The sequence below is a fragment of the Microbacterium sp. NPDC090003 genome, from assembly GCF_044748385.1.
In the GTDB taxonomy this organism is placed as follows: Bacteria; Actinomycetota; Actinomycetes; order Actinomycetales; family Microbacteriaceae; genus Microbacterium.
Window position 1 is genome coordinate 2,198,722 of the sequence record NZ_JBIVFW010000001.1, and the last position, 112,076, is coordinate 2,310,797.

114 protein-coding genes (2 of these 114 only partly in view) are annotated in these 112,076 nt (G+C 69.3%); 69 read left to right on the forward strand and 45 right to left on the reverse strand.

The window, feature by feature from the left end; translation table 11 throughout:
* On the forward strand, positions 1–136 hold the 3' portion of the coding sequence (locus ACIPVN_RS10605) for a hypothetical protein (RefSeq protein ID WP_247633496.1). 44 nt of this gene lie to the left of the window's left edge; the window shows 136 of its 180 coding nt (coding positions 45–180); its start codon lies beyond the left edge, outside the window; the stop codon is at positions 134–136.
* Here the strand turns inward: ACIPVN_RS10605 and ACIPVN_RS10610 are convergent.
* The gene (locus ACIPVN_RS10610) at positions 114–1,082 is read right to left on the reverse strand and encodes an SDR family oxidoreductase (RefSeq protein WP_400442672.1); all 969 of its coding nucleotides are present in this window, start codon (positions 1,080–1,082) and stop codon (positions 114–116) included. The genes ACIPVN_RS10605 and ACIPVN_RS10610 overlap by 23 nt on opposite strands.
* Positions 1,083–1,205: 123 nt before the next feature.
* Here ACIPVN_RS10610 and ACIPVN_RS10615 point away from each other — a divergent pair, with 123 nt between their 5' ends.
* The 4 genes from ACIPVN_RS10615 to ACIPVN_RS10630 are packed head-to-tail and all read left to right on the forward strand — an operon-like array spanning position 1,206 to position 4,479.
* Positions 1,206–2,048 carry a helix-turn-helix transcriptional regulator gene (locus tag ACIPVN_RS10615; protein ID WP_400442673.1) on the forward strand — a complete coding sequence of 281 codons (843 nt, stop codon included), beginning with the start codon at positions 1,206–1,208 and terminating at the stop codon, positions 2,046–2,048.
* A gap of 43 nt (positions 2,049–2,091) precedes the next feature.
* Entirely contained in the window at positions 2,092–2,688 is a 597-nt protein-coding gene (locus tag ACIPVN_RS10620; RefSeq protein ID WP_400442674.1) for a sugar O-acetyltransferase, read from the forward strand.
* The gene (locus ACIPVN_RS10625; RefSeq protein ID WP_400442675.1) at positions 2,678–3,262 is read left to right on the forward strand and encodes a TetR/AcrR family transcriptional regulator; all 585 of its coding nucleotides are present in this window, start codon (positions 2,678–2,680) and stop codon (positions 3,260–3,262) included. The genes ACIPVN_RS10620 and ACIPVN_RS10625 overlap by 11 nt, the downstream gene beginning before the upstream one ends.
* Entirely contained in the window at positions 3,259–4,479 is a 1,221-nt protein-coding gene (locus ACIPVN_RS10630) for an MFS transporter (protein WP_400442676.1), read from the forward strand. The genes ACIPVN_RS10625 and ACIPVN_RS10630 overlap by 4 nt, the downstream gene beginning before the upstream one ends.
* A gap of 91 nt (positions 4,480–4,570) precedes the next feature.
* On the opposite strand, the gene pnuC is transcribed toward ACIPVN_RS10630, so the two are convergent.
* From pnuC to ACIPVN_RS10645, 3 genes are all read right to left on the reverse strand, one after another.
* Positions 4,571–5,302 carry a nicotinamide riboside transporter PnuC gene (pnuC, locus tag ACIPVN_RS10635; protein ID WP_400442677.1) on the reverse strand — a complete coding sequence of 244 codons (732 nt, stop codon included), beginning with the start codon at positions 5,300–5,302 and terminating at the stop codon, positions 4,571–4,573.
* Between the two features lie 2 nt (positions 5,303–5,304).
* On the reverse strand, positions 5,305–5,823 hold the full coding sequence (locus tag ACIPVN_RS10640; protein WP_400442678.1) for a GNAT family N-acetyltransferase: 519 nt from the start codon (positions 5,821–5,823) through the stop codon (positions 5,305–5,307).
* Between the two features lie 195 nt (positions 5,824–6,018).
* Complete coding sequence (locus ACIPVN_RS10645; protein WP_400442679.1) at positions 6,019–6,936, reverse strand: DUF808 domain-containing protein; 918 nt, start codon at positions 6,934–6,936, stop codon at positions 6,019–6,021.
* Positions 6,937–7,089: 153 nt separating this feature from the next.
* On the opposite strand from ACIPVN_RS10645, the gene msrB reads away from it, so the two are divergent.
* From msrB to ACIPVN_RS10660, 3 genes are all read left to right on the forward strand, one after another.
* On the forward strand, positions 7,090–7,578 hold the full coding sequence (gene msrB, locus ACIPVN_RS10650) for a peptide-methionine (R)-S-oxide reductase MsrB (RefSeq protein WP_400442680.1): 489 nt from the start codon (positions 7,090–7,092) through the stop codon (positions 7,576–7,578).
* Positions 7,575–8,120 carry a peptide-methionine (S)-S-oxide reductase MsrA gene (gene msrA / locus ACIPVN_RS10655; RefSeq protein WP_400442681.1) on the forward strand — a complete coding sequence of 182 codons (546 nt, stop codon included), beginning with the start codon at positions 7,575–7,577 and terminating at the stop codon, positions 8,118–8,120. The genes msrB and msrA overlap by 4 nt, the downstream gene beginning before the upstream one ends.
* A gap of 226 nt (positions 8,121–8,346) precedes the next feature.
* Entirely contained in the window at positions 8,347–8,640 is a 294-nt protein-coding gene (locus ACIPVN_RS10660; RefSeq protein ID WP_400442682.1) for a PLD nuclease N-terminal domain-containing protein, read from the forward strand.
* Here ACIPVN_RS10660 and ACIPVN_RS10665 read toward each other — a convergent pair.
* The 6 genes from ACIPVN_RS10665 to ACIPVN_RS10690 form a co-directional block, all read right to left on the reverse strand.
* Positions 8,593–8,925, reverse strand: coding sequence for a hypothetical protein (locus tag ACIPVN_RS10665; RefSeq protein WP_400442683.1), 333 nt, complete (start codon positions 8,923–8,925; stop codon positions 8,593–8,595). The two genes, ACIPVN_RS10660 and ACIPVN_RS10665, sit on opposite strands and share 48 nt — an antisense overlap.
* A 123-nt stretch (positions 8,926–9,048) precedes the next feature.
* Positions 9,049–9,858 carry an alpha/beta fold hydrolase gene (locus ACIPVN_RS10670; protein WP_400442684.1) on the reverse strand — a complete coding sequence of 270 codons (810 nt, stop codon included), beginning with the start codon at positions 9,856–9,858 and terminating at the stop codon, positions 9,049–9,051.
* Between the two features lie 128 nt (positions 9,859–9,986).
* Positions 9,987–11,441: a catalase gene (locus ACIPVN_RS10675; protein WP_400442685.1), complete on the reverse strand. Its 1,455-nt coding sequence runs from the start codon at positions 11,439–11,441 to the stop codon at positions 9,987–9,989.
* Between the two features lie 76 nt (positions 11,442–11,517).
* Complete coding sequence (locus tag ACIPVN_RS10680) at positions 11,518–11,940, reverse strand: Fur family transcriptional regulator (RefSeq protein WP_400442686.1); 423 nt, start codon at positions 11,938–11,940, stop codon at positions 11,518–11,520.
* 76 nt (positions 11,941–12,016) lie between these two features.
* Entirely contained in the window at positions 12,017–12,934 is a 918-nt protein-coding gene (locus tag ACIPVN_RS10685; RefSeq protein WP_400442687.1) for a J domain-containing protein, read from the reverse strand.
* 183 nt (positions 12,935–13,117) lie between these two features.
* Positions 13,118–13,762 carry an IMPACT family protein gene (locus tag ACIPVN_RS10690; RefSeq protein WP_400442688.1) on the reverse strand — a complete coding sequence of 215 codons (645 nt, stop codon included), beginning with the start codon at positions 13,760–13,762 and terminating at the stop codon, positions 13,118–13,120.
* A 123-nt stretch (positions 13,763–13,885) separates the two neighbouring features.
* Here ACIPVN_RS10690 and ACIPVN_RS10695 point away from each other — a divergent pair, with 123 nt between their 5' ends.
* Both ACIPVN_RS10695 and ACIPVN_RS10700 read left to right on the forward strand, forming a co-directional pair.
* Positions 13,886–15,382: an MATE family efflux transporter gene (locus ACIPVN_RS10695; protein WP_400442689.1), complete on the forward strand. Its 1,497-nt coding sequence runs from the start codon at positions 13,886–13,888 to the stop codon at positions 15,380–15,382.
* Positions 15,383–15,574: 192 nt separating this feature from the next.
* Positions 15,575–15,997, forward strand: coding sequence for a hypothetical protein (locus ACIPVN_RS10700; RefSeq protein WP_400442690.1), 423 nt, complete (start codon positions 15,575–15,577; stop codon positions 15,995–15,997).
* A 147-nt stretch (positions 15,998–16,144) separates the two neighbouring features.
* On the opposite strand, the gene ACIPVN_RS10705 is transcribed toward ACIPVN_RS10700, so the two are convergent.
* Together ACIPVN_RS10705 and ACIPVN_RS10710 are read right to left on the reverse strand one after the other, a co-directional pair.
* The gene (locus ACIPVN_RS10705; RefSeq protein WP_400442691.1) at positions 16,145–17,857 is read right to left on the reverse strand and encodes an AMP-binding protein; all 1,713 of its coding nucleotides are present in this window, start codon (positions 17,855–17,857) and stop codon (positions 16,145–16,147) included.
* 205 nt (positions 17,858–18,062) lie between these two features.
* Positions 18,063–18,533 carry an Lrp/AsnC family transcriptional regulator gene (locus tag ACIPVN_RS10710; RefSeq protein ID WP_400442692.1) on the reverse strand — a complete coding sequence of 157 codons (471 nt, stop codon included), beginning with the start codon at positions 18,531–18,533 and terminating at the stop codon, positions 18,063–18,065.
* Between the two features lie 112 nt (positions 18,534–18,645).
* Here ACIPVN_RS10710 and ACIPVN_RS10715 point away from each other — a divergent pair, with 112 nt between their 5' ends.
* Positions 18,646–19,893 carry a trans-sulfuration enzyme family protein gene (locus tag ACIPVN_RS10715; RefSeq protein ID WP_400442693.1) on the forward strand — a complete coding sequence of 416 codons (1,248 nt, stop codon included), beginning with the start codon at positions 18,646–18,648 and terminating at the stop codon, positions 19,891–19,893.
* Here ACIPVN_RS10715 and ACIPVN_RS10720 read toward each other — a convergent pair.
* Positions 19,827–20,294 (reverse strand): acyl-CoA thioesterase, encoded by a 468-nt coding sequence (locus tag ACIPVN_RS10720; RefSeq protein ID WP_400442694.1) that lies wholly within the window; start codon positions 20,292–20,294, stop codon positions 19,827–19,829. The genes ACIPVN_RS10715 and ACIPVN_RS10720 overlap by 67 nt on opposite strands.
* A 125-nt stretch (positions 20,295–20,419) precedes the next feature.
* Here ACIPVN_RS10720 and ACIPVN_RS10725 point away from each other — a divergent pair, with 125 nt between their 5' ends.
* Positions 20,420–21,034, forward strand: a complete 615-nt coding sequence (locus ACIPVN_RS10725) for a ClpP family protease (protein WP_400442695.1) — start codon at positions 20,420–20,422, stop codon at positions 21,032–21,034.
* The gene (locus ACIPVN_RS10730) at positions 21,031–21,621 is read left to right on the forward strand and encodes a ClpP family protease (protein ID WP_400442696.1); all 591 of its coding nucleotides are present in this window, start codon (positions 21,031–21,033) and stop codon (positions 21,619–21,621) included. Before ACIPVN_RS10725 ends, ACIPVN_RS10730 begins: the two co-directional genes overlap by 4 nt.
* A 96-nt stretch (positions 21,622–21,717) precedes the next feature.
* On the opposite strand, the gene ACIPVN_RS10735 is transcribed toward ACIPVN_RS10730, so the two are convergent.
* From ACIPVN_RS10735 to ACIPVN_RS10750, 4 genes are all read right to left on the reverse strand, one after another.
* Complete coding sequence (locus tag ACIPVN_RS10735; RefSeq protein ID WP_400442697.1) at positions 21,718–22,044, reverse strand: helix-turn-helix domain-containing protein; 327 nt, start codon at positions 22,042–22,044, stop codon at positions 21,718–21,720.
* 59 nt (positions 22,045–22,103) lie between these two features.
* On the reverse strand, positions 22,104–22,601 hold the full coding sequence (locus ACIPVN_RS10740; protein ID WP_400442698.1) for a MarR family winged helix-turn-helix transcriptional regulator: 498 nt from the start codon (positions 22,599–22,601) through the stop codon (positions 22,104–22,106).
* Positions 22,602–22,603: 2 nt separating this feature from the next.
* A complete protein-coding gene (ribA, locus tag ACIPVN_RS10745) occupies positions 22,604–23,263 on the reverse strand; it encodes a GTP cyclohydrolase II (protein WP_400442699.1) in 660 nt (219 codons plus the stop codon).
* Positions 23,264–23,374: 111 nt separating this feature from the next.
* Positions 23,375–24,301: a DMT family transporter gene (locus ACIPVN_RS10750; RefSeq protein ID WP_400442700.1), complete on the reverse strand. Its 927-nt coding sequence runs from the start codon at positions 24,299–24,301 to the stop codon at positions 23,375–23,377.
* 55 nt (positions 24,302–24,356) lie between these two features.
* On the opposite strand from ACIPVN_RS10750, the gene ACIPVN_RS10755 reads away from it, so the two are divergent.
* On the forward strand, positions 24,357–25,193 hold the full coding sequence (locus ACIPVN_RS10755; protein WP_400442701.1) for a sulfurtransferase: 837 nt from the start codon (positions 24,357–24,359) through the stop codon (positions 25,191–25,193).
* Here the strand turns inward: ACIPVN_RS10755 and ACIPVN_RS10760 are convergent.
* Positions 25,181–26,101 (reverse strand): hypothetical protein, encoded by a 921-nt coding sequence (locus tag ACIPVN_RS10760; protein ID WP_400442702.1) that lies wholly within the window; start codon positions 26,099–26,101, stop codon positions 25,181–25,183. The genes ACIPVN_RS10755 and ACIPVN_RS10760 overlap by 13 nt on opposite strands.
* 293 nt (positions 26,102–26,394) lie before the next feature.
* On the opposite strand from ACIPVN_RS10760, the gene ACIPVN_RS10765 reads away from it, so the two are divergent.
* From ACIPVN_RS10765 to ACIPVN_RS10775, 3 genes are read left to right on the forward strand one after another with little or no spacing between them, the layout of a single operon-like run.
* Entirely contained in the window at positions 26,395–27,030 is a 636-nt protein-coding gene (locus tag ACIPVN_RS10765) for an acyl-CoA synthetase (protein ID WP_400442703.1), read from the forward strand.
* The gene (locus ACIPVN_RS10770; protein ID WP_400442704.1) at positions 27,027–27,383 is read left to right on the forward strand and encodes a hypothetical protein; all 357 of its coding nucleotides are present in this window, start codon (positions 27,027–27,029) and stop codon (positions 27,381–27,383) included. Before ACIPVN_RS10765 ends, ACIPVN_RS10770 begins: the two co-directional genes overlap by 4 nt.
* Positions 27,384–27,411: 28 nt before the next feature.
* Positions 27,412–28,851, forward strand: coding sequence for an MFS transporter (locus ACIPVN_RS10775; RefSeq protein WP_400442705.1), 1,440 nt, complete (start codon positions 27,412–27,414; stop codon positions 28,849–28,851).
* Positions 28,852–29,044: 193 nt separating this feature from the next.
* On the opposite strand, the gene purB is transcribed toward ACIPVN_RS10775, so the two are convergent.
* Both purB and ACIPVN_RS10785 read right to left on the reverse strand, forming a co-directional pair.
* Complete coding sequence (gene purB, locus ACIPVN_RS10780) at positions 29,045–30,427, reverse strand: adenylosuccinate lyase (RefSeq protein ID WP_400443357.1); 1,383 nt, start codon at positions 30,425–30,427, stop codon at positions 29,045–29,047.
* A 23-nt stretch (positions 30,428–30,450) separates the two neighbouring features.
* Positions 30,451–30,939 (reverse strand): low molecular weight protein-tyrosine-phosphatase, encoded by a 489-nt coding sequence (locus tag ACIPVN_RS10785; RefSeq protein WP_400443359.1) that lies wholly within the window; start codon positions 30,937–30,939, stop codon positions 30,451–30,453.
* A 164-nt stretch (positions 30,940–31,103) separates the two neighbouring features.
* Between ACIPVN_RS10785 and ACIPVN_RS10790 the strand changes: the two genes are divergently transcribed.
* Positions 31,104–31,376 (forward strand): hypothetical protein, encoded by a 273-nt coding sequence (locus tag ACIPVN_RS10790; RefSeq protein WP_400442706.1) that lies wholly within the window; start codon positions 31,104–31,106, stop codon positions 31,374–31,376.
* Positions 31,373–32,737: a hypothetical protein gene (locus tag ACIPVN_RS10795; protein ID WP_400442707.1), complete on the forward strand. Its 1,365-nt coding sequence runs from the start codon at positions 31,373–31,375 to the stop codon at positions 32,735–32,737. The genes ACIPVN_RS10790 and ACIPVN_RS10795 overlap by 4 nt, the downstream gene beginning before the upstream one ends.
* Before the next feature lie 2 nt (positions 32,738–32,739).
* On the opposite strand, the gene ACIPVN_RS10800 is transcribed toward ACIPVN_RS10795, so the two are convergent.
* Positions 32,740–33,147 (reverse strand): phage holin family protein, encoded by a 408-nt coding sequence (locus ACIPVN_RS10800; RefSeq protein WP_400442708.1) that lies wholly within the window; start codon positions 33,145–33,147, stop codon positions 32,740–32,742.
* A 96-nt stretch (positions 33,148–33,243) separates the two neighbouring features.
* Between ACIPVN_RS10800 and ACIPVN_RS10805 the strand changes: the two genes are divergently transcribed.
* Genes ACIPVN_RS10805 through ACIPVN_RS10820 form a run of 4 tightly spaced genes read left to right on the forward strand, consistent with a single transcriptional unit; the run spans position 33,244 to position 37,832 of the window.
* Complete coding sequence (locus ACIPVN_RS10805; protein ID WP_400442709.1) at positions 33,244–34,326, forward strand: histidinol-phosphate transaminase; 1,083 nt, start codon at positions 33,244–33,246, stop codon at positions 34,324–34,326.
* A 27-nt stretch (positions 34,327–34,353) separates the two neighbouring features.
* Complete coding sequence (locus ACIPVN_RS10810; protein ID WP_400442710.1) at positions 34,354–35,481, forward strand: thiamine pyrophosphate-dependent dehydrogenase E1 component subunit alpha; 1,128 nt, start codon at positions 34,354–34,356, stop codon at positions 35,479–35,481.
* An 11-nt stretch (positions 35,482–35,492) separates the two neighbouring features.
* A complete protein-coding gene (locus tag ACIPVN_RS10815; RefSeq protein WP_400443361.1) occupies positions 35,493–36,458 on the forward strand; it encodes an alpha-ketoacid dehydrogenase subunit beta in 966 nt (321 codons plus the stop codon).
* 21 nt (positions 36,459–36,479) lie between these two features.
* The gene (locus ACIPVN_RS10820; protein ID WP_400442711.1) at positions 36,480–37,832 is read left to right on the forward strand and encodes a dihydrolipoamide acetyltransferase family protein; all 1,353 of its coding nucleotides are present in this window, start codon (positions 36,480–36,482) and stop codon (positions 37,830–37,832) included.
* A 30-nt stretch (positions 37,833–37,862) separates the two neighbouring features.
* On the opposite strand, the gene ACIPVN_RS10825 is transcribed toward ACIPVN_RS10820, so the two are convergent.
* Both ACIPVN_RS10825 and ACIPVN_RS10830 read right to left on the reverse strand, forming a co-directional pair.
* A complete protein-coding gene (locus ACIPVN_RS10825; RefSeq protein WP_400442712.1) occupies positions 37,863–38,402 on the reverse strand; it encodes a 2'-5' RNA ligase family protein in 540 nt (179 codons plus the stop codon).
* 97 nt (positions 38,403–38,499) lie between these two features.
* On the reverse strand, positions 38,500–39,720 hold the full coding sequence (locus tag ACIPVN_RS10830) for an ROK family protein (protein WP_400442713.1): 1,221 nt from the start codon (positions 39,718–39,720) through the stop codon (positions 38,500–38,502).
* A gap of 100 nt (positions 39,721–39,820) precedes the next feature.
* Here ACIPVN_RS10830 and ACIPVN_RS10835 point away from each other — a divergent pair, with 100 nt between their 5' ends.
* The 16 genes from ACIPVN_RS10835 (at position 39,821) to ACIPVN_RS10910 (ending at position 54,184) form a co-directional block, all read left to right on the forward strand.
* On the forward strand, positions 39,821–41,140 hold the full coding sequence (locus tag ACIPVN_RS10835) for an ABC transporter substrate-binding protein (RefSeq protein ID WP_400442714.1): 1,320 nt from the start codon (positions 39,821–39,823) through the stop codon (positions 41,138–41,140).
* Positions 41,137–42,081, forward strand: coding sequence for a carbohydrate ABC transporter permease (locus ACIPVN_RS10840; protein ID WP_400442715.1), 945 nt, complete (start codon positions 41,137–41,139; stop codon positions 42,079–42,081). The genes ACIPVN_RS10835 and ACIPVN_RS10840 overlap by 4 nt, the downstream gene beginning before the upstream one ends.
* Positions 42,081–42,956 (forward strand): carbohydrate ABC transporter permease, encoded by an 876-nt coding sequence (locus ACIPVN_RS10845; RefSeq protein ID WP_247633552.1) that lies wholly within the window; start codon positions 42,081–42,083, stop codon positions 42,954–42,956. The genes ACIPVN_RS10840 and ACIPVN_RS10845 overlap by 1 nt, the downstream gene beginning before the upstream one ends.
* A gap of 67 nt (positions 42,957–43,023) precedes the next feature.
* A complete protein-coding gene (locus ACIPVN_RS10850; RefSeq protein ID WP_400442716.1) occupies positions 43,024–44,715 on the forward strand; it encodes a glycoside hydrolase family 13 protein in 1,692 nt (563 codons plus the stop codon).
* A gap of 173 nt (positions 44,716–44,888) precedes the next feature.
* Positions 44,889–45,902: a metal ABC transporter substrate-binding protein gene (locus ACIPVN_RS10855; RefSeq protein WP_400442717.1), complete on the forward strand. Its 1,014-nt coding sequence runs from the start codon at positions 44,889–44,891 to the stop codon at positions 45,900–45,902.
* Positions 45,899–46,723, forward strand: a complete 825-nt coding sequence (locus tag ACIPVN_RS10860) for a metal ABC transporter ATP-binding protein (protein WP_400442718.1) — start codon at positions 45,899–45,901, stop codon at positions 46,721–46,723. The genes ACIPVN_RS10855 and ACIPVN_RS10860 overlap by 4 nt, the downstream gene beginning before the upstream one ends.
* Entirely contained in the window at positions 46,720–47,580 is an 861-nt protein-coding gene (locus tag ACIPVN_RS10865) for a metal ABC transporter permease (RefSeq protein WP_400442719.1), read from the forward strand. Before ACIPVN_RS10860 ends, ACIPVN_RS10865 begins: the two co-directional genes overlap by 4 nt.
* A 50-nt stretch (positions 47,581–47,630) precedes the next feature.
* Positions 47,631–48,047 carry a Fur family transcriptional regulator gene (locus ACIPVN_RS10870; RefSeq protein ID WP_247624213.1) on the forward strand — a complete coding sequence of 139 codons (417 nt, stop codon included), beginning with the start codon at positions 47,631–47,633 and terminating at the stop codon, positions 48,045–48,047.
* Positions 48,044–49,078 (forward strand): permease, encoded by a 1,035-nt coding sequence (locus ACIPVN_RS10875; protein ID WP_400442720.1) that lies wholly within the window; start codon positions 48,044–48,046, stop codon positions 49,076–49,078. Before ACIPVN_RS10870 ends, ACIPVN_RS10875 begins: the two co-directional genes overlap by 4 nt.
* Positions 49,071–49,871: a TIGR03943 family putative permease subunit gene (locus ACIPVN_RS10880; protein WP_400442721.1), complete on the forward strand. Its 801-nt coding sequence runs from the start codon at positions 49,071–49,073 to the stop codon at positions 49,869–49,871. Before ACIPVN_RS10875 ends, ACIPVN_RS10880 begins: the two co-directional genes overlap by 8 nt.
* A complete protein-coding gene (locus ACIPVN_RS10885; protein WP_400442722.1) occupies positions 49,861–51,510 on the forward strand; it encodes a hypothetical protein in 1,650 nt (549 codons plus the stop codon). The genes ACIPVN_RS10880 and ACIPVN_RS10885 overlap by 11 nt, the downstream gene beginning before the upstream one ends.
* 1 nt (position 51,511) lies before the next feature.
* Positions 51,512–52,210, forward strand: coding sequence for a DNA-3-methyladenine glycosylase (locus ACIPVN_RS10890; protein WP_400442723.1), 699 nt, complete (start codon positions 51,512–51,514; stop codon positions 52,208–52,210).
* A gap of 193 nt (positions 52,211–52,403) precedes the next feature.
* Positions 52,404–52,640: a 50S ribosomal protein L28 gene (gene rpmB / locus ACIPVN_RS10895; RefSeq protein ID WP_017203559.1), complete on the forward strand. Its 237-nt coding sequence runs from the start codon at positions 52,404–52,406 to the stop codon at positions 52,638–52,640.
* Entirely contained in the window at positions 52,640–52,810 is a 171-nt protein-coding gene (gene rpmG, locus ACIPVN_RS10900; protein ID WP_046014935.1) for a 50S ribosomal protein L33, read from the forward strand. Before rpmB ends, rpmG begins: the two co-directional genes overlap by 1 nt.
* Before the next feature lie 3 nt (positions 52,811–52,813).
* Positions 52,814–53,119 (forward strand): 30S ribosomal protein S14, encoded by a 306-nt coding sequence (gene rpsN / locus ACIPVN_RS10905; RefSeq protein WP_017829734.1) that lies wholly within the window; start codon positions 52,814–52,816, stop codon positions 53,117–53,119.
* 543 nt (positions 53,120–53,662) lie between these two features.
* Positions 53,663–54,184 carry an endonuclease domain-containing protein gene (locus ACIPVN_RS10910; protein ID WP_400442724.1) on the forward strand — a complete coding sequence of 174 codons (522 nt, stop codon included), beginning with the start codon at positions 53,663–53,665 and terminating at the stop codon, positions 54,182–54,184.
* A gap of 97 nt (positions 54,185–54,281) precedes the next feature.
* On the opposite strand, the gene ACIPVN_RS10915 is transcribed toward ACIPVN_RS10910, so the two are convergent.
* Positions 54,282–55,109, reverse strand: a complete 828-nt coding sequence (locus tag ACIPVN_RS10915; protein ID WP_400442725.1) for an alpha/beta hydrolase — start codon at positions 55,107–55,109, stop codon at positions 54,282–54,284.
* A gap of 136 nt (positions 55,110–55,245) precedes the next feature.
* Between ACIPVN_RS10915 and ACIPVN_RS10920 the strand changes: the two genes are divergently transcribed.
* From ACIPVN_RS10920 to ACIPVN_RS10930, 3 genes are all read left to right on the forward strand, one after another.
* The gene (locus ACIPVN_RS10920; RefSeq protein WP_400442726.1) at positions 55,246–55,842 is read left to right on the forward strand and encodes a TetR/AcrR family transcriptional regulator; all 597 of its coding nucleotides are present in this window, start codon (positions 55,246–55,248) and stop codon (positions 55,840–55,842) included.
* A gap of 196 nt (positions 55,843–56,038) precedes the next feature.
* Positions 56,039–56,326 carry an HU family DNA-binding protein gene (locus ACIPVN_RS10925; RefSeq protein WP_247624225.1) on the forward strand — a complete coding sequence of 96 codons (288 nt, stop codon included), beginning with the start codon at positions 56,039–56,041 and terminating at the stop codon, positions 56,324–56,326.
* A 180-nt stretch (positions 56,327–56,506) separates the two neighbouring features.
* Positions 56,507–58,519, forward strand: coding sequence for a cytochrome c oxidase assembly protein (locus ACIPVN_RS10930; RefSeq protein WP_400442727.1), 2,013 nt, complete (start codon positions 56,507–56,509; stop codon positions 58,517–58,519).
* Positions 58,520–58,531: 12 nt separating this feature from the next.
* Here ACIPVN_RS10930 and ACIPVN_RS10935 read toward each other — a convergent pair whose 3' ends face one another.
* A complete protein-coding gene (locus ACIPVN_RS10935; protein ID WP_400442728.1) occupies positions 58,532–59,602 on the reverse strand; it encodes a hypothetical protein in 1,071 nt (356 codons plus the stop codon).
* 115 nt (positions 59,603–59,717) lie between these two features.
* Here ACIPVN_RS10935 and ACIPVN_RS10940 point away from each other — a divergent pair, with 115 nt between their 5' ends.
* Positions 59,718–61,118: an ATP-dependent RecD-like DNA helicase gene (locus ACIPVN_RS10940; RefSeq protein ID WP_400442729.1), complete on the forward strand. Its 1,401-nt coding sequence runs from the start codon at positions 59,718–59,720 to the stop codon at positions 61,116–61,118.
* Positions 61,119–61,194: 76 nt separating this feature from the next.
* Here ACIPVN_RS10940 and ACIPVN_RS10945 read toward each other — a convergent pair whose 3' ends face one another.
* Together ACIPVN_RS10945 and ACIPVN_RS10950 are read right to left on the reverse strand one after the other, a co-directional pair.
* Positions 61,195–61,842, reverse strand: a complete 648-nt coding sequence (locus ACIPVN_RS10945) for a heme oxygenase (biliverdin-producing) (RefSeq protein WP_400442730.1) — start codon at positions 61,840–61,842, stop codon at positions 61,195–61,197.
* Between the two features lie 53 nt (positions 61,843–61,895).
* Positions 61,896–62,210 (reverse strand): DUF2470 domain-containing protein, encoded by a 315-nt coding sequence (locus ACIPVN_RS10950; protein WP_400442731.1) that lies wholly within the window; start codon positions 62,208–62,210, stop codon positions 61,896–61,898.
* 98 nt (positions 62,211–62,308) lie between these two features.
* On the opposite strand from ACIPVN_RS10950, the gene ACIPVN_RS10955 reads away from it, so the two are divergent.
* Positions 62,309–63,592, forward strand: a complete 1,284-nt coding sequence (locus ACIPVN_RS10955) for a serine hydrolase domain-containing protein (RefSeq protein WP_400442732.1) — start codon at positions 62,309–62,311, stop codon at positions 63,590–63,592.
* 20 nt (positions 63,593–63,612) lie between these two features.
* On the opposite strand, the gene ACIPVN_RS10960 is transcribed toward ACIPVN_RS10955, so the two are convergent.
* Positions 63,613–63,825, reverse strand: a complete 213-nt coding sequence (locus tag ACIPVN_RS10960; RefSeq protein WP_400442733.1) for a multidrug transporter — start codon at positions 63,823–63,825, stop codon at positions 63,613–63,615.
* Positions 63,809–65,179: an APC family permease gene (locus ACIPVN_RS10965; protein ID WP_400442734.1), complete on the reverse strand. Its 1,371-nt coding sequence runs from the start codon at positions 65,177–65,179 to the stop codon at positions 63,809–63,811. The genes ACIPVN_RS10960 and ACIPVN_RS10965 overlap by 17 nt, the downstream gene beginning before the upstream one ends.
* A 145-nt stretch (positions 65,180–65,324) precedes the next feature.
* Between ACIPVN_RS10965 and ACIPVN_RS10970 the strand changes: the two genes are divergently transcribed.
* Positions 65,325–65,993, forward strand: a complete 669-nt coding sequence (locus ACIPVN_RS10970) for a GPP34 family phosphoprotein (RefSeq protein ID WP_400442735.1) — start codon at positions 65,325–65,327, stop codon at positions 65,991–65,993.
* 31 nt (positions 65,994–66,024) lie between these two features.
* Here the strand turns inward: ACIPVN_RS10970 and xylB are convergent, their stop codons facing one another.
* Complete coding sequence (xylB, locus tag ACIPVN_RS10975) at positions 66,025–67,311, reverse strand: xylulokinase (RefSeq protein WP_400442736.1); 1,287 nt, start codon at positions 67,309–67,311, stop codon at positions 66,025–66,027.
* Positions 67,312–67,319: 8 nt separating this feature from the next.
* Positions 67,320–68,507 (reverse strand): xylose isomerase, encoded by a 1,188-nt coding sequence (gene xylA, locus ACIPVN_RS10980; protein WP_400442737.1) that lies wholly within the window; start codon positions 68,505–68,507, stop codon positions 67,320–67,322.
* A gap of 119 nt (positions 68,508–68,626) precedes the next feature.
* Here xylA and ACIPVN_RS10985 point away from each other — a divergent pair, with 119 nt between their 5' ends.
* From ACIPVN_RS10985 to ACIPVN_RS11040, 12 genes are all read left to right on the forward strand, one after another.
* Complete coding sequence (locus ACIPVN_RS10985) at positions 68,627–69,799, forward strand: ROK family protein (RefSeq protein ID WP_400442738.1); 1,173 nt, start codon at positions 68,627–68,629, stop codon at positions 69,797–69,799.
* Positions 69,800–70,134: 335 nt separating this feature from the next.
* Positions 70,135–71,133, forward strand: coding sequence for a LacI family DNA-binding transcriptional regulator (locus ACIPVN_RS10990; protein WP_400442739.1), 999 nt, complete (start codon positions 70,135–70,137; stop codon positions 71,131–71,133).
* 233 nt (positions 71,134–71,366) lie between these two features.
* Positions 71,367–72,086, forward strand: coding sequence for an L-ribulose-5-phosphate 4-epimerase (locus ACIPVN_RS10995; RefSeq protein WP_400442740.1), 720 nt, complete (start codon positions 71,367–71,369; stop codon positions 72,084–72,086).
* Complete coding sequence (locus tag ACIPVN_RS11000) at positions 72,083–73,699, forward strand: xylulokinase (protein WP_400442741.1); 1,617 nt, start codon at positions 72,083–72,085, stop codon at positions 73,697–73,699. The genes ACIPVN_RS10995 and ACIPVN_RS11000 overlap by 4 nt, the downstream gene beginning before the upstream one ends.
* Positions 73,696–75,219, forward strand: a complete 1,524-nt coding sequence (araA, locus tag ACIPVN_RS11005; protein ID WP_400442742.1) for an L-arabinose isomerase — start codon at positions 73,696–73,698, stop codon at positions 75,217–75,219. The genes ACIPVN_RS11000 and araA overlap by 4 nt, the downstream gene beginning before the upstream one ends.
* 69 nt (positions 75,220–75,288) lie before the next feature.
* Positions 75,289–76,209 (forward strand): aldose 1-epimerase family protein, encoded by a 921-nt coding sequence (locus tag ACIPVN_RS11010; RefSeq protein WP_400442743.1) that lies wholly within the window; start codon positions 75,289–75,291, stop codon positions 76,207–76,209.
* 219 nt (positions 76,210–76,428) lie between these two features.
* Positions 76,429–77,814, forward strand: a complete 1,386-nt coding sequence (locus ACIPVN_RS11015) for an RNA polymerase sigma factor (protein WP_400442744.1) — start codon at positions 76,429–76,431, stop codon at positions 77,812–77,814.
* 216 nt (positions 77,815–78,030) lie between these two features.
* Positions 78,031–78,210 (forward strand): hypothetical protein, encoded by a 180-nt coding sequence (locus tag ACIPVN_RS11020; protein WP_400442745.1) that lies wholly within the window; start codon positions 78,031–78,033, stop codon positions 78,208–78,210.
* On the forward strand, positions 78,207–78,407 hold the full coding sequence (locus ACIPVN_RS11025) for a hypothetical protein (protein WP_400442746.1): 201 nt from the start codon (positions 78,207–78,209) through the stop codon (positions 78,405–78,407). The genes ACIPVN_RS11020 and ACIPVN_RS11025 overlap by 4 nt, the downstream gene beginning before the upstream one ends.
* A 142-nt stretch (positions 78,408–78,549) precedes the next feature.
* Positions 78,550–80,664, forward strand: a complete 2,115-nt coding sequence (locus tag ACIPVN_RS11030) for a hypothetical protein (RefSeq protein ID WP_400442747.1) — start codon at positions 78,550–78,552, stop codon at positions 80,662–80,664.
* Between the two features lie 30 nt (positions 80,665–80,694).
* Complete coding sequence (locus ACIPVN_RS11035; RefSeq protein ID WP_400442748.1) at positions 80,695–82,692, forward strand: SdrD B-like domain-containing protein; 1,998 nt, start codon at positions 80,695–80,697, stop codon at positions 82,690–82,692.
* A gap of 929 nt (positions 82,693–83,621) precedes the next feature.
* On the forward strand, positions 83,622–85,691 hold the full coding sequence (locus ACIPVN_RS11040; RefSeq protein WP_400442749.1) for a DUF5979 domain-containing protein: 2,070 nt from the start codon (positions 83,622–83,624) through the stop codon (positions 85,689–85,691).
* A 122-nt stretch (positions 85,692–85,813) separates the two neighbouring features.
* Here ACIPVN_RS11040 and ACIPVN_RS11045 read toward each other — a convergent pair whose 3' ends face one another.
* Positions 85,814–86,680, reverse strand: a complete 867-nt coding sequence (locus tag ACIPVN_RS11045; protein WP_400442750.1) for a helix-turn-helix domain-containing protein — start codon at positions 86,678–86,680, stop codon at positions 85,814–85,816.
* A gap of 294 nt (positions 86,681–86,974) precedes the next feature.
* Between ACIPVN_RS11045 and ACIPVN_RS11050 the strand changes: the two genes are divergently transcribed.
* The 3 genes from ACIPVN_RS11050 (at position 86,975) to ACIPVN_RS11060 (ending at position 96,419) form a co-directional block, all read left to right on the forward strand.
* Positions 86,975–88,564, forward strand: a complete 1,590-nt coding sequence (locus ACIPVN_RS11050) for a LuxR C-terminal-related transcriptional regulator (RefSeq protein WP_400442751.1) — start codon at positions 86,975–86,977, stop codon at positions 88,562–88,564.
* A 148-nt stretch (positions 88,565–88,712) separates the two neighbouring features.
* Positions 88,713–95,669 (forward strand): beta strand repeat-containing protein, encoded by a 6,957-nt coding sequence (locus tag ACIPVN_RS11055; protein WP_400442752.1) that lies wholly within the window; start codon positions 88,713–88,715, stop codon positions 95,667–95,669.
* A gap of 66 nt (positions 95,670–95,735) precedes the next feature.
* Entirely contained in the window at positions 95,736–96,419 is a 684-nt protein-coding gene (locus tag ACIPVN_RS11060; RefSeq protein ID WP_400442753.1) for a hypothetical protein, read from the forward strand.
* 197 nt (positions 96,420–96,616) lie between these two features.
* Here the strand turns inward: ACIPVN_RS11060 and ACIPVN_RS11065 are convergent, their stop codons facing one another.
* The 3 genes from ACIPVN_RS11065 to ACIPVN_RS11075 all read right to left on the reverse strand — a co-directional run bounded on the left by ACIPVN_RS11065 (position 96,617) and on the right by ACIPVN_RS11075 (position 98,865).
* On the reverse strand, positions 96,617–97,369 hold the full coding sequence (locus ACIPVN_RS11065) for a GntR family transcriptional regulator (RefSeq protein WP_400442754.1): 753 nt from the start codon (positions 97,367–97,369) through the stop codon (positions 96,617–96,619).
* Between the two features lie 182 nt (positions 97,370–97,551).
* Positions 97,552–98,256: a hypothetical protein gene (locus ACIPVN_RS11070; protein WP_400442755.1), complete on the reverse strand. Its 705-nt coding sequence runs from the start codon at positions 98,254–98,256 to the stop codon at positions 97,552–97,554.
* 240 nt (positions 98,257–98,496) lie between these two features.
* Positions 98,497–98,865, reverse strand: a complete 369-nt coding sequence (locus ACIPVN_RS11075) for a hypothetical protein (protein WP_400442756.1) — start codon at positions 98,863–98,865, stop codon at positions 98,497–98,499.
* Between the two features lie 194 nt (positions 98,866–99,059).
* On the opposite strand from ACIPVN_RS11075, the gene ACIPVN_RS11080 reads away from it, so the two are divergent.
* From ACIPVN_RS11080 to ACIPVN_RS11090, 3 genes are read left to right on the forward strand one after another with little or no spacing between them, the layout of a single operon-like run.
* Complete coding sequence (locus tag ACIPVN_RS11080; protein WP_400442757.1) at positions 99,060–99,272, forward strand: hypothetical protein; 213 nt, start codon at positions 99,060–99,062, stop codon at positions 99,270–99,272.
* The gene (locus ACIPVN_RS11085) at positions 99,269–99,520 is read left to right on the forward strand and encodes a hypothetical protein (RefSeq protein WP_400442758.1); all 252 of its coding nucleotides are present in this window, start codon (positions 99,269–99,271) and stop codon (positions 99,518–99,520) included. Before ACIPVN_RS11080 ends, ACIPVN_RS11085 begins: the two co-directional genes overlap by 4 nt.
* A 10-nt stretch (positions 99,521–99,530) precedes the next feature.
* Positions 99,531–99,746, forward strand: coding sequence for a hypothetical protein (locus tag ACIPVN_RS11090; protein WP_400442759.1), 216 nt, complete (start codon positions 99,531–99,533; stop codon positions 99,744–99,746).
* Positions 99,747–99,757: 11 nt separating this feature from the next.
* On the opposite strand, the gene ACIPVN_RS11095 is transcribed toward ACIPVN_RS11090, so the two are convergent.
* The 7 genes from ACIPVN_RS11095 to ACIPVN_RS11125 all read right to left on the reverse strand — a co-directional run bounded on the left by ACIPVN_RS11095 (position 99,758) and on the right by ACIPVN_RS11125 (position 102,635).
* Positions 99,758–100,270, reverse strand: a complete 513-nt coding sequence (locus ACIPVN_RS11095; RefSeq protein WP_400442760.1) for a DUF805 domain-containing protein — start codon at positions 100,268–100,270, stop codon at positions 99,758–99,760.
* A gap of 149 nt (positions 100,271–100,419) precedes the next feature.
* Positions 100,420–100,602, reverse strand: a complete 183-nt coding sequence (locus ACIPVN_RS11100; protein WP_400442761.1) for a DUF805 domain-containing protein — start codon at positions 100,600–100,602, stop codon at positions 100,420–100,422.
* Between the two features lie 85 nt (positions 100,603–100,687).
* Entirely contained in the window at positions 100,688–100,987 is a 300-nt protein-coding gene (locus tag ACIPVN_RS11105; protein ID WP_400442762.1) for a hypothetical protein, read from the reverse strand.
* Positions 100,984–101,298 (reverse strand): hypothetical protein, encoded by a 315-nt coding sequence (locus tag ACIPVN_RS11110; protein ID WP_400442763.1) that lies wholly within the window; start codon positions 101,296–101,298, stop codon positions 100,984–100,986. Before ACIPVN_RS11110 ends, ACIPVN_RS11105 begins: the two co-directional genes overlap by 4 nt.
* The gene (locus ACIPVN_RS11115) at positions 101,295–101,510 is read right to left on the reverse strand and encodes a hypothetical protein (RefSeq protein ID WP_400442764.1); all 216 of its coding nucleotides are present in this window, start codon (positions 101,508–101,510) and stop codon (positions 101,295–101,297) included. The genes ACIPVN_RS11110 and ACIPVN_RS11115 overlap by 4 nt, the downstream gene beginning before the upstream one ends.
* A gap of 200 nt (positions 101,511–101,710) precedes the next feature.
* On the reverse strand, positions 101,711–102,031 hold the full coding sequence (locus tag ACIPVN_RS11120; protein ID WP_400442765.1) for a hypothetical protein: 321 nt from the start codon (positions 102,029–102,031) through the stop codon (positions 101,711–101,713).
* A 241-nt stretch (positions 102,032–102,272) separates the two neighbouring features.
* A complete protein-coding gene (locus ACIPVN_RS11125) occupies positions 102,273–102,635 on the reverse strand; it encodes a LysR family transcriptional regulator (protein WP_400442766.1) in 363 nt (120 codons plus the stop codon).
* Between the two features lie 150 nt (positions 102,636–102,785).
* Between ACIPVN_RS11125 and ACIPVN_RS11130 the strand changes: the two genes are divergently transcribed.
* Complete coding sequence (locus ACIPVN_RS11130) at positions 102,786–103,484, forward strand: gamma-glutamyl-gamma-aminobutyrate hydrolase family protein (RefSeq protein WP_400442767.1); 699 nt, start codon at positions 102,786–102,788, stop codon at positions 103,482–103,484.
* A 142-nt stretch (positions 103,485–103,626) separates the two neighbouring features.
* On the opposite strand, the gene ACIPVN_RS11135 is transcribed toward ACIPVN_RS11130, so the two are convergent.
* Genes ACIPVN_RS11135 through otnK form a run of 3 tightly spaced genes read right to left on the reverse strand, consistent with a single transcriptional unit; the run spans position 103,627 to position 106,327 of the window.
* Positions 103,627–104,427, reverse strand: a complete 801-nt coding sequence (locus tag ACIPVN_RS11135; RefSeq protein ID WP_400442768.1) for a DeoR/GlpR family DNA-binding transcription regulator — start codon at positions 104,425–104,427, stop codon at positions 103,627–103,629.
* 12 nt (positions 104,428–104,439) lie between these two features.
* Positions 104,440–105,096: a class II aldolase/adducin family protein gene (locus tag ACIPVN_RS11140; RefSeq protein ID WP_400442769.1), complete on the reverse strand. Its 657-nt coding sequence runs from the start codon at positions 105,094–105,096 to the stop codon at positions 104,440–104,442.
* A complete protein-coding gene (gene otnK / locus ACIPVN_RS11145; protein ID WP_400442770.1) occupies positions 105,080–106,327 on the reverse strand; it encodes a 3-oxo-tetronate kinase in 1,248 nt (415 codons plus the stop codon). The genes ACIPVN_RS11140 and otnK overlap by 17 nt, the downstream gene beginning before the upstream one ends.
* Positions 106,328–106,493: 166 nt before the next feature.
* Between otnK and ACIPVN_RS11150 the strand changes: the two genes are divergently transcribed.
* The 5 genes from ACIPVN_RS11150 to solA all read left to right on the forward strand — a co-directional run.
* Positions 106,494–107,792 carry a homoserine dehydrogenase gene (locus ACIPVN_RS11150; RefSeq protein WP_400442771.1) on the forward strand — a complete coding sequence of 433 codons (1,299 nt, stop codon included), beginning with the start codon at positions 106,494–106,496 and terminating at the stop codon, positions 107,790–107,792.
* Positions 107,789–108,760, forward strand: a complete 972-nt coding sequence (locus ACIPVN_RS11155) for an amidohydrolase family protein (protein ID WP_400442772.1) — start codon at positions 107,789–107,791, stop codon at positions 108,758–108,760. Before ACIPVN_RS11150 ends, ACIPVN_RS11155 begins: the two co-directional genes overlap by 4 nt.
* Before the next feature lie 37 nt (positions 108,761–108,797).
* Positions 108,798–110,108 carry an MFS transporter gene (locus tag ACIPVN_RS11160; protein WP_400442773.1) on the forward strand — a complete coding sequence of 437 codons (1,311 nt, stop codon included), beginning with the start codon at positions 108,798–108,800 and terminating at the stop codon, positions 110,106–110,108.
* Between the two features lie 401 nt (positions 110,109–110,509).
* A complete protein-coding gene (locus tag ACIPVN_RS11165; protein WP_400442774.1) occupies positions 110,510–110,827 on the forward strand; it encodes a GIY-YIG nuclease family protein in 318 nt (105 codons plus the stop codon).
* Between the two features lie 363 nt (positions 110,828–111,190).
* Positions 111,191–112,076: the 5' portion of an N-methyl-L-tryptophan oxidase gene (solA, locus tag ACIPVN_RS11170; protein WP_400442775.1), read on the forward strand. It continues 242 nt past the right edge of the window; only the first 886 of its 1,128 coding nucleotides appear in the window; the start codon lies at positions 111,191–111,193; the stop codon falls past the right edge of the window.

The window sequence follows — 112,076 nt, forward strand, 5'->3', positions numbered from 1 at the left end:
CGTGATCGCCTGGTGGATCGTGAGCGCGCTGTTCTCGATCCTCTGGTTCGTCGCCAAGCTCGCCATCGTGCTGGTCGTCGCGGTCGTGGTGTTCCTCGTTCTGCGCGGGCTGTTCAGCTCGCGGTCGACCGACTGATCGAGGCGTCGGGGAACGTGACGCCCGTCAGTTCCTCCGACAGCTGCCAGATCCGCGCGGCGTCCGCCTCGCTGCGCAGTCGCGAGTAGAGCGGCTGCTCGGCGGGGGCGCCGCCGAGGTGGCCGGGGCCCTTCGGTCCGTAGAGGCGGCGAGCTCGGGCATCCGATGATGTCGCCGCGTACAGCGCGGGCAACGCCGCGGTCTCGGGTGTGCCCAGAAGGATGCCCCGCGCCGATGCCCAGCGGATCACGCGCACGCCGACGGTGTCGGTGTCGCGCCCCAGCTCGGGTCGCGCCGCGAGCAGGTTCGTCGGCGCGACTCCGGGATGCGCGAGATTGCTCGTGATGCCCCAGCCGTGGGCGGCGCTCCGGCGATCGAGCTCGAGCCCGAACATCCCGAACGCGATCTTCGACTGACTGTATGCGCGCCCGCCGTTGTACGAGCGCTCCCAGCCGAGGTCATCCCAGTTGATCGCACCCTGGTTCGCGGCGACACTCACCTGCGAGGTGACGCGCGCCCGCCCGTCGCGCAGCAGCGGCAGCAGGTGCCCGACGAGCGCGAAGTGGCCGAGATGGTTGGTGCCGAACTGCAGCTCGAAGCCGTCGGCGGTGGTCTGGCGATCGGGCGGGGTCATGACCCCGGCGTTGTTGATCATCAGGTGGATCGGTCGCCCGTCGGCCCGCATGCTCTCGCCGAGGGCGGCGACGGATGCCAGCGACGAGAGGTCGAGCGAGGCGATCTGCACGCGGGCGTCGGGCGCGGCGGCGCGGATGGCGGATGCCGCGGCCTCGCCCTTCGCCGGATTGCGGACGGGCAGCACGACCTCGGCCCCGGCGGCGGCGAGGCGGGTCGCGATGCGCAGGCCGATCCCGTCGCTGCCTCCCGTGACGACGGCGCGGCGGCCGGTGAGGTCGGGGATGTCGATGTCGATGTTCGTGCGGGTCATGATGCTCCTTCGTGGTCTGCTACCAGCGTGCGGTGCTCTGCCCGACGCATCCAGGACATGTCATGCAGTGGATACGCCTCGGCCGCGGGTGCGAGGATCGGTGCGGGGAGAGGACGGTGCCGGATGGCGATCGACAGAGAGGCGTTGGCGGGGTTCCTGCGACTGCGCCGCGACAGCCTGCAGCCGGAGGACGTCGGGTTGCACCGGGGCCAACGCCGTCGCACCGAGGGGCTGCGCCGGGAGGAGGTCGCCGCGCTCAGCCACATGTCGGCCGACTACTACGCGCGTCTCGAACGCGGGGACGGGCCTCTGCCGTCGGAGCAGATGATCGCGGCGATCGCGCAGGGGCTGCACCTCACGATCGACGAGCGCGACCACCTCTTCCGTCTCGCGGGGCACCAGCCTCCTCCGCGTGGGGGAGTGAGCGAACACATCGGCCCGGGCATGCTGCGGATCTTCGATCGTCTGGGTGACACGCCGGCAGAGATCGTCAGCGAGCTCGGTGAGACGCTGCGGCAGACGCCGCTCGGGATCGCGCTGACCGGCGACACGGCATCGTTGCGGGGGCCCGAGCGCAGCATCGGGTATCGCTGGTTCAGCGACCCGCGTACCCGCGAGCTCTACGCCACGGACGAGCACGACTACCTCTCGCGGCTGTGGGTGTCGGGGTTGCGCGAGGTGATCGCGCGGCGGGGGCCGGAGTCGCGGGCGGCGGCGCTCACCGATGATCTGCACGCGCAGAGCGCCGAGTTCCGGACGATCTGGGCGACGCACGAGGTGGGCCTGCGTCCGCACGAGACGAAGCGGTTCGTGCATCCGGATCTCGGGGCGCTCGAGCTGACGTGCCAGAGCCTCATCGATCCGGAGCAGTCGCACGCCCTGCTCGTCTACACGGCGATCCCCGGCAGCGAGAGCCACGAGAAGCTGCGGATGCTGTCCACCCTCGCCCCTCGCGTCGCCGTGTGAGATAGTGCGTACGATCGTACGCACACGGTGATACCCTCGATCCATGACCGACTACTTCGCGGGTGACCCTCGTACGCATCGGGAGCGGATGCTCGCCGGCGATCTGTACATCGGCGACGACCCCGAGCTCGCTGCCCGCACGGCCCGAGCCGCGCGCCTGGCCGACCTCTACCACCGGCAGACGATCTCGGGCGACCCGGCCGCGCGCGGCTGGCTGCAGGACCTCATCGGCGACCTCGGCGAAGACGTCGCGATCCGCCCGCCCCTGCACGTCGACTACGGCGACCACATCTCGATCGGCGCGCGCACCTTCGTGAACTTCAACCTCACGGCACTCGATGTCGCGTCGATCACGATCGGTGCCGACTGCCAGATCGGCCCCAACGTGCAGCTGCTCACTCCCACGCATCCGATCGACCCGACGATGCGCCGCGACAAGCTCGAAGCCGCCGAACCCATCGTCATCGGCGACAACGTGTGGCTCGGCGGGGGAGCGATCGTGTGCCCCGGCGTGACCATCGGCGAGAACTCCGTGATCGGTGCGGGCGCGGTCGTCACCCGCGACATCCCGGCGAACGTCATCGCGGTCGGCAACCCGGCGCGCGTGATCCGCGAGATCGACACGGCAGATGGCGCCTGAACCGGGCAGTCGGCGCGGGCGCCAGAACGATCCCGCGCGACGCGACCGCATCATCGACGCGTGCCTCGACGTCATCGCCGAGTCCGGCGTCGCCGGCGCCTCGCATCGTCGCATCGCCGAGGCCGCCGGGGTGCCCCTCGGGTCGATGACCTACTACTTCGACGGCATCGACGACCTGCTCCGGGAGGCGTTCACGCGCTTCGGCACCGAGATCAGCGAGCGGTTCGAGAAGCGGATGGCCGCGGCATCCGACCCCGCCGAGGCGCGCGCAGCGGTGGTCGAGTTGATCCTGCGCGACGTGTTCGGCGATGCGCGTGAGCTCGTTCTCTCGCACGAGATCTACACGCTCGCCGCCCGCGATCCCGCCTACCGGGCGATCACGACGGCGTGGATGGCCCGGAGCCGCGCAGCACTCGAGCGGCACTTCGACCCGCAGACCGCCCGCATGCTCGACGCCCTGATCGAGGGTCTTTCGATCCACCGCGCCCTCGACGACGACGAGCGCGACCCGGCCGAGGTCGCCATCGCCGTCGAGCGCATCACCACTCGCCGACTCCGCACGGAAGAGACATGACCACCACCGCCGCACCCACGCGTGCCGATCGTCGCGCCCGTGGCGCCGTCGCCGCGCTCTTCCTCACCAACGGGGCGCTCTTCGCCAACATCCTGCCGCGCTACCCCGAGATCAAAGAGCAGCTCGGCCTCGACAACACCGTCTACGGTCTGGCCGTCGCGTCTTTCCCGGTCGGGGCGATCGTTGCGGGACTCGCCGCCGCGACCCTGATCCGGCGCTTCGGGTCGGCGAAGGTCGCGGTCGTCGGCACCGTGCTCACGAGCGTGGGCGTGCTCGCCGCCGGTCTCGCGCCCAGCGTGCTGCTGTTCGCACTGGGCCTCTTCATCGGCGGCGCGATGGATGCCATCACCGACGTCGCCCAGAACGCGCACGGTCTGCGCGTGCAGCGCGGGTACGGCCGCTCGATCCTCAACTCGTTCCACGCGGTCTGGTCGATCGGCGCGGTGCTCGGCGGATCGATGGCCGCGGGTGCCATCGCCCTCGGCCTGCCGATCGGTGTGCACCTCGCGATCTCGGCGGTGCTGTTCTCCGCCGTATCGCTGACGGCGCTGCGGTTCTGCCTCCCCGGCCTCGACGCGGCCGGCGCGGCCGCCGACGCCGAGGACGAAGAGGCGGTGGCCGACCCGGGGGAGGTGCAGGCGGCGGTGCGCGCCGGCATCCGTCCCCGGGTCGTGCTGATGCTGATCGCCCTGGTCATCATCGCGATGGCCGGAACGATCGTCGAAGACGCGGGCAACTCGTGGGCGACCCTGTACCTCGGCTCGCTCGGCGCCCCTGCGGCGATCGCGGCGGCCGGGTTCATCGCGCTCGTCGGCGCGCAGTTCATCGGGCGTCTGCTCGGCGACGGCCTCGTCGACCGTTTCGGCCAGCGACTCGTCGCGCGTGCCGGTGGAGTGATCGTGGTGGTCGGCATGGGTGTCGCGCTCGCATTGCCGACGATCCCGGGCACGATCATCGGTTTCGCCGCCGCCGGGTTCGGCGTGGCGACCCTGGTTCCCGCCGCGATGAACGAGGCCGATGTGCTGCCGGGTCTGCGTCACGGCACAGGCCTCACGGTCGTCTCGTGGCTCATGCGCCTCGGATTCCTGCTGTCTCCGCCCGTCGTGGGACTGATCGCCGACGCGACGAGCCTGCGCGTGGGACTGCTGTTGATCCCCGTCGTCGGTGTGGCCGTGGTGCTCTTCGCCGGGGTGCTGCGGGGGCGCGAGCGCCGCTGACGGTCGGGAGCCCGTGCGCAACTCCGGAGAAGTAGCCCGGATGCCGCCGATTCCGACGTATCCCGTCCCGGAACGCAGGTCTTCTCCGGAGTTATGAACGCCGCCGACCGCGCCGCTCCTTCTGCGCGCCCTTCTGCACGGCGATCAGCCCGGTCTGCGCGGTGAGGACGGGTTCGACCGCCTTGCGCTGCGTGCGCATCCACACGATGAACCCGACGGCCGTGAACCCGCCGTAGAACACGTACATGAGGCCGGTGGCGTAGTAGCCCGAACTGAACAGCAGCGGCACGCCCACCACGTCCACGGCGATCCAGATCAGCCAGAACTCGGTCCAGCCCTTGGCCATGCCGTAGGTCGCGAGCAGCGAGCCGACAAACGTCCAGGCGTCTGCCCAGACGGGTTCCCACGAACCGAGCGCCCGGAAGAGCGGGGTCAGCGCGACGGTGCCGATGACCAGGGCGAGCACGAGACCGATGCGCGCTCCGGTCGGCGCCCACCGCGGCTGGATCCGACCACCCTCGGCCTGGCGCCAGCGCACCCAGCCGTAGATCGCGACGGCGATGAACATCACCTGGCGTCCGGCCTGCCCGAGCAGGTGCGGCAGCGAGTGGTCGGGGCTCAGCACCGAGCCGAGGAAGACGGTCAGCAGCAGCACGTTGCCGATGATGCCGACGGGCCAGGCCCAGATGCGACGGCGCATACCGCCGATCGCGCTCGCGAGACCGAAGGCGTTGCCGACGACCTCGCGCACGAGGAGAGTCTGCCCGCCGGGGAGCACCCAGTTGGAGTTGAAGGCCTCGACGAGCCAGTTCAGGGGATCCATGTTCAGGATGCCGGGGCGGGGGTCGCCCGCTCGTCGAGCGTGAGCTGCAGGAAGGAGAGGTCGAGCCAGCGCCCGAACTTGGCCCCGACCTGCGGCATGCGCCCGACCTCGACGAAGCCGAGCTTCTCGTGCAGGGCGACCGATGCGGCGTTGCCGCTCTCGACGGCGGCGACCATCACGTGCACGCCCTGCGCGCGCGCTCGCTCGATCAGTGCGGTCATGAGCGTGCGGCCGATGCCGCGCCCCTGCTGGCCCTCGCGCACGTAGACCGAGTGCTCGACCGTGTGGCGGAACCCACTGTGCGGGCGCCACCGGCCGAACGACGCGTAGCCGAGCACACCCGAGTCATCCGTGGCGACGATCACCGGAAATCCGTCGCACGAACGCTCGCCCAGCCACGCGGCCCGGTCGTCGACGTCGACGGGATCCTCGTTCCAGATCGCGGTCGTGTGCAGCACGGCGTGGTTGTGTATCTCGGTGAGCGCCTCGAGATCGGCGACTCCGGCATCCCTGATCTGCACGGGGGTTCTCCTGGGTCTGCGCTACGGGAAGCGCATCGCCGACGGTATCAGGATGCGGCGATGTCGGTGCGGTGAAGGTGTACCCAACTCAGGAAGAACCTCCGCTCGGATGTCGAATCGGGCGCGAGCGATGGGTTCCGGCGCTGTTCTTCCTGAGTTCGGTACGCCGAGGGAACGCAGACCCGTCGAGCAGACTCAGGCGTGCACGTCAGCGGGGGATTCCTCGCCCTCGTGGAAGTTCGGCTTCTTGCCGAAGAGCTTCGCGATCCCGAGCACGATCCCGACGATCACGAGGCCGGCGGCGAGACCCGCGACGGCCGAGAAGAGGGTGTCGCCGATCCACACGATGACGGCGCCCGCGGGCTCGAGCGCGTGCTCGATCGCGTGCAGGACTTCGGCGCCGAAGTGCACGCCGACCTCGCCGAGGTTGACGAGCAGCAGGTGCCCGCCGACCCAGAGCATGGCGACGGTGCCAAGGATGCTGATGAAGCGGAACACCCCGGGCATCGAACGCACGATCCGCATGCCGGTGTGACGCACGCGCTTCTCGCGGCTCTTCGCCATCTTGAGACCGATGTCGTCGATCTTCACGAGCAGCGCGACGGCGCCGTAGACGACGCCGGTCATGATGAGCGCGATCACGGCGAGGATCGCCAGGGTGGTCCAGATGTCGAGGCCGGCCTCGAGGTTCGACAGCGAGATGAGCATGATCTCGGTCGAGAGGATCAGGTCGGTGCGCACGGCGCCCCACACGAGCTTGTTCTCGTTGCGGGCGCCCTCGTCGGCGTGGCCGTGCTGCACACCGAACCACTCGAGCACCTTCTCGGCGCCCTCGAAGCAGAGGTACGCCCCGCCGAGGATCAGCAGATATGGCAGTACGAACGGCGCGAACGCGGTGAGCAGCAGCGCGACCGGGATGATGATGACGAACTTGTTCGCGAGCGATCCGACCGCGATCTTCGCCACGACGGGCAGTTCGCGCGCGGGCGTGATGCCCTGCACGTACTGCGGCGTCACGGCGGCATCGTCGATCACGACGCCCGCGGCCTTGGCCGAAGCCTTCATCGCCGCGCTCAGGATGTCGTCGACGACGGCGAGCAGACCAACCGACATGTGCGTCCCCCAGGGTGTGTGTGCAGACGAGACACTCTATCGAGTCTCGAAACTCACAGCGCGCTCCCAGCCCTGCGGGACCAAAACGGGGCGCTCCCTGGTTGTGATCAGAGACGTCGCAGCCAGCGGCGTCGGACAAAGGAGACACAGACCATGTCGAACGAATTCCGCAAGACGCCCGAGGCCGTCAGCGACCTCACGCACCTGCAGTACGAGGTCACGCAGGAGGACGCCACCGAGCCGCCCTTCCGCAACGCCTATTGGAACAACCACGACGCCGGTATCTACGTCGACGTCGTCTCGGGCCAGCCCCTGTTCAGCTCCACCGACAAGTTCGACAGCGGTACGGGATGGCCGAGTTTCACGAAGCCCATCGATGCGGATGCCGTGACCACGCGTACCGACCGCTCTCTGTTCATGGAGCGCACCGAGGCGCGCTCCACCGGGGCCGACAGCCACCTCGGGCACGTCTTCGACGACGGCCCGCGTGACGCCGGAGGCCTGCGCTACTGCATGAACTCCGCGGCCCTGCGATTCATCCCCGCCGACCGGCTCGACGAAGAGGGGTACGGTCGCTACAGCGGCCTGTTCTCCACCGACGGCACCGGCACCCCCACCCACGACTCCGAGGAGCAGTCATGACCGATGACACCGGAACCATCACCCGCACCCCCGGCACCGAGACGGCGGTCCTCGCCGGCGGTTGTTTCTGGGGCATGGAAGACCTGATCCGCCGCCAGCCCGGCGTGCTCGACACCCGGGTCGGCTACACGGGCGGTCAGAACGACCACGCCACCTACCGCAACCACCCCGGTCACGCCGAGGCGGTCGAGATCGTGTTCGACCCCACCCAGACGACGTATCGCGACATCCTGGCGTTCTTCTTCCAGATCCACGACCCGTCGACGCGCGACCGTCAGGGCAACGACATCGGCTCGAGCTACCGCTCGGCCATCTTCCCGCTCAGCCCCGAGCAGCAGCAGATCGCCCGCGACACCATCGCCGACGTCGACGCCTCGGGCCTCTGGCCGGGCAAGGCCGTCACCACGATCGAGGCCGAGGGCCCGTTCTGGGAGGCCGAGCCCGAGCACCAGGACTACCTGATCAAGTACCCGAACGGCTACACCTGCCACTTCCCGCGTGCGGGATGGGTGCTGCCGAAGCGTGCCGAGACCGCGGTCTGAGTCTCTGCCCGGCCCGTCGCCTCTCGGAGGCGGCGGGCCTTTCGCGTGCGCGGGGCGCGGGGGCGCGGGGCGCGCGGTCGAGCGTGGGGGCGCGCAGTTGGGCGGAGTTCTCCGAGTTGGGCGGACGAACTGTCCCGAGATCTCCGCCCGACGCCGAGATCTCCGCCCGACACGGTGCCCGACGGTGTGAAAGGCTGGTCGTCCGACCGCCCGAGGAGACTCCCGCATGGACGCCAATCCGCTCATCCCCACCGCCTACGACGTCGTTGTTTTTGCTGTGTGGGTGGCGGCGATGGTCTACACGGTGGTCGCTCTCGTCTCGGCCGTGCGTGACCGCCGAGTCGCCGGCATCCGCTTCCTGCTGTGGTTCTTGGTCATCGCACTGGTGCCCATCATCGGCCCGACCGCCTGGTTCGTTCGGCGCTCGCGCGAGGTTGACGCGGAATCGACCCTCCGAGCGTCGCCCGTCGGATCAGCTCGCGCTGACCACCCACGCGGCGACGATCGTCGCGACAGCTGAAAGCACCACGACTCCGAGTACGACCCGGGCGATGATGCTCGCGCGATCCTTGTGCGCGAGCGAGAGTGCGATCCCGGCCGTCGCAGTCACGATCCCCACGACCAGATACGTCAAGGTGAGCGCCGATACGACGCCGGGATCGGCGCCGGCACGACCCCAGTCGTTGACGGTGATGAGCAGCAGGGCGACGACCGAGATGCCGAGGGTGAACACGGTCAGCATCCACGACAGGAAGACACTGAGAAAGGCGTCGCCGCGCGCGTCGCGTTCCGCTTCCGAGGTCACGCGGCCAGGGTACCCGACGCACTCTCCGGAGGAGATCTCTCGCAACGCAGGAGCGGATGCCGGGATCGGTCCTCGGTTACGAGAGATCTCCTCCGTTTCGGTGGCGGCACAAGCCTCGCCGCCTCAACGCTCGCCGAGGAACTCCACCGCCGCCTCTTTGAATGCACGCGAGCCCGGGGCGTTGAAGTGGTTGCGGTCGGGGATCTCGAAGAAGCGTGCGTCGGGGGCGGCGGATGCCAGAGCGCGCGAGCCCTCGATGATCGCGTCCTTCGACCCCGTCGCGAACAGGATCGGTCGGGTGGGGGCATCCGTCGGGTCGGGATCGATCGCGCCGGACGACCGCATCCCCTCGGCCAGCGCCACGAGCGCTCGCAGGTCGTTACCCGGCACACGCTCGGTGAGGGCGATGTAGTTCTGTGTCGTCCGGTCGCCGACCGGGCTGCCGTCGGCGATGTACGCGCGCACCTGGTCGAGGTCGAGGCGGGCGAGCGGAATGCCGTCGGGCACCCCGCCGAGCACGGCACGCGCGATGCGGTGCGGCAGCTCCTTCACGACCTCCCAGCCGACACGGGCGCCCAGCGAGTATCCGACGTACACGGCGTCGTCGACGAGGTAGGCGTCCAGCACCGCCTCGACGTCGGTGACGAGGGTGCGGATGCTGTAGTCGTCCGGCAGGTGCGGCTTCTCGCTGAGTCCGTGCCCGCGCTGGTCGAGGGCGAGCACGCGGTAGCCGGCCTTCGTCAGTTCGCGCACCCACCCGGTCAGGACCCAGTTGTCGCGGGCGCTCGAGGCGAACCCGTGCACGAGGATCACGACGGGGGCGTCGAGATCTCCCCACGTGTACGTTGCGAGGCGGGTGCCGTCGGCGGCGTAGACCTGCTGGGGTTCGGGCCGGTCGGTGATGTCGGAGAGGGGGATCGCCACGGCATCCATTCTCCTCCTGCGGTGGGGCCTGCGTGCGCGTCGAGACCCACCGCAAACGCCGAGACCCACCGCCCCCGACGTGCGGGGCGATGGGTCGCGGCGGGGGTGGTGGGTCTCAGCGACTCACCCCGTGAACGTCAGACGCGGGTGCGCAGGGCCTCTCCGAGCGTGGCGTCGACGTTCGTCCAGTACTGGAAGAACCGCTCGCGGATGCCGTCGACCGTGATCGACTTGCCCTGCCCCGTCAGCGTGTCGAGGAAGCGCGCGCGCTGCTCGTCGTCGAAGACCGTGCGGTACAGCGTGCCCGCCTGACCGAAGTCGTCGTCGTCGAGGTGCAGGGTCGCCGCCGAGCGGATCAGTTCGCCGTCGGACTCCCAGCTCGCCTCGACACCGGCCAGCGGGTCGGCTTCGGGTCCGCCTGCGGCGCCGTAGGAGTTCGGCGTGTAGACGCGGTGCTCCGCCGGGTTGAACCGGTACTGCATGTTGCCCTCGTGCATGTAGTTGCGCACCTCGGCGGCGTGCGGCTGGTTGACCGGCAGCTGGTTGTAGTTCGTGCCGACGCGGTGACGCTGCGCATCGGGGTACGCGAAGACGCGGGCCATGAGCATCTTGTCGGGCGAGATGCCGGTGCCGGGCACCTGGTTGCCGGGCGAGAAGGCCGCCTGCTCGATCTGCGCGAAGAAGTTCTCCGGGTTGCGGTTCAGGGTGAACGTTCCGACCTTGATGCGCGGGTAGTCCTTCTTCGACCAGGTCTTGGTGAGGTCGAACGGGTTGAAGCGGTACGCCTTGGCCTCTTCGTACGGCATGATCTGCACGTAGACGTCCCACGACGGGTGGTCGCCCTTGGCGATCGCCTCGAACAGGTCGCGACGGTAGTGGTCGGCATCCGATCCGGCCAGCTTCTCGGCTTCGTCGGCGTGCATCGCCTCGACGCCCTGGTTCGACAGGAAGTGGTACTGCACCCAGAAGCGCTCACCCGCAGCGTTGACCCACTGGTAGGTGTGCGAGCCGTAGCCGTTCATGTGCCGCCAGCTGCGGGGCAGACCGCGGTCGCCCATGAGGTAGGTGACCTGGTGCGCCGACTCGGGCGAGAGCGTCCAGAAGTCCCACTGCATGTCGGGGTCGCGCAGGGCGGAGTCGCCCAGGCGCTTCTGCGAGTGGATGAAGTCGGGGAACTTCATCGCGTCGCGGATGAAGAACGTGGGGGTGTTGTTGCCGACGATGTCGAGGTTGCCATCCGACGTGTAGAAGCGCAGCGAGAAGCCGCGCACGTCGCGCCAGGTGTCGGGGGAGCCCTGCTCGCCGGCGACCGACGAGAAGCGCAGCAGCGTCTCGCTCGTGGCGCCGGGCTGGAAGACGGCCGCGCGGGTGTAGGCCGAGACGTCTTCGGTGACGACGAACTCGCCGAACGCGCCGCCGCCCTTGGCGTGGGGGTTGCGCTCCGGCACCCGCTCGCGGTTGAACGACGCGAGCTTCTCGACGAGATAGCGGTCGTGCAGAACGGTGGGGCCGTCGGCGCCGACGGTGAGCGAGTGCTCGTCGCTCGCGACCGGGGTGCCGGTCTGGGTCGTGGTGGCGGGTTTCTGCGTCATGGTGTTCTCCTTCTGCGCGCGAGTACGACGAACAGCCCTTCTCCGCGGCTGGCGGGTCGGTAGCGGATGCGTCGGACTACTGCGCGACGTTCTGGCAGCTGGGGCACAAGCCCCAGAAGGTGACTTCGGCTGTCTGGACGGTGAATCCCCCCGCGGACGAAGGGGTGAGGCACGGAGCGTCGCCGACCACGCAGTCCACATCGGCGACGGCACCGCAGGTGGTGCAGACGATGTGGTGATGGTTGTCGTCGATGCGCCGTTCGTAGAGCGCCGCGGAACCTGCCGGTTCGATCCGGCGGACGAGGCCCGCCGTCGTCAGGTCCGCGAGGATGTTGTGCACCGATTGGATCGACGTGGTCGGCAGCACCTCCGAGACGGCTCGGAAGAGCCGGTCGGCATCCGAATGGGCCATGGAGTCCAGTGCCTCGAGCACCGCGAGACGGCCCGCGGTCGCCCGCAGTCCGGCGCCGCGAAGCGTGTCATCGAGGGTGGTTTCCATGTCTCCGACCTTACCCGTTCTTTTTAGTGATTCAAAAGTACGGCGTGTCGGCGCGGGAGTCGCCCGATGGCGTGCGTCAGAGGTGGCGGATGCTGTGCCGCAACCGCGTGCGGATGTCGAACAGCTCATTGCCGCCGATCACGCGCGTGCCCGGCAGGCCCTGGCGCAGGAGGGTCGGCAGGATGCTGCGGCGCACGACGAAGACGGGAAGACCGCGGATGCTCCCGAGCGGCGTCGAGGGCATCGACAGGTCGTCGTCGGGCAGCACGACGATCGCGCCGCTGAAGGTCACGCGGGCCGCCCGAGCGACGGAGCGGATCTGCGCGAGCAGATCGGTCACGGGGGCGCGGTGCCCGAGGCTGGGCCCGGTGATCTCGCCGCGGCGGAATCCCACGACACCGCCGAAGTCGGCCGACATCACCCCGTACAACCCGGAGGGGCCGAGGATGACGTGGTCGAGGCGGTGCTCGGCATCCGTCTCGTCGTCGGCGGTCGCAGGCCCCGTCGCGATCCCGTGCCAGAGGGTGAAGCCCATGCCCAGACCCGACACCGCGTGGGCCGTGGCCTCTTCGGCGAGAGCGTCGGCGAGCAGGCGGCGCAGGGCACGGGGTGCGGCGCGCACAAGGCTCGGGGCGTACGGGTCGGGGATGCTCTCGCCCGCCCACTCCTCGAGCAGTGCCACATAGCGCGCGCGGCGCCAGGCGCCGGCCTCTCCGGAGGTCTTCGGGCGGGGACGGGTGTCGGAGCGGGCGGCCTCGGGCGCGCGCCACTCGTCTCCGCCGCTGCGCGTGCGGTCGTAGCTCGCGCGGCCTGCGGGGGTGCCGATGAGCTCCCACGCCCGCTGCACGCGGATGAACACCGCCGCATCGCCGCCCGTGTCGGGATGCGCCTCGCGCAGGCGGGCCCGGTAGGCGCGGCGCATCGCTTCGTCGTCGACGCCCGGCGTCACCCCGAGCACCTCGTACGCCGAGGCCGAGAGCGGGCTGTCGAACATCCCCTCAGAATATCCGCGGGGCGGGGACGCTTCGACAGGCTCAGCGACCCAGGGTCATGGGTCCCTGAGCCTGTCGAAGGGCCCGCCCCGTACGCAAATGGGTCCCTGAGCCTGTCGAAGGGCCCACCCCGTATGCAAAATGGGTCCCTGAGCCTGTCGAAGGGCCCACCCCGTGCAACGAACTCACGCCGGAACGTCGACCACCCGCTCGACACCGACCACGGGCACGACGCCCCCTCCGGATGCCGCGGCCACGGCATCCGCCAGGTGTGCGAGCTCGCCCGCCGGTGCCCAGACCTCGAGCGTGGCCGCTGCCCCATAGGCCGGCTCGCCGAGCGTGGCTCCGTGGTGCACGGCCCAGTCCCGCAGCAGATTGTCGAACCGCCCGGCGTCGGCGTGCGCGACCTCGATCCGCACCTGCGTGAGCGCCTCCCGCCGCACGAGCCGGGCGAGGTCGAGTGCCTCCGAGGTGGCGGTCGAGTAGGCCCGTACGAGCCCGCCGGCGCCGAGCTTCACGCCGCCGAAGTACCGGGTGACGACGGCCACCACATCGGTCAGTTCGCGGCGCCGCAGCACCTCGAGCATCGGGACGCCCGCGGTGCCCGACGGTTCGCCGTCGTCCGATGAGCGGGCTTGATCCCCGAGCAGGCCGGTCACCATCGCGGTGCAGTTGTGCGCGGCGTCCCACGCCCGCTTGCGGATGCCGGCGCTCACCGTTTCGGCCTCCTCGACCGAGCCGACCGGAGCGATGTGCGCGAGGAACCGCGACTTCTTGATGACGAGCTCGTGGTCGACGGCATCCGCGATCGTCGCCGGATACCTGCTCATCCGCCCACCCTATCCAGGGGATTCGCGTGCACTTCGCCGAATCGATTCGATAGACTCTTTCCCGCGACACGGAGCAGTGCCGCCATCCCCGCATCCGTACTCCAGCCCTGCGAGTCCTCCCTCATGGCAACCTCCCTCACCACGGGCCGTCCGTGGCGCGTCATCCTCGCCTTCTCGATCCCCCTGCTGCTCGGCAACGTCGTGCAGCAGCTCTACCAGTTCGCCGACGCGATCGTCGTCGGGCGGCACCTCGGCGTGACGTCGCTCGCCGCGGTCGGTGCGACCGGACCCCTGCTGTTCCTGCTGCTCGGCTTCGCTTGGGGACTGACGAGCGGGTTCGCGATCCCGATCGCCCAGGCGTTCGGCGCGCGCGACAACGCCGCCGTCCGGCGTTCGGTCGCGACCGGCGTGCTGCTCAGCGGCGCGACGAGTGTGATCCTCACGGCGTGCGCGCCGTTGATCGCCGGCCCCCTGCTCGCCCTCCTGCAGACGCCGGCCGAGCTCATGCCCGAGGCCACGACCTTCACGCAGATCAGCTTCCTCGGCGCCAGCGCCACGATGTTCTTCAACTACCTGTCGGCGATCATCCGCGCGATCGGCGACTCGCGCACCCCGCTCGTCTTCCTCACGATCTCGTGCGCGCTCAACGTCGGTCTCGTGGTGCTCATGGTCGGCCCCCTCGAGTGGGGCGTCGGTGGAGCGGCGCTCGCCACCGTCATCGCCCAGGCCATCTCGGTCGCGCTGTGCCTCGAGTTCGTTCGCCGTCGCCTGCCGATGCTGCACCTGCGTCGCAGCGACTGGCGTGTCACCCGCTCCGACATCGCCGAGCACCTGCGCCTCGGCCTGCCCATGGGCTTCCAGGCCTCGATCATCGCGATCGGCACGCTGACGGTGCAGGTCGCGTTGAACACGCTGGGATCGGATGCCGTCGCCGCTTACACGACCGCCTCGCGGGTCGACGGTCTCGCCGTCGCCCTGCTCTCGTCGCTGGGGCTGGCGACCTCGATGTACGCGGCGCAGAACCACGGCGGACGCCGCCCCGACCGGATCCGCCGCGGGGTCAAGGAGGCGACGTGGATGGCGATCGCTGCGGGGCTCGTGCTCGGCGGACTGCTCGTCGCGTTCGGTGCGCCGATGGTGCGGCTGTTCGTCGGCGAGGGGTCGGACGAGGTCGTCGACCTCGCGCACCTCATGCTCATCATCAATGGTGCGGGCTACTGGGCGCTCGGCATCCTGTTCGTGCTGCGCGGCGCGCTGCAGGGACTCGGGCACACGCTCGTGCCGACGGTCACCGGGGTGATCGAGCTCGTCATGCGCGTGGTGGCGGCGGTCGCGCTCGGAGCGGTCATCGGGTTCGCCGGCGTCGCGCTCAGCAACCCGCTCGCCTGGGTCGGTGCGATCGTGCTGCTGGTGCCCGCGTACGTGAAGGCGCATCGTGCGCTCGCGAAGCTGCCCGTCGCACCCGCCGAGGCGACCGAGACCTCGGCGATGGCGATCGTCGGCCCGACCGACGGATCGATGGTCGTCGACGCGGTCGTCACCCAGCCGATCCCCGTCGTGCGAAAGCGCGGCCTGCGGCGACTGACCCTGCGCCCGTCGCGTCGCAAGGCCCGACGCTGAGGCATCCGGAATCCTCGCGGATCGAAACGTCGAAACCGCGTCAGAAATGAGCACTTCGGTCGTCTAGAAGACGAAGGGTTCCGATCGCTGTCCTCCGAAAGGATGACAAAGATCATGCGTGAGACGGATGGGTATCCGCGTACGCTTTTCTACTGTGGAGAGTGCGGAGATTCCGCAGACCGGGGGGTCATCATGACGACAGCTGCCATTGCCAGGGACCTGGCCGGATTTCTGGTTCCGATCGGATGGATCGGCACGGCACTCGCCGTCGTCTGCGCGATCGTGGCGGGGGCCGCGATCGCTCGCGGTGCCGGTGGGCTCAGCGGTGGAGCGGTCGGGGTGTGGATTCCCGCAGCACTCCTGAGCTCCACGGCATCGTTCGCCCACCAGTGGCTGCCCCTGATCATCTCGGGGGCGGCGCTGGGTGCGATGCTCGTGCTCGGCGGCATTGCGCGCGCGATCGTCAGCGTCGCCGACAACGGCCGCATGACGCGCAGCGCGGCTCGAGCGGCAGCGGTGGTCGAGGCGTCGCAGCCCGCTCCGGCCACGACCACGATCCTGGTGCCGGCGCGCACGCCGAGCACCGCGACCGGCTCGATCGCCGTCGTGCGCTGAGTCCCGGCGCCCGCGAGCTCTTCGCGGGCGTCACTTCGCGGGCGTCACTTCGGGGGCCGAAAGAACGGATGTCGGACGAAACACCGCCGTCTGTTCGGCATCCGTCGTATCGGCCCCCGACGTGGCACTCGGGCGAGACGAATGCCGTCAGCGGTAGTCGCGCTCCCAGTGCTGACCCGCGGCCTCCCCGGCCTCGACGCGCGCGGCCTCACGGGCCCGCAGTTCGACGCGGCGGATCTTGCCCGAGATCGTCTTGGGCAGCTCGTCGACGAACTCGATGACCCGCACCCACAGGTGCGACGACAGGTGCTCGTTCGCATGGGCGAAGATCGAACGGGCGGCCTCGCCGTCGGCCACGGCATCCGCCGTCAGGCAGACGTATGCCTTCGGCACCGACAGACGCGTCGGGTCGGGGCTCGGCACGACCGCCGCCTCGATCACGAGGTCGTGCTCGAGCAGCACCGACTCGAGTTCGAACGGGGAGATCTTGTAATCGGATGCCTTGAACACGTCGTCGGCGCGCCCGATGTAGGTGAGATACCCGTCGTCGTCGCGCACGGCGATGTCGCCGGTGTGGTGGTGGCCGCCGACGCGGGACTCCGCGGTCTTCTCGGCGTCGTCGTAGTACCCGGCCATGAGTCCGAGCGGCGGCTGCGACAGATCGAGCGCGATCTCGCCCTCGCCCGACCCGTCGACGATCTCGCCGGTCACCGGGTCGAGCAGCACCACGGGGTAGCCCGGCAGGGGCCGCCCCATCGAGCCGACCTTCACCGGCTGGCCGGGCGAGTTGCCCACGCAGCACGTCATCTCGGTCTGCCCGAAGCCGTCGCGGATCGTGCCGCCCCACGCGTCGCGCACCCGGTCGATGACCTCGGGATTCAGCGGCTCCCCGGCGCCGACGAGCTCACGCGGAGGGTGGGTGAGGCGCGCGAGGTCGGCCTGGATGAGCATCCGCCATACCGTCGGCGGCGCGCAGAACGTGCTCACGTGGTGCGTGTCCATGACCTGCATGAGCGTGTTCGCATCGAAGCGCGCGTAGTTGTAGACGAACACGGTCGCCTCGGCGAGGAACGGCGAGTAGAAGCTCGACCACGCGTGCTTCGCCCAGCCGGGCGACGAGATGTTGAGGTGCACGTCATCGGGCCGCACTCCCAGCCACCACATGGTCGACAGGTGCCCGATCGGATACGAGACGTGGGTGTGCTGCACGAGCTTCGGACGGTTGGTGGTGCCCGAGGTGAAGTACAGCAGCGACGTGTCGGTGGCGGGCGTCGGGCCGTCGGGCTCGAAAGCGGTCGGGGCATCCGCCGAGTCGGCGAATCGTTCCCAACCCGCCGGGATGCCGTCGCCGATGCCGATGCGCAGGATGCCGTCGTCGATGTCTGCGAGCCGGTCGCCGAGGGTGCCGAGCGTGACGACGGCGCGGGCGCGGCCGTGCTCGATCCGGTAGGCGAGGTCGGGTGCCGACAGCAGCGTCGAGGTCGGGATCGACACCGCGCCGATCTTGGTGATCGCGAGCATCACCTCCCACAGCTCGATCGTGTTGCCGAGCATCACGATCAGGTGGTCGCCACGACGGATGCCGAGGTCGGTCAGCCACGCGGCGACCTGGTCGGACCGGCGGGAGAGTTCGCCGTAGCTCCACGACCGCAGCGAGAGGTCGGCCTCGACGATCTGCACCGCGGGGCGGTCGGGCGTCTCGCCGGCGATCACGTCGAACCACTCGAGGGCGAAGTTGAACCGGTCGACCTCCGGCCAGGCGAACCCCGCACGGGCGGCGTCGTAATCGGTCGCGTTCGCGAACAGGAAGTCGCGCATTTCGCGGATGGTCTGCGTGGCGGCGGTGGCACGGCGGGTCATGGGTTCCATCCTCGCGCAGGTTCGCCCGTTCCGGTCGCGCGAGTGGCGGCATCCGTCCCGGTCGCGCGAGCGGCTGATTCCGTTCCCGTCGCGCGAGCGGCTGATCTCAGACCCGAGACGAGCCGTTCGCGCGACCGGAAGCATCGGATCAAGCCGTTCGCGCGACGGGAGGGGCGACGGCAGGACGGAGGCTTCTCCTGACGCGCTAGAGCAGGCCGGCGCCGTCGCGCAGCTCGAACACGAGCTGGGTCTCGGTGCCGCGCACGACCGGGTGCACGGTGATGTGCTCGAGCACGATGTCGCGCAGGGCCGTCGCGTCCTCGACCGCGACGTGCACGAGGAAGTCGTCGACACCGGCGACGTGGAAGACCTGCAGGACGCGCGGCACACTCGCCAGCGCGTCGAACAGTGCCGTGACCGTGGGGCCGGTGTGGTTGGCGAGGCGCACCTTGATGATGGCCTGCAGCGGGAACCCGACGGATGCCTCGTCGAGGCGGATCCGCGTGTCGCGGATGATCCCGCGCTCTCGCAGCGACCGCACGCGGTGTGCGCAGGTCGACTCGGCGAGGTTCAGGCGATGGGCGAGCGCCTTGTTGGTGATGTCGGCCTCGCGGGTGAGCACCGCGAGCAGAGCGAGGTCGGTCTCGTCGAGCGGCGATCCTGGGGGTTTGGGCAACGCAGGGTCCTCCTCGGCATCCGTTGTTGTTCAGAATAGCGAGATCAGCGTGATACTCAGCGGATTCTGTCGAATCACCGCTCTTCTGCCGTGATTCACGCAACATGGAGAGATGACCGCCCCGTTGCATCCCGATACCGTCGCCGTCCACAGCGGCCGCTCCGATCTTGCAGACCTCGGGGTGCACGCGCTGCCGATCGACCTGTCGACCACGAACCCGCTGCCCGACGTCGAACGCGGAGGCGATTCCTACGAGGCGATGGCGACCGGCGGACGCCCGCCCGCCGACGGCAGCCTCGTGTACGCACGCCTGTGGAACCCGACCGTCGCCCGCTTCGAAGAGGCGCTCGCCGAGATGGAGCACGCCGAGGCATCCGTGGCCTTCGGGTCGGGCATGGCGGCGATGACCGCCGTGATCCTCGCGCACACCAACGCGGTCGGTAAGCGCCACGTCGTCGCGGTGCGCCCGCTCTACGGCGGTACCGACCACCTGCTCGGCTCGGGGCTGCTCGGCGCCGAGGTCACCTACTGCCATCCGCCCGAGGTGGGCGACAGCATCCGTCCCGATACCGGACTCGTGGTGCTCGAGACGCCCGCCAACCCGACGCTCGACGTCGCCGACATCGCCGAGGTCGTGCGTCTCGCAGGCATCGTGCCGGTGGTCGTCGACAACACGTTCGCGACACCGATCCTGCAGAACCCGATCGATCTCGGAGCGGCGATGTCGCTGCACAGCGCGACCAAGTACCTGGGAGGGCACGGCGATGTGATCGCCGGAGTCGTGGCGTGCAGCGAGGAGACCGCCGAAGCGCTACGACGTGTACGCGCCGTGACGGGTGGTCTGCTGCACCCGCTCGGCGCGTACCTGCTGCACCGCGGACTCGCGACGCTGCCCGTGCGCATGCAGCGCCAGCAGCAGAACGCCGGCCGCATCGTGTCGTGGCTGCTCGACCGGCCCGAGATCGCCGAGGTCTTCTATCCCGGGCTCGACGGCGACCCGCACGGCATCCTCGACCGGCAGATGCGCGGCACCGGGGCGATGATCGCGATGCGGATGCAGGGTGGATACGCTGCGGCATCCGCTGTCGCCTCGGCCACCGCGCTCTTCACCCACGCCGTCTCGCTCGGCGGCGTCGACTCGCTCATCCAGCACCCCGCCGCGCTCACGCACCGGCCGGTGCCCGCCGAGGCGCGCCCCGCCGCCGACGTGCTGCGCCTGTCGATCGGCCTCGAGGATGCCGACGACCTGATCGCCGACCTCGCGCAGGCGTTCGATGCGCTCGCGCCCGTCGGTCAGAGCTTGGGCAGTGTGACCGTGCCGGTCGCGAGTCGCTCGGTGGGCATCCGGTCGCGGTTGTAGGTGATGTCGCGGTAGCCGTGCGGGGTCGGGTTGCCGTCCTCGTCGAGACTCACGAACACGATCTTCTCGATCGTGAGGATGCGCTTGCGCGTGATCATGTTGCGCGCGACGGCCCGCATGGTCAGCGAGGTGCGCCCGAAGTGCGTGGCGGTCAGACCGATCTCGATCAGGTCTCCCTGCACGGCCGACGCCTCGAAGTTGATCTCCGAGATCAGCTTCGTCACCGCGCGGTAGTTGCCGAGCTGCACGATCGCGTAGATCGCGGCCTCCTCGTCGATCCATTTCAGCAGGCTGCCGCCGAACAGAGACCCGTTGGCGTTGAGGTCTTCGGGGCGCACCCACTTGCGGGTGCGGAAGTTGATGCCGTCCTCGGACCACGAGTTCTCTTCATGCTTGGCCATGCCTCCAGCCTAAGAACCGCGTGAGTCGGGGGTGTTACGCGCCGTGAAGATGCCCTCTGCCCAGGGCGGATCGGCTGGGGGCGGATTTCGGTGTGCGCGGGCGAACGCGGACGGATGCTGGGGGCATGAGCGAAGAGAACCCCCTCCCGCAGTTCGGGCCCGAAGCCCGACGCGCCCTGTTCCACGAACGCGTCCTGGTGCTCGACGGCGCCCTCGACGACGACAACGGCACGCTGCTCATGACGCAGCTGCTCACCCTCTCGGCCGAGGACGCCGCGACCGACATCGCCCTCTGGATCCACTCGCCCGGCGGCTCGGTGCCGTCGATGCTCGCGATCCGCGACATCATGCGCCTCGTCCCCAACGACGTCTCGACCCTCGCGCTCGGGCTCGCCTGCAGCGCGGGGCAGTTCCTGCTCTCGGCGGGCACGACGGGCAAGCGTCGGGCGCTGCCGCACGCGCGCATCCTCATGCACCAGGGGTCGGCCGGGATCGGCGGCTCCGCGGGCGAGATCGAGACCCAGGCCGATGACCTCCGCCACATGCGCGACACGGTGCTCGGACTCATCTCCGACGACACCGGGCAGACCCGCGAGCGCATCTTCGAGGACTCGCTGCACGATCGTTGGTACACGGCCGAGCAGGCGCGCGACTACGGCTTCATCGACGAGATCGTGTCGTCTCTCTCCGAAGTGATGCCCCGGCGACGTGCGCGGGTCGGACTGGGGGCGGGCGCATGAGCGGCTACACGATCCCGAACGTGATCGCGCAGCATCCGCGGGGCGAGCGCGTCATGGACGTCTATTCGCACCTGCTCGCCGAGCGCGTCATCTACCTCGGCACGGGCATCGACGCGGGGGTCGCGAACGCGCTGATCGCCCAGTTGCTGCACCTCGACGCCGACGGTCCCGAGAGCGCGATCCAGTTCTACATCAACAGCGAGGGCGGCGACCCGGGGGCCGCGCTCGCGATCTACGACACGATGCAGCACATCCGCCCGAGCATCGCGACGACGTGCGTGGGGCAGGCGATCGGACCGGCCGCCCTGCTCGTCGCCGCGGGAGCGCCGGGGGAGCGGGCCGCCCTCGCGCACGCCCGGCTGGTGCTGCACCAGCCGGCAGGTCAGTCGCGCGGGGCGATTCCCGACCTGATCCTCGCGGCCGACGAGGTCGTTCGGGTGCGCGCCGATATGGAGGCGATCCTCGCCCTGCACAGCGGCCGCACGGCCCGGGAGCTGCGCGCCGACACCGACCGCGACCGCGTGTTCACGGCATCCGCCGCCCTGGCGTATGGATTGATCGACACGGTGCTGGGGGCGCGGGCGTAGTGCGGGGTGGGACCCTTCGACAGGCTCAGGGACCCAGCGGAGGGGCCGCAGCCGTGGGTCGCTGAGCCTGTCGAAGCGTCCAGCCCTCGCGAAACCTCAGGCCGCCAGGGCGAAGACCGATGCGCGGGCGGATGCCGGCACCGACGCCGCGCGCAGCTCATCGGCGACCGCGCTGGTGAGCTCGATGAGGCTGGTGTCGAGTGCGCCGGCGATCGCCGCGATCATCTCGCTCGACGGCTCCTTGCGCCCGCGCTCGACCTCCGAGAGGTACTGCGGCGAGACGCCCGCGGTGTCGGCGGTCTCGGAGAGCGTCTCGCCGCGTTCGTGGCGTCGTCGGCGCAACTGCTCGCCGAGGAGGTGGCGCCACAACGGCTCGGGGGCGCTCGGGCGGGGCGTGCGCGGGAAAGGGACGATGTCGGCCATGCCTCACGGTACGACGCGGCGTTCTGCGGCATCCATCGTTTCTGCTCAGAGCAGAACGCCTACAGCGCCGCCGTCACGCCGGGCAGCAGCTTCGTGAGGATGCCGGCGAGCTGACCGCGTTCCTCGTCGGTGAGCGGGTCGAGCACGAGTTCGCGGATCTGCTCGACGTGCACGGGCGCCGCCTCGCGCAGCAGGTCGCGGCCCGCCGGGGTGAGGGCCGCAGACAGCGTGCGCTTGTCGGCGCCGCACGAGGTGCGTTCGACCCAGCCGCGCTCCTCGAGCGAGTCGATCGCGTGGCTCAGGCGAGATCGGCTGAGCCCGGCGATGCGGGCGAGCTCGGTCATGGTCGTCGCCCCTCCCTCGATGTGCCCGGCGAGCATGATGAGGATCGCGTACCGCGCGTGATTGAGCCCGACCTCGTCCTTCAGCGCGCGGTCGAGCACCTGCGGAAGCAGCTGCACGAAGCGGATCACCGGGAGCCACGTCTGCATCTCGGCGTCGTCGAGCCGGCGGGGGTGCCGCGCGGCATCCGTCGATCCGTCGATACGCGCGTCCATGCTCACGCCGCCGAGAGGTCGATGGTGTGCGCGGTGTGGTCGCGCTTGGCCTCGAGGTAGCGGGTGTTCGCCTCCGAGAGGTGCACCCCGGTGGGAACGTGCTCGGTCACGCGGATGCCGAGGACCTCGAGCTGCCGCGCCTTGTCGGGGTTGTTGCTGAGCAGGCGGATGCCGTCGACGCCGACCGCCGCGAGCATCTGAGCGGCGACGGTGTAGTCGCGCTCGTCCTCACCGCGACCGAGGGCGACGTTCGCCTCGTAGGTGTCGAGGCCGGAGTCCTGCAGCGCGTAGGCGTCGAGCTTGGCGTAGAGGCCGATGCCGCGTCCTTCCTGGCGGAGGTACAGGAGGAAACCGCCCTCGTCGGCGATGCGCTCGACGGCTTCGCGCAACTGGGGTCCGCAGTCGCAGCGCTGCGAGCCGAAGACGTCGCCGGTGAGGCACTCGCTGTGCGGGCGCACGAGGGGCGCCGTGCCGCCGTTCGCCGCGCGATCGAGCGCCGCGCGCCAGTCGCCGAGGCCGAGCAGCAGATGCTCGCGCCCGTCGACGAGGCCGTCGAAGGTGACGACGTCGACGGTGGTCGAGTAGCCGTCGGCGAAGGCCATCGGCACGCGCACACGTGTCCGCTCGGAGGCGAGCGGAACGACCGTTGAACTTTCAATCATGTCGGGTAGAACGCGGCGCGGCGGCTTCTATTCCCGGGATGAAGCATCCGATCTCCGGCCGGTCTGCGCGTCGAAACCCATCGCGCGCGTCGAGACCCATCGCCCGCGACGTCAGGACCGGTGGGTCTTGACGGGGCCGGTGGGTTTCGACGAGTGATCCGCTCGCCGCCGTACGAACTTCAGTTCGCTCGCGAGGATGCCGAGCACCACGAGTGCGCCGCCGGCCAGGGCGAGGGCGGGCAGGCGCTCGCCGGCGATCCGCCCGATCACGCCCGCCCACACCGGCTCGCCCGCGTAGATGATGGTCGCGCGCGTGGGGGAGACCGACTTCTGCGCCCAGTTCATCGTGAGCTGGATGAGGCAGCTCGCCGCACCGAGACCGACCGCGCACACGACCCACACCCAGGAGAACTCCGGGATCCCCTCTCCGACCGCCGGCATCGTCAGAAGTCCGAGAACGCCGGCCGTGAGCAGCTGCACGATCGTGATGCGTCCGAGGTCGATGCGCCCGGCGAACACGCTGATGAGGATGATCTCGGCCGCGATCGGCAGAGTGCTGATCATCGTCGCGATCTCGCCCGCGCCGAGGGTGAGGGCGAACGCGTCGGGTCCGGCGATCAGCACGAGTCCGACGAACGCGAGCGCCGCCCCGACGAACGCCATCGCGGGCGGACGTTTGCGGAATACGGCCCACTGTGCGAGCGGCACCAGCGGAACGTACATCGCGGTGATGAAGGCGGAGGTGCTGGAGTCGATGGTCTGCAGTCCGACGGTCTGCAGACCGTAGCCGAGATAGATCATGACGCCGATCGCGACGCCGGCACCGATATCGCGCCAGCGGATGCCGCGCAGCACGCGGTGGAAGATGACGATGCTGATGAGCCCCGCCACGAGGAAGCGCAGGCCCACGAAGAACCACGGACCCGAGTGCTGCATCGCCCAGTGCACGAGCAGGAACGTGCTGCCCCAGACCGCGGTGATCGCGATGAGGGCGGCCTCCTGCGGGCGGAAGCGCATCCAGCGCAGACGAGTGGGCATCGGTGCCCTTTCTCGACGGGTGCCTCATCGAGGATAGCGCCGGTAGCCTCGCTGCATGAGCAACTTCGTGAGCCCCGACGAACTGAGCGACCTGCGCGAGCAGGGTGCCCCCGTGCGCGTGATCGACGTGCGCTGGCGGCTCGACCGCCCCGACGGGCACGCCGAGTATCTCGAGGGTCATATCCCGGGCGCCGTCTATGTGCCGCTCGACTCCGAACTCTCCACCCACGGCGCACCCGACGAGGGGCGGCACCCGCTGCCATCGACCGAAACCCTGCAGCGGGCGGTGCGGCGCTGGGGCGTGCACGACGGCGATCTGGTCGTCGCCTACGACGATGCGAAGGGCCTCGCCGCTGCGCGGGCGTGGTGGCTGCTGCGCCAGGCGGGCATCGACGTGCACGTGCTCGAGGGCGGCATCCGCGGATGGATCGCCGCCGGTCACGACGTCGACACCACCGATGAGTCCCCCGAGGAGGGCACCGCGGTGCTGCGTGAGATCGGCGGCGACGCCCTGTCGATCGACGAGGCGGCGGCGTTCCCGGCATCCGGGGTGCTGCTCGATGTGCGCGCTCCCGAGCGCTACCGCGGTGAGACCGAACCTCTCGACCCGATCGCCGGGCATATCCCCGGCGCCGTCAACCTGCCCACGATGCTGCACCTCGACGCCGAGGGTCGCATCCTCGATGCGGAGACCGTGCGCGCCAACCTCGCGACGGTCGGCATCGCCGAGGGCACCCGCGTCGCGGCGTACTGCGGCTCAGGAGTCACCGCCGCGCATACGGCCCTCGTGCTCGACGAGGTCGGCATCGAGGCGAAGGTCTTCCCGGGCTCGTGGAGCCAGTGGTCGAACACGCCGGGGCGTCCGGTCGCGACCGGCGATCAGCCCGGCTGACCCGATCGGGGTTCGCGCTCGCCGAAGCCCCAGCGCAGCAGCAGCGCACCCGGTCCGAACGCGCGGCGCACCTGGTGGATCGAGGTGCCCGACGTCAACGTCAGCGGCGTCGCCGTCTGGCTCTGGGGGGTGTCGACCTGCTCCTCGAACCAGTCCGGCAGCGCATCGGGGTGGAATCTGGTCCACACCAGCAACTCGCGGCACTGGCGGGCGACGGCATGCCCGGTCTCGAGCTGCGGTGGGTACCCCGGCGGGTACGACACCGACCACTCGACCATCGCGGTGTTCGGCGCCGTGAGCGGAGCATCGAGCTCGAACAGCACGCCGTGCACCTCGCCGTCGGGGTGCGAGTAGCGCTTCGCGATGCGACCCCCGAAGTCGGCGGCGAACTCGGGAGCCGGGGTGCGGATGCCGGGGGTGAGCTCGAGGAACGGGATCGCGGTGATGGTGCCGATCGTCGACTGCACGATGCTGCGCGTGTGGCTGCGCACGACATGCCCTTCGACGCCGACGTCCGTCACCGAATGCGTGGTCAGCTCGCGCGAGGTGTCGGGGTATTCCGCGCCGAGCGCCGCGAAGGCCTCCTTCACCGCTTCCTCGATCGCGTGCTCGTCGAGCGGGAAGAGGTTCGGTCCGAGCGGGCCCGTGCGCGACGACCGCAACAGCCCGGTGAGCGTGCCGCTCTCGAGGTGCAGCAGCTCCTCGATATCGGCGACCGCGGCGAGCGATTGCGCGCCCTCCGGATGCCGCGCTCCCGAGCGCCAGTAGCTCAGCGTCGCCATCGACACCTGGTTGCCGCGGGCGCGCAGGCGCTCCTGCACCCACGACAGGGTCACCCGGCGCGCGTTGATCCCGTCGCGGAAGGCGGTGGCGAAGTCGGACCCCCGAACCGAACCTTCACTCTCCATCACAGACCCCCTCCGGTATGTGAAGAACTGCTGTTTAGAGTGAGCTTACGACCGCGCGAGGCCACCCCTGGGGACCTGGGTGACGAAGTGGGGTCGATGTGATCGTCTCGACGCAGGCAGGGTGCCCGACCTTGCGGAGGACGATCGGGCGCAGCGATGCCCCCGTGCTGCGTTGTCGTGGGGCCCGATGATCGATCTGGGGAGATCCATCGGGCCCCGCGAACGGCCCGGTCCGTCCGCGCTCGCGCCCCCGCGTAGACTGGGAGCACAACCCCGGAGGACTCTGGATCTTCATGTCTGCCCCTTCCCGCACCTTCACCGTGCGCAACGTGCAACTGATGCGCGCGCTGTTCGCCGCCGTCGCCGCCCTCATGATCACGTTCTCGTCCGATCACTCCGCAGCGGTGGGTCTCTCGGTCTTCAGCGGCTTCGCGATCGCGACGGCCCTCGTGATGCTGCTGTCGGTGTGGCTGGTGTTCCCCGCGGGATCGCGGTGGCCCGCGGTCGTCATCGGCCTGCTCAGCGTCGCCGCCGGGATGGCGACGGGTATCCCCGTGTGGCGCACGAACGACGTCTTCTTCATCGTCGTCGGCGTCTGGGCGCTCGCGACGGGCCTCACTGAGCTGCTCGCCGGTATCCGTGCCCGCCGCGTCGGCACCGATCCGACGGCACGCGATGGAATCATCATCGGGTCGTTCGGCATCCTGCTCGCCCTGCTGCTCTGGGTCATCCCGGCCGGCTTCACCCACGACTACACGATCGCGGAAGCGGGCACCTTCGAGCTGACCGGCATCATCCTCGGGGTCGGGATGCTCGGCGGCTACGCCGCGCTCGTCGCCGTGTTCCTCGGCATCGCCGGACTCACGCCCCAGAAGGCGGATGCCGTCGCCGCGGCATCCGTTCCCGCCGAGAGCGGAGACACCCGATGAGCGAAGAGAAGCCCACCCGCCGCGACATCCTGCGGCCGCTGCACCTGCTGGGCATCGCCCTCGCGTGCGGTGTGTTCGCGATGATCGTGACGCTCGTCTCGACCGGCGCCTTCACGGCCCGCGTGAACACCGCGATCGCCAACGGCAGCTACGAGGGGCTCACCCCGGTGATGCTCGGACTGGTCGTCGGCGGCGGCGCGTTCATCGTGACGCTGCTGATGCTCGCGATGCTGATCCTGGCCGTCGACCCGGCCGACGTCACGAAGACGGTCGACCGTCCCGTGCTCTACGACCCCGAGTCCGACGACGACGCCAGCGCCGCGGGCGACCCCCGCACCGACCGCTCGGAATAGTCCCGGTGGCGGGCGGCTTGTCCCTGTGGTGAGCACTCCCGTCGATCGCGCCTCCATCGGACTCCGCTCGGCGAGGGGACCCGTTCTCGGTGCGCTCATGCTCTCGACCGGGCTCATCGCGATCGATGCGACGATTCTCGCGACCGCGGTGCCCAGCATCGTCGACGACCTCGGCAGCTACCAGCAGTTCCCCTGGCTGTTCTCGGTGTACCTGCTCGCGCAGGCCGTGAGCGTGCCGATCTACTCTCGCTTCGCCGACACGATCGGACGCAAGCCCGTCATCCTGCTCGGAATCGGGCTCTTCCTCCTCGGCTCGATCCTCTGCGGCATCGCCTGGAGCATGCCCGCGCTCATCGTGTTCCGCATCGTGCAGGGGTTGGGCGCCGGAGCGGTCGCCCCGATGGCGATGACGATCGTCGGCGACATCTACACCGTCGCCGAGCGCGCCAAGGTGCAGGGCTACATCGCCAGCGTCTGGGCGATCTCGTCGGTGGTCGGTCCGGCGCTCGGCGGACTGTTCGCACAGCTCGACGCCTGGCGATGGATCTTCTTCGTGAACATCCCGCTCTGCCTGATCGCGGGATGGATGCTCCTGCGCAAGTACACCGAGAAGAAGCAGACGCAGCGCCACCGCATCGACTACCCCGGGGCGGTCCTGCTGACGATCGGACTCACCGGTCTCATCCTCGGAATGCTCGAGGGCGGCAACGCCGGGGACTGGATCTCGCTGCCGAGCGCCCTGTGCTTCGGGATCGGGGTGCTCGCGCTGGCGCTGTTCGTCGTGGTCGAGCGGCGCGCGGCCGAGCCGATCGTCGACCTGCGTCTCGCGGCGCGGCCTCTCATCCTGACCACCACGATTGTCTCGCTGGGGGTCGGGGCACTCATGACCGGCGTCACGAGCTTCGCGCCGGCGTACCTCGAAGGCTCGATCGGGATCGCGCCGCTGCTCGCGGGGCTGGCCGTGGCGGCGCTCACCCTGGGCTGGCCCGTCTCGGCCGCCAACGCCGGACGCCTGTACCTGCGCATCGGATTCCGGCGCACCGCGCTCATCGGCATGAGCATCACCTCTGTCGCCGCGATCGCGCTCGCAGCCTCCGCTCCCTGGCCGAACCCCTACACGATCGCGCTGATCGCGTTCGTCTTCGGCTTCGGATTGGGGTGGACCGCCGCGCCCACGCTCATCGCGGCGCAGGCATCCGTCGGCTGGGGCGAGCGCGGAGCCGTCACGGGGATGAACGCCTTCGCCCGTTCGGCGGGGAGCGCGGTGGGCGTCGCGATCTTCGGGGCGATCTCGAACGCGGTGATCGCGCGCGGCGCCGGGCCCGACGACCCCGCCACCATCATCGATGCCTCGACGTGGGTGTTCGTCGCGGCCGCCGTGGCCGCCGTGCTGACCCTCGTCGCTGCGGCCTTCATGCCGCGGGACCGGGTGGAGGCGCGGTCGGGTGAGGCCGGCTCCGGCGAGTAGCTCCGGCATCCGATTGTGCCGTTCATAACTCCTCAGATTCGGGCGGCTCGGCCGATCGCGTCCTCGGAGTTCCGCGGCGCCGGCGCTCGCAGCCGGCCGATTCTCCGGAATTATGCAAGCGAGGTCTCCGAGACCGAACGCAGAAACGCACCCCGCCCGACGGGCAGGGTGCGTTTCGGGTGAGGAAAAGGCGTCAGCGCGCGAGACGCTCGGCGATTCCCGTGTAGGTGGCGGGGGTCAGCGCGAGCAGGCGCTGCTTGGCCGCCTCGCCGATCTCGAGCCCCCGCACGAACTCGGCGAGCTCCGCGCCGCCGACGCGGTGTCCGCGGGTGAGCTCCTTGAGCAGGGCGTACGGGTCGGTGATGCTCGAGCGACCGGCGACGACCTCGGCGCGGATGACCGTCTGGATCGCCTCGGCGAGCACCTCCCAGTTCACGTCGAGGTCGGCGAGCAGCACGTCGCGCGACAGGGAGATCTCGTTGAGCCCGCGGCGCAGGTTGTCGAGCGCGAGCAGCGAGTGCCCGAACGCCACGCCGATGTTGCGCTGCGTGGTGGAGTCGGTGAGGTCGCGCTGCAGGCGGCTCGTGACGAGCGTCTGCGAGAGCGACCCGAGCAGCGCGGCCGAGAGCTCGAGGTTCGCCTCGGCGTTCTCGAAGCGGATCGGGTTGATCTTGTGCGGCATGGTCGACGACCCGGTCGCACCCGCGACGGGGATCTGCGCGAAGTAGCCGAGCGAGATGTAGGTCCAGATGTCGGTGGCGAGGTTGTGCAGGATGCCGCCGGCGTGACGCACGCGGTCGTAGAGCTCGACCTGCCAGTCGTGCGACTCGATCTGGGTGGTGAGCACGTTGAAGCCGAGACCCAGGCCCTCGACGTACTCGCGCGCGATGGTCGGCCAGTCGGCGTCGGGATCGGCCGACAGGTGCGCCGACCACGTGCCGGTCGCGCCCGAGAACTTCGCCAGGTAGTCGGATGCCGCGATCTGATCGCGCACGCGCTCGAGGCGCCATGCGAACACGGCGATCTCCTTGCCCATGGTCGACGGGGTCGCGGGCTGGCCGTGGGTGCGCGAGAGCATCGCGGCGTCGGCATGCTCGACCGCGAGCTCGCGGAGCTTGGCGATCACGGAGTCGAGGGCGGGGAGCCAGACGCTCTCGACCGCGCGCTTGACGGTGAGCGCGTACGAGACCGAGTTGATGTCCTCGCTCGTGCAGGCGAAGTGCGTGAGCTCGGCGATGGCATCGAGGCCCAGCGCCGAGAGGCGGTCGCGCACGAGGTATTCGATGGCCTTGACGTCGTGGCGGGTGACCGCCTCCTTCTCGGCGAGCCAGTCGATCTCGGCCTGACCGAAGTCGCGGTAGAGGGCACGCAGGCGGTCCTTGTCGGCATCCGACAGGGGGGAGGTCTCGAACAGAGAGCGGTCGGTGAGGGCGATGAGCCACTCGACCTCGACCTCGACGCGGGCCCGGTTGAGGCCGGCCTCCGAGAGGAAGTCGGCGAGTCCGGTGACGGCGCCGCGGTAGCGACCGTCGAGGGGGCTCAGGGGCTGCGGCGGAAGCGAAGGCTGGAAAGTCAGGGGAATCCTCCTGATCGGGCCCGTCAGATGCGGGGCGTGCGGGGCTGGCGCAGGGCGGGTTCGAGCTGACGGAACAGCCCGCGAGTCGCCGTCTCGATCATACCGAGCACCGAATCGAACATCTCGGGGCCGGCGTAGTAGGGGTCGGGCACATCGAGGGTCGAGGCGTCGGGGTCGAAGCCGAGGAGGAGGGTCACCTTGCCCTCCTGGTCCTCGTCGCGCGCCCATTCGCGCAGGATGCGTTCGTGCGTGCGGTCGAGGGCCACGATGAGGTCGTTCTCGAGGAAAGATGCCGCGGTGAACTGCTTCGCGCGGTGCTGCGACCCGTCGTACCCGCGGCGGGCGAGCGAGTCGATCGTGCGGTGATCGGCGCGCTCGCCGAGGTGCCAGTCGCCCGTGCCCGCGCTGCGCGAGACGATGCGCGAGCCCAACCCCTGGTGCTCGGCGAGGTCGCGGAAGACGACCTCGGCCATGGGGGATCGGCAGATGTTCCCCGTGCACACGAAGATCACGCGAAAGGGATCCGGGGATGTCACAGACCCATTCTGCCGCTCCCGGGCCGTCGTGCACAGTTCGGGGCCGGACTGATCCTGCACAGCTCGCGATCGCGCGATGCTCTGCACCGCTCGTGCGTTCACGGTGATCGCCGGGTCGTCGCGCGGCGCAGGCTGTGGGCATGTACTCCTCGATCGCCCTTCCGACCACCGATGGGTGGACCCCGTACGACGTGTCGATGTGGCAGCAGGCCGGGGCTCAGCTCCGCGTCGCCCTCGACTTCACGCAGACCGCAGCGGCGACGCTCGATCCACTCGTCGACGAGACCGAGTGGTCGTCCGACGGGCTGCGGTCGCTGCACGAGACGATGGCCGAGCAGCGCGGTCTCGTCGCCCTCGAGGTGATGATCCTGGAGTCGACCGAGTCCGAGCAGCGAGCGGTGGGATTCGGATGAGCGACGAGCTCGACATCCGCTACGGCGGCGCGATCGCGGTCGACACCGAGGTGCTGCGCGACATCGGCACGCGGTTGGCCGCCGTGGCGGGAGCGCTCGCGCAGGGTGCCGCCGCCGCGGGCAACGCGTACGCGCTGCTCATCGGGTCGGCCGCATGCCGTTCGTGGAGCGGCTTCGATGCGCTCGGGCGCAGCCGCGCACGTCTCGACGAGCTGCGACTCACCGCGGAGACGACGGCGTCCTCGACCCTGCTCATGGCGGATGCGTACGAGGTGGTCGAGCTGCGCGCGCAGGCGGAGGCGCTCGCCGCGAGCGATGCCGCCGCGGCGGCTGTTCTGCACGCGCGGGCCCAGGAGATTCTGGATGCCGATCCCCGGGTTCAGGGCCTCGTCGAGGGTCTCATCCTGGACTGGGGTGTGCACCGGTTCGACGGGCTCGATGCGCAGGTCGGGTTCGGCACGCCGTTCGGCGCGCTCTTCGGAGGCATCGGCCTGGCTGCGGCGCTGCTCGGCAAGGGCGTGATCCCGAAAGGCACGTCGCTGCAGGGCAGGGCGGATGCCGTGCGCGTCACTCCGGTGGCGACGACGACTCCGAAAGCACCGCCGACGTCGCTGCCGGAGGCCCTTCAGCGGTTCCCGAACTCCGGGGGAGCGCAGGTGCGGGTAGAGAAGTACTCGATGCCCGATGGGACGAACCGCTTCGTCACATATGTGAAGGGCACGCAATCTGCGCTGTACGGCGGGAGCAACCCGTGGGACATGAAGTCGAACCTCGAACTCTACTCACGGCACAAGTCCGCGTCGTACCAGGCGACCCTCGACGCGCTGAAGGCGTCAGGTGCGAAACCCGGCGATCGGGTCGACGTCGTAGGGCACTCGCAGGGCGGAGCCATCGCCTCGCACCTCGCGATGGACGGTGTCTACGAGGTCGGAGTCGAGATCACCGCGGGCAGCCCCGTCGAGCCGACGCTGGATGACGACCAGACGCTCGTCCAACTGCGGCACACCGACGATGTCGTGTCTTCCCTGGCGGGCGGAGGATCCCCCGGGGGCACGGGTTCGCCCGACAGTTTCACGGCGGAACGCGTCGGTGATCCGGGAGAAGGGCTGCAGGACCTCACGCTCGAACCGCACGTGCTCGACACCTACGTCGAGACCGCCGAGATGGTCGAGGAATCGGGTGATCCGCGGGTCGACGGCCTCGACGACCTGTGGAACGACCTCGGTCAGGCGACCTCGGTCACGTCGACCGACTACCACGCCGAGCGCGTGCTGCCGGAGGAGGTCGTGGCTCCGGGTGGGCGCCCCACGCCCGCGCCCGTCATCGGTGACGAGTGGTGGCGCGGGAAGGACGTGCTGTGACCTCAGTCGCGGCGGCGCTGCTTCTTGGCCTGCGGGCGCAGGATGAAGCCGAAGATGCCGTTGATGATCGAGATCAGCAGCGCGGCGACGACGCCCCACCAGAAGTGCTCGACCCGCAGCCCCCAGTCCAGGCCGCTCGTGATCCACGCGGTCAGCCACAGCAGGAAGCCGTTGATGACGAAACCGATGAGCCCGAGGGTGAGGATGTAGAGCGGGAACGCGACGATCTTCACGACCGTGCCGATGATCGTGTTCACGAGAGCGAAGATCGCGGCGACCGCGAGCAGCGTGAGAACGAGCTGCAGCGTCTCGCCGGGAGGGAACGCGATGACGCTCACCTGCAGTGCGGGGATCAGCGTCACGACCCACAGGGCGAACGCGTTGACGACGACTCGGATGATGAAGCGCATGGTGTGCTCAGTCTCCCACGACGGCGCGGCGGTTGTCAGTCGCGTCTCGCCGAGAGGTTTCCTCCAGCGCGGAACACCGGTCCTAGACTCGACCTCGTGACCGACCCGATCCTTCCCCGCATCCGCCCCGCCATCGCCGCGCTCGCGCCGTACCGGCAGGGCAAGCAGGCGGGGCCCGACGCGTTCAAGCTGTCGAGCAACGAGAACCCCTTCGACCCGCTGCCGTCGGTGGTCGAGGCGATGCGGCACATCACGCCGATCAACCGCTATCCCGACGCCACCGCGCTGCGCCTGCGCGAGCGCCTCGGCGCGCGCTACGGCGTCGAGCCCGACCAGGTGCACGTCGCCGCGGGCAGCGTGTCGATCCTGCACCAGCTGATCCTCGCCACGGCCTCCGTCGACGACGAGGTCGTGTACGCGTGGCGGTCGTTCGAGGCGTACCCCAGCCTGCCGCTCATCTCCGGAGCGACCGGCGTCCCGGTCGCGCTCACCGACGACGCCCGGCACGACCTCGACGCGATGGCGGATGCCGTCACCGACCGCACCCGCGCGATCATCGTCTGCACCCCCAACAACCCGACCGGACCGATCATCACGAGCGCCGAGTTCGCATCGTTCGTCGAGCGGGTCCCCGCCGATGTCCTCATCATTCTCGACGAGGCATATGCCGAGTTCGTCACCGCGCCCGATGCGGTCGACGGTCTCGCCGAGCGCATCTTCGACCGGCATCCGAACGTCGTCGTGCTGCGCACCTTCTCGAAGGCCTACGGGCTCGCCGGCCTCCGCATCGGCTACGCCATCGGTCACGAGAAGGTGCTCGACTCCGCGCGCGTCACCGGTGTGCCTCTGTCCGTGACGGCCGCGGCCGAGAACGCGGCCATCGCGAGCCTCGACGCCGAAGCCGAGTTGCTCGAACGCGTCACCGAGATCGTCGCCCGCCGCACCCGCCTCGTCGCGGGTCTCCGCGCTCAGGGCTGGAAGGTGCCCGACTCCCAGGGCAACTTCGTGTGGCTGCCCGCCGGCGACCGCACCGATGAGGTCGCCGCCGCGTTCGTCGCCGGTGACATCGTCGTGCGTCCGTTCTCGGGCGACGGCATCCGCATATCCGTCGGAGAGCATGAATCCGTGGACAAGGTCCTACAGGTTTCTGAATCCGTTGTGCGGACTCTCCAGCCCTAGGCGCCGTTCCTCGGATAGCGTGGAACGGTGAGCTCGTCAGAGAACGAAATCGTCCGCGTCCTCGAGGCAGACGGCCGATTCGCCCCCACCCCTGCTGCGGAGCGGTACCTGTCACTGATCGAATCGATCAGCGATGCCGAACTCGAGCAGTTCTACCGCGACATGGTCGTCATCCGCGCCATCGACACCCAGGCCACCAACCTGCAGCGACAGGGGCAGTTGGCGCTCTGGCCGCCGAGCCGTGGTCAGGAGGCGGCGCAGGTCGGCTCGGGTCGAGCGGCCCGAGCGCAGGACACGCTCTTCCCGTCCTATCGGGAGCACGCGGTGACCCGCATCCGCGGCGTCGACCCGCTCGACATCATCAAGCTGATGCGCGGCGTCTCGCACGGTGGCTGGGACCCCACCGACCCCAAGAACGGCAACACCCGCCTGTACACGCTCGTGCTCGGGTCGCAGGCGCTGCACGCCACGGGCTACGCGATGGGTCTGTCGTTCGACGGCCGCTCCGGCAGCGGTGATGTCGACCGCGACGAAGCCGTCATCGTCTATTACGGCGACGGCGCCTCCAGCCAGGGCGACGTGCACGAGGCGATGGTCTTCGCCGCCAGCTACCAGTCGCCGACGGTGTTCTTCCTGCAGAACAACCACTGGGCGATCTCGGTCCCGGTCGCGACGCAGTCGCGCGTTCCGCTCGTGCAGCGCAGCGCCGGTTACGGCATCCCCAGCGTCCGCGTCGACGGCAACGATGTGCTCGCCAGCTACGCCGTCTCGCGCATCGCGCTCGACGAGGCGCGCACCGGCCAGGGGCCGCGCGCGATCGAGGCGGTCACCTATCGACTGGGTGCGCACACCACCAGCGACGACCCCACCAAGTACCGCGGGAACGACGAAGAGGAATCGTGGGCGCAGCGCGACCCGATCACCCGGATGCGCGCGTTCCTCGAGAACCGGGGAGCGGGGGCATCCTTCTTCGCCGACGTCGACGCCGAAGGAGCGGATGCCGCGGAGGACCTCCGCGCCCGTACGGTCGAGCTCGGCCCGCCCCCCGTGGGCAAGATGTTCGACCACGTCTACAGCGAGGCGCACCCGCTGATCGCCGAGCAGAAGGCGTGGCTCGCGAAGTACGAAGCGTCGTTCGAAGGAGGAGCGCAGTGACCCTCGAGACGATGCCGTTCAGCAAGGCTCTGAACGCCGGTCTGCGCAAGGCCATGGAAGACGACGCCAAAGTCCTGCTCATGGGCGAGGACATCGGCAAGCTCGGCGGTGTGTTCCGCGTGACCGAGCACCTGCAGCGCGACTTCGGCGACAAGCGGGTGCTCGACACCCCGCTCGCCGAGTCGGGCATCGTCGGCACCGCGATCGGCCTCGCGATGGCGGGGTTCCGCCCCGTGGTCGAGATCCAGTTCGACGGCTTCGTGTTCCCGGCCTTCGACCAGATCACCACGCAACTCGCCAAGCTGACCAATCGCCACGAGGGTGCGCTGAGCCTGCCGATCGTGATCCGTATTCCCTACGGCGGGCACATCGGCGCGGTCGAGCACCACCAGGAGAGTCCGGAGGCGTACTTCGCGCACACCCCGGGCCTGCGGGTCGTATCGCCCTCGACGCCGAACGACGCCTACTGGATGATCCAGGAGGCCATCGCCTCGAACGACCCCGTGATCTTCATGGAGCCCAAGAGTCGTTACTGGCCCAAGGGCGAGGTCGAGCTCGAGGCGTCCGCCGCCCCGCTGCACTCCTCACGGGTCGTGCGCACCGGCTCCGACGTCACCCTGGTCGGCCACGGCGCGATGGTCACGACGCTGCTGCAGGCGGCCGCGCTGGCCGAGTCGGAGGGCACGAGCTGCGAGGTCGTCGACCTGCGCTCGATCTCGCCGGTCGACTACGCGCCCATCCTCGACTCGGTGCGCAAGACCGGTCGCATGGTCTACGCGCAGGAGGCCCAGGGCTTCGGCAGCATCGGCAGCGAGGTCGCGGCGACCGTCATGGAGCGTGCGTTCTATGCCCTCGAGGCCCCCGTGCTGAGGGTGTCGGGCTTCGACACCCCGTTCCCGCCCGCCAAGCTCGAGGGCCAGTACCTTCCGGATGCCGACCGCATCCTCGAGGCCGTCGACCGTTCACTCGCCTACTGAGACGTTCCGAAAGGACCGCAGATGAGCACGCAGAACTTCACCCTTCCCGATGTCGGCGAGGGCCTCACCGAGGCCGAGATCGTCACGTGGAAGGTCGCGCCCGGTGACACGGTCGCGATCAACGACGTCATCTGCGAGATCGAGACGGCCAAGTCGCTCGTCGAGCTGCCCTCGCCCCATGCGGGGACGGTCGGCGAGCTGCTCGTCGCGGAGGGCACCACGGTCGAGGTCGGCGCGCCGATCATCACCTTCGTGACGGACGAGAACGACGACGCCGGCCCCGGCAAGGTCGTGACGGCCGAAGCCCCCGCGCCCGAGGAAGGCGGCGGTTCGGTGCTCGTCGGATACGGCACCGGCGGGGGAGCGACCTCGCGCCGCAAGCGTCCCGCCGAGCGCCCGGTGCGCTCCTCGGTGGGCGTGATCGCGAAGCCCCCGATCCGCAAGCTCGCCCGCGACCTCGGCGTCGACCTCACCACGGTCACGCCGAGCGGCGCCGACGGCGAGGTCACCCGCGACGACGTGATGAAGCTCGCCTCGCAGGCGAGCGTCTTCCGTAACATCGAGACCCCCGAGTGGGGTGCCGTGCGTGAGGAGACCGTGCCCGCGCCGCAGATCGCCCCGGCGGGCCTGGCTCGCGGGGTCGCGCCGGTGCAGGCATCCGCCTCCGACGACGACCGCACCGAGTCGATCCCGGTGAAGGGCGTGCGCAAGGCGACCTCCTCGGCGATGGTGCAGAGTGCGTACTCGGCCCCGCACGTCACCGTGTGGAAGGACGTCGACGCGACCCGCACGATGGAGCTCGTCAAGCGCCTCAAGGCCGCGCCGGAGTACGCCGACATCAAGGTGTCGCCGCTGCTGATCGTGGCGCGCGCCGTGATCTGGGCGCTCCGTCGCACGCCCATGATCAACGCGGCCTGGATCGAGACCGAGGACGGTGCCGAGATCGCCGTGCGTCACTACGTGAACCTCGGCATCGCCGCGGCCACGCCCCGCGGCCTGCTCGTACCGAACATCAAGGACGCACAGGACCTCGGCATGAAGGACCTCGCCCGGGCGCTCAACCGCCTCACCCTCACGGCCCGCGAGGGCAAGACCTCGCCCGCCGACCAGCAGGGCGGCACCATCACGATCACCAACATCGGCGTGTTCGGGATGGATGCCGGAACCCCGATCATCAACCCCGGCGAGGCCGGCATCGTGGCCATGGGCACGATCAGCCAGAAGCCGTGGGTCGTCGACGGCGAGGTGCGCCCCCGGTGGGTGACCACGGTCGCGGGATCCTTCGACCACCGCGTGGTCGACGGCGACGCGATGAGTCGTTTCGTCGCCGACGTGGCGTCGGTGCTCGAGGAGCCCGCGCTGCTCGTGGACTGATCGACGCTCCCCTCGCGGGCGCGCATCTCGCTAGCGGGAGGTCAGCTCGGCGAGCGCCGTGACGCGGGCAGATGCGGGATCCCAGTGCCGCACGCCCGCGACGTGGGCGTGGATCTCTCCGCCGATGCCCTCGAGCGCGACTGCGAGGTCGGCCACGCGCAACCGGCGGGCGAGGGTGACGTGCGGGGTCCACTGGGTCGGCGCGGTGTGCGGGGCATCCTCGCCGGGGCCGGCGAGGGAGTGCACCCGCGAGTGCAGGTCGAGCAGCTCTGCGGTGGGCACGACGCTGCGGGCCAGTACCCGGCGCTCACCAGCGCCGAAGAGCAGCGGGGCGCCGAGCGTGATCGGGAACGACAGGATGCCGTCGAGAACCCCGGCATCGAACGGCGGCAGATCGACGCGTGCCATGACCGTGATGTGCGGGCGGTTGCTCGGCGAGGTATGGCGTCCGAGACTCGACACCCCGAGTGCGGCAAGGGCGTCCCACTCGGCCCGCACGGCGTCTTCGGCGGCGGTGTCGAGGAGCAGCTCGATCGTCGAGGGCGACCTCCGCAGTTGTGTCTCTTGCACGACCCGATTATGCCGTGAGGGGTCGAGACACGCCGTGCCGCGGCATCCGCTTGAGGCGTGTTGTGACCCCTCACGGTCGGATGCGGATGCCGCGGCGCTAGGCCAGAACCGACAGCCGCTCCTCGGCCAACCGCGGCACCGACTGCTCGCGCGCCGCGCGGCGGGCGGTGGCGACGGCGCCGACCGAGACCACCTCGGCACCGAGCTCCGACGCGAGGACGACGGGCGCGGGCAGGTGCAGCTCCGAGGGCAAGAGCCCGCGGGCGACCTCGAGCACCGGTTCGATGCTCTCGGCCACGGCGCCGCACACGATCACGCGAGCCGGGTCGTACATGCTGCCGAGCACTCCGACGATGCGGGCGACGACGGCGCCGACGTGCTCGGTGACGAGCAGGGCATCGGGATCGCCCGACGCGGCGAGCGTGAGCACGAGGCGGGGGTCGATGCGCTCTTCCGCCACGAGCCGCCCCAACGCCGAGGAAGGCGCCACCGCGCCCGAGGCGACGGCATCCCGCGCCGCGCCCTGCACCGAGTACGGCAGGCCCACGGCCGAGCCGACCCCCATGATGTGGTCGAAGACGACGCCCTCGCCGACGCCGCCGTGCGCGCCGTGCAGCACGTGCCCGTCGACGACCACGCCGCCGCCGTAGCGTTCGCTCGCGAGCAGCGCGACGTAGTCGCGGCATCCGATCGCTCCGCCGACCGCGCCCTCGGCGACCGCGGCGAGTTGGGCATCGTTCTTGACGTGCACGACCGGTGCCCAGCCGCTCAGCGCCTCGGCGAGCCCGGGGTTCGTGCGCTCCCAGAAGCCGTCCGGGTGCGGGGGAGAGATGCCGTTGCGATCGACGGGGGCGGCGACGCCGGCGCAGACGGCCAGCACCTGATCCCGTGACACCCCGGCTTCGTCGAGGGCGGCGCCCAGGCGCTCGATGATCAGCGCGCGACGATCGGCGGCGGGCTGCGTCTGCGACACCTCGACGCGATGGTGCACGAGGGTGCGGTCGAGCAGGTCGGCGACGGTGACGGAGAGGTGCGTGTCGCCCGCATCGATCCCGACGACGACGCCGAGATCGGGGGAGAGGGCGAAGCGGCGGGCGGGGCGGCCCGAGCGGTAACTGCCGGCGACCCGGGCGTTCGGCAGCTCGCGCAGCACATCGGCGCCGACCAGCGTGTCGATCGCATCGATGGCCGTCGAGCGCGTGAGCGAGGTCGCGGCCATGACGTCGGTCGCGGTGAATTCGCCCGCGCTCCAGGCGAAGTCGAGCACCGCGCCGACGCTGGCGCGCCCCGTGCCGAGCCCCGCGGTGATGTCTGCCACGCCTCTTGCCTTCCCGTCGTCTGAATGAGAGAGTACCTTCCAGCGGAGTAAATTCGCTCATTAGATTTAGTAGTCGGATCTAAAAACCGGAAGGACGACGGTGTCTGGAGAACGAACACGCGCGTTGCGGCTGATCGCCGGGGGCCTCGGCCTCACGCTGATCGGTGCCGCCCTCACGAGCTGCGCAGCCGGCTCGGGAGCGGAGACCATCCGCTTCACCTTCAGCAAACGCGAGGCGATCGAGTTCATGACCGAGCGCGTCGCCGAGTACAACGCCTCGCAGGACGACGTGAAGGTCGAGATCGACACGTCCGGCGTCGACGTCGTCTCGGCCAGCTTCGTGCGCGGCAATCCGCCCGACATCATGCTCGGCAACTACAACTATGAGATCGCCCGATTCGTGCAGCGCTGCGCGCTCACCGATCTCTCCGACACCGACGCTGCGGCGAGCGTGCGTGACGACCTGCAGCCCCTCATGGACCAGTACGGCTCCTGCGAGGGCCGCACGAGCGCCCTGCCGTACTCGGTGATGGCGGCATCCGTCATCTACAACAAGGAGATCTTCGAGGCCCAGGGCCTCGAGGTGCCGCAGACCTGGGACGAGCTCATCGCGGTCTGCGACAAGCTCAAGGCCGCAGGCATCGATCCGTTCTACGGCACCTTCAAAGACGACTGGACCGTCGGCCAGGGCTGGTACGACTACACCGCCGGCGGATCGGTCGACGTGATCGAGTTCTTCGATGCGCTCGCCGAGGAGGGCGCCGAGGTCGGGCCCGACGCCCCGGTCTCGTTCGAGAAGGACTTCGCCGAGCCCATGGACCGCATGATGCAGCTCGCCGAGAACTACACGAATGCGGATGCCGCGAGCAGGGCGTACGGCGACGGCAATCTCGCCTTCGCGAAGGGCGAGGCGGCCATGTACCTGCAGGGGCCGTGGGCGTTCAGCGAGATCGCGAAGACCGCACCCGACCTGCAGCTCGGCACGTTCCCGCTGCCGATGACCGATGATCCCGACGACCTCGAGGTGCGGGTCAACATGGACCTCGCAGCGATGATCCCGGTGGAGTCCAACCACCAGGAGGCCGCCCGCGACTTCCTGGAGTTCCTCTACCAGCCCGAGAACATCGAGGAGTACAACGCCTCGCAGCTCGGGTTCACGCCGACGACGGATGCGCCGGCGCCGGACGATCCGCGCATCGAGGGCATGATCGAGTACTACGACGAGGGCAGGATCTACCAGGGCCCCTCGGTGCTCGTGCCCAAGACGCTGCCGATCTTCAACTACGCGCAGGCCATGGTGCTGGGCGCCTCGACGCAGAACACGCTGCGCACCATGGACGCGGACTGGGCGCGCATCGCGTTCCGCGCACCGATCCCGTCGACCCAGGACAACGCCTCGGCAGAGGAGCCGGCATCATGACCACCACCGCGGGACCCACCACGACCGGGCCGACCGACACCACGGCGATCATCACGGGCGGCAAGCGCGGCATCCGTCCCCGCACCCGCAGGGTCGAGCCGATCTACTATCTCTTCCTGCTGCCGACGCTCGTGATCTTCACTCTCGCGATCACGGTGCCGGGGGTCATGGGCATCTTCTTCAGCTTCACCGACTCGATCGGCATCGGCGAGTGGAGCTTCAACGGCTTCACGAACTACATCGCCCTGTTCAGCGATCCGGCGATCCTGCAGAGCTACCTCTTCACGTTCGGGTTCTCGATCGCCACGGTCATCGTGGTCAACGTGATCGCGTTCCTGCTCGCGGTCGGGCTCACCTCCCGCATCCGCTTCAAGACCGGGCTGCGCACGATCTTCGTGATCCCGATGGTGATCTCGGGCATCATCATCGCCTACGTCTTCAACTTCCTGTTCTCGAACTCGATCCCCGCCGCGGGGGCGGCCACCGGCATCCCGTGGTTGCAGACGAGTCTGCTCGCCAACCCCGACCTCGCCTGGGTGGCGATCGTGATCGTCACCGCCTGGCAGGCCGTGCCCGGCACGCTGCTGATCTACATCGCCGGCCTGCTCTCGGTTCCCGGTGAGGTCTACGAGGCGGCGAGCATCGACGGGGCGAGCAAGACGCAGCAGCTGACCCGCATCACGCTCCCGCTCGTGATGGGCTACGTCGTGATCAACGTCATCCTCGGGTTCAAGGGCTTCCTGAACGCCTACGACATCATCGTCGGCCTCACCAACGGCGGACCCGGAACCTCCACCCGCAGCGTCGCGATGACGATCATCGCGGGCTTCAACGGCGGCGACTACGCCTATCAGATGGCCAACGCGACCATCTTCTTCATCGTCGCCGTGCTCATCTCCCTCCTCCAGCTGTCGCTGACGCGCGGAAGGAACGCACTCTGATGTCGACGCAGACGATCACCACACAGGTCGCGGGCAAGAAGCCCCGCGTGCGCATGGAACGGGTCAACTGGTCGGGCACGATCATCCTGATCCTGTGTGCGGTCACCGTCCTCCTCCCGCTGTACGTCACCCTCTCGATGGCGTTCAAGACCACCGGGCAGGCGGTCGACGGCAACGCGTTCTCGCTGCCGGCGCCGTTCAGCATCGACGGGTTCGTCGAGGCGTGGAACCTCACGAAGTTCCCGGTCGGCGCGGGCATCTCCCTGCTCGTGACGGCGGGCACCGTGATCGCGACGATCGTGCTGGCGGCCTTCGCGTCGTACGCGATCGTGCGCAACTGGGACCGCCGCCTCTTCCGCTACTCGTTCTTCTACCTGCTCGCGGCGATGTTCATCCCGTTCCCGGTCGTCGCCCTGCCGCAGATCCAGCTCACCGGACGCTTCGGGCTCGACAACCCGTTCGGCGTGATCATCCTCGCGACGATGTTCCAGCTGAGCTTCAGCGTGCTGCTGTTCACGGCGTTCCTGCGGTCGATCCCGATCGAGCTCGAGGAGAGCGCCCGCATCGACGGCGCGACCACGTGGCAGACGTTCTGGAAGCTGATCTTCCCGCTGCTCGCCCCCATGAGCGCGACGGTCGGGATCTTCGCCTTCCTCTACGCCTGGAACGACTTCATGATGCCGTCGCTGATCATCTCCGATCCGGCATTGCAGACGCTGCCGGTGCGGCAGAACCTGTTCCAGACCCAGTTCAGCAACAACTACAACGTGTCGTTCGCCTCGTACCTGATGGCGATGGCCCCGGCGATCCTGGCGTACCTGTTCACGCAGCGCTTCGTCATGGAGGGCGTCACGCAGGGCGCCGTCAAGGGCTGACCCTTCGTCGCGCTGCGCGCTCAGGGATCACCACACCACCGCAAGAAACGAAGGAGCACTCCCCGATATGACCGATTCGCTTCTCACCGAGACCCGCGAAGACGACAGGACGGCAGCGTGGTGGCGCCAGGCCGCCGTCTACCAGATCTACCCCCGCAGCTTCGCCGACGCCGACGGCGACGGACTCGGCGACATCCCCGGCATCCTGTCGCGCGTCGACTACCTTTCGGCGCTCGGCATCGATGCGGTCTGGCTGAGCCCGTTCTATCCGTCCGAGCTCGCCGACGGCGGCTACGACGTCGCCGACTACCGCGACGTCGATCCGCGCCTGGGCACCCTCGCCGACTTCGACGCGATGGTCGAGGCGCTGCACGCCCGCGGCATCCACGTCATCGTCGACATCGTGCCGAACCACTCGTCGGATCAGCACGTGTGGTTCCAGGAGGCGCTCGCCGCAGGTCGCGGTTCGGCCGCGCGCGAGCGGTACATCTTCCGCGAGGGCACGGGGCCCGACGGCGCCGAGCCGCCCACGGACTGGGTCTCGGTGTTCGGCGGGTCGGCGTGGGAGCGGGTCGAGGACGGCCAGTGGTACTTCCACAACTTCGCCACCGAGCAGCCCGACTTCAACTGGGATCACCCGGAGGTGCGCGCGGACTTCCTGAAGACGCTGCGCTTCTGGTCGGACCGCGGGGTCGACGGCTTCCGCATCGACGTCGCTCACATGCTCACCAAGGACCTCAGTGAGCCGCTGCCATCGCGCGCCGAGCTCGACGCGATGGACCGCTCCTCGGGCTCGCACCCCCTGATCGACCGCGACGACGTGCACGAGATCTACGCCGAGTGGCGGCAGGTCTTCAACTCGTACGATCCGCCGCGCACCGCGGTCGCCGAGGCCTGGGTCGATACGCCCGAGCGTCGTGCCCGCTACGCCTCGGCCGAGGGGCTCGGGCAGGCGTTCAACTTCGACCTGCTCGAGGCCGACTTCGATGCCGCGCAGTTCCGCGAGATCGTCGACGAGAACCTCGCGCAGGCTCGACAGAGTGGGTCGTCGACGACCTGGGTGCTCTCGAACCACGACGTCACGCGGCACGCCACCCGATACGGCCTCGCGCCGCTGCAGGGGCGTGCCGTGAAGCAGGGCACGGAGTGGGTCGCCGCCGGGGGTCCGGCCGAGCTGCTCGATCGCGAGCGCGGTCTGCGTCGCGCGAACGCCGCATCGCTGCTGCTCTTCGGCCTGCCCGGCAGCGCCTATCTGTACCAGGGTGAGGAACTCGGTCTGCACGAGGTCGCCGAGATCTCGCCCGAGCAGCGACAGGACCCGGCGTTCTTCCGCGGTGCCGAGTTCGACGGACTGGGTCGGGACGGATGCCGCGTGCCGCTCCCGTGGAGCGCTGAGGGCGTCTCGTTCGGGTTCGGTTCGGCTGCCGCGCACCTGCCCCAGCCGGCATGGTTCGCCGATCACGCGGTGGATGCCGAGGCATCCGATCCCGCGTCGACGCTGTCGCTGTACCGCGAGGCGCTGCGTCTGCGGCATCCGCTGCAGACGGGCGAGACGCTGGAGTGGCTCGAGACCGGTCGCACCGACGTGCTGCGCTTCGTGCGTCCGAACGGCTGGCAGATCGTCACGAACTTCGGCACCGAGCCGTTCGATCTGGGAGCGGATGCCGTCGACGTCGTGCTCACGAGCATCCCGCTCGAGGGCTCGGCGTTGCCCGGCGAGGCGACGGCCTGGATCGCCCCGGCGGCGTTGCTCGCCTGAGGTCGTTCCCGCGTCGAGACCCATCACCGCCGTCGAGACCCATCACCCCGCGCGTCGCGGGTGGTGGGTCTCGACGTGAATGGTGGGTCTCGACGGGGCGAGCGCGGGCCAGAAGACGGATGCCGTCCACCGTGGATTTGATAATGGTTCTCATTAACGTTTACAGTGTGAGCATGAAGAAGCCCGTCCTCGCCCTCACCCTCGCATCCGTCGCCGCCCTGACGCTCGCCGGATGCTCGACCCCCGCCGCGGGGGAGGGCGCCGACGACGGCACCATCACGGTCGTCGCGAGCACCAACGTCTACGGCGACATCGCCTCGACGATCGGAGGCGACCGCGTCGACGTGGAGTCGATCATCACCTCGGCGTCGCAGGACCCGCACTCGTACGAGGCCACCGCCCGCGACCGCCTCACGGTGCAGAAGGCCGACCTCGTGATCGAGAACGGCGGCGGGTACGACGCGTTCATCGACACGCTCCTGCAGGACGCGAACGACCCCCACGTCGTCACGGCCGTCGAGTACTCGCACGACTACCCCGGCAACGAGGGTCACGACGACCATGCCGACGAGGATGCCGCGACCGAAGCTCCCGCCGAAGAGGAGCACGACCACGAGCACGCCGAGGGCGAAGAAGGGCACGAAGGACACGACCACATCGAGGGCTTCAACGAGCACGTGTGGTTCGATCCGCACACGATGATCCACGTCGTCGAGGCGATCTCCGACGAGCTGTCCGAGCTCGACCCCGACGGCGCCGACGAGTTCGCCGCGAACGCGGCCGAGCTCACGGCAGAGCTCGAGGGCTTCGAAGCCGACCTCGCGTCCGTCAAGGCGGATGCCTCGGGTGTCGACGTCTTCATCACCGAGCCGCTGCCCGGCTACCTCGCCGCGGCCGCCGGATTCACCGATGTCACCCCCGAGGGCTTCGCGGAGTCGGTCGAGGAGGGCACCGATGTCGCCCCCGCCGTTCTGCTGCAGGCGCTCGACGTGATCGAGAGCGGTGAGGTCACCGCACTCCTCACCAATGCGCAGACCGGTGGTTCCGAGACGCAGCGCGTCGAGGACGCCGCGAAGGCCGCCGGCATCCCCGTGATCGCCTTCACGGAGCTGCTCGAGGACGGATCGTCGTACTCTGAGTGGATGAGTGACGCGATCCAGAGCCTCGCCGCCGCGACCCAGTCGTGAGTCGGCGCCCCGTCCTCGAGATCGCGGATGCTTCGCTCCAGCGTGGAGACCGCGAACTCTGGTCGGGACTCGATCTGACGGTCCAGCCCGGCGAGTTCATCGCCGTGCTGGGCCCGTCGGGTTCGGGCAAGACCACCCTTCTGCGCAGCATCCTGGGTCTGCAGCCGCTGTCGTGGGGAACCATCCGCGTCGCGGGCGAGCCCGTGCACCGTGGTAACTCCCGCATCGGCTACATCCCGCAGCAGCGCTCGCTCGCCCCCGACACGAGCATGCGGGCCCGCGACCTCGTCGCTCTGGGCGTGCACGGCAGCCGCTTCGGGTTCCCGGTGCCGCACCGCGGAGACCGCGCCAAGGTCGACCGCCTGCTCGAGTCGGTCGGGGCCGCGCACTTCGCGGATCGTCGCGTCGGACTCCTCTCGGGCGGCGAGCAGCAGCGGCTGCGGGTCGGCCAGGCGCTCGCCGACGAGCCGGCCCTGCTGCTGTGCGACGAACCGCTCTCGAACCTCGACCTCGCCAACCAGGTCGCCGTGACCGACATCATCGACCGGCAGCGCCGCGAGCGCGAGGCGGCCGTGATGTTCGTCACCCACGACATCAATCCGATCCTCGGCAAGGTCGACCGCATCCTCTACATCGCCGGCGGGCGCTTCCTGCTCGGCACCCCCGACGAGGTGCTGCAGACGCGTGTGTTGACCGATCTCTACGGAACCCCGGTGTTCGTGCTCCGCGCCGGCGACCGGCTGGTGGTCGTGGGGGTTCCGGATGCCGAGCCCCACCACGACCACGGCGACCACGAGCACGCGCACGGGGGAGCAGCGTGAGGCCGCTGGTCGACTGGAGCGACGTCTTCTCGTTCCAGGATTACGGCGAGCTCGTCGCCCTGCTCTCGAACTCGATCATCGCGGGCGCCGTGCTCGGCATCGTCGGCGGACTCATCGGCGTCTTCGTGATGCAGCGCGACCTCGCCTTCGCCGTGCACGGGGTGAGCGAACTGTCGTTCGCGGGCGCGGCGGCCGCGCTGCTGTTCGGCGGCAGCGTGGTGTTCGGCTCGCTCGGCGGAGCCCTCGTCGCGGCGATACTCATCGGCGTGCTCGGAGCGAAGGCCCGCGACCGCAACTCGATCGTGGGCGTTCTCATGCCGTTCGGCCTCGGCCTCGGCATCCTGTTCCTGTCGCTCTACGACGGCCGCAGTGCCAACCGGTTCAGCCTGCTCACCGGCCAGATCGTGTCGGTGTCGAGCCCCGACCTCGGTTGGCTGATGGGCATCAGCCTGGTCGTGCTGCTCGGGCTGCTCATCATGTGGAACCCCCTGCGCTTCGACTCGCTCGACCCCGAGTCGGCCGCCGCCCGCGGTGTGCCCACCCGTGCCGTGAGCCTGCTGTTCATGGTGCTGCTCGGACTCATCGTCGCCGTCAGCGTGCACATCATCGGCGCGCTCCTCGTGATGGCACTGCTGGTGACCCCCGCCGCCGCCGCGATGCGCGTGACCGCGGGGCCGGTGGCGGTGCCGCTGCTCGCCGCCCTGTTCGGGTTCGTCTCGGCGGTCGGCGGCATCCTGCTCGCCCTGGCCGGCACCCTGCCGGTCAGCCCGTACATCACGACGCTGTCGTTCACGATCTACGTCGTGTGCTGGGTGGTGCAGAAGGCACGAGCACGCGTGAAGCGGGTGCGGGCCTGACGTGAGCGACTCCCAGCCCTCGCCGATCCCCGACGCCTAGAATCGTCGGTATGGCTCAGCGGAACACCTGGCAGCGCGAACGCGTGCGCGAAGCACTCGCCGATGCGCGCGGTTTCGTGAGCGCGCAGAACCTGCACGCCTCGCTGCGCGACGACAACACGGGCATCGGTCTGGCCACCGTGTACCGCGCGCTCGCGGGTCTCGCCGCCTCCGGCGACGCCGACTCGCTGCAGAGCCCCGAGGGCGAGGCGCTCTACCGCGCCTGCACCACGCAGGGTCATCATCACCACCTGATCTGCCGCAACTGCGGACTCACGGTCGAGATCGAGGCCAAGGACGTCGAGCAGTGGGCGCACCGCACGGCCGCGCTGCACGGGTTCACGGATGCCGCGCACGTCGTCGACATCTTCGGGCTGTGCGCCCCCTGCACCAACAAGCGCGACGCCGAGAGGGCCGCGACCGCGTGACTCTGCTCACCCCTCAGCGCCACGCCCGCACCCACGGCCCGACGCGGTCGCCGCGCTCGGCGTGGATCGGTCTGGCGCTCGGTGCCGTCATCATCGCGGCGCTGTTCCTCGTCGACGCGTTCCTCCCCTCGTTGTTCCCGGCCTCACTGCCCACGCGCGCGCAGGACGGACTGACCCTCGCCCTCAGCGTGCTGATCGAGGCCCTGCCGTTCGTGATCCTCGGCGTGCTGCTGTCGATCGTCGTGCAAGTGTGGCTGCCGGCCGACGTCATCCACCGCTGGCTGCCGAAGCGCGCGTGGGCTCGCCGAGCGGTGCTGTCGCTGTTGGGCATGCTGATCCCGGTCTGCGAGTGCGGCAACGTGCCCTTCGCCCGCGGGCTCATGATGCGCGGCCTCGCGCCGGCCGAGGCGATGACCTTCCTCATCGCGGCGCCGATCGTCAACCCGATCGTGATCCTCACCACGCACGCCGCGTTCGGCTGGGACGGCGGCATCCTCGTCGCACGTCTCGTCGGCGGTTACCTGATCGCGAACCTCATCGGCTGGATCTACAGCCGCCACCCCTCGCCCGACGCGATGCTCACGCAGCGCTTCGTCGACACGTGCGATCGCGTCACCCACGAGCACGGCACCCCGGTCAAGCGCAGCCTCACGCAGTTCCTCATCGAGCTGCGCGCGGTGATGCCCGCGCTCGTGATCGGCTCGGCGCTCGCCGGAGCCGTGCAGGTGCTCATCCCGCGCGACATGCTGCTCGCGATCGGCGCGAACCCGGTGCTGTCGATCGTCGCCATGATGGCGCTCGCGATGACGGTCGCGATCTGCTCGAACGTCGACGCGTTCTTCGCGCTGTCGTTCGCCTCGACGTTCTCGTCGGGAGCGCTCGTCGCGTTCCTGCTCGTCGGACCGCTCGTCGACGTGAAGATGCTCGCGCTCATGCGCACGACCTTCACGGCGCGCACGCTGCTCGGCATCGTCGGCGTCGTGGTCGCCTCGGCCTTCGCGATCGGAATCGGGGTGAACGTCCTTGTCTGAGCACGAGACCGCCGAGAACGCCCCGTCGCGCCTGCGCGCCCTCGGCACACGCTGGTTGGGCATCGGGCTCGCGACCTTCGTGTCGATCGTCACGCTCGGCCTCGGCGTCACGGGTCGCCTCACCCTCTACATCAGCCCCGAGTCGGTGTGGTTCGCGTGCGCCGCCGCGGTCGTGACCCTGCTCGGCGCGATCTGGTCGTGCACCCTGCCGCTGGGCGAGGAAGCCGATCACGGTCACGATCACGGGTCGGCGCACGACGACGCGGATGCCGCACCGGCCCCGCGCCGCGCCCTCGCCGCGGCCGGAGCGGTGACCGGGGGCATCCTCGCCACGGGCGTCGTCGCGGCGGCCCTCGTGCTGCCGCCGGCGTCGCTCTCGGTCGAGCTCGCGATGTCGCGCGTCGGCGAGCAGACGGCACTCTTCGCCGGCTCCGACGACGTCACGCTCGGCGTCGCCGACACCTCGACCTTCGGCGTGGGGGACTGGGCCAGCGTCTTCGCGACGGCGACGAACACGGCAGCGTACGACGGGGCATCCGTCTCGCTGGTCGGATTCGTCACCCCCGACGCGGTGAAGGACGGCGAGGTCAATCTCACCCGCATGGTCATCACGCACTGCGTGATCGACGCGCAACCGGCGACGCTGCCGGTGAGCGTTGACGCGAGCGCGTACGACACCGGCCAGTGGGTCGAGGTCACGGGAACGGTGAAGGCGGATGCCGACGGCAAGCTGAGCATCGTCCCCACCGAGGTCGTCGCGATCGACGAGCCGGGAGACCCGTATGAGTACTGACGACGAGCGGCCAGAGGGCCCCGCCGTCCCGCGCACGCGCGCCGAGATGCGCGCTGCCCGCGAGGCTGCCGCCGCAGCGGAAGCGGCTCCGGAGGAGGATTCTCGGGGCGGGGCCCTTCGACAAGCTCAGGGATCCGGTGCGCGCCGTTCGTCCGACGAGGAGCCCGTCACTTCGGGGGCCGAGAAGACGGATGTCGGACCTCTTGAGCCGGATCGTCCGACATCTGTCGCTCCGGCCCCCGAAGTTCCACGCGCCCAGCCCGTCGCGAAGCGCTCGCACCGGTTCGGGATCGCGCTCGCCGCGGTGCTCGGCATCCTGGTGCTGGTGAGCGCCGGCCTCGGCGTCGTGAGTCTCACGCAGGGCCCGCGCATCACCGAGGTGCAGGTCGATCCGGCGCACGCGATCGACGCCTCGGGCAGCCGGCTCATCCTCACCGCGAACCAGTCGCTCGCGACGATCGACCCCGCGCAGGTGACCGTCGAGCCGTCGGTACCGTTCACGGTGGATGCCGCGGGCCGGGGCATCGGCATCCGCTTCACCGTGCCGCTCGACGACGAAACGAAGTACACCGTCACGGTCGCCGACGCGACCGGTGCATCGGGCGGGCCGAAGAACGACCTGACGACTACGTTCACCACGCCGCCCTCGAGCATCTTCCTGCTCAACCGCAGCGACAAGGAAGACAAGATCTTCCAGACCGACCTCACCGGCGAGAACGGCGTGCCGGTGTTCGCCGCCGACAAGATCAACGACTTCCGCGCGACCTCGTCGCAGTTGGTCGTGACGGTCGAGGAGGACGACGGGTCGCACATCCTCGTGATGGACCACGACGGCGGCGACCAGCGCGAGCTGCCGCTGCCCGGGGAGGGCTACGTCGGGTCGATCCAGGTGTCGGAGCGCGGCGGACTGGTCGGCTACAGCTACTCCGACCGCGAGCTCAGCGACACCGAGGGCCGCGCGAGCGTGCTCGTGACCCAGTCGCTGAACGACAAGGACTCCGAGCCGCAGGTCATCGAGGTCGACGACGCCGAGGCCAGCATCTTCGCCTGGCAGTTCGTGCCCGACAGCGCTGCAGTGCTGTTCATCGACTTCGACGGCGCGCTGTCGCTCGTCGACCGTTCGAGCGACGCCGGCGTGCAGTCGCTGGGGCTGGCCGCCAACATCCAAGGCATCAGCCGCGGCACCTACACGGCGGTCATCGAGCGCCTCGACGGCTCGGTCGTCGAGCTCAACCTGGCCGACGGATCGGAGCAGCCGCTCGCCGCCTCGAACCCCGACTACGGCATCGCCTCGACCATCACACCGTTCCCCGGCGGCACGCTACGGCACGTCGTGCAGCGCAACGAGATGGGCATCCCGACCGGCCAGGCGGTCGTGAAGGTCGACGACGACGGCGCGGCGAGCCCCCTGATCGAGGTTCCCTCGACGGACTCGATCCTGCAGGCCTGCGCCTCGCCGAGCGGCCAGTACGCCGCAGTGGTGATCGCCCCCGACATGACCGACAACCCCTACGACGAGATGCTGCTCCCGCTGCCGAAGACGATGGAGACGCACCTCATCGACCTGCGCACGGGCGACGAGATGGTGGCTCTCACCGGCTTCGACGCCTCGTGGTGCCAGACGGCTCCGCGTTTCTGAGATGGTCGACGCTCTGCACCGGGCGACCCGCGACGAGCTGAGCGGGCTGCCGGTCGACGTCGCCCCGAGGCTCCTGGGCGCCGAGTTGCGCACGGTCGTCGCGGTGCCCGGTGAGCCCGTCGTCGAGGTGCGGATGCGCCTCACCGAGGTCGAGGCGTACCACGGGCAGGGCACGGGGGAGTTCGCCGACCCGGGGTCGCACGCCCGCATGGGGCGCACGGCGCGCAACGCCACGATGTGGGGCGAGCCGGGGCATCTCTACGTGTACCTGAGCCACGGCATCCACTCGTGCGTCAACGTCGTGTGCGGACCGGAGGGCGTGGCCGGCGGTGTGCTGTTGCGCGCCGGCGAGGTCGTCGGCGGAGCGGATGCCGCGGCGCGTCGCCGCGGCATCGACGCGGCGCTGACACCCCGGGCGCGGCGGGATCTCGCGCGCGGACCCGGGCGGTTCGGGCAGGCGGTGGGGCTGAAGCATCCGCTCCACGACGGCATCGACGCGGTCACGGGCGCGGAGTGGCACGGCGCGCGCGCCGAGCTGTGGCTGAGCGATGCGCCGGTCGAGGTCGCGACGGGCCCGCGGGTGGGCGTGGCCGGGATCGCCGGCACGGATGCCTTTCCGTGGCGCTTCTGGATCGTCGATGACCCGACGGTCTCGCCGTTCCGCTGGGGCCGCGGGGCCGAGGAGGCGTCTCGCGCGTGACGGCGGGCCGTCGGCGTTCCGAGCGACCGCGCCGCCTGTGATAGCATTGGCGATTGTCTGTGCACACTCCTGTGCGCAGTTCGCATGCTGTTCCGATTCCGGATCCTGAGCTCGTCGAAGGGTCGGGCGGACGGCGTGCAGACAAGGGATCTTGGGTGGGGCCGTCCGGCCTCACGGTATAGAAGGAGTCATCATGGCAGCAGTGTGCCAGGTGACCGGAGCTGTTCCCGGTTTCGGTCACAACGTCTCGCACTCGCACCGCCGGACGAAGCGCCGCTTCGACCCGAACGTGCAGAAGAAGACCTATTTCGTTCCGTCGCTCGGTCGTAAGATCACGCTCAACGTGTCCGCCAAGGGCATCAAGGTGATCGACGTCCGCGGCATCGAGAACGTGGTCAAGGACCTCCAGGCGAAGGGTGTGAAGCTCTAATGGCCAAGAAGGCTCAGGACGTACGTCCGATCATCAAGCTGCGTTCGACGGCGGGTACGGGCTACACGTACGTGACCAAGAAGAACCGCCGCAACACCCCCGACCGCCTCGTGCTCAAGAAGTACGACCCGGTCGTCCGCAAGCACGTCGAATTCCGAGAGGAGCGTTGATCAATGGCTAAGAAGAGCAAGATCGCTCGCAACGAGCAGCGCAAGGTCATCGTCGAGCGTTACGCCGAGCGTCGCGCCGAGCTGAAGAAGACCCTGGTCGACCCGAACGCCACCGACGAGGCCCGCGAGGCCGCACGCGTCGGCCTGCAGAAGCTGCCGCGCAACGCGTCGCCGGCTCGCGTGCGTTCGCGCGACGTCATCGACGGCCGCCCCCGTGGTGTCCTCACGAAGTTCGGCATCTCGCGTGTCCGCTTCCGTGACATGGCGCATCGTGGCGAGCTGCCCGGCGTGACCAAGTCCAGCTGGTAAGTCCTACCGGTTCGGAAGGGGCGAGGATCTTCGGATCCTCGCCCCTTCTGCGTGTGCGGGAGGCGTGCGACGTGATGGGCGGACTTGTCGGTGTGGGGCGGATGCTTGGAATCGAAACCTCCGCCCAACGGTGAGTTTTCCTCCCGATGTGTTGCTCTGCACATCTCGTGCGAGCGGCGGCGTGTCCACAGACCCCGGCCGTGGCGCCGACCGCGACTGTGCGCGACGGGCATCCTCGACGGATGCATGCGGTGAGAGAAGTCTTGGCAAGAGGGGGGATCGCCCGTATTTCGACCCTGCGTGAGGTCGGTGTCACGGAATATGCGTTGCGGCAGGCGACCCGGAGCGGGGCTGTGATCTCGGTCTGCCGCGGCTGGGTGGCACGCCCGGACTGCGACCCGATGCTGGTCGCGGCGGCGAAGCGAGGAGTCGTGCTGAGTTGCGTCACGCTCGCGGTGCGTCGGGCTCTGGGGCTCGAGCGCCGACTGCGTGCACGTCGCCGCGCCTCCAGGGTCGGGCCACGCGGGCGCAGTCCAGGGCGTCGTGCATTGGAGCAAGCCTCAGTTCCTCCGGGCTCCGGACGCACTCGAAGACTCGATCGAGAACGCCCTCATCCTCATCGCACGCTGTCAGCCGTATGAAGATGCTCTGGCGACGTGGGAGTCCGCGCTGCGGATGCGGATGGTGGACCCGGAAGTGTTCGCGCGAGTACGTCTGCCGCCTGCAGCACGTCGGTTGCTCGCGGATGCGACGCCGTTCGCGGATGCCGGCACCGAGACGATCTTCCGTACTCGGCTCGCGTGGCTGCGGCTGCCCATCACCCCGCAGGTGTGGTTGTCAGGTCACCGCGTGGACTTCGTGATCGGCGAGCGTCTCGTGATTCAGATCGACGGTGGTCACCACGTCGGGGCTCAACGATCTCGGGACATCGCCCACGACACCGAACTGATGCTCCGCGGCTATCAGGTCATCCGGATCGGTTACGACCAGCTCATGAACCAGTGGGCATCGGTGCAGGCCCAGATCCTCGACGCTGTGGCTCAGCGGCTTCACCTGGCGTCATGAGTCGGGCGGAGAACTCCGCGTGGGGCGGGAGGATTAAGGGCTAATTCTCCGCCCAACGGTGAGTTCTCCGCCCGACGAGCTGAGGGGCTCGCACCCGTCACGCCACGGATGCCGCCGCGTGCTGCACCGCCCAGGAGAGGGCGTGGTCGGCGATCTCCTCCCAGCCGTCCTGGCTCACGAGGCGGTGGGTGCGTCCGGCGTACTCGATGTAGTCGACGATGGCCGGGCTGCCGGTCGCGCGGTACTTCTTCTCGATCGCGCGCACGATGGCCGGGGGCACGACGTGGTCGATCTCGCCGGCGATGAGCAGCAGCGGGGCTCGGTCGGCGCGGGCGTAGTCGACGTGGGTGACGCCGCCCTTCTCATTGAGCACCGATGTCACGCCCTCGAAGAACACGCGATTGTACGAGTTGACGGCGTACTCCTCCCACAGCGCGTCGGATGCCGCGCGCGACAGGTCGTTGCCGAAGGTGAAGTGGAAGTGGCGCTTCGACAGGGGCTTGGCACCGTTGCGTCCGAACGGGTTCGAGAGGATCGGCGTTCCGGTCCAGAGGGTCGAGAGGGGGAGAGCGGTGACGCCTGCGGTCTGGCCGGGGGCGACACCCACGTAGGCGGCGCCGAGGCCGCGGTCGGCGAGCATCTGGGTGAGCACGCCGCCGAAGGAGTGGCCCATGATGATCGGCTTGACGGGGAGTGCCCGGATGATGCGCTCGTAGTGGTCGGCGATCTGCTTCAGGCCGATGCCTTTCAGGGCCGAGGGGTCGCGGCGGATGTCGTCGACGGTGCGGTCGTCGATGCCGGGCCATCCGGGAACGATGACCTCGTGGCCCTGGGCGCGGAAGCGCTCGGCCCACGTGTTCCAGCTCTGCGGGGTCATCCAGAGTCCGTGGATGAGGACGATGGGGGTCTTGTCGGTGCTGTTCATGATCTTTCTCCTGCGTTCGGTCCTGCGGGTCGGAAGTGCGTTACGCTGATAGTAGACCGAACGTTCTATCTACTGCAAGATATTCCCGAAAATCGAGAAATCGGCGAACGGATGCCACGATGAGGGAGGACCCACCATGAGCACCGAGAACATGAGCACCGACACCACGAAACGCCCGAGCCCCGCTCGCGCACGCCTGATCGACGCGGCCACGCGCCTCTTCTACGAGGAGGGCATCCACGCGGTCGGCGTCGACCGCGTGATCGCCGAGGCCGAGGTCACGCGCGCCACGCTGTACAAACAGTTCGGCGGCAAGGAGAACCTCGTGCTCGCCTACCTCGAGAACGAGGATCGGATGCTGCGCGACATGTTCGCCGAGGCGGGGGCGTCCGTCACCGATCCCGCGCGGCTCATCGACGCCGTCATCGACGGCATCGTCGCCGACATCCGCCTGCGCCACACCCGTGGCTGCCCGTTCATCAACGCCGCCGCCGAGTACCCCGACGGCGAAGGCCCCGTTCGCACGATGATCGATGAGCACCGCGAGTGGTTCCGGAGCACTCTCGAACAGGTCGCCGTGGCGGCCGGTCTCGAACGACCGGCCGAGGTCGCGGCCTCGCTCGTGCTGCTCCGCGACGCCGCTCTCGTGGGTGGATACCTCGATGGGGACGACCGCGTATCGCCCGCTTTCGAGCGCACGGCGCGGGCCGTGATCGCGGCGCACCGAGCCTGAAACGGGTCGGGACACGCCCGAAAACCTGTGACTGGAGTGACAAAAGTCGTGCAACACGCCCAATAAATGACCAAAACCCGCGAAATGACGCGGAAATGGGGGTGGTCATTGATACATTCAAGGCGGTCACTCGACCAGGGGCATCCGCCCCGATCCACACAACGATGCGACGAGATCCTCGTCGCTGGAGGATGACATGGCTGACAAGTCCATCACCAAGACCGAGCTCGTCGCGAGCATCGCCAGCGCCACCGGCCAGAGCCAGGCCACCGTCTCGGGCGTCCTCGACGCGCTGTTCTCCACGGTCTCCGACGCCGTTGCCAAGGGCAGCAAGGTCTCGATCCCGGGCTGGATCTCGTTCGAGCAGGTCGACACCGCCGCTCGCACCGGCCGCAACCCGCAGACCGGCGCCGAGATCAAGATCCCGGCCGGCAAGCGCGTCAAGGTGACCGCTGGTTCCAAGCTGAAGGCAGCCGTCAAGTAAGACGCTTCCTGTCGAAGGCCGCCGCCCCTCGGGGTGGCGGCCTTCTGCGTTCCCGGCATCCGATCTCGCTCCGGTCGCACTTTCGGTCGGAATGAGCCGCCCAGATCGACAGAAAGTGCGACGGGAACGGATGCCACGGCTCCGTCAGCCAGGGCCGATGCCGCGGCTTAGGCTGGAGGGGTGAACACCCGCGCCGCGACGACCCGATCGAGCGCGTCGGCCTACCGCCTCGCCGGCGTCGGAATCCTCGCCGTCGCCGCGATCGTCGGAGTCGTCGCCGCCCTGCTCGTCGGCGGGGGAGCGGCACCTCTGCTGCTGCAGGATCCCGGCCCCTTCGTCATGTGGGCCACCCCGATCGTCAAGCTCACGATGAACGTCGCTGCCGCGGCCATGCTCGGCTCGCTCGTGCTCGCCCTGTTCGGGCTCCGGAGCGGAGAGAAGCCGTTCGACACGGCCCTCAACATCGCCTCGATCGGGGCGGCGGTCTTCACGATCTCGGCGGGCTTCACCGCCTTCCTCACGTTCATGGCCGCGTTCAATCCGCAGCTGAGCATCGAACGCGAGTTCGGCGCGCAGCTCGGCCGCTACCTGCTCGAGACGGCCCTCGGCCAGTCGTGGTTGATCACGACCATCTTCGGCTCCGTGATCACGGTGCTCGCCTTCGCCTGGCGCACCTGGACGCCGACGCTCCTGACGGCGCTCCTGGCCGCGGCATCCTTCCTCCCGCTCGCCACACAGGGGCACTCGGGCGATCTCGCCGGCCACACGGTCGCCGTCAACTCGATCCTGCTGCACACGATCGGCGCCGCGGTGTGGCTCGGCGGTCTGCTGCTGATCGTGCTGATGCGCGGACGCGACGGCGTCGACGCCGCGCAGCTCGTGCGCCGCTACTCGTCGCTTGCGATCGCCGCGTTCTTCGTGGTCGCCATCTCGGGCATCGCCCGCTCGGTCGTCGCCCTCGGCGACTGGAGCCAGCTGGCCACCCCCTACGGCGCGATCCTGCTCGCCAAGGTCGTGCTCCTGGGCGGCATGGGTCTGCTCGGCGCCTGGTACCGCGCGCGGCTGATTCCGAAGCTCGACGGACCCCGGGCATCCGCCTGGTTCTGGATGCTCGTGCTCTGCGAGGTCGCCCTCATGGGTCTCGCCTCGGGAGCCGCGGCGGCCCTCGCCCGCACGCCCCCGCCGACCGGCGAGGAGGCCGCGTTCGCGCAGACCCCCGCCGAGGTGCTCACCCGCTCGAACGTGCCGCCGGAGTTCACCCTCGACCGCTGGTTCACATCGTGGGACCTCGACATCCTGTGGCTGGTCGCCGCCGGGTTCGGGCTCTTCCTCTACATCGCCGGCGTCATCCGCCTGCACCGGCGCGGCGACCGCTGGCCGATCCACCGCACCGTCTTCTGGGTGCTCGGGATGCTGCTGCTGGTCTGGGTCACCTGCGGCCCGATCAACGCGTATCAGGAGTACCTGTTCAGCGTGCACATGCTCGGGCACATGATGCTGTCGATGGCGATCCCGCTCCTGCTCGTGTCGGGCGCCCCGGTGACGCTCGCGCTGCGCGCGATCCACAAGCGCGACGACGGCACGCGCGGCGGACGCGAGTGGATCCTCTGGGCGGTGCACTCGCCGTTCTCGAAGGTCGTGACGCATCCGTTCGTCGCGGCGGGCATCTTCATCCTGTCGCTCTGGGCGTTCTACTTCACCGACCTCGTGCGCTGGTCGATGTTCGAGCACCTCGGGCACGAGTGGATGGTCATCCACTTCCTCATCTCCGGGTACCTCTTCGTCTTGACCCTCATCGGCGAGGACCCCATCCCGTACCGCCTGCCGTACCCGGGGCGCCTCATCACCCTCATCGCCATCATGGCCATGCACGCGTTCTTCGGTGTCGCGATCATGATGCAGGAGGGCCTCATGGTCGCGGACTGGTTCGGCTCGATGGGCCGCACCTGGGGGCCGACTCCGATGGAGGATCAGTACATCGGCGGTGGTGTGGCCTGGTCGATCGGCGAGATCCCCACGCTCATCCTCGCGATCACCGTCGCGATCCAGTGGAGCCGCAGCGACACCAAGCTGCAGAAGCGCCGCGACCGCCACGCCGACCGCACCGGAGACGCCGAGCTCGAGGAGTACAACGCCCGGCTCGCCCGCATCGCCGAGCGCGATCGCCAGAACGCCGAGGCCGGCCGCAGCTGAGTCGCCGGCCGACTAGTCGGCGGGCGCGTCGTCGGGCGACCCGACGCGGATCGACGCCGTGCCGTCGGCGAGGATCACGATCGTCCCGTTGACCTGGAACGGCACATCCTCCGACACCGTCTGGATCGACCCGTCGAACAGGGAACGGATCTCCACCTCGACGTGCGCCACGGCATCCGTCGGCGGGATCCGCCACTGCGAACCATCGGGCTCGACGGTCACCGTCGGCTGCGTGACGATCGACCACGCGGGCAGGGTGGCGATGCGGTTCTTGACCTCCAGACCGAAGGGGCATGCGGTCGGCTGCAGCACCTGCTGCGAGGTGCAACCCGTCAGGTACTCCTCGACGCGCTCCTGCACGACCGAGAGGAACTCCTTCGTGGGCGTGGTCTGCACGTCGAGCGGTGTGGTCGCGAGCGGGCTGTCGGCGAGCACCCCGATACCCGACGACTCCGAGATGGCCGTGTCGACCGTGACCGCGTACAGGCCCGGGGTGAAGACGAGGAGTGGCAGCGGGTCGAGGGGAGCGGCATCCATCCCGGCTGCCGAGACCTGGCGCCGGTCGACCGCGAAGCCGTTGACCGAGAACTGGTCGGCGCCGCGGAGCGTGAGATCGACGACCGCGAGCGGACTGTCAAGGAAGCTCCACCGCGGGGCCACACCCTCCCAGCCGTCCTGGGTGACGGTGAACGTGGTCGTGCCGAGGTGCCCGGCAGCCGAGTAATCGACCGTAACCGCGAAGCCGCCGTCGACGGGCTTCTCCGACTCGATGCGCACATCGGTGAGCGGCGCGAGGGCCGCGTGGCGCAGGAGGGCTTCGGATGCCGTGGGCGAGAGCCCCGCGTCGTCCAGGGTCTCGCGGTCGACGGCGACTCCCGGCACGCGCAGGGCATCGGCGGCGCGGCCGGAGGAGAGCAGGTCGAGGTAGCGGGTGACGAAGGCGGACGGACTGTAGTAGTCCTTGTAGAGCACGGCTCCGCCGGCGCCGAGGGCCGCGATCAGGAGGATTCCGACGAGGGCGAGGATCGTGAGATCGATCCCCACACGCGCGCGCTTGCGCGCCGAAGACTCCACCCCGTCCATGGAGTCAGTCTAGGGAAGCGTCCTGGGACGAAGCCGAGCGCCGACACCCCGCGTCGCACAGCGAGCCGTAGCATGGTGGGGCGCCCGCATCCGTCCGTCTTCCTCTGCGAGAACCGTGTCCCTTCCTGCCCTGTCCGAAGAACAGCACGAGCTCTTCCGACTCATCGAAGACACGAGCGAGCACGTCTTCATCACCGGGCGTGCGGGCACCGGCAAGTCGACGCTGCTGCAGTACTTCGCCTGGAACACCAAGAAGCAGATCGCGATCTGCGCGCCGACCGGCGTCGCGGCGCTGAACGTCGAGGGGCAGACGATCCACTCGCTGTTCCGGCTGCCGATCGGCCTCATCGCCGACGGTGACATCGAGCAGAACGATGCGACCCGGCGCATCCTCAATGCGATCGAAACGCTCGTGATCGACGAGATCTCGATGGTCAACGCCGACCTCATGGATGCCATCGATCGCTCGCTGCGTCAGGCGCGCGGGCGGCGGGGGGAGCCGTTCGGCGGGGTGCAGGTCGTGATGTTCGGCGACCCGTACCAGTTGGCGCCCGTGCCGCCCCGCGGCGACGAGGCCCGCTATGTGAAGGATCACTACCGATCGTTCTGGTTCTTCGACGCGCACGTGTGGGCCGGCACCGGCGGCGGCACGGGCGAGGGGCAGTCCGATCAGGACGGTCTGTTCGCCGTCGACACCCGTGCCGAGCTGCACGTGCGAGAACTGGTGCAGATCCACCGGCAGTCCGATGACGGCTTCAAGGCCATGCTGAACGCCGTGCGATACGGGCGGGTCACCGCCGAGATCGCGGGCGTGCTCAACGCGCAGGGCGCGCGCACGCCTCCCGACCCCGAACCGGGCGAGGTGCCGATGATCACCCTCGCCACCCGCAACGACATCGTGAACGGCATCAACAGCCGCCACCTCGCGGCGCTCCCCGGCAAGGAGCAGACCGCGCGGGCGGAGGTCAGCGGTGACTTCGGCCGCGGCGAGGCGTCGCTGCCGGCGGAGTCGGAGCTCAAGCTCAAGGTCGGCGCGCAGGTCATGTTCCTGCGCAACGACACCGCCATGTCGGGAGAGCCGCCGCGGTGGGTCAACGGCACGATCGGCACGGTGCTGCGTATTCTCGGTGGTGCCGTGCGCGTCGACATCGACGGTGAGGAGGTCGACGTCGAGCCGGCGGTCTGGGAGCGCTTCCGGTACGCCTACGACCAGCACACCAAGAAGCTCAGCCGTGATGTGGTGGCCGAGTTCACGCAGTTCCCGTTGCGGCTGGCCTGGGCGGTCACGATCCACAAGTCGCAGGGCAAGACCTACGACCGCGCCGTGATCGACCTCGGCTCCGGGGCGTTCGCGCCGGGGCAGACGTACGTCGCGCTGAGTCGCCTCACCTCGCTCGACGGCCTGTACCTGTCGCGTGCGCTGCGCCCGAGCGACATCCGCGTCGACGAGGACGTGCGGCGGTTCATGCGCGACGCCTGGATCGCCCGCTCGACCCCGGACATCCCGAAGGCCTGACGCCGCGAGGGCCGGGGCCCTTCGGCAGGCTCAAGGACCCGGTCGTGGGGCGAAAACTGCGGCCCGCTCCGAGAAACTACGCCGCGGCGCGGGCCCGATCGAGGTCTTCGAACAGCTCGGTGTTGAAGCGGTACGCGAGCAGCACCTCGTCGATGACGCGCTCGCGCTCGGCCTCGTCCCACGGGGCGGCGTCGAGCTGCTCGCGATAGACGTCCTTGAAGGCCGCCGGGTCGGCGATGTCGTCGAAGAGGTAGAAGCCGATCCCGTTGGTCTCGAAACCGAAGCGGCGGGCCATCACGCGGCCGATGAAGATGCCACCCGAGAGGTCGCCGAGGTAGCGCGTGTAGTGGTGGGCGACGAATCCCCCGGCCCAGGTCGCACCGACCTGGTTGATGCGCTCGACGTAGCGCTGCGTGGTCGGCAGGGGCACGATCTGCGAGCGCCAGTCGGTGCCGAGCAGGAACTCGAGGTCGGCCTCGAGCGCGGGCAGGCGCGTGAGCTTGTCGCTGATGAAGACGGTGGCCACGGGGTCGCGGCGCATGCGGTCGCCGGCACCTTCGAGCGCCTCGTAGATGAAGTAGTGCTGGGCGACGAGCGAGATGTAGTCCTCGCGGGAGCCCTCGCCCTTCAGGAGGTCGGACATGAATCCGGCGGTCTCGCTGCGGGAGTGCGATCCGGACGAGCGCTCGCGCAGGGCGGCGGAGAAGGAGAGGATCTCGGACATGCCTTCAGTGTAAGGGCAGCCTTACCTTTGGCGAAACCCCGTGACGCGCCCGATCAGGCGTGCGGACGCGGCTCGATGCCCAGCCTCTCGCAGGCCGCGTCGTAGAGCGCCACGATCTCCCGACGAACCTCGGGACGTTCGGTGATCGATCCGCCCGGCCATGCCACGACGAGCTCCGTCGTCTCGCCCGCACGGGTGACCCGCCAGGTGCCGCCGTCGCCGTCGAAACCGGTCATGACGGCATCCGTCACCACGGCATCCGACCCCGTCGAGAACGCACGGGCGATGAGCAGGTTGTCGTCGGTGTGGTCGTCGTTCATGTGGTGCAGCACGGCGGCGGTCACGGCGTCATCGAAGATGTGGGGCACCAGATCACCATAGGACCTCGGCGGATGCCGCGGGCTCGATGCCGTCTTTCAGGCTCGGCGCCCTAGAATCGGGAGACACATCTTCGGGGGTTTCCTACATGCAGCTTCTCTCGTCGCGCCGCTGGCGCGCCGCCGCGGCCAGTGCGGTCGTGCTCGGACTCGTCCTCACCGGATGCACCTCCGAAGACAGCTTCACCTACGAGCCTCCGGCGCAGGTCGATGGCGCTCTGCCCGACGACATGACCGCGCAGATGCAGGAGGCCGTCGACAACGCGATCCGCGCCTCGGGTTCGTCGGCCGCGATCGTCGGTGTCTGGGCCCCCTGGAGCGGCCAGTGGGTGACGGGCGTCGGTTCGCAGGAGCCCGGCGGTGAGACCCCGGTCGATGTCGACATGTCGTTCCGCATCGCCGATGTGACGCGCCTCATGACGTGCGACGTGCTCTACGCGCTCGCCGACGAGGGCACCGTCGACCTCGACGGCGCCGTTCCCGACTACGTGTCGGGCGTGCCCGACCTCGAGGGCGTCACCCTCGTCGACCTCTGCAACGGCACCTCGGGCCTCGGCTCGTCGGAGCAGAAGATCACGGCGGAGTGGCTGAACACCCCCGGCCGCGTGTGGGCTCCGCTCGAGCTGGCCGGCTTCGGTCTCGCACAGCCCCGCACGCCCGTCGCCACCACCTATCGCGACTCCGACGCCGGGTACCTGCTGCTCGGCCTCGCGCTCGAGCGCGCCTCCGGCATGTCGGCGGCGCAGCTGATCGCCGAGTACGTGACCGAGCCGCTCGGCCTCGCGAACACCTCGCTCCCGTCCTCGACCCCCGCGCCGCCGTCGACCGGCGACGTGCTCCAGGGCCACTACCTGAACCCGGTCGAGGGCGGCTTCGCGTGCAGTGCCCCCGTCGACATCACCACGCTGTCATCGAGCTCGGGGTACACCGACTCGGGCGCCGTGTCGACCATCTCCGACCTGGGTCGTTATGCGCAGGCCGAGGCCCGTCAGGTGCTGCGCACCGAGGAGGAGCCCGATCGCTTCGCCGCACCGCTGCCCGCCTTCGACGGGGCGGAGTCCTGGTACCAGGCCACGGGCGGCGCTTTCCTGGTCGGCTCGATGGTCGGTCAGCACGGGTGGACGCCCGGTTACGCCACCGCCGCGTACTCCGACCCGACGAGCGGGTTCACCGTTGCCGTGGTGTTGAACAACTCGACCGCGGGTGCGGGAATCGCGCAGTCCCTGGCGTGGGAGCTCGCGGCGATCGGCTCGAAGGCGCCGGCCGCCGACGGGCAGACCGCCCCCGAGTTCGGTCTGCCGTTCACCGCCGAGCAGTACCGCGAGGCGGTCAACGCCGCGGCCCTGCCGTGCGTCGAGCCTCCCGTCGAGTGATCTGAGCCCGAGGGCCCGAGCTACTCGCCGTCGGCTTCGGGCATCCCCGGGCCGGCGCCGGGGCGAACCTCGGCGTCGTCACGGATGTCGATGCGGGTCGTCCCGTCGTGCTCGCTCACGTCGATGCGGGGAGCGGCATCCGCTTCGGTCGACTCGGGCGCCGAGGTCAGCTGGTCGTGACGGTTCGCATCGAAGTCCTCGCCGTCGTTCGCGGTGTCATTCTGCGTGCTCATGGGTGTCCTCTTCGGTGGGGTGGTGGGTGGTCGAGTCGGCGCGTCGTCGCGCGAGCCGGGTGAGCAGGAACAGCACGGCGCCGACGGCCAGCAGGATGGCGCCGAACAGCCAGACCTCCGGGCTCTGCTGCGTGAAGAGCAGGATGCACGAGAGGATGCCGAGCACGGGCACGAACGTCCACACTCGGAAGTGCGGGTGGTCGACCTTGTCGCGGCGCAGAACGAGCACCGAGACGTTCGCGCTGAGGAAGACGATCAGCAGCAGGAGCACGACGGTCGAGGCGAGCGTCTCGAGGTCGCCGACGAGGGTGAGCCCCATCGCGACCAGGGTGGTGACGAGGATTGCGACCCACGGCGTCTTCCGCTTCGGCAGCACGCGCGCGAGGACGTCGGGCAGGAGTTTCTGCTCGGCCATGCCGTATGTCAGGCGGCTGACCATGATCATCGTGAGCAGGGCGCCGTTCGCGACGGCGATCAGCGCGATGAGGCTGAACAGCCAGGACGGGATGCTGGCACCGGCGGCTTCGACGACCGCGAGGAGCGGGCCGGAGGACTCCTGCAACTCGGATGCCGGCAGGGCGACCGAGCTCGCGAGACCGACCAGCACGTAGACCACGCCGGCGGTGAGGAGCGAGGCGAACAGTGCGCGCGGGTAGGTGCGGCTGGGGTCCTTGACCTCTTCGATCATGTTCGCCGAGGTCTCGAAACCGACGAAGGAGTAATAAGCGATCACGGCGCCCGCGAGCACGGCGAGGGCGACCGGGGTTCCCTCGGGAGTCTCGAGCACGCGCGAGGCGTCGCCGCCACCGCCGAAGAAGAACACGGAGACGACGGCGATCACGATGACGAGCCCGCTGAGCTCGATGGCGGTCATGACCAGGTTCGCGCCGAGTGATTCGCGGATGCCGCGGGCGTTGAGCAGGGCGACGACGGCGAGGAAGGCGATCGCGACCGGTGTCGTCGGCAGGTCGAGGAACGTGCCCAGATAGTCGCCCGCGAATGCGATCGAGAGGCCTGCGGCGCTCACGACACCGGCCGCGAGCATGCTGAAGCCGACGAGGAACGAGATGACCGGACTGCGGAACGCCCGCTCGGCGAACACCGCGGCCCCACCGGCGCGCGGGTACTTCGTGACGAGCTCGGCGTACGACCCGGCGGTGAGCAGCGCGAGCAGGAGCGCCACCAGCAGCGGCGCCCACAGCATCCCGCCGACCTTCTCGGAGAGCACTCCCATGAGCGCGTAGATCCCCGCACCGAGCACGTCGCCCAGGATGAACGCGTAGAGCAGCGGACCGGTGATCGCCCGTCGCAATCGTGTCGGGGCTTCGGCGGCGGAGGCCTTTTCGGTGCTCATCCTCGGAACTCTAGAGGTGCCTCGTCGGTCGTGCGATGGGGTTGACAGCCGGTACACCTCCCAGGCCGTCGAAGGGGCCGGTCCTGTCCCGGCATCCGCCTCTCGGGGGATGCGGCGGGCGGTTGCTGCGGCATACCGTGAGGGCATGCTGATCGTCGAAGAACTCCACCTGTTGCTGCTCCGGCCGGATGGCCGGGTCGAGTCGAGCGTGAGCACCAACCGCCTGTTCGGTGAGATCGCGGCCGTGATCGTCGACCTCGTGCTGCATCGCCGTGTCACCGTGGGGGAGGGCAAGAACCCCGCGATCACGATCGTCTCCGCCGAGCCGACCGGGCATCCGGTGCTCGACGCCGCGCTCTCCCGTCTTGCGCCGGTGAACGGCAAGAGGCTGCAGTCGCTCGTGATGCGGTCGAAGCTCGATCCTCTCGACGAGGTCGTCGAATCCCTGGTGGCGCAGGGGGTTCTCGCGCGCGGCGAGCGGGGCTTCTTCGGCTGGGGCGCCGAGCGCACTCCCGAGTCCGACCCCGGCCCCGAGACGCTGCTGCGTTCGCGTCTCGCCGCCGTGATCGCGGGAACGCTCGCGCCGTCCCAGGCCGATCTCGCGCTGCTCGCGATCCTGCAGGGTATGACCGCGGCGCACCCGCTGCTGCGCGACGAGGTGGGCCCGATCTCGTCGGGTCAGCTCAAGAAGCGCATCGAGCAGCTCACCGAGGGCAGCCCGACCGGCGATGCCGTCTCGCGGGCCGTCACGATGGTCATCTCGGCCGCGATGATGGCCGCGATGACCCCGGTCTTCGTCGCGACGATGAGCTGACCCGGACCGAGCGTCAGCCCAGGAGTCCGGATCAGCCCAGGACGGATGCCGCCTGGCGGGCCATCCCGACGGCGACGTACTCCGCAGCCTCCGGCACCTCGACCGGTAGCCCGAAGACCGACGGCGCGATCTCCCGCACGGCACGGGACTGCGCGCCGCCGCCGACGAGCAGCACGCGATCGAGAGGGATGCCGAGCTCGCGGAGCGCGTCGAGACCGAAGCGCAGTCCGCCCAGCATGCCCTCGACCGCAGCGCGCGCCAGGTTCTCGCGCGTCGTCGAGGCGAGCGTCATGGCGTTCAGACTCGCGGTCGCATCGGGGAGGTTGGGGGAGCGCTCGCCCTCGAAGTACGGCACGAGTTCGAGCCCGCCCGCGCCGGGAGACGCCTCCAGGGCGAGGGTGCTCAACCCGTCGTGGTCGACGCCGAGCAGGCGCGCGATCACGTCGAGCACGCGTGCGGCATTGAGGGTGCAGACGAGGGGCAGGTAGCCGTCGGCGGCATCCGCGAAGCCCGCCACGATCCCGGTCGGATCGGCGACGCCCCGGTCGGTCACCGCGAAGATCGTTCCCGAGGTGCCGATCGACACCACCACGTCGCCCGTCCGGGCGCCGATCCCGAGGGCGACGGCGGCATTGTCGCCGGCACCGGGCGCGACTCGACGGCCCGCGGCATCCGCCACCGATTCCCGGGCGCCGAGCACCCGCGGCAGCACGGCGTCGTGCCCGAGCGCGGCGATGAGCAGCTCGCGGTCGTACTCCCCGGTGCGCGGATTCCAGTAGCCGGTGCCCGAGGCGTCCGAGCGGTCGGTCACCAGCTCGCCGAGGTCGGGCCGCTCAGGCCCGAAGCCGCGCAGGCGCCAGGTGAGCCAGTCGTGCGGAAGCGCGACGGCGGCGACACGGGCGGCGTTGTCGGGTTCGTGGTCGCGCAGCCAGCGCAGCTTCGTGATCGTGAACGACGCGACCGGCACGAGACCGGTGCGATCGGCGAGAACGGATGCCCCGAACTCGCCGATCAGGTCATCGGCCGCCTGCGCGGAGCGCGTGTCGTTCCAGAGCAGGGCATCGCGGATGACACGGCCCTCGGCGTCGAGCGCGACCATGCCGTGCTGCTGGCCGCCGATCGCCCAGGCGTCGATGTCATCGAGGCCTCCGGCATCCGCGATCGCATCGTGGAGCGCGACCCACCACGCCTCGGGATCGACCGACGTGCCGTCGGGATGGGCGGCGCGGCCCGAGCGCACGACGGCACCCGTCGCGGAGTCGACGACGACGACCTTGCAGGACTGGGTCGAGGAGTCGACCCCGAGGACGAGTGCCATCGCCGGACTCAGCGGGCGCCGAGCAGGTGCTCGGTGGCGAGCTGCTGCAGGCGCACGAAGCCGAAACCCTTGCCGCCGAGGTAGGCGTCGGCGTCGAAGTCCTCGTAGGCCGTGCGATCGGCGAGCAGGTCGTCGTAGCTCTCGCCGTCGTTCAGGGTGGGCGTCGAGAGCTCGGCGACCTTCGCGGCGGCGAGTGCCTCCTGCACCTCGGGGTCGGCGCGGAAGGCCGCGGCGCGCTCCTTGAGCAGCAGGTAGGTGCGCATGTTGGCGGCGGCGCTGTCCCAGACACCGGTCTCGTCCTCGGTGCGCGAGGGCTTGTAGTCGAAGTGGCGGGGGCCGTCGTAGGCCGGGACCCCGCCGGCGCCGCCGTTCTCGAGCAGGTCGACGAGCGAGAACGCGTTGTGCAGGTCGCCGTGACCGAACACGAGGTCCTGGTCGTACTTGATGCCCCGCTGACCGTTGAGATCGATGTGGAAGAGCTTGCCGTGGTACAGCGCCTGGGCGATGCCGGCGGTGAAATTGAGGCCGGCCATCTGCTCGTGCCCGACCTCGGGGTTGACGCCCACGAGCTCGGGGCGCTCGAGGGAGTCGATGAACGCGATCGCATGGCCGAGCGTCGGCAGCAGGATGTCGCCGCGGGGCTCGTTGGGCTTGGGCTCGATCGCGAAGCGGATGTCGTAGCCCTTGTCGGTGACGTAGTCGCCGAGCAGGTTGACGGCCTCACGGTAGCGCTCGAGAGCCGCGCGCACGTCCTTCGCCGAGTCGTACTCCGCGCCCTCGCGGCCACCCCACATCACGAAGGTCTTGGCGCCGAGCTCGGCGGCGAGGTCGAGGTTGCGCAGCACCTTGCGCAGCGCGAACCGGCGCACCTGTCGGTCGTTCGACGTGAAGCCGCCGTCCTTGAAGACGGGGGCGCTGAAGAGGTTGGTGGTCACCATCGGCACCACGAGGCCGGTGTCGGCGAGCGCACCCTTCAGGCGGTCGATCTGGGTCTGGCGCTCGGCGTCCGTCGATCCGAAGGCGAACAGGTCGTCGTCGTGGAACGTGAGGCCGTAGGCGCCGAGCTCCGACAGCTTCTCGACGGCGTGCACGACATCGAGCGCCGGGCGGGTGGGGCCGCCGAACGGGTCGGTGCCGTTGTAGCCGATCGTCCAGAGTCCGAAGGAGAACTTGTCGTCGCGGGTGGGGGTGGGCATGATCGCTCCTCTGCGAGTGCTGCGGTGGTCTGCGGGGCCGGGCGGATGCCGCGGCGCAATAAGTTGTGATTCACAACATAACCGATGACAGCCCGCATCCGCACCCCTAAAGTGGGAACGTGCCCCGTGACCTGACCACCCCGCGCTCCCGCGAAGCGAACCTCGCGCGGATCCTGTCGATCGTCCATCACGACGGCGCCCAGTCGCGATCGGCCCTCACCGAGGCCACCGGCCTCAACCGCTCCACGATCGCCGCCCTCGTCTTCGAACTCGCCGCCGCGGGGCTCGTCGACGAACGCCCGCCCGAGGCCCCGTCGCGCGCCGGTCGCCCCTCGCCCGTGGTCGCGCCCTCGGCATCCGTCGTCGCGATCAGCGTGCACCCCGAGGTCGACGCGGTCGAGATCGCGGCCGTCGCCCTCGACCGTCGCATCGTGGTGCGCGAGCGGATCGTCAACACGGCCACCCCGACCGCCGCCGAGGTCGCAGCGCTCGTCGCCGCCCGGTTGGCGCAGTGGCAGACGGACGCCCTGCTCGACAGCACCGTGATCGGCATCGGCGTCGCCGTGCCCGGGCTCGTGCGCACCGCCGACGGCGTCGTGCGCAACGCGCCGCATCTCGGCTGGACCGACGAACCCCTCGCCGCGCGGATCGAGGAGCTCACCGGCATCCGCACCGCCGTCGACAACGACGCGACCCTCGGCGCGCTCGCCGAGCACCTCTTCGGCGCCGGCCGCGACATCGACGAGCTCGTCTACCTCAACGGCGGCGCCTCGGGTATCGGCGGCGGGCTCGTGATCCACGGGCGGGCCGCGACCGGGGCGAACGGATACGCGGGGGAGTTCGGCCACAACCGCCCCCGCATCGACGACGACGCCGACCGGCGCACGCCCGACGGCGTGCTCGAAGAAGAGGTGAACCGGCGGCATCTGCTCGCGCTCCTCGGCCTCGACGATGCCGACGACGCCGCACTCGCCGAAGCGCTCGAAGCCGCGGCGCTCCCCGCCGCCGAGGCCGAGGTCGCCCGACAGGCCCGGGTGCTCGGCAGCGCCCTCGCCAACGCGGTGAACGTGCTCAACCCTGCGGTGGTCGTTCTGGGCGGGTTCCTCGCGATGATCGACGACGCCGAGCACGACACCCTCGTCGCCGAGGTCTCGCGCCTCGCGATGAGGGAGAGCGCCGAGGTCGTCGAACTGCGCACCGCGGCCCTCGGCTCCGACCGGTTGCTCGTCGGCGCGGCCGAACTCGCGTTCCGCCCGCTGTGGACCGACCCCCTCGCCGTCGTCTCGGGGTAGGGAGGCCCTCCGGCATTGGGTCCCTGCCCCGGCACTGGGTCCCTGCCCGCAACTGGGCCCCTGCCCGCAACTGGGCCCCTGCCCACAACTGGGTCCCTGAGCCTGTCGAAGGGTCCCGCCCTGCGGTGCATAACTCCGCAATACCGGCGCATTTCGGCCGGATCCGCCCCGGTCCGAGCCGATTCCCCCCGATTCTCCGGAGTTATGCCCGGCACTTCGCGTACCTAACTCAGGACAAACCGCCGCTTCGGGCTCGAAAGCAGCGGTTTCCGGCCGCTCGAGGCGCGATCGTCCTGAGTTAGGGACGGGATGCCGCGCCGCCTAGACTCCTCGACGTGGTGGACAACAGCGGGCGAGCGGCCGGAGTGCGCGATGTCGCCGCGCTCGCCGGAGTGTCTCGGCAGACCGTCTCGCGGGTGCTGAACGAGCATCCGGACGTTGCCGACGCCACGCGCGAGCGCGTCGAGAGGGCGATGGGCGAGCTCGGCTATCGCATGAACAACGCCGCTCGCGCCCTGGGCACGCGCCGGTCGCGCACGCTCGGGATCCTCGCCTCCGACGCCCTGCAATTCGGTCCCTCGCGCAGCATCGCGGCGATCGAGGCATCCGCCCGCGCCGCCGGGTACTGGGTGAGCGCGGCCTTCGCGGATGCCGATGTCGCGGCGTCGGTTTCGGCCGCGGTCGACCACCTCGTCGCCCAGGGGGTCGAGGGGATCCTCGTCGTCGCCCCCCACGCCCGCACATTGCGGATGCTCGACACCGTCACGGTCGGAGTACCGATCGTGACCCTGCACTCGGCCGGCCACGATGCGCGTGGCGTCGGAGTGGACCAGGTCGCCGGGGCGCGGTCGGCGGTGGGGGCGCTGGCGGATGCCGGCCACACCCGTATCGCGCACCTCGCCGGACCTGCGGACTGGCTCGAGGCGGAGTCGCGCGCCGAGGGCTTCGCGGCCGAGCTCGCGGCCCGCGGGTTGGAGCCCGTGATCACCGTGATCGGCGACTGGACCGCGCGCGCCGGGTTCGAGGCGGCGTCGGCGCTGCGCGAGGCCGGGGCCACAGCGGTGTTCGCCGCGAACGACCAGATGGCGCTCGGGCTGATCGGCGCGCTGCACGCGGCAGGCGTCGCGGTGCCGGGGGAGATCAGCGTGGTCGGTTTCGACGACCTGCCCGAGGCGGCGTACGCGTGGCCGCGGTTGACGACGGTGAGGCAGGATTTCGACGAACTCGCGCGACGGGCGGTCGCGGCGGTGATCGCGGGGGATGCCGCGGCATCCGCCGAGTCGATCGTGCCCGAACTCGTGGTGCGCGACTCGATCGCGGCACCGCGGGGCTGAGGTTTCTGGCGGGGCGGGCCCTTCGACGGGCTCAGGGACCCAGTCTGGCGGGGAGGGCCCCTCGACAGGCTGAGGGACCCAGTCTGGCGGGCGAGGCCACCGAACCCCTGGGTCGCTGAGCCTGTCGAAGCGTCCCCGCCCGAAGCCCCCGCTTGACCCCGCCGAGCACCCGGCCGTAGGCTTCCCGTGACACGAACTGTGACCGGTCACAGTAGAAACCACGACGAGGTGCCATGAGCGACGACGCCCCCCGATACGCCCCCGACATCCAGGCGGCGATCGACCGCACCCGCGCCGATGTCGCCCGCCTGCACGGCGAACTCGTGCGCAACGGCCTGGTCGTCTGGACCGGAGGCAATGTCTCGGGCCGTGTGCCCGGCGCCGACCTGTTCGTGATCAAGCCCTCGGGCGTGAGCTACGACGATCTCGCACCCGAGAACATGATCCTCTGCGATCTCGACGGCGCGGCGATCTCCGGCGCTCCCGGCAGCGAGCGGAGTCCGTCGAGCGACACCGCGGCGCATGCCTACGTCTACCGCCACATGCCCGACGTCGGAGGGGTCGTGCACACCCACTCCACGTTCGCGGTCGCCTGGGCGGCGCGCGGTGAGGAGATCCCCTGCGTGATCACGGCGATGGCCGACGAGTTCGGCGGCCCGATCCCGGTCGGCCCGTTCGCGATCATCGGCGACGACTCGATCGGTCGCGGCATCGTCGAGACGCTGAGCGGTCATCGCAGCCGCGCGGTGCTCATGCAGAACCACGGGCCGTTCACGATCGGCGTCGACGCGAAGGACGCGGTGAAGGCCGCGGTCATGGTCGAAGACGTCGCCCGCACCGTGCACTACGCCCGCGAGGCGGGCCCGGTGATCCCCCTCCCGCAGGAGGCGATCGACCGCCTGTTCGACCGGTACCAGAACGTGTACGGCCAGAGCGCGGATGCACGCCGATGACCGCGTCGAACGCCGCAACCGCCATCGAGCACGACCGCACGGCCCTCGGCATCGAGCTGGGATCGACCCGGATCAAGGCCTGCCTGATCGACGCCGACACCGCCGAGGTGCTGGCGACCGGGTCGCATACCTGGGAGAACAGCTTCGTCGACGGCCGCTGGACCTACCCGCTCGACGAGGTGTGGTCGGGGCTGCAGGCGGCGTACGCCGCACTGGTCGACGATGCGCAGGAGCGCCACGGCATCCGCCCGTCGTCGTTCGGGGCGATCGGTGTATCGGCGATGATGCACGGCTATCTCGCCTTCGACGCCGAGGGTGCACTGCTCGTGCCGTTCCGCACCTGGCGCAACACGAGCACGAGCGAGGCCTCGGCCGAGCTCACCGAGGTTCTGGGCGTCAACATCCCGCAGCGCTGGTCGGTCGCGCATCTGCACCAGGCCGCGCTCGACGGTGAGTCGCACGTGGCCGAGGTCGCATCGATCACCACCCTCGCGGGCTACGTGCACGAGCGGCTCACCGGCCGCACCGTGCTCGGAGTGGGGGATGCGTCGGGCATGTTCCCGATCGATTCCGCCACGGTCGACTACGACGAGCACCTTCTCCGGGCCTACCGCGACCACACCGGTCGCGACCTGCGGTTGCTTCTCCCGGCAGTGCTCCCGGCGGGGGCGGATGCCGGTCGGCTCACTGCCGAGGGGGCCGCGCTCCTCGACCCGACGGGCGCGCTCCAGCCCGGTATTCCGCTCTGCCCGCCGGAGGGCGACGCGGGAACCGGCATGGTGGCGACCAACTCGGTCGCCCCGCTCACGGGCAATGTCAGCGCGGGCACGAGCATCTTCGCGATGGTGGTGCTCGACAGGCCGCTGCCCACGGTGCACGAAGAGCTCGACCTCGTCACGACGCCCGCCGGCGCAACGGTGGCGATGGTGCACTGCAACAACGGCGCGAGCGAGCTGGGCGCCTGGGTTGCGCTGTTCCACCGGTTCACGGTCGCGAACGGGCAGTTCGTCGACGAGGACCAGGTCTTCGCCACCCTCTTCGCCGAAGCGCTGCAGGGCGATGCGGATGCCGGTGGCCTCCTCGCCTACAACCACCTCGCCGGCGAGCCCGTGGTCGGACTCGACGAGGGGCGACCGCTCTTCGTGCGCGCACCTGATGCCGCTTTCACCCTCGCGAACGTGATGCGCGCGCAGATCTACGGCGTCTTCGGCACTCTCGCCCTCGGGATGCGGATCCTCGCCGATGATGGCGTGCGGATCGATCGGATGTTCGCGCACGGAGGCCTGTTCCGCACGGCGGGCGTCGCCCAGCGCTTCCTCGCCGCGGCCCTCGACACCCCGGTCGACGTCGGCGATCTCGCCGCCGAGGGCGGGGCGTGGGGTATCGCGGTGCTCGCCGCCTACCTCGGTCATGCCGACCGGCCGCTCGCGGCCTACCTCGACGAGACCGTCTTCGCCGGGGCATCCGTCGTCACCGCCGAACCCGACCCGGCCGACGTCGCCGGTTTCGCCGCCTACCTCGACCGCTACCGCGCGGGCCTCGCCATCGAGGCCGCCGCGATCACCGCCCTGCCCACGCAGGAGAACAGCCAGAACCCGAAGGACGCCTCATGACCCGCACCCCGCTGACCACCTCGCTCGACGGCTACGAGGTCTGGTTCCTCACCGGCAGCCAGCACCTGTACGGCCCCGAGACCCTCGCCCAGGTCGCCGCGCAGTCGCAGGAGATCGCCGGGATGCTCGATGCCGCCGACGACGTGCCGGTGCGCATCGTCTGGAAGCCGGTGCTCACCGACACCGACGCGATCCGCCGTATCGCCCTCGAGGCGAACGCCGACGACCGGGTGATCGGCGTCGTCGCCTGGATGCACACGTTCAGCCCCGCGAAGATGTGGATCACCGGCCTCGACAGCCTGCGCAAGCCGCTCGCGCACCTGCACACCCAGCACAACGTGGCGCTGCCGTGGGGCGAGATCGACTTCGACTTCATGAACCTCAACCAGGCCGCGCACGGCGACCGGGAGTTCGGGTACATCCAGACGCGCCTCGGCATCCCGCGCAAGACGATCGTCGGCCACGCGAGCGACGCGCGCGTGCGCGCCGAGCTCGCGACCTGGCAGCGCGCGGCGGCCGGCCTCGCGGCAGCGCGGTCGCTGAAGCTGGCGCGCTTCGGAGACAACATGCGTTTCGTCGCGGTCACCGAGGGCGACAAGACCGAGGCGGAGCTGCGGTTCGGCGTGCAGGTGAACACCTGGGGTGTGAACGACCTGGCGGATGCCGTCGCCGCCGCCTCGGATGCCGAGATCGATGCGCTCGTCGCCGAGTACGAGGAGCTCTACGCGGTCGCGCCCGAGCTGCGCCGCGGGGGCGAGCGTCACTCGTCCTTGCGCGACGGCGCGGCGATCGAGATCGGTCTGCGCTCGTTCCTCGAGGAGGGCGGATTCGGTGCGTTCACGACCTCGTTCGAGGATCTCGGGTCACTGACCCAGCTGCCGGGCCTCGCGGTGCAGCGCCTGATGGCCGAGGGGTACGGCTTCGGCGCCGAGGGCGACTGGAAGACCGCTCTGCTCGTGCGCATCGCGAACGTGATGGGGGCGGGTCTGCCGGGAGGCGCGAGCCTGATGGAGGACTACACCTACGACATGACGCCGGGCGAGGAGGTCATTCTCGGGGCGCACATGCTCGAGGTCTCGCCGTCGCTGTCGTCGCAGCAGCCGACGCTCGAGGTGCACCCGCTGGGGATCGGCGGCAAGGACGACCCGGTGCGCCTCGTGTTCACGGCCGACCCGGGACCCGCGATCGTCGTGGCCCTGTCGGACATGCGCGACCGCTTCCGGCTCACCGCGAACGTCGTCGAGAACGTCGAGCCGACCGAGGCGCTGCCGAACCTGCCCGTCGGCCGCGCGGTATGGAAGCCGCAGCCCGACTTCCCGACCAGCGCCGCCGCCTGGCTCACCGCCGGAGCCGCGCACCACACCGTGATGTCGACGGCCGTCGGGATCGAGGCGTTCCGCGACTTCGCCGAGATGGCGGAGATCGAACTGCTCGTGATCGACGACACGACCCGCCTGCCCGAGTTCCAGCAACAGGTGCGCTGGAACCAGGCCTACCACCGCCTGGCCCAGGGCCTGTGACCGCGCCCGCCATTCCTGGGTCCCTGAGCCTGTCGAAGGGCCCCGCCACGAGTGAGTAACGTCGATCCCATGTCTCAGACCCCCCGTTCCGGCAGCCAGTTCACGATCTTCTCCGACGGGTACGAGGCGACGATCGCGAGCGTCGGCGCCTCCCTGCGCGCGTTGACCTTCCACGGTCGCGATCTGGTCGTACCCTTCGAGGCGGATGCCGTGCGCCCCGCCTACCGCGGAGCGACCCTCGCCCCGTGGCCGAACCGCGTCGTCGACGGCACCTACTCGTTCGGTGGTGTCGATCACCAGCTCGCGCTCACCGAGCCGGCGCGCGGGCACGCCCTTCACGGGCTGCTCGCCTGGACCGACTGGGACGTGGTGGCGACGGCATCCGATCGGGTGACGCTCGAGGCCGCGATCCCGGCGCAGGACGGTTATCCGTTCCGCGTGGTGGTGCAGACCGAGTACGCGGTCGGCATCGACGGGCTCACTCAGACCGTCACGGCGACCAACGTCGACGACGTGCCCGCACCGTGGGGAACGGGTCCGCACCCGTACCTGTGGGCGGGCGACGGCGGAGTGGATGCCTGGACCCTCGGTCTGCCGGCATCCGAGGTGCTGCTGGTCACCGAGGACCGCCTGAGCCCGGTGCGCGTCGAGGCGGTGGAGCTGGCGCCGGAGTTCGATTTCCGCGAGGAGCGGCTGATCGGCGAGACGTTCATCGACCACGCGTTCACGTCTCTCGAGCGGCATCCGTCGGGTGTCGCGGCGGTGACCGTGATCGCCGCAGACGGTCATGGGGTCGCGATCACGTTCGATGAGCGGTGCCCCTGGGTGCAGGTGCACACGGCCGATACTCCGCTGCCCGAGACGAACCGGATCGGCCTCGCCGTCGAGCCGATGACATGCCCGCCGGATGCCTTCAACTCGTGCGTCGACCTCGTGGTGCTCGAGTCCGGAGAATCACACGCGGCGGCCTGGCGCATCTCCGCCATCTGACCCCGCCGTCCAGGACCGACAGATTCGCGGGTCGACCTCGTCTTGAGAGTGCGGGCCCACCCGGTTCGGGCCCGCAACAATCGCCCTCACTCATCCACATTTCGCCCCCGGGTCGACGCTGGCCGCAGTCACGCGTCGGCTCGGCGGTGTATCGTTGCCGCTCGGCGACAGCATCCTCCGTTCTGCTGCGCTCCGCCCCGCGACTCGATGAGGAAAGTGATGACGGACGTGCCTCCCCCCGACGCGTCGAACGCCGATCCGGCGTCCGATGACGTTTCCGCCGATGCGCCCTCACTCGATCCGGGCGTGATCGCCGAACTCGTGCGGCGGGCCGCCACCGGGGATCGCGACGCGGCGGGGGAGTACTTCTCCCTGATGCTGCCGTCGCTCTCCCTCACGGCCAGGCGCGTGGCCGGGATCACGCACGACGCCGACGATCTGCTCGGTGACGCGCTGCTGATGGTGCTCGCCAAGTGGTCTCAGGGCAACGGCCCGACCGAGAACGTGCCCGCCTACATCGCGCAGACGATGCGCAACCGCATCCGTGACGACTTCCGTTCGCCGCGGTCGAAGGTCGCGCCGCTCGACAACGTCGAGGAGCCGGCGTCGAACGCCGACCCGCGCATCCGCGAGCTCGAGATCGAATCCGAGTTGGCCGTCGTGCGCAGGGCACTCGCCGAGCTGCCGTCCGACCAGCAGCGGGTGCTTGTTGCCACCGTGCTCGAAGGGCGCAAGCCCCGCGATCTCGAAGAGCACATGGCGCGTCCGGCGTCGGCGATCTATTCGCTGTCGCGCCGCGCGAAGGCCAATCTGCGCCGCACGACGCTGCGTCTGTTGCTCGAGGATGGCGCTCGACCCGAGTGCGTCGCGGCCGCGCAACTGCTGCCCGACACGGTGGGCGACACCCCGGAGGACACCCGGGGCGGCCGGTCGAGCGACCACTACCGCACGTGCCGATACTGCCGTCGGTCGTGGAAGCGGTTCGCCGGGCTCGCGACGCTCGGAGCGCTGCCGCTCGCGGGGGCGGTCGCGCTGGCAGGACCTGCGGGCACGGCCGAGGCGAGCGAGCTTTCGGCCGACGGCGCGGATGCCTCGGCGCCGGCGGATGCTCCCGCTGACGTGCCGACCGACTCCGGGTCCGGGGCGTCGTCGCTCTGGCAGGAGTGGGCGCGCACGACGGCGATGCTCGCGGCTGCCGCGACGGCGCTCGTGCTCATGACCGTGGTCGTGGTGACCTTCGTCACGAAGACGTGGTTCTTCGCGGAGACCCCGCTGGGTTCGCTGGCGCTGACCTCGGAGGTGGTCGACTCCGAGCACAGTGACTTCGACATGGCGATCACCGTGCAGGACGAGTCGTTCACCCTGGGCACGCTCCGGATGGATCTCTCGGTCGATGTCGAGTCGATCACCGCCCCGAGCGGATGGACCTGCCTGGTCGAAGGCGGCGACGTCTCGTGCACCACCGATCGCGAATCGCCGAGCGGCGGGCGCTTCGGGGTGACCCATGCGCCGGCCGCCGTCGTCACGTTCGACATCGGGTTCGACGGCCGCACCGAGGGCGGCTCGATGCTCAACGGCACGTCGCGCGGCACCGTCGGCGACTGACTTCCGGAATCCACCGACAGATTCGGGCACCTCGTCCGTCATCTCAGTGTGGGGAGTTGCTCCCCACTCGACCCTCCCCAGTGTCGAAGCCCGTTCGATCGGGTGGCTGGGTGGAGAAGCCTCCCCAAGTCGGCTCGCCTCCACCCAGCACTTCTGCGGTGAATTCTGCACGGGGATCGCGGGAGGCGGGTCGATGGGATGGGGAACAGGGTTCGAATGGCAGCACACTCTTCGCCGCAGGCAGCGGCGCATGACCGCACACCCGAACGGGGTGTGCTCACGCGCGAACGCGGGCACGACCTGCATCGCGTGCGCGGGTTGACGGCACTCAGGGGGCGGATGCTGTCCGCCCTCGCCGACGACACCGCACCGCTGAACCACGCGGTGACGGAATGATCCGCGGGCGATTCGAGCGGGTGGGGTCGCCGACCCCACCCGCCGGTCTGGACGCGCAACAGGTGCGGGTCTCCGTCGTCATCGAAGACGCCCACGGGTTCGTGCACCACTACGACGACATCGTGACCACATCGCAGGCCGCGACCGACGCATTGAAGACACTCGCGCACGTCCGCGCGAAAACCGTCCTCACTTAACGACAAATTTATTCACACAAAGTTTCCAGTTTCGCGTAATAATGAGCGCTACCCGAAGTCTCACCAGGTGGAGAACGTCCGAAGTTCTCTGCTCACGGGGAGCATCTGTTTGCGCATCACCTTGGCTAGGGGAAGGGCCATCATGACTCGCACGACCGCGCGCACGCGCGCATTGACCAGGACCATGGGGGTGGCGGCGGCGCTGAGCGCGCTGTGCGCCGGCCTCATCGTCGCCGCTCCGGCATCCGCGGCGGCGACGCTCGCGCTGACGATCGACCAGACGACGGGAACCGCGCCGTTCTCGGCCGACGACGCCGCCGGCAACGACTCCGGTCCGGACAACGACATCATCCGCACGAACGACACGATCTCGTACAACCTCGGCATCCGCTTCGAGGGCGACGACCAGACCACGCCGACCGTGCGCTTCACGGTTCCGCGCGGTCAGGAGCTCGTGAGCCTGCCGCCGTTCTGTCTGCCGGGCTCCGGCGCGACGCCGCAGACGCTGCCCGCGCTCACCCCGCCGATCACCGGCACCTCGTGGCAGTCGTACCCGACGCAGGACGTCGTCTGCGTTCTCGACGACCAGACCGGCGGAACCTCGCTCAACTACCCCTTCGTGACCCGCGTGAAGCCCGAGGTCACCAACGGCACCGTCATGGACGACGTGGTCTTCGAGGTGTCGAGCGACCAGATCCCGGATGCCGTCGCCACCGAGCCCGTCTCGCAGACGGTGTCGGCCGCGCCGCGGTTCGACCTGTCGAAGCGCGCCACCTCGACCGACCCGAATCAGGGGCCGCTGTTCCTCGCGACCGAGCCGTGCGTGAATGACACGAGCAAGCCGTGCCGTCAAGTGTCATACCCGGTGTCGATCACTGTTCCCGCCGGCGGCAAGGGTGTCGCACCGCTGGCGTCACCCATCGTGTTCGAGGACAACCTCGACCCGGAGTCTTTCTACGGTGCGACGATGTGGGCCGAGATGGTTGCGGCCGCCGGGTCGGAGGCGGCGGCCACTGCCGCTTATGCGCCGATCTTCCGCAACTGCAGCCTGGTGACCTCGGGGAGCGGCTACCGCACGTCCCTTCCGTATTCGCGCCTGTCCCTGGGCTCATACGCCACCCCGACGAACTCCGCTCGAGACACGGGCGCCGTGAGTTGCGTCGGTGGAGCGCCGGGACAGAACGGAGTCATTACCCTCACCGGCACGGACACCACCGGTCTGACGGTCCCGACGACCACAGGTAACGGAACCGCGCTTCCTGCGGACTTCGGTGTGATTGCCGCCTTCGAGCTCCGCATTCACATTCCGCAGGCGGCCATTCTCGATTTCGGGGCAGACGGCTCCGGATTCGTGTTGCAGACGCACAACGAGTACACGAACATTCAGATGACTGGAATCGACGGCACTCCCGCTGTCGACGACCCTTCGAACAACACGCGCGATGCAGCCCTCCGTCTTCAGGCGCAGGGAAACTTCGACAAGTCCTTCACCGGTGTCTTCGGGCAGCCAGGCAACACGCCAGCCCAGTCTTTCTCGGGCAACGGCACCTTCGAAGGCCCCCCGGGGTCCGGCATCCGCAAGGATGGCAACACCGTCGTGATGGCGGGCCAGTCCATCCAGAGCGTGCTGAACATCAGCGAATCCGCACCGGCGGGAACCGGCACAGGTCTCTCGCGCACGATCAGCGCGTGCGACGTGTGGGATCCTGAACGACTCGCCCTTGCGGCCTACCCGTCGTGGGCGGGTTCTCGGCCCGAGTGGTACCCGAGCAACGGTGATCCCGTCTACCTTGCGCACTACACGCAGGCGAACGCTGCTCTGCCTGGAAGCACGCTCGGCACGGCGGCGTCGGGCGCACGCAATCTCAGGATCGAGTACAGCACGGGGAGCTTCGGTTCCGGGGGTGCCGCTGACTGCTCGAGCGGCACCTGGACGGAGGATCCGAGCGACCTCGTCATGCCGACTGTGGACGATCAGGGTCGCAGCGTCTGGGCGGGGGTGAATCGTGTTCGCATTACGGTGAGCACGGAGTGGCCGATCGGAACAACGTTCGGCGATTTCAACGTCCAGTTCGCGATCGGGCAGGTCGTCCTCGACTCCGACAACACCGCCCCGATCGGTAACTGGGCATCGCGGACGATCTCTCAGGGCATCAAGACGCCTGCCGAGGTGGCCGCTGACCCGGCTCGTCAGACCACGCTGCCGACCTACAACCCGGAGACGCACGGGGGCAACTTCGGCGACCGCATCTTCTAGGGCGATGCGATCGTCCGCGTCGAGAAGTGGGTGCAGAACCCGACGACCGGTGAGTTCATGAACAACGTCGTGCCGCAGTTCACCGCGGGCCAGACCGTCACCTACCGTCTTGACCCGACGCTGACCGCGACCGGTCAGGGACAGGGATCGCCCGCGCTCGTGCTTCTCGAGGATTGCCTCCCGTTGTACCAGGTGTACGAGTCGTCGTCTCAGGGCGGCACCGCGCTGACCCCTGAGGTCGTGCAGATGGGTGCGCCGGATGACGCGGAGATCGCCTGCGCAGCGAACCAGCAGTACATCCGGTTCAACCTCGGCGAGCGAGCTCCCGGAGCCGCCATCACTCCGATCCTCGTCGCAGCCGAGATCATCGAGACCGCCCGCAACGGTGTCTACACGAACCAGGTGCTGGCCTCCTCGCCGATCGACGGCAGCCCGGCCAACCTGCGCGACGACGATGTGCAGGTGCAGCTGGTCGTTCCGACGGGCATCAAGGTCGCGAAGACGGTCAACAAGCCGATCATCGAGGTCAACCCCGACGGCGTCGAGAACCCGCGCACCGTGCTGTGGAGCGTGTTCTTCGCGAACGTCGACTCGCCGCAGAACGTCAGCAACGTCGACGTGATCGACGTGCTGCCGGCCAACGGCGTGAACGAGAGCGACTTCGAGGGCTCGCTGGTGTTCGACTCGGCCACCCCGGTCGCGGGCGACAACATCCGCATCCTCTACACCGCGACTCCGTCGGCCGAGCTGGTCGTCGCTCCGGGAGACGCCTCGAACGGGGCATCCGGGTCGACCGTCTGGTGCGACGCGATCTCGGGCGCCGTGGTGTCGGGCAATGGCACGGCGGCGGACTGCCCGACGGCGAACGACGAGGTGACCGGTCTGCGCTTCCAGCGCCCCGGTGCGTTCACCCCGGCGACGCCGTTCCAGGTCGACATCGCCATGACCCCGGTCGGCAACGCCGGCGGCGACGTCTACAACAACGTCACCGCGGGCCGCGCCGACGGCGTCACGCAGGGCGTCGGCCCCGCCATCCGTCGCGTCGAGATCATCTCGTCGTCGGTCGGCGACCGCGTCTGGGAAGACGTGAACGGCGACGGCCTGCAGAGCGAGGGTGAGCCGGGCATCGCCGGGTTCCCCGTGCGCCTGGTCGGCACCGACCTCGACGGCAATCCGGTCTCTCTCGAGACCGTCACCGACGAGAACGGCGCGTACGCGTTCGAGAACCTCGCCTCGGGCGAGTACCAGGTGATCTTCGATCCCAACGGGCTCGACTCGAACACGACGTTCACGACGCAGCACGCGGGTGACGACACGACGATCGATTCGGATGCCGAGCAGACGACGGGTGCGACCCAGACGTTCACGCTGGCACCCGACTCGGCCGACCCGACGCTCGACGCCGGACTCGTCATCGACCGTGACTTCGACATGGTGCTCGACAAGCGGTACATCGGAGCGACCGAGCTCACCGACGACAACACGTCGACGGTGACCTACGAGCTCGACGTGATCAACAACGGCACCGCCGAGGGCACGTACGACCTGGTCGACGCGCTGGACTTCGGTGGAGACGTCGAGATCGGCGATGTCGCGGTCGAGAACATCACCCCCGGTGAGGTCGAGACCAACCCCGCCTACGACGGCATCGGCGACACGACTATCGTGTCGGGAGCCACGCTGCCGGGCGAGACGACGCACACCTACCGGGTGACGATCGATGTGACCGTCGCCACCACCATCACGGTGGAGGAGGCCGAGTGCACCACGACGACGACCGAGACGGGCGGCGGCTTCCTCAACGAGGCCGAGCTCACGGTCGACGGAGTCACGGTGACCGACAAGGCCTGTGGTGACATCGAGGTGCCCCCGACCGATGGCGGCACGCCCCCGGGCGGCGCGACGCCTCCCACGGGCGGCCTCGCGATCACCGGCGGCACGATGGTCGGAATCGGAGTCTCGCTCGCCGCCCTGGCCCTCGGCCTCGTGCTGACGCTGCGTCGTCGTCGCCTCGACGAGACCGTCTGACGGTCCCTCTCGCGCGGGTGGGACCCCGAGCCTCTCTCGGGGCCCACCCGCCGTCGTCTCGGGGCCTGCGACGCTTCGACAAGCTCAGCGACCCAGAGGTGCGCGTGCTTGTAACTGGGTCCCTGAGCCTGTCGAAGGGTCCCGCCCCGAAGAGCTTCTCGCTATCACAACTGGGTCCCTGAGCCTGTCGAAGGGTCCCGCCCCGAAGAGCTTCTCGATCCGCCCGACAGATTCCGCCCCCTCACCCGTCTTGCATGTAGCGCCTTCGGACTCCTGCTTCCGGGGCGTCGCTCCGACGTCCTCCCATCCCGTCGGAGCAATCAGGGGGATCCGCATCTTTCTGGATGCGCATCACTCGACGACGGCCGGCCCTCCTGCTGCGGGGCCGGCCGTCGCTTTTGTCTCCCCGGGGCGATCAAAACGGGTTATGGGAATATCGCGCATCGACCGACATATTCGGTATCCCATCTCGTCTTGGTAAGTGACGCTCTGCGAGCTGGGCCCCCACGGCTCGGGCGTCAGGCGGTCGCCTCATCTCCAAGAGGCGACCGCCGCTTCTCTCGCGTGGCGCCAAAACCTTTCCAGAAATGTTTTCGCGCGTCGCGACCGATTCCCGCGACCACTTCGTCTTGCTTAGTGGGCCTGGGTTCTGACTTGGGACGCTTGGCATCGATCCACCACGGGTGGAGAGCACTACGCCACATCCGTGGACGCTCTGTTCGGTGCGTGTCGTCAATGACGGAGACCCCACGGCTTTGGAGAAAAACGAACGAAGCGCGTAATGAACGCGCGAGTGCGGCGTCTTAACGTCGGGGGCCTACGCCGACCGCTGTGCTTCGAAACGGGATGAGGGAACTGGGATGAATGGGAATTCTGCAGTGCTCCGAAAGCGCTCACGCGCGACCGGTGCACTTCTTGTACTGATGGGCATGGTCCTGGCCATGTTCTCGGGGGTGTTCACGGCGCAGTCCGCGAGCGCTGCCGAGGTGAACGGCGTCACCAGCGTCGACATCGTCAACGCGCCGCCGTACGTGAAGGATGCTCAGTACCAGGTCGCCGCGACCTGGGCCGTGCCGGACTCGGCGCAGCCGGGCGACACCTTCACCCTCAACTTCCCCGACGCGCTCGTCGGGTTCGGTGCCTCGATCAACCTGCCGGACGCGGATGGCAACATCGTCGGCACCTGCGAGGTGACGGCGAATCAGTTCGTCTGCACACTCACCGACTTCGTGGCCGATCACAACAACGTGCACGGCACGCTGAACTTCAACACGAAGTTCGTCGAGACCTTCACCGAGGAGCAGATCGAGTTCACGACCGGCAACAACGTGACCATCGTGACCGACGTCGAGGGCGGCGTCGGCACGGCTGGGCCCGACACTGCCCCCGGTTCGCCGACCAAGTTCGGCTACCCGAACGACGACGGAACCTCCATGACGTGGAACATCGACGTCCCCAGTGAAGACCTGGGTGCAGGAGCCAATCCGATCATCACCGACGACTACGACGCTCCGCTCGTGTTCGACCCGTCGCGCTTGACCGTCCGCTCGATCGCCAAGGTCGACTGGGAGCAGCGCTCTGACACGTCCAAGTGGACCTACCTCGGCCAGGGCAGCGGAGCCGGTTCGTACACTCTCACCAACCGTCCGGCTGACACGGCCTTCGACGTTCAGCTCAACGGTGCGAACACCGACGGCACCCGCGTCTACCAGGTGCAGGTCGTGATGGACTGGCCTGAGGGCGCTCAGAATGGCGACGTCTTCAACAACAGCGCGGTCGTGAACGGGACCACCTACACCGCGACGCCTCTCCCGTACGCAGGTGCCGGCGGTGGCGGCGAGGGCGACAACCTCGGCGACATCGCACTCACCAAGACGGTCACCGGTTCGGGTGCCCCGCAGGTCGCGGGCACCTCGTACACCGTGAACTACTCGTACGGCACGACCACGGGCGAGCTCACCGTCACCGACGGTCAGACCACCGAGCTGAACGACGTGCCCGAGGGGGCGGTCCTCACGCTCTCCGAGGTCCAGGCCGTCGGCGAGGGCGTTGTGTACGGCACCCCGGTCTTCTCCGGAACGGGCGTCACCGACAACGGTGACGGCACGGCGACGGTCACGATGATCGACGGTGAGATCGCCATCGGCCTCGAGAACCCGGTCGAGCAGCTGCTCGGAGGCTTCGATGTCACCAAGGTCGTCGCGGGCACCGGTGCGGGTGTCGTCGCCGGCGCGGAGTACACGGTGAACTACTCCTACGTCGTCGCGGGAGAGACGGTCACCGGTTCGCTCGTGATCGCAGACGGCGAGACCGCCGGCCTCGCCGAGCTGCCCGTCGGCACGGTCGTGACGCTGGCGGAGGTCGCACCGACTGCGGCCAATGTCACGTACGGCACCCCGGTCTTCGCAGGCACAGGTGTCACGGACAACGGCGACGGTTCTGCGTCGTTCACGATCGGCGAGGGCACCGTCTCGGTCATCCTCACCAACCCGGTTGACTTCAACCTCTTCTCCTTCGCGGTCACCAAGACCGTGACGGGTGATGGCGCAGCCAAGGTCGTCGACATGGCGTACTCGGTGAGCTACAGCGCGATGGTCCCGGGCGAGACCGAGCCCCGCGAAGACACGTTCGAGGTGCGCAACGGAACGGTCTACGAGATCCAGGAGGTGCCCGAGGGTACCGTCGTCACCCTGACCGAGGTCAAGGCGACGGCTCCGGGCGTCACCTTCGCGACCCCGAAGTTCTCGGGCGCCGGCGTCACCGACAACGGTGACGGCACCGCCACCTTCACGCAGGGTGCGGGTCTCGTCGAGATCGGTCTCGAGAACGCGGTCACGGTCGTGCCGCCCACGACGCCGCCGACCACCCCCAAGGGCGGGTCGACCACGTCGCTCGCGATCACGGGTGCGGACTCCACGCCGCTGATCGTCATCGCCGGACTCCTGCTGGCGTCCGGAGCGATCGCCCTGGTGGCTCGCCGCCGCCGCGGCCAGGCGTAAGCCCCTCCGAGAAGGCGGAGTCGCGTGACAACACGCGGCTCCGCCTTCTCGCTGCCCGGAGGAATGAACGAGGGTGAGCGAGCGAGGGCGCGGCGGGACGCCGTTGCGGGGATATCGGATCGTCAGGGGCGCGGCGTCGATCTTCCGGCGCCGGACGTGCGTACGAGAGCGCGGCGCAGTTGCTTGGCCGAGGAGAAGCCCGCTCGTTCCGCGGTGATCGCCGCGCTCAAAGACTCGGCATCCGAGAGCGCGTTCGCCTCGGCGATGCGACGGCGTTCGATCTCGCGTCGCGGCGTCGTCCCCAGACGGGCGAATGTTCCGTGGAGGGTCCGGGCGCTCACCGACACCTCCCGAGCGAGCTGAGAAACGTCGAAAGCCGGGTCGCGGAAGTGCGCCTCGATCGCAAGCTGAGCCGCCATGAACACCCCGTCACGGTGCCGGGAATCCTGGCCGAGTTCGCTCCCCGCCTCTTCCAGCGCTCCGGCGATCAGATGCTCGAGCGCGATGCCGAGGTGTCGATGCGCCGACGCGGTCGACGGGGCGGGAGAGTTCAGCATCGAGTTCGTCATCGCCGAAAGGGCCCGCGCCGAGGAGTCGCCCAGCGACACCGGCTCGTGGAACCGGAATCGCGAGCTGCTCGCTCGCAAGAAGGTGGGCTCGAGGTACCAGACGAATCGGGCGGTCGTCGTCAGCGTGCGGGCGGTCGTCGGTGCCTCGCCGTCGAGCAGGATGAGTGAATGGGCGTCGGCGACGACTGCCGCGCCGTCGACCTCGAACTCGAAGCCGCCCTCGATCGTGTAGACGAGGTAGATGCGCTCCGGCGCCTCGGTCAGCCGATAGCCGGCCGAACGCGACCACGCCCGGCCCATGCCATAACTCGGATGCTGCATCGTCTCGGCCACCAGGCGGGGATCGATGCGCCCCCGTGGATGCCAGCCGAAGTCATCGCACCGCTCCGCCGCGCGCCGACCCATCGTCACGGTGTTCACCGATATCCCTCCCCAGGGCTCGAACTCAATTTATCGAGCGACCTCGACTCCGGACAACCGCGACGGCGACCGCGCCACCGAGGCGGAGCGGAGCCCACTTCCTGCGGAGCGGGGGTCAGTTTCTGCACGATCGACCGATTCCGTCGCCGACTTCGTCTTATCGATGGACGACGCACAACGCTTGTCATAGACCTCGATTCACCTCTCCGCGCAGCGCTGGCCGAGGCCGACGGACGTCGCAAGGGTTTCGCCGCGCTCTCGTCCACCCCACCGCGACTCCGGCAGAGGAAGCCCATGAAAGCCACCACCCCGAGCTCGACGGCGGGTGCGCCCGGCAGCGTCGGCGACGTCCGGTCGTCGGAGCGTGGGCAGCGCGTGATCGCCGACATCCACGCGGCGCTCGACGAGGAGCGCTGGGACGATGTCGGCGAGATCCTCGACGACCATTTCTTCGCGCTCACGCTCGTCGGGCCGCGCACCTTGATCGAGGTGTGGTCGCGGATTCCGCACGAGTGGGTGGTGAAGCATCCGCGTCGGATGCTGGCTTCGGCATTGACCGACGCCACTCACGGCTCCTCCGATCGCCTCGATGAGCAGATCGAGCGTGCGTTCACCCACTGGGTGCTCGATCAGGATCATCCGGCTGTGCGGGACACGCTCAGCCTTCACGCCCTGGAGATCCGCCGAAGCCTGGTCGCTGGTCGTTTCACGCGCGCGAACGATGCCGCCGATGATGCGGAGCGGGCCATCGACGGACTCGGCGACGCCGATGCGCCGGTCGACCTCCTCGGTGTGGTGGTGCTGCACATCGGGCTCGCGCGCCTCGTGGTCGGAGACCTCGTGCGGGCCGCCGCTGCCCTCGCCGAGGCGTGGAGGCGAACGACCGAGGCGGCGCACCCTCTCGCGCCGTACCTCGCCGGGTACTGCGCGCTCGCGCACGCCCTCGCGGGCGACAACGTTCGTGCGACGACGTGGCTCGATCGCGGCCGAGTGGCATTTGGCGACAACTCGAAGGTGCCGACGTTCCGGCTCCAGCTCGCGGGGCTGCTCGCTCGGGTTCTGGTCTCGGTGGGTGCGCTCGACCGAGATGCCACCGCTGATCTGCTCGCGCAGGTCGCACGCACGGCCGAGTCCGGTGATCTGTGGTGGGTCGGGATCCACGCGCGCGCGCGGCATGCACTGCTCTGGGGCGATCGTGCTCGCGCGCTGCGTGAGATCGAGCACGCGCTCTCTTCGTCCCCCTCCCTGACGCCACCAAGCTCCCTCGCCGGCGCGCTCTTGCGCGCGGACATGTCCGACATCCACCAGTCCCTCGGCGACCTCGACGCCGCATTGCGCGTCGTCGCGCCTCTCGACCGTGCCGGCACGCACCCGTACCTCGCCGTCAGCGCCGCGCGTGCACTCATGATCCGAGGTCGCGCCGCCGAGGCAAGCGCCCTGCTCGACCGGGTCGAGGCGCAGCATCGGGCGGGTTTCATCGAAGCCCCCCGGTGGCGGATCATCCGCGGAAACCTCGCCTATCTGGCGCGCCCGACGCCGACGACGAAGGCTCTGATCGCGGGTATGGGCGAGGCGATCGCGTCTGCGGGCGCTGCGGATGCGGCGCAGGAGGCCCTTCCCGGGCTGCATCGTCTGCTCGCCGAGCAGGCGCCCTGTCCGGACGACAAGGGTGCGCGCATCGTGCCGCCGCCGATGGTCTCGCTCACCCCGCGCGAGGAACAGGTCCTCGGGCTTCTCGCCGCGCACGCGTCGGTCCAGAAGATCGCGGAGAGCATGTACGTCTCCCGAAACACGGCGAAGACGCATCTGCGTGTGCTCTACCGCAAGCTGGGCGTCTCGAGTCGAGAAGCCGCCCTGCAGGCGACCGCTCACCTCCGCCGTTGACGCGGTGACATCACCCGGGGTGAATTTTTGCCCCTGTGAGGGTGATATTTGTTTCCTGAGCTTTCCCTGAGTGTCTGGTCACCGGAATACTGGCCAATGCTCTGTCTCGACGTACCCGTGTCGAGCACGAGGGGGAGGGAACCCAAGCATGCGTATGCGCACTCTGTTCGCGCGGAAGAATCGACGCCCGTCGGTCACCCGCGATGAAGGACTCAGCCGTAAGAGGCCGGCGATCGCCGCACTCGCGGTGACGTCGCTCGTCGTCAGCCTGATGTCGACATTCGTGCCAGCCGCGGCCTTCGCTGCGCCGGCGGGGGGCTCGAACGCCGTCGGCCAGGCGGTGTCCGCCCCGGTTGCGCAGGGGCTCATCGCCAAGCTCGCTCCGGGTAACCCGGGCGTGCCCTCGGCGCCGACCACCCTCTTCCAGGAGAACTTCGAGAACAACCGGGTCAACACCCCTGTGCTCCTGAGCAACTACGTGGGCGCGGGGGGCGAGCGCTACACGGCCGCAAACCCGTGGCTCACGGGCTGCAACGGCATCGTCGTCAGCCACAGCATTCCGGCGTCGAGCCAGGGCAACTGTGCGAACCTCGGCAGCTCCGAGCACGTGCGTCAGATCGTGTACGCACTCGGCGTGCACAACGGCACTGCGGCTCCGACCAACAACCGCGCTGTCGCCGCGTACACCGAGGGAAGCCCGGGGGCCAACCTGATCGAGTTCGCCACGGTGAATCCCGTGCCTCTCGCGTCGGCGAACGGACGTTTCCTGACTTTCAGTGTGAACGCCGCCGCGAAGAACTGCCAGGTCTCGGCGCCCCTCTACAACTTCTCGCTGGTGTCATCGGCCGGCGTCGCCACGCCGGTCGGCGGCCAGATCAATGCCTGCAGCTCCGGTACCACGGTGCAGACTCCCGCCGTCGGCTCGGTTGCAGCGTCCGCCGTCAACGTCGGTACCTACACCTCCAACGGATCCATCCTCTTCAGCGGTGCCTCGGTCGGCGTCCGTATGACGAACGCGAACGGCAGCGGGTCGGGCAACGACGCCGCGTTCGACGACATCCGCATCCTCGACGTCACCCCGCAGCTCGACAAGGTCTTCTCCCCGACCACCGTGCTCGCCGGCGGTGTCTCGACGCTGACCTTCACCGTCACGAACACCAGCGAACTCGCCGCGAAGGCGGGCTGGGGCTTCGTCGACGCACTCCCGACCGGTCTCACGGTCGCGCCGACTCCGAACCTCGGCGGCACCTGCGTCGCGACCCGCGCCGCGACGGCCGGTAGCGACACCATCACGATCACCAACGGATCTCTCGCCGCCGGTCAGGCGTCGTGCACGATCACGGTCGATGTCACCTCTCCGACCGTGGGCACCTTCGAGAACGGCCCCGACAACGTCACGCCGACCGGTCTCAACGAGCCCGGCACCACGACCGTCGAGTTCGTCGCCTCGGACTTCGGCGACGCTCCGGCCAGCTACGGCACGACTCTCGCCCAGAACGGCCCGCGCCACGGAATCGTCGGGTACGACTCCGCCGCCGGCACTTCGCCGCTCATGCTCGGCACGTCCATCGACGCTGAGACCGACGGACAGCCCACCCCCGAGGCCGACGGTGACGACGTCACGGGTCTGGCGGATGAAGACGGCGTTGCGGCTCCCATCGTGATGACGAACGGCACCCAGACCGCCGTGACGGTCTCCGCCACGAACAACACCGGCACGGCCGCCACCCTCGCAGGATGGATCGATCTCAACGGCAACGGCACGTTCGAGGCCGGTGAGCTGGTCACGGTCGCCGTACCCGCCAACAGCGGCACCGCGAACTACACCCTGACCTTCCCGGTCGGCACCGCGACCGTCGACACCTTCGCCCGCTTCCGTCTCTTCTCCGGTGCGGTCGCCACTCCGCTGCCCACCGGCGCCGTGGTCGGCGGCGAGGTCGAGGACTACCCGGTGACCTACGCGGATCGCGCGCTCGAGATCGAGAAGACCTCGTCGCAGACGGCCGCCAGCCGCCCCGGTGACGTGGTGACCTACACCGTCACCGCCACCAACACGGGCACGGCACCGTACAACGCGCAGTTCCCGGCCGTCGTGTACGACGATCTCCGCGGCGTGCTCGACGACGCGACGTACAACAACGACGCGACGGCATCGGCGGCTCCGGCTCCGACCTACCTGCCTGCCGGCTTCATCTCGTGGCGCGGTGCACTCGCGCCGGGTGCATCCGTGACGCTGGAGTACTCGGTGACCCTCGCGGCGGGCGGCGACGGCATCGTCCGCAACGTCGCCTGGCAGCCGAACACCCCGCCGCCCCCCGGCACCCCGCCGACCGATGTGCCTGCGTGCGATCCTGCGGATGCCGACGGCACCGATCCGGTGACGGGCGAGCCGTGCGCCTCGACCGAGACCCCGCTGCCGCGCCTCACGGTCGACAAGACCGCGAGCACCGACGATCTCCCCGCCGACGGTGACTCCGTCACCTACACGGTGGTCGTGACGAACGTCGGACCCGGCGACTTCACCGCCGCGAACCCGGCGACGTTCACGGACGACCTCACCTCGGTGCTCGACGACGCGACGTTCAACGACGACGCTGCGGCATCCGCCGGAACCGTCGACTTCGCGACGCCCGAGTTGAGCTGGGAGGGCGTGCTGGCCTCCGGCGAGTCGGCGACCATCACCTATACGGTCACCTACGACGCCTCGACCGGCGACAACGTGCTGATCAACACGGTCTGCGTGCCGGAAGAGGATGCCCTCGACCCGGCCGCGGCCTGCGACTTCGTGCAGATCCCCGCCGCAGCGCTGTCGTTCACCAAGACGGTCGATCCGGCCAGCGGCACCGCCGTCGTGGCGGGCCAGGAGGTCACCTACACGCTGTCCTTCACGAACACGGGTCAGACCCCGGCCGCGGTCGACGCGCTCGACACGCTCACCGAGGTGCTCGACGATGCCGAGCTGACCGGGGGGCCGACGGCCGACGCCGGTCTCACCGCCACCCTGACGGGGGACGAACTCGCCATCACCGGTGACGTACCGGTCGGCGAGACGCTCACGGTCACCTACACGGTCACTGTGAACGACTTCGCGGAGCAGGGCGACCACCGCCTCGGTAACGTCCTCAGCAACGGCGACGGCACCTGCCCGCCCGCCGGCTGCGAGGAGACGACGAACCCGGTCCGTCACTACTCGGTCGAGAAGGAGGTCGCGGCGAGCACACCCGTGACCGTCAACCCGGGCGACGTCGTGACCTACACCGTGACGGTCGTCAATGACGGCACCGCGGCGTACACGGCCGGTATTCCCGCCTCGATCAGTGACGACCTCTCGGCCGTGCTCGACGATGCGACGATCACCGGCACGCCGACCGCAGTGGTCGCGGGGCAGCCGGGAATCCAGCTGCCGGCGCCGACCTTCACCTCGCCGAACCTCGCGTGGTCGGGCCCGATCGCCGTCGGTCAGACCGTCACCATCACCTACTCGGTGACCGTGAACGACCCGCGCACCGGCGACGGTTCGCTTTCGAACACCGTCGCGCCGACCGGCCCCGGTGGCGAGTGCGCCCCGGGCGAGTGCGAGACCGATACGCCGCTGCAGTTCTACACGGTGTCGAAGTCGTCGTCCGCGACGAGCGTCGTGCCCGGTGACACGATCACGTACACGATCACCGTCACGAACGGCAGCGAGGTCGCCTACACCGCGGATGCCCCGGCATCCTTCGCCGACGACCTGTCGGCCGTGCTCGACGACGCCGAGTACAACGACGACGCCACCAACGGCGCCACGGTGACGGGCAACACGCTCTCGTGGGAGGGGCCGCTCGCGGCAGGCGCGTCGACGACCATCGTCTACACCGTGACGGTCAACGACCCCAACACCGGCGACGGCGTTCTCACCAACGCGGTCGTCCCCGACGGCCCCGGCGGCGAATGCGTGCCCGACGAGTGCGCGACCACCACTCCGGTGCAGTCGTACACGGTCACCAAGGCCGCCTCGGCCTCGACCGTCGAGCCCGGTGGAACGATCACCTACACGGTGACCGTCGAGAACACCGGTGCGGTCGACTACACGGCCGCCGACCCGGCGTCGTTCACCGACGACCTGTCGGCCGTGCTCGACGATGCGGTGTACAACGGCGACGCCGACAACGGTGCCACCTACGCCGCGCCGACGCTGAGCTGGTCGGGTGCGCTGGCCGCCGGAGACACGATCACCATCACCTATTCGGTGACGGTGAACTCGCCGAACACCGGTGACAACGAGATCACCAACGCGGTCGTGCCGACCGGAACCGGCGGATCGTGCGACCCGGCGGGCGAGTGCTCGACGACGACCGACGTGCGGTCGTACACCGTCTCGAAGACGGCGTCGGCGACGTCCATCCAGCTCGGTGGCACCCTCACCTACACGGTGACGGTGACCAACACCGGCGCTGTGGACTACACGACGGCTGCTCCAGCATCCTTCACCGACGACCTGTCGGCCGTGCTCGACGACGCGTCGTACAACGACGACGCCACCAACGGCGCGACCGTCACGGGCAACACGCTCGCCTGGTCGGGTGCGCTCGCGGCCGGTGAGTCGATCGACATCGTCTACTCGGTGACCGTGAACAGCCCGAACACGGGCGACAACGTGCTCGGCAACACGGTCGTCCCGACGGGCCCCGGCGGATCATGCGATCCCGATGAGGTCTGCGAGACGAGCACGCCCGTGCAGTCCTACACGGTCACCAAGACGGCCGATGCCGTCGACGTGATCCCGGGCGACACCATCACCTACACGCTGACGATCACGAACACCGGTGAGGCGCCCTACACGGCCGAGTCCCCGGCGGCGCTGACCGACGACCTCTCCGAGGTGCTCGACGACGCGACCTACAACGGCGACGTCACGGGTGGCGCGACCTACGCGGCCCCGGTGCTGAGCTGGTCGGGTCCGCTCGCTGTCGACGAGACGGTCACGATCACGTACTCCGTGACCGTGAACGACCCGGTAACGGGTGACAGCCAGATCGACAACGCGGTCGTCACCGAGAACGGCGGGAACTGCGAGCCCGGCTCGACCGACCCGGCGTGCCTCGTGAACATCCCGTCGGGATCGTTCACGGTGTCGAAGGAGGCTTCGGCCGCCACCGCGCTGCCCGGCGACGTCATCACCTACACGGTGACCGTCACCAACACGGGTGCGATCGACTACACGGCTGACGAGCCCGCCTCGTTCGATGACAACCTCGCGAACGTGCTCGACGACGCGACGTACAACGACGACGCCTCTAACGGCGCCACCGTCACCGGTACGACACTGTCGTGGGAGGGTGCACTCGCGGTCGGGCAGACCATCGAGATCACTTACTCGGTCACGGTCAACCCGGCGGGCGAGAGCGCGGGTGACCTCAACCTCGGCAACATCGTGGTCCCGACCGCTCCGGGTGGCGACTGCGCCCCCGAGGCGGAGTGCGCGACGAACACGCCGATCGGTCAGTTCCAGGTCACCAAGACGTCGTCCGGTGCGGGCGAAGTCGTCGAGGGCGACGTCGTGACCTACACGATCACGGTCACCAACAACGGTGCGGTGGACTTCACGGATGCCGACCCGGCATCGTTCACCGACGACCTGTCGGCCGTGCTCGACGACGCGACGTACAACGACGACGCGACCAGCGGCGCCACCGTCTCGGAGAACACGCTCTCGTGGGAGGGGCCGCTCGCAGCCGGTACCTCGATCGAGATCACCTACTCGGTGACCGTGAACGCGGCGGGTGCCGGCGACGGCATCCTCGAGAACGCGGTGGCCCCGGGTGACGGCGGAACCTGCATCGGAGCCTGCTCCACGGCCGACGAGCTTCGGGCCTACACGGCGTCGAAGACCTCATCTGCCGGTGGATCGGTCACCGCGGGCGACGTGGTCGAGTACACGATCACCATCACGAACACGGGCGTCGTCGACTACACCGATGACGTTCCGGCCTCCTTCACCGACGACCTGTCGGCGGTGTTGGACGACGCGGAGTACAACGACGATGCGTCCGCCGGTGCGACTGTCACCGGCAACACCCTGACGTGGTCGGACGCCCTCCCCAGTGGCGCGTCCATCGAGATCACGTACTCGGTGACCGTGCTCGCCGCCGGAACCGGCGACGGCGTTCTCACGAACGCGGTCGTCCCCACCGGTCCCGGTGGCGGGTGCGACCCCGAGGGCGAGTGCTCCACCACGGATGCGCTCCGCTCCTTCACGGTCGACAAGTCCGCATCCGCGACGACCATCGGCCGTGGACAGGTGCTCACCTACACCATCGTCGTGACCAACACCGGCGCCGCTGCCTTCACGGCGGATGCTCCGGCCACGGTCTCCGATGACCTGTCGGGTGTGCTCGACGACGCCTCCTACAACGGCGACGCCTCGAACGGTGCGACCTACGCCGCCCCGATCCTGACGTGGTCGCTCGCGATCCCGGTGGAGGAGAGCGTCACGCTGACCTACTCGGTGACGGTCGACGACGAGCTCACGGGCGACCTCGAGCTGGTGAACGCCGTCACCCCGGGCGATGGTGGTGAGTGCCTCGAGGAGGGCTCGTGCATCACGAACACTCCCGTGATGGGGTACGTCGTCGCGAAGGCTGTCGACACCACCTCCACCGAACTCGGCAACGTCGTGACGTACACGATCGCGATCGAGAACAGCGGAGCGGTCGACTACACCGATGCGACGCCCGCATCGTTCACCGACGACCTGTCGGAGGTGCTCGATGACGCGACCTACAACGGTGACGCGACGAACGGCGCGACCTACGAGGCACCGGTGCTCAGCTGGTCCGGGGCGCTCGCGGTCGGGGAGGTCGTCACCGTCACCTACAGCGTCACGGTGAACGACTCCGTGTCGGGTGACCGCGAGCTCGTGAACTCCGTGATCCCCGGTGACGGCCAGCCGTGCTTCGACGCCTGCCAGACGCTGACAGAGGTCGAGGTACCGGGACAGCCGCCGCTGGCGACCACGGGTATGAACCCGTGGATCGTGGGCGGAGGCCTCGGAGTCGCGACGCTGGCGATCCTCGCCGGACTCGCACTGCTCCTGGTGCGCCGTCGTCAGAACGTCGCCGAGTAATCGAGAAGTAAGGCACAGGTGAACGGGCGGGGCCACGCGGCCTCGCCCGTTCACCGCATCCACGACATGTCACGTATACATCTCTTAACTGTCACCCGTTTTGCGGCCGTACTCGCGATCGTGCTGCCGGCGCTCGGTCTGCTCGGCTTCGGTGGGACTCCGGCGGCCGCCGCCGCGCAGGCGACGCCGAACATCGCGGTCACGCTCACGAGCGACGCCGAGGCCCTCGCTGCGGGGGAACGGATCACCTACACCGCCGAGATCACGAACAGGGGAGAGGCCGTGCAGGCCCGCGTCGTGCTCAGCCCACCCGCCTATGTCTCGCTCGGCGAGATCGAGGATGCCGAGGTGGACGGCAACGAGGCGACCTGGACGCTCGCCCTCGGAGCGACCGAGACGCAGACGATCGAGATCCCTGCGCGGATCGGAGACATCCCTCAGGGCGAGTTGCGGGCGACCGCGTTGCTCAGCCTCTACGTCGGCGATGCGCCGAGCCCGCTCGTGCGCACCGCCTCGGCAGATCTGATCGACGGTGTCGACGACGTGCAGACGGAGGCCAGCCCGCTGCCCGGCATCCTGCTCGTCGTGGGGTCGGCGTTGGTCGTGGCGCTGATCGGGCTCGCCGTGGTGTTCATCGTCTTGCAGCGCCGTCGGCGCGCAGCGGAGGAGGCCGCCAAGCGCGAGGCCTGGATCGGATACGCGCGGCGCGAGTCGCCGCCGGTGGATGCCGAGGGCCCCGAGACTCGTTGACTAGCGGGGTGGGACCCTTCGACAGGCTCAGGGACCCAGTCTCCGCCCGGTTGCTGAGCTTGTCGAAGCCCCCCTGCGAGACGCTGTGGGACCCAGTCTCCGCCGGGCCGCTGAGCTTGTCGAAGCCCTCATGCTCCGGCATACGACGAGGGGCCCGAGCCAGCGCAGAACGCGCGTGCCGGGCCCCTCGAAGAGGTCTAGCGGATGCCGAAGATGCTGCGCATCGCGACCTCGGCCCCGTCGCTGTCGCGGCGGGCGATCGCGGACGCGAGATCACGGCTTCCCACGCGCGCGGCCTCGACCTCCTGCGCGGAGTACGACAGCCGGCGCAGTGCGCGGAGCAGAGAGAACTGACGCTCGGTGATCTCGGCGTGGAGGATCGGGCTGCCGGCGCGAGCCGACAGGAACAGCAGCAGCTCGAGTGCGGCGGTCGCGGCCTCGGCCGGCGAACCGATGGCGCCGAGCAGCGCGTCGATACGGGAGACGGCGGTCTCGGCATCCATCGGTGACAACGTCGGAATGGCCTGCCGGGCGGCGATGCCCCCGCAGTACCCGGCCCAACGGCGGCAGTCCTCGGCGATCTGACGGGTCAGCGGCGTCACGCGGGTGCGACGCGACGGCAGGATCTCGACGAGACCGATCTGCTGTAGCTGCAGGATCGCCTCGCGTACCGGCGTGCGCGAGATGCCCATCTGCTCGGCGAGCTCGCGGTCGCGCAGCAGCTCGCCGTCTTCGAGCACACCCGATGCGATCGACGAACCGATCTCGGAGAAGGCATCGTCGCCGAGGAAGCGCCGTTCACGACGGAGCTCGGAGCCGTCGTAGATCTCCTGCCGGGGAGCGGCGGGGACATCGGGGTTCGGATCGGCCGGAGCCAGGTCCTCGGCGGTGTGGGGCACCTTCAGGGCACTGCGGGGTCGTACGCGGACTTCGTCCAGGATGACGCTCATCTCTCACCAATCGACTCACTATGGAGGGTGAAGGGAGCGGCGCACCACACTCCGCCCCCTTCACGCGACACTCCCCTGGAGCCGCCGCGTAGATGAGGGAACCGACTATCCCTCAAAAGAGTGACGAGCGAGCATCAGGAATCTGACGCTCGCTCGTCGAATTGGCGACGGAGTGCAGAAAATCAGCCCTTGATCGGCAGCACCTTGAACTTGCCGGTCGTGCCCGGAGCGGGCGGAACCACCACGGCGAACTCGCTCTTGCCCTGCGTCGGGGCGATGACGACCTCGGCGGGGATGCCCGGTGCGATCACCGCGGCGGGGATGCCGGTGAGCACACCGGCCTTCGTCGCGCTGGTCGTGAACGCCTTGAGTGCCTTCTTGTCGAGGCTCGTGACATAGGTCTGGAACTGTAGGGCGATCGCGTCGAAGCTCTCGTCGGGAATGCTGGGGTGCGAGATCAGGACGGTGTCGACCGTCTGGTTGCCGTTCTTGACCTGCAGCCCGGTGTAGCGCTGCTTGCCCACCCAGCCGCGCGACTGGAAGTCGGCGAAGAGGTTCGCTCCGGCATTCTTGCGGGTCGCGAAGTGCACGATCAGCAGGATGATGCCGAGCGGGATGAGGATCAGCGGCGCGTACGTGTAGACGTACGCCCACGCCTGGCCGCGCCCGCTGGAGTACTCGAAGAGGTCGGGACGGAAGAGCAGCTGCGGGATCCACGTCCAGTCCCAATCGAGCGCCTGCCCGGTGGAGAAGAGGTTGAACGCGAAGGCTGCGGCGCCGAGCCCCAGGCTCGTCCAGCCGAGGCTCGAGACGGTGCGTTTGCCGTCGACCGCCTTCGCGAATCCTTCGGGCGTGGACAGGTTCTGCTGCACGGTAGCCAAGGTCATGCGCACGAGCATAGCGAAGGCTGTGCGTCGGCTATGGCTCTGGACATGGGGAGTAATCCCCACTCGGAGGTGGCCGGCATCCGCATGTGAGGGATGCCGGCCACCTGCGGTGGGCGACACCCCCATGCCGCCCACCTGTGGCCTCGATATTCCCGGATCGAGGACGGAAGCGAAGACCGAGACTCCGCTCCCACATCTATTGACGGATGGAGTGCAGGAATCTGTCGCCGCTCTCGAGAATCAGGTGAACGACATCTCGATCTGTCGCCGGATGTCGTCGAGCGCGGCAACGTTCTTTTCGACGTCGTAAGGGCTGTAGGGCCGATCGGGAGCGACGTCGAGCGAGAGCTGCACCTCGCTCCCGCGGCGCATCGGAACGGTCGTCACGCCCACCTCGAGCTCCCAGCTCCAGATCGTGCGCTTCGTGCGGAATCGCAGACGGCGTCGGTCGTCGGCCATCTGCAGATCGGTATGGCCGCCACCGACCACGATCTGCATGATCGCGATCGCGACGTCGTCGGGATCGCCCGACACGTGGAAGCGCGCCTGCGCGGCGGACGCCGGTGCGGTCAGCATGGTCGGCGACCAGAGCGGGATGCTCTCACTCATGTTCGTTCCTTTCCCCAGAGTGAACGATGCGGGGCGAGTGCCCCTCTATGAGACGAGTGGATCGGCGGATTCTTACGCTGATCCGCGAAACGGCTGCGAAGAGACATCCGCGACCGATCTCGCCGGGCATCTCGTCATGAGGGTGAGGGGGCGCGCGGCCATGCGACGCCGGCATGACATGAGGGGGAACGGTCATGGACCAGTGGAAATGGAACCTGGCACAGGCGGGGCTCTTCTTCCTCGGCACGCTGCTGTTCTCGCTCGTCGTCGTCGCCGCGGTGGGGGTCAGCTGGTGGGCGGCGCTGGTCGTTCCCGGGGCCTTCCTGCCGTCGGGGCTCCTGCTCGCTCAAGCGCTGCGCGAGCGCCGACGCGGTCGACGCACGAGCGACGTCGAGCCCCGGCCGTGACGGCCGTGCGCGCGTATGCGCTCCAGGGGGTGGTGTTCCTCCTCGTCGGCGGCATCCTGCTGTTCACGCGAGACGACCGGCACATCCCCGAAGCGATCGTCACGCTGATCGTCGTCTTCTCGGTGTCGGCACTGGGGTTCGGGCTCGCGCTGCGCGAACGGCTGCGCGAGCGTGCGACGCCGCGTCGGCCGGGAAGCCGCCGCTACCCGGCGACGCCGTCGTTCGACACGGCGTCCGGCGAAGGCTGAGGGCGAGGGGATGCCGCGCTGGCGCTGGCTGTGGGTGCAGGGGCTCCTGTTCCTCGCTGCGGGGGTGCTCTTCGGACTCTCGTTCGCGTTCGGAGCGGCGGGCTGGTGGGTCGGGCTGGCCGCTTTCCTGTGCCTCGCCGTGTCGTCGACGGCTCTCTTGGTGGGGTGGCGCGAGCGGCGTCGGGTCCTCGCGGAGGAGGAACCGACGCGACGGCGCGGGCTGTGACCGTCGGCGCCTCACACCGGCACGTCGAAGCGGCGGCCCTCTTTCTTCGTCGGTTGGGCCATCAGCACGAGGAAGAACAATCCGCCGACGACCGGGATCAGTGACAGGAAGTACCAGGCGCCGACGAGGCCGGAGTCGTGCAGGCGACGCCACGACAGGGCGAGCCACGGCAGGATCAGGGCGAGCGCCAGAATGCCGCCGATCACCGCTCCGACCGGGATCAGCGCGGCGGCGGTCGGGTCATCGAGGAGCGCGGGCTGGTTGTAGCCGACCAGTGTCCGGTCGGCGCCCGCGGTGACCGGAACCTGGTTCGCGAGGATGTTGCCGAACCCGCTCACGACGCCCAGGGTGAGCATCACGTTCGGCGCAAGGGTCACGACGAACAGGAAGAGCGCCGCCCACCAGAACTCGCTCGACGACGCGCGCCCGCGGAACGTCGCGTACTTGCGGAAGAACCGCGAGACGGCCTGGCCGAGCGACGCGCGGTACTGCGGCTGGGACAGGGGAGCGGATGCTGCGTGCACGGGTCTCCTCGAGGGGTCGGCGGAAGCATCCGCTCTCCCAGTCTCGCGCATCGGGCCACGCTCGTGTCCGTTGTGGGGCCCTTCGACAAGCTCAGGGACCCAGCTTCTGAGACCGGGTCGCTGAGCCTGTCGAAGCGTCCCGCCCCGTGTCAGGCGGCGTGCGCGTCGAAGCGGGCGCCCTCCGGCTTGGAGCCCTGCAGCAGCAGAACGAGAAGGATCCACGAGCCGACCACGGGGATGAACGCCAGGAAGAAGAAAGGCCCGGCGAGGTTCGCGTCGTGCAGCCGCCGCCAGGTGGCCGCGAGCTTGTCGAAGGGTCCCGCCCCGCTCACCTGCACGGACGAATCACGTCTGCACGGGGCATCCGCCCGATCCTCCGTGCAAACGTGTGGACGCCGTGCAGGTGTGCGCGCCCGCTCAACGTTGGCGCCGATCCAGCAGGGCGTGGATGCCGTAGCCGATCATCACCGGCACGATGCACAGCAGCGCGAGCTGCAGGACCGGTTCGAAGAGGGGACGGTTCCAGAGGAAGACGATTCCGCCAGGCATCGCGGCGCAGAAGAACACCAGGAGCCAGAAGTCGCGCGGCCGGCCAGGACCCGGGTTCTCGCGCTTCTTCGCGCGGAGGCGCGCGAGGTTCAGCCCATAGGCCAGCGAGACGATCACGAGCCCAATCGCGACGGCGATGCTGATGTGGGTGGCGGTCTGCTCGGTCATCGGATGGCTCCGTTCGAGGTTTCGGGGGCGGATGCTTCGGGCGGGTGCCGCCGCTCGGTGCGCTTCTTGTGGAACCAATAGCCGAGCGCGCACGGCGCGGCGAGGGCGTACGGGAAGAAGTACAGATCGCTCAGCGGCGGATGCATGCGCACAAGCTGGACGCATATCACGCACATCAGGATGGCGAGGAACGCCGCACCCGCCCGTGGCGAGTTCTTCGTCTCGCCTTCGCAGGCCGACCGCAGACTCCAGCCGAAGCTCGTCGCGGCGAACAGCATGACGACGACGGCCATGACGTCCCAGCCGTTCATCGCACACCTCCCTCGGTCGACGGGTCCTGGCTCGGAGGAGCGACGGGTGATGCGCGGAAGCGCTGCGCGATGACGGCGAACCCGAGTCCCACTGCGGCGGGCAGCAGGAGGAGCAGCAGGTATTGCAGCCAGGGAGGCTCGATAGCCGGCTCGCGCCAGAGCTGCACGCCCGCCTCGACCAGCCAGGCCCCGCGACGACGGCGAGTACCCAACGTCGCCGTGCGGGTTTGCCGCTTCGAGAGGAAGCGACGAACATTCCCAGGAAGAGCGCCCACGCGCCCGTTGTCAGCGCGTTGAGGACAGGGGCCAGTGCCATGTGTCGTGCCTTTCGCTCATCGACCCTCCCCAGGATGGACAGCGAGTCGGCGACGATACGGAGTGATTCTGGATGGTGCTTGAGCGCGCGGCGCGTTCATCGTTCGCCCTCGTCGATCGAGGGGCCCTGGGCCGCAGCATCCGAAGCGGGCGTTCGGCTGAGACGCGCGAGCAGTGAGAGGCCGAGCCCGACCGCCGCGGGCAGAACCATGAGCAGCGCGTACTGCAGCCAGGGGGGCGCGATCGCCGGCTCATGCCACAGGCGCTCGGCGCAGAACGCGAGCCAGATCGAGACGAGCACGATCGCGAGCCAGCGCACGCGCGGAGAACGCGTGTTCCGTCTCGGATCGACAAGAAGCCCCAGGAAGAGGGCCCACATCACCGATGCCAGTGCGTAGATGACAGAGGCGAACGCCATGTCGTGCCTTTCGCTCGTCGACCCTCCCCAGGATGGACAGCGAGTCGGCAACGATACGGACTGACCCTGGATGGCGCCTGAGTGGCGGCACCCGCCGTACCGGTGAGCGCGCGGGGAAGAGAAGAGGGAGGGCGTTGGGGCGCCCTCCCTCGGGATCCGGCCGTGGGGACCTGGATCGGATGCCGACGGGGAGGCCGGCTGCCGGCGGGGAGGCCGGCGAAGGCAAGAAGCCCTTCACCGGTTAAGACGCGGAATACCGGTTTTCGTGACGCGATCGACGGGGTGAGTTTTCGCTGGCCTCGGGGTCAGGAGGCGACTCGAAGCTCCCGACGCGCGTGAGACCGTCGACGTAGTCGCGCATATCGGTACGCACCGACTCCACCTCTTCGAGGATGTGCCGGGCCCGCTCCTGCAGGTGGCGACCGGCGGGGGTGAGCGAGACGCGACGCGTGCTGCGCTCGAAGAGCGGGGTGCCGACCTCCTGCTCGAGGCGGCCCACCTGCACGCTCAGCGGGGGCTGCGACATGTGCAGCCGCTGGGCCGCGCGCCCGAAGTGGAGCTCGTCGGCGACGGCCAGGAAATAGCGCAGTTGACGGAGCTCCATGGGGGAACGATACGGCGTTCGTATTACCGCTCCATTACGGGGAGATTGCGAGCGAAACGCTATCAATATCGTATTTGACCTGGGGTTCTTTAGAGGGTTTCCTGGTTCTGATCCATCTTCCGAAAGAGCACCCATGGCCGAGGCATCCGCATGACCGCCCCGCACGTCGCCCTGTTCCATGTGCGCACGCACCGACCCCGCGCCGCCGCCGGGTATCAGAGCCTGCTCGACACCCTCAACGACGCGGCGGTCGCCGCCGTCGAGGGGCTCGGCTGGACCGCCTCGCTGCATGCCGCGGCCGAAGATCCCGAGCTCGAGCTGCGGCGGGCCTCGCACGATGCCGACGTGGTCGTGATCCTCGACGGCGACGACATCGATCCGGGCCTCTACGGCCAGCCCGACCGCCGGCCGCGTCGATCGCCATACGAGCGCCGGGCGGATCGGCTGCAGATCGCCGTGATCATGGATGCCGTCGGCGCCGGGCGGCCATTGCTCGGGCTGGGCCGCGGGCATCAGCTGCTCAACGTCGCGCTCGGCGGGAGTCTGCGCCAGCACGTGCCCGGCCATCGAGGCCCGGGGACGGAACCGTTCATCGCGATCCCGCTCGACCTGTCGCCGGTGGCCCCGGGGCTTCGCGGCTCCGCCCTGTGCGCGCACCACCAGGCGGTCGATGAGCTCGGGGAGGGTTTGGTGGCGCTCACCCGCGCGGACGACGGGGTCATCGAGGCCATTGCGCACGAGTCCCTCCCACTGCTGGGGGTGCAGTGGCATCCGGAGCATCCGCTCACCGCGTCGTCGCAGTTGGGCGTGCTGTTGCGGGCGGTGCATGCGGGGGAGTTGGTCGCGTAGGGGCGTCTGGGAGGGGACGCTTCGACAGGCTCAGCGACCCAGTGGGCGGGGCTCAGCGACCCAGTGGGCGGGGCTCAGCGACCCAGTGGGCGGGGCTCAGCGACCCAGTGGGCGGGACTCGCCGACCCAGTGGTGGCGGCGGCTATGCGCCGGTGCGGACGACCGTGACCCCGCGTTCTTCGATGCCGGCGGCGGTGGCGTCGCTCAGGCCCGCATCGGTGACGATCACGTCGAGATCGGTCAGATCGAACACCCGGTAGCGGCCGAACGAGCCGTACTTCGAGCTGCCGGCGACGAGTACCGTCTCGCTCGCGCTCTCGAGCGCGGCGGTCTTCGGGGCGATCTTCGATTCGGTCGGGGTCGTGACGCCGCGACGGAGGTCCCACGACGACGATGAGAGGAACGCGATGTCGATCGACAGTTCGTGCAGCGTGAGCGCGGCGAGGCGCCCGGTGGTCGACTGGTTGGCCTTCTCGACGCGTCCGCCGATGGCGATGATGTCGGCGGTGGGGTGGTCGAGGAACGCGGCGATGATGGCGAGGTCGTTCGTGACGACAGTGAGGTCCTGCACCGTCTCGAGGTGCGGGCGCATCGCCTGGATCGTCGTGCCGGCGTCGAGGTAGATGGTCATCGACTCGGTGACGAGGGATGCCGCGTGGCGGGCCATCGCGTCCTTCTCGGCGACGTCCTGCCGGGCCTTCTCGAATCGTGACGGCTCGGCGACCAGGCGTGAGGCGATCTTCGCCCCGCCGGGGGTGGCGAGCACGCGGCCGGCCTCTTCGAGCACGGCGATGTCGCGCCGGATCGTCATGTGGCTGACGCCGAGGATGCCGGTGAGCTGGCGGTAGCTGAGTACGCCCTCGCGGCGCAGGTGCTTGACGATCAGCTCACGCCGCTGCTCGGGGATGAGCGGCGTGGCGGTGGCGTCGTCAGAGGGGGTCATGTCGTCGTCAGCCTAGCGAACGAGGGCGGAATCCTCGGTCCAGGGCGTGCCCCAGCGGTCGGCGAGCGCGCGCACGTCGGACGGCGGCAGCAGGCGGCGAGGCTTGCCGTCGGTCAGCAGCGCGATCCGGCAGGCCTCTTCGAGCTCGATCGCCGCTTCGACGGCGGCATCGAGGTCGGGTGCCGACACGATCTGGCCGTGGTTCGCGAGCAGCGCGGCGCGGAACTCGCCGGGCAGCGCGAGCATCTGCGCGGCCAGGTCGGGGTCGCCGGGCACACGGAACGGCACCAGCGGAGTCTGGCCGACCCTCATCACGAAGTAGGGGGTGAGCGGTGGGATCGCGCTGTGCTCGGACCACGGCTCGAGGCAGCTCGCGGCGACCGCGAACGGCGAGTGCAGGTGCACGACGGCGGTGTGCTCGACGTTCTTGGCGTAGAACGCGAGGTGCAGGCTGAGCTCCTTCGAGGGCTTCGCCCCGCGCACGTGGTCCCCGCCGCGGGTGACGACCGCGATGTCGGCGTCGGTGAGTCGGCCGAGGTCGGTACCGGTGCCGGTCATGTACACGACGTCGTCGACGCGGATGCTGACGTTGCCGCTGCTGCCGGGGCTGATGCCGGCGGCGGCGACGCGCGCTCCGGCCGCGATGAGTGCGTCAGTGGGAGTGGTCATCGAGCGCCCTCCAGGCGGTGGTGAACATGTCGTCGGCGCCGAAGTTGCCCGACTTGAGAGCGATGGTGACGGGGCCGTGCGTGGTCTCGGCGGCGCTCCAGCACACGCCGGCGGCGATGCGCGGTCCGATCTGCAGGCGCTGGATGCCGAGGCGCTGCACGACGGCGCCGGAGGTCTCGCCGCCCGCGACGATCACCTGGGTGACGCCGAGGTCGGCGGTCGCCCGGTCGACGATCGCGGACAGCACCTCTTCGATGCTGTCGGAGACGGTGTTGCCCTCGGGGCCGCGACGGATGTCGTCGAGCGAGCCGACGGTGTAGACGAGGGGGATGCTGTCGGCGTCGAGCGATTCGAGCCAGGCGACCGTCTCGTCCACCACCCGCGCGGAGTCCGCCGCGATCGCCTCGACGTCGAGCTTGCGCGCGGGAAGGGTGCGCTCCGCGTGCGCGATCTGCGCGCGGGTCTTCGCCGACGCGCTGCCGCAGACGATCAGGCGACGGCCGGGGGCGACCTCGATCTCGGAGAGGGTGCCGGGCCGCGGTCCGGTCATCCCGAGCGCGAGACCGGCGCCGCCGGTGACGACGCGCCAGTCCGAGACGGCGGTCGCGATGGTCTCGAGGTCGGCGTCGGTCATCGCGTCGACGACGGTGTAGCCGTCCGGCTCGGCGCCGAGGGTGCTGCGGAGTGCCGCAGGGCCTGCCCACACGGCATCCGCCCCTACCTCGTGGATCGGGCGGGCGGTCTGCGGCGCGAGGATGTCGCGCAGGCGCGACTGCGTCATCGGCGTGAGCGGATGCTGTCGCATGGGGGAGTGCTCGAGGAGCTCGTCGTGCACGAAGAGGTGCCCGCGATAGACGGTGCGGCCGTTGTCGGGGAACGAGGGCACGACGATCGTGCGGGTCTCGCCGAGCTCGTCGAGCACGGCGTCGAGGATCGGGCCGATGTTGCCCTCGGGGGTGGAGTCGAAGGTCGAGCAGTACTTGACGTAGTAGCGGCGGGAGTCGAGGGCCTCGAGCGCGCGGACGGCGCGGAGCGACTGGGCGACCGCATCGTCGACGGGGGCGGTGCGGGTCTTGAGGGCGACGACGACGGCATCCGCATCGCCGAGCTCCGCCGGGTCGAGCGGGGCGTCCTCGATCGAGACGACCGCGCGGAACCCGCGCTGGCGCAGCGCGATGGCGAGGTCGGTCGCGCCGGTGAAGTCGTCTGCGACGGCGCCGATGTCGATCACGGTTCCTCCTCGGGAGTGGGTGCCCCCATTCCATCACGTGTGAACTGTTGTGAACAAATTTGAGAAATGTTTACGACTGTGAAACAGTGTTCGAGGCCGCAGGGAGAACCCGCTCCCGCAGCTCTCGTACGACCGCACGGAACGTCCCGTGCAGAGGGGACCACCGATGACCCGCGCTCCTATCCGCGTCGCTCTCACCGGCGCACGCGGAGGTTTCGGCCGCACGTTCCTCTCGCAGCTGCGCTCGATCGACCGCATGACGGCCACGCAGCTCATCGACCCCGACGTCGACGGCGTGCGCACCCTCATCGCCGAGCTCGGCGGCCTCCCCGATGCCGAGCCGATCCCCGGGCACAACGACGTGCGCTGGGACGAGATCGACGTGCTCGTCGAGGCATCCGGTCGTGTCGAGGCGGGCTACCGCTACGCCGCCGAGGCCATCGACCGCGGCATCCACGTCGTCATGGTCAGCAAGGAGATCGAGAGCGTCGCCGGCGTCTCGCTCTCGCGCGCCGCCCGCGCCCAGGGCGTCGGCTACCTGCCCGGCGACGGCGACCAGCCCGCCAACCTGCTGCGCCTGCTCGACTGGGTCGAGCGCGTCGGCCTCGAGGTCGTCGCCCTCGGCAAGTCCGGCGAGTACGACCTCGTCTTCGACCCCGCCACCGGAGTGCTCGAGCAGCAGGGCGAGCGGATCGAGGCATCCGCCCTCACCGACCACCTCTTCCTCGGCGACGACATCGCGGCGACCCTCGCCGCGCGGGCATCCGTCGTCGCACCGCTCAAGCGCGCCGCCGCCGCCGACTCGTGCGAGATGGCCGTCGTCTCGCTCTACGCGGGCGCCACCGCCGACACCGAGCGCATGCACTATCCCGTCGCCCGCCCCAGCGAGCTGGCCGACATCTACGCCCGCCGGGCCGACGGCGGCATCATCGGCACCGACCGCACCGTCGACGTGTTCTCGGCACTGCGCCTGCCCGGCGAGACGAGCTTCGCCGGTGGCGTGTTCACGATCGTCACCACCGGCGACCCCGAGACCTGGGATCTGCTCGCCGGCAAGGGCCACATCGTCTCGCGCTCGGGCCGCTACGCCTGCATCTACTGGCCGTACCACTTCATGGGGGTCGAGACCCCGCTCACGATCGACGCTCTGGTCGAGGGCACCTCGACCTTCGCCGAGCCCCGTCACCACACGGTGCTCGCCGCTCGCGCCGCCCGCGCGCTCGCCGCCGGAGAGACCTTCGAGGTGCGCGGGCACCACCACGAGATCGACGGCGTCGCGCCCGTGATCATCGATCGGGCGGATGCCGTCACCGACGCTGACGACACCCTCGCCGCCGCCTACTACCTGCTCTCGGGGGCGCGCCTCGTGCGCGACATCGCCGAGGGCGAGCTCATCCGCCTCGCCGACCTCACGGGTGTGGCCGACGACGTGCGCACCGCCTTCGTGGGGGGTGTGCGGCTGTGAGCATCGAGACCGCCCGCCGCATCCAGGACGCGCGCCTCCCCGAGGGACACGACCTGCGCATCGTCGACGCCCACCACCACTTCTGGGATCTCGAGGGCGGCGGGCACTGGCCCTGGATCCAGGACGAGTACAACGAGCAGTTCTTCCTGGGCGACTACAACGCCATGCGCCGCACCTTCCTGCCGCGCGAGTACCTCGCCGAGACCTCGGGCTGGAACATCCTCGGCACCGTGCACTGCGAGGCCGAGCGCAGCCGCAGCGAGCAGGTCGCGGAGGACGACTTCCTGCAGGGGCTCAGCGACGCCACCGGCGGGCGGTTCCCGATCGCCGCCGTCGCGCACGTGGGGTTCCTGCAGTCCGATCGCGACGAGGTGCTGGCCGGGCACGCGCAGCGCCCTCTCGTGCGCGGCATCCGCTCGAAGCCCGTGATCGCGGCGCGCGCCGGCGAGACCGCCACCGGCCCCGGCACCCTGCACGACCCCGCGTGGGTCGAGGGCATCGCGGCGCTGGCTGCGCACGGATTCTCGTGGGACCTGCGCGTGCCCTACTACCACCTCGCCGAAGCGGCCGACGTGCTCGCCGACTTCTCCGAGCTGACCGTCGTGATCAACCACTGCGGCCTGCCGCTCGATCGCGACTCCGACGCCCTGCGCATCTGGCGCGACGGTATGGAGCGCCTCGCCGCGCTGCCCGCCACCGCCGTGAAGGTGTCGGAACTCGGACTGTACCGCAACCGCTGGGACCGCCCCTCCAACGAGGAGGTCGTGCGCGACACCCTCGCGATCTTCGGCGCCGACCGTGCGCTGTTCGCCTCCAACATGCCGGTCGCGACCCTGACCGCCCCCGACTTCGACGAGGTGATGGACACGATCCTCGCCGGTGCTGCCGGCCTCGACGCCGCGGGACTCGACGCCCTCTTCCATGGCACCGCCGCGCGGGTCTACCGACTCGACGTGCCGACCGCCTGACCCGACACCCGAACCCCTGAACCGACGAAGGACCCTCATGACGACCGTCAACGACGACAAGCTCTTCCGGAAGGTGATGCTGCGCGTGCTCCCGCTCGCGATGCTCGGCTTCTTCCTTTCGTACCTCGACCGCGTGAACATCGGCTACGCGCAGGCGACCATGAGCGCCGACCTCGGCTTCTCGAACGTGGTCTACGGCCTCGGCGCCGGTCTGTTCTTCATCGGATACTTCATCTTCGAGATCCCCTCGAACCTCATCCTCGCCAAGGTCGGCGCGCGCAAGTGGATCGCGCGCATCATGATCACCTGGGGCCTCATCTCGGGCCTCATGTTCATCGTCGACAGCGAGTGGATGTTCTACCTGCTGCGCTTCCTGCTCGGTGTCGCCGAGGCCGGCTTCATCCCCGGCATCCTCTTCTACATGGCGCACTGGTTCCCGGCCAGCCGTCGCGGACGCGCCTGGGGCATCTTCTACATCGCCCTCGCCTCGTCGGGCCTCATCGGCGGACCCGTCTCGGGCTTCATCCTCAGCGGCATGGACGGCGTCTGGGGTCACACCGGCTGGCAGTGGCTGTTCGTGATCGAGGCGATCCCCACCGTGCTCCTCGGTATCGTCATCCTGTTCTTCCTGCAGGAGGACTACCGCAAGGTCACCTGGCTCACCGAACCCGAACGCGACCGCCTCGGCTCCCTCCTCGCCGCCGAACGCGTCGATGAAGCCGAGACCCCTCTGCGCAAGGTCTTCACCAGCAAGCTGATCTGGCTGCTCACCGCCGTGTACTTCTCGTACAACTTCGCCCTCTACGGCATCAGCTTCTGGCTGCCGACCCTGATCGGCGACCTCGGCATCACCGACACCGTTCAGATCGGCTTCCTCAGCGCGCTGCCCAGCCTCGCCGCGATCATCTCGATGGTCACGTTCGGCTACCTGTCGGACCGCGCCGGGGAGCGCCGCAAGTTCATCGCCGCGGCTTTCCTGCTCAGCGCCACCGGCTTCGCGATCTGCATCATCGCCGGCACCGACCCCGTCTGGGGCATCATCGGCCTGTGCCTCGCCAACGCGGGCGCCCTGTCGATCCCGGCGATCTTCTGGAGCTTCCAGACCTCGATGCTCGCCGGAACCGCGCTCGCCGGCGGCATCGCGCTCATCAACTCGACCGGAAACCTCGCGGGCTTCGCGGCGCCGTACCTCATCGGGTTCGTGAAGGACACGACCGGGGTCGCGACCGTCGCCCTCTACATCACGGGCGGAATCATGATCGTCGGGGCGATCCTCACCATGACCGTACGGCAGCATCGTGCCGTCGCCCGGGCGAAGGACCTCCCCTCGGAGCTCGTCTCGAAGTAGACCCCCCGCTACGCGCCCTCGTCCGAGGGTCGAGACCGGCGAAGCCCCCGCAGACACTGTCTGCGGGGGCTTCGTCGTGGTGTCTCGGGACAGGCTCAGCGACCCAGCGGGGTGGGACCGATGACGGGGGCGTCGGAACTGGGTCCCTGAGCTTGTCGAAGGGCCCCGCCCCGTGGAGCTGTGCCTGGTGGGCGCTTCGACAGGCTCAGCGGCCCAGGCGGGAGGGCTCAGTGACCCAGGCGGGAGGGCTCAGTGACCCAGGCGGGAGGGCTCAGCGACCCCAGTGGGGAGGGCTCAGGGCCCGCGGAGGGACTGGGTCCCTGAGCTTGTCGAAGGGCCCCGCCCCGCCCGACTTATCCCCAGGCGAGAAAGCTCGGTGTCGAAGCATCCGACAATGGCCCATGGCCTGGACATACATCCTCCGCTGCAACGACGGATGCTTCTACACCGGAAGCACGAACGGCGATCTCGACGCACGCGTGTGGCAGCACAACAACGATGACGAGTTCGCGGCGCGCTTCACGCGTGTCCGACGACCCGTCATGGTCGTCTACGCGGAGAAGTTCGACACCGTGGATGCCGCGTTCTTCCGGGAGAAGCAGATCCAGGGCTGGAGTCGGGCGAAGAAGATCGCGCTCATCGAAGAGCGGGGGGAGGACCTGCCCGGGCTCTCACGTTCCTCGGGGTGGGACGCTTCGACAGGCTCAGCGACCCAGTGAGTGCGGGGTGGGACGCTTCGACAGGCTCAGCGACCCAGTGAGTGCGGGGTGGGGCGCTTCGACAGGCTCAGCGACCCAGTGAGTGCGGGGTGGGGCGCTTCGACAGGCTCAGCGACCCAGTGGGGAGGGCTCAGCGACCCAGTGGGAGAGCTCAGCGATCCAGTCGCGCGGAGGGGGCCACGGAAACGCGCCGGAAACACCGGCTGACGGCGGCTGTCACATGCGGGGTCCGACGCGTATCGACCGCACATTCCTGCGCCGACAACATGGGACATCGCCCCATAGCAGCGGCCCCGCGGCGGCATCCACACTGAACGACAACAGGCCGGTGGTGTGCACCGCCCGCGGAAGAGACGGAGCATCATGGAGTCGTTCGAGGTCGCAGTCGTCGGGATGGGAGCGCTCGGCAGCGCCGCCACCTACCACCTGGCCCGTCGTGGAGCGAAGGTGGTCGCGCTCGAGCAGTACGAGCTCGGTCACGTGCGGGGAGCCTCGCACGACACCTCGCGCATCGTGCGGACCTCGTACGGATCCAGCGCCTACGTGCGCCTCGCGCAGTCCGCGTATCGCGACTGGGCCGACCTCGAAGCCGAGTCGGGCGAGCGCCTGCTCACCATCACCGGCGGCGTGATCCTCATCCCCTCGGACGGCCCCTACTCGGCATCCGACTTCACCTCCGCGCTCACCGAGTGCGACGTCGCGCACGAGCTGCTCACGCCCGCCGAGGTGCAGGCCCGCTGGCCGCAGTTCCGCGTGCCCGAGAACGTCGAGACGGTCTACACGGCCGACACCGGCATCGCCCACGCCTCCCGCACGGTCGCGACACTGCAGATGCGCGCCCGCGTGCACGGCGCCGACATCCGTGACCGCACCGCCGTCGAGAGCCTCACGCCCGACGGCGACGGCGTGATCGTGCACACGTCGAACGGCGACATCCGCGCCGGCAAGGTGATCCTCGCGACGGATGCCTGGACGAACACGCTCCTCGACCCGCTGGGTGCGACGATCCCGCTCGACATCATGCAGGAGCAGGTCAGCTACTTCCGCCCCGCCGAGCCGGAGGACTACGACCGCTCGGTCTTCCCGGTGTGGATCTGGGAGGACGACGAGTGCTACTACGGGTTCCCGACCTATGGCGAGCCGACCATCAAGGCCGCCCGCGACGTGTCGGAGAACCGGATGACGCCCGAGGACCGGTCGTTCGTGCCGTCGCCCGAGCTCATCGAACAGCTCACCGGGTTTATGCACG

Coding starts and splice junctions, on each gene's coding strand:
- ACIPVN_RS10790 (WP_400442706.1), top strand. CDS start 31,104: ATGTACTCCTCGATCGCCCTTCCGACCACCGATGGGTGGACCCCGTAC.
- ACIPVN_RS11050 (WP_400442751.1), top strand. CDS start 86,975: ATGAAAGCCACCACCCCGAGCTCGACGGCGGGTGCGCCCGGCAGCGTC.
- ACIPVN_RS10995 (WP_400442740.1), top strand. CDS start 71,367: ATGAGCGACGACGCCCCCCGATACGCCCCCGACATCCAGGCGGCGATC.
- ACIPVN_RS10675 (WP_400442685.1), bottom strand. CDS start 11,441: ATGACGCAGAAACCCGCCACCACGACCCAGACCGGCACCCCGGTCGCG.
- ACIPVN_RS10935 (WP_400442728.1), bottom strand. CDS start 59,602: ATGGACGGGGTGGAGTCTTCGGCGCGCAAGCGCGCGCGTGTGGGGATC.
- ribA (WP_400442699.1), bottom strand. CDS start 23,263: ATGATTGAAAGTTCAACGGTCGTTCCGCTCGCCTCCGAGCGGACACGT.
- ACIPVN_RS11055 (WP_400442752.1), top strand. CDS start 88,713: ATGCGTATGCGCACTCTGTTCGCGCGGAAGAATCGACGCCCGTCGGTC.
- ACIPVN_RS11110 (WP_400442763.1), bottom strand. CDS start 101,298: ATGAACGGCTGGGACGTCATGGCCGTCGTCGTCATGCTGTTCGCCGCG.
- ACIPVN_RS10670 (WP_400442684.1), bottom strand. CDS start 9,858: ATGGATGCCGTGGCGATCCCCCTCTCCGACATCACCGACCGGCCCGAA.
- ACIPVN_RS10845 (WP_247633552.1), top strand. CDS start 42,081: ATGTCGACGCAGACGATCACCACACAGGTCGCGGGCAAGAAGCCCCGC.
- ACIPVN_RS10920 (WP_400442726.1), top strand. CDS start 55,246: ATGAGCACCGAGAACATGAGCACCGACACCACGAAACGCCCGAGCCCC.
- ACIPVN_RS10855 (WP_400442717.1), top strand. CDS start 44,889: ATGAAGAAGCCCGTCCTCGCCCTCACCCTCGCATCCGTCGCCGCCCTG.
- ACIPVN_RS11070 (WP_400442755.1), bottom strand. CDS start 98,256: ATGACCTTGGCTACCGTGCAGCAGAACCTGTCCACGCCCGAAGGATTC.
- ACIPVN_RS11075 (WP_400442756.1), bottom strand. CDS start 98,865: ATGAGTGAGAGCATCCCGCTCTGGTCGCCGACCATGCTGACCGCACCG.
- ACIPVN_RS11060 (WP_400442753.1), top strand. CDS start 95,736: ATGTCACGTATACATCTCTTAACTGTCACCCGTTTTGCGGCCGTACTC.
- ACIPVN_RS11165 (WP_400442774.1), top strand. CDS start 110,510: ATGGCCTGGACATACATCCTCCGCTGCAACGACGGATGCTTCTACACC.
- ACIPVN_RS11160 (WP_400442773.1), top strand. CDS start 108,798: ATGACGACCGTCAACGACGACAAGCTCTTCCGGAAGGTGATGCTGCGC.
- msrA (WP_400442681.1), top strand. CDS start 7,575: ATGACCGATGACACCGGAACCATCACCCGCACCCCCGGCACCGAGACG.
- ACIPVN_RS10700 (WP_400442690.1), top strand. CDS start 15,575: ATGACGACAGCTGCCATTGCCAGGGACCTGGCCGGATTTCTGGTTCCG.
- ACIPVN_RS10660 (WP_400442682.1), top strand. CDS start 8,347: ATGGACGCCAATCCGCTCATCCCCACCGCCTACGACGTCGTTGTTTTT.
- ACIPVN_RS10695 (WP_400442689.1), top strand. CDS start 13,886: ATGGCAACCTCCCTCACCACGGGCCGTCCGTGGCGCGTCATCCTCGCC.
- ACIPVN_RS10755 (WP_400442701.1), top strand. CDS start 24,357: ATGAGCAACTTCGTGAGCCCCGACGAACTGAGCGACCTGCGCGAGCAG.
- ACIPVN_RS11130 (WP_400442767.1), top strand. CDS start 102,786: ATGACCGCCCCGCACGTCGCCCTGTTCCATGTGCGCACGCACCGACCC.
- ACIPVN_RS10770 (WP_400442704.1), top strand. CDS start 27,027: ATGAGCGAAGAGAAGCCCACCCGCCGCGACATCCTGCGGCCGCTGCAC.
- ACIPVN_RS11080 (WP_400442757.1), top strand. CDS start 99,060: ATGGACCAGTGGAAATGGAACCTGGCACAGGCGGGGCTCTTCTTCCTC.
- ACIPVN_RS10885 (WP_400442722.1), top strand. CDS start 49,861: ATGAGTACTGACGACGAGCGGCCAGAGGGCCCCGCCGTCCCGCGCACG.
- ACIPVN_RS10945 (WP_400442730.1), bottom strand. CDS start 61,842: ATGTCCGAGATCCTCTCCTTCTCCGCCGCCCTGCGCGAGCGCTCGTCC.
- ACIPVN_RS10890 (WP_400442723.1), top strand. CDS start 51,512: ATGGTCGACGCTCTGCACCGGGCGACCCGCGACGAGCTGAGCGGGCTG.
- ACIPVN_RS10820 (WP_400442711.1), top strand. CDS start 36,480: ATGAGCACGCAGAACTTCACCCTTCCCGATGTCGGCGAGGGCCTCACC.
- ACIPVN_RS10705 (WP_400442691.1), bottom strand. CDS start 17,857: ATGACCCGCCGTGCCACCGCCGCCACGCAGACCATCCGCGAAATGCGC.
- ACIPVN_RS10840 (WP_400442715.1), top strand. CDS start 41,137: ATGACCACCACCGCGGGACCCACCACGACCGGGCCGACCGACACCACG.
- ACIPVN_RS10715 (WP_400442693.1), top strand. CDS start 18,646: ATGACCGCCCCGTTGCATCCCGATACCGTCGCCGTCCACAGCGGCCGC.
- ACIPVN_RS11025 (WP_400442746.1), top strand. CDS start 78,207: ATGATCCGCGGGCGATTCGAGCGGGTGGGGTCGCCGACCCCACCCGCC.
- ACIPVN_RS10610 (WP_400442672.1), bottom strand. CDS start 1,082: ATGACCCGCACGAACATCGACATCGACATCCCCGACCTCACCGGCCGC.
- ACIPVN_RS10795 (WP_400442707.1), top strand. CDS start 31,373: ATGAGCGACGAGCTCGACATCCGCTACGGCGGCGCGATCGCGGTCGAC.
- ACIPVN_RS11125 (WP_400442766.1), bottom strand. CDS start 102,635: ATGGAGCTCCGTCAACTGCGCTATTTCCTGGCCGTCGCCGACGAGCTC.
- ACIPVN_RS11000 (WP_400442741.1), top strand. CDS start 72,083: ATGACCGCGTCGAACGCCGCAACCGCCATCGAGCACGACCGCACGGCC.
- ACIPVN_RS10870 (WP_247624213.1), top strand. CDS start 47,631: ATGGCTCAGCGGAACACCTGGCAGCGCGAACGCGTGCGCGAAGCACTC.
- rpmG (WP_046014935.1), top strand. CDS start 52,640: ATGGCCAAGAAGGCTCAGGACGTACGTCCGATCATCAAGCTGCGTTCG.
- ACIPVN_RS10630 (WP_400442676.1), top strand. CDS start 3,259: ATGACCACCACCGCCGCACCCACGCGTGCCGATCGTCGCGCCCGTGGC.
- xylB (WP_400442736.1), bottom strand. CDS start 67,311: ATGGCACTCGTCCTCGGGGTCGACTCCTCGACCCAGTCCTGCAAGGTC.
- ACIPVN_RS10815 (WP_400443361.1), top strand. CDS start 35,493: ATGCCGTTCAGCAAGGCTCTGAACGCCGGTCTGCGCAAGGCCATGGAA.
- rpmB (WP_017203559.1), top strand. CDS start 52,404: ATGGCAGCAGTGTGCCAGGTGACCGGAGCTGTTCCCGGTTTCGGTCAC.
- ACIPVN_RS10685 (WP_400442687.1), bottom strand. CDS start 12,934: ATGTTCGACAGCCCGCTCTCGGCCTCGGCGTACGAGGTGCTCGGGGTG.
- ACIPVN_RS10690 (WP_400442688.1), bottom strand. CDS start 13,762: ATGAGCAGGTATCCGGCGACGATCGCGGATGCCGTCGACCACGAGCTC.
- ACIPVN_RS10730 (WP_400442696.1), top strand. CDS start 21,031: ATGAGCGGCTACACGATCCCGAACGTGATCGCGCAGCATCCGCGGGGC.
- ACIPVN_RS10925 (WP_247624225.1), top strand. CDS start 56,039: ATGGCTGACAAGTCCATCACCAAGACCGAGCTCGTCGCGAGCATCGCC.
- ACIPVN_RS10915 (WP_400442725.1), bottom strand. CDS start 55,109: ATGAACAGCACCGACAAGACCCCCATCGTCCTCATCCACGGACTCTGG.
- ACIPVN_RS10725 (WP_400442695.1), top strand. CDS start 20,420: ATGAGCGAAGAGAACCCCCTCCCGCAGTTCGGGCCCGAAGCCCGACGC.
- ACIPVN_RS11030 (WP_400442747.1), top strand. CDS start 78,550: ATGACTCGCACGACCGCGCGCACGCGCGCATTGACCAGGACCATGGGG.
- ACIPVN_RS10620 (WP_400442674.1), top strand. CDS start 2,092: ATGACCGACTACTTCGCGGGTGACCCTCGTACGCATCGGGAGCGGATG.
- ACIPVN_RS10625 (WP_400442675.1), top strand. CDS start 2,678: ATGGCGCCTGAACCGGGCAGTCGGCGCGGGCGCCAGAACGATCCCGCG.
- ACIPVN_RS10760 (WP_400442702.1), bottom strand. CDS start 26,101: ATGGAGAGTGAAGGTTCGGTTCGGGGGTCCGACTTCGCCACCGCCTTC.
- xylA (WP_400442737.1), bottom strand. CDS start 68,507: ATGCCCACCCCCACCCGCGACGACAAGTTCTCCTTCGGACTCTGGACG.
- araA (WP_400442742.1), top strand. CDS start 73,696: ATGACCCGCACCCCGCTGACCACCTCGCTCGACGGCTACGAGGTCTGG.
- ACIPVN_RS11150 (WP_400442771.1), top strand. CDS start 106,494: ATGACCCGCGCTCCTATCCGCGTCGCTCTCACCGGCGCACGCGGAGGT.
- ACIPVN_RS11040 (WP_400442749.1), top strand. CDS start 83,622: ATGGTCCTGGCCATGTTCTCGGGGGTGTTCACGGCGCAGTCCGCGAGC.
- ACIPVN_RS11065 (WP_400442754.1), bottom strand. CDS start 97,369: ATGAGCGTCATCCTGGACGAAGTCCGCGTACGACCCCGCAGTGCCCTG.
- ACIPVN_RS11140 (WP_400442769.1), bottom strand. CDS start 105,096: ATGACCACTCCCACTGACGCACTCATCGCGGCCGGAGCGCGCGTCGCC.
- ACIPVN_RS11135 (WP_400442768.1), bottom strand. CDS start 104,427: ATGACCCCCTCTGACGACGCCACCGCCACGCCGCTCATCCCCGAGCAG.
- ACIPVN_RS10765 (WP_400442703.1), top strand. CDS start 26,395: ATGTCTGCCCCTTCCCGCACCTTCACCGTGCGCAACGTGCAACTGATG.
- ACIPVN_RS10735 (WP_400442697.1), bottom strand. CDS start 22,044: ATGGCCGACATCGTCCCTTTCCCGCGCACGCCCCGCCCGAGCGCCCCC.
- ACIPVN_RS10720 (WP_400442694.1), bottom strand. CDS start 20,294: ATGGCCAAGCATGAAGAGAACTCGTGGTCCGAGGACGGCATCAACTTC.
- ACIPVN_RS10970 (WP_400442735.1), top strand. CDS start 65,325: ATGCTGATCGTCGAAGAACTCCACCTGTTGCTGCTCCGGCCGGATGGC.
- msrB (WP_400442680.1), top strand. CDS start 7,090: ATGTCGAACGAATTCCGCAAGACGCCCGAGGCCGTCAGCGACCTCACG.
- ACIPVN_RS11020 (WP_400442745.1), top strand. CDS start 78,031: ATGGCAGCACACTCTTCGCCGCAGGCAGCGGCGCATGACCGCACACCC.
- ACIPVN_RS10680 (WP_400442686.1), bottom strand. CDS start 11,940: ATGGAAACCACCCTCGATGACACGCTTCGCGGCGCCGGACTGCGGGCG.
- pnuC (WP_400442677.1), bottom strand. CDS start 5,302: ATGGATCCCCTGAACTGGCTCGTCGAGGCCTTCAACTCCAACTGGGTG.
- ACIPVN_RS10955 (WP_400442732.1), top strand. CDS start 62,309: ATGCAGCTTCTCTCGTCGCGCCGCTGGCGCGCCGCCGCGGCCAGTGCG.
- ACIPVN_RS10960 (WP_400442733.1), bottom strand. CDS start 63,825: ATGAGCACGCAGAATGACACCGCGAACGACGGCGAGGACTTCGATGCG.
- ACIPVN_RS10800 (WP_400442708.1), bottom strand. CDS start 33,147: ATGCGCTTCATCATCCGAGTCGTCGTCAACGCGTTCGCCCTGTGGGTC.
- ACIPVN_RS10750 (WP_400442700.1), bottom strand. CDS start 24,301: ATGCCCACTCGTCTGCGCTGGATGCGCTTCCGCCCGCAGGAGGCCGCC.
- ACIPVN_RS10645 (WP_400442679.1), bottom strand. CDS start 6,936: ATGTCGGTTGGTCTGCTCGCCGTCGTCGACGACATCCTGAGCGCGGCG.
- ACIPVN_RS10850 (WP_400442716.1), top strand. CDS start 43,024: ATGACCGATTCGCTTCTCACCGAGACCCGCGAAGACGACAGGACGGCA.
- rpsN (WP_017829734.1), top strand. CDS start 52,814: ATGGCTAAGAAGAGCAAGATCGCTCGCAACGAGCAGCGCAAGGTCATC.
- ACIPVN_RS10965 (WP_400442734.1), bottom strand. CDS start 65,179: ATGAGCACCGAAAAGGCCTCCGCCGCCGAAGCCCCGACACGATTGCGA.
- ACIPVN_RS10615 (WP_400442673.1), top strand. CDS start 1,206: ATGGCGATCGACAGAGAGGCGTTGGCGGGGTTCCTGCGACTGCGCCGC.
- ACIPVN_RS10740 (WP_400442698.1), bottom strand. CDS start 22,601: ATGGACGCGCGTATCGACGGATCGACGGATGCCGCGCGGCACCCCCGC.
- ACIPVN_RS11015 (WP_400442744.1), top strand. CDS start 76,429: ATGACGGACGTGCCTCCCCCCGACGCGTCGAACGCCGATCCGGCGTCC.
- ACIPVN_RS11090 (WP_400442759.1), top strand. CDS start 99,531: ATGCCGCGCTGGCGCTGGCTGTGGGTGCAGGGGCTCCTGTTCCTCGCT.
- ACIPVN_RS11120 (WP_400442765.1), bottom strand. CDS start 102,031: ATGGCGTTCGCCTCTGTCATCTACGCACTGGCATCGGTGATGTGGGCC.
- ACIPVN_RS11010 (WP_400442743.1), top strand. CDS start 75,289: ATGTCTCAGACCCCCCGTTCCGGCAGCCAGTTCACGATCTTCTCCGAC.
- ACIPVN_RS11105 (WP_400442762.1), bottom strand. CDS start 100,987: ATGACCGAGCAGACCGCCACCCACATCAGCATCGCCGTCGCGATTGGG.